Origin of the sequence: Parasphingorhabdus halotolerans, assembly GCF_012516475.1 — a bacterium.
GTDB lineage: Bacteria > Pseudomonadota > Alphaproteobacteria > Sphingomonadales > Sphingomonadaceae > Parasphingorhabdus > Parasphingorhabdus halotolerans.
Genome location: NZ_CP051217.1, coordinates 2,905,344 through 3,020,686, shown reverse-complemented (window position 1 = coordinate 3,020,686; position 115,343 = coordinate 2,905,344). Strand labels below are relative to the sequence as shown.

The 115,343-nt window shown below is 52.5% G+C and carries 102 protein-coding genes, 2 tRNA genes and 4 pseudogenes (2 of these 108 cut by a window edge); 42 read left to right on the top strand and 66 right to left on the bottom strand.

Going from position 1 to position 115,343, the window contains the following annotated elements; translation table 11 throughout:
- The 4 genes from gspD to HF685_RS14805 form a co-directional block, all read right to left on the bottom strand.
- Positions 1–1,673 carry the 5' portion of a type II secretion system secretin GspD gene (gene gspD / locus HF685_RS14820; RefSeq protein ID WP_168820651.1) on the bottom strand. 511 nt of this gene lie to the left of the window's left edge, so the window shows 1,673 of its 2,184 coding nt (coding positions 1–1,673); its start codon is at positions 1,671–1,673; its stop codon lies off the left edge, out of view.
- Positions 1,630–2,265, bottom strand: coding sequence for a type II secretion system protein N (locus HF685_RS14815; protein ID WP_168820649.1), 636 nt, complete (start codon positions 2,263–2,265; stop codon positions 1,630–1,632). Before HF685_RS14815 ends, gspD begins: the two co-directional genes overlap by 44 nt.
- Before the next feature lie 152 nt (positions 2,266–2,417).
- On the bottom strand, positions 2,418–3,065 hold the full coding sequence (locus HF685_RS14810; RefSeq protein ID WP_168820647.1) for an HAD-IA family hydrolase: 648 nt from the start codon (positions 3,063–3,065) through the stop codon (positions 2,418–2,420).
- On the bottom strand, positions 3,062–3,982 hold the full coding sequence (locus HF685_RS14805) for an SMP-30/gluconolactonase/LRE family protein (RefSeq protein ID WP_168820645.1): 921 nt from the start codon (positions 3,980–3,982) through the stop codon (positions 3,062–3,064). Before HF685_RS14805 ends, HF685_RS14810 begins: the two co-directional genes overlap by 4 nt.
- An 85-nt stretch (positions 3,983–4,067) precedes the next feature.
- On the opposite strand from HF685_RS14805, the gene HF685_RS14800 reads away from it, so the two are divergent.
- Positions 4,068–5,465: an NAD-dependent succinate-semialdehyde dehydrogenase gene (locus HF685_RS14800; protein WP_343040061.1), complete on the top strand. Its 1,398-nt coding sequence runs from the start codon at positions 4,068–4,070 to the stop codon at positions 5,463–5,465.
- Between the two features lie 227 nt (positions 5,466–5,692).
- Complete coding sequence (locus tag HF685_RS14795) at positions 5,693–7,339, top strand: thiamine pyrophosphate-binding protein (RefSeq protein ID WP_211051240.1); 1,647 nt, start codon at positions 5,693–5,695, stop codon at positions 7,337–7,339.
- A gap of 84 nt (positions 7,340–7,423) precedes the next feature.
- Here HF685_RS14795 and HF685_RS14790 read toward each other — a convergent pair whose 3' ends face one another.
- The 17 genes and pseudogenes from HF685_RS14790 to coxB form a co-directional block, all read right to left on the bottom strand.
- Complete coding sequence (locus tag HF685_RS14790; protein ID WP_168820643.1) at positions 7,424–9,112, bottom strand: TolB-like translocation protein; 1,689 nt, start codon at positions 9,110–9,112, stop codon at positions 7,424–7,426.
- Between the two features lie 195 nt (positions 9,113–9,307).
- Positions 9,308–9,718 carry an EVE domain-containing protein gene (locus HF685_RS14785; protein WP_168820642.1) on the bottom strand — a complete coding sequence of 137 codons (411 nt, stop codon included), beginning with the start codon at positions 9,716–9,718 and terminating at the stop codon, positions 9,308–9,310.
- 164 nt (positions 9,719–9,882) lie between these two features.
- Positions 9,883–10,470, bottom strand: coding sequence for a fasciclin domain-containing protein (locus tag HF685_RS14780; protein WP_168820641.1), 588 nt, complete (start codon positions 10,468–10,470; stop codon positions 9,883–9,885).
- Between the two features lie 181 nt (positions 10,471–10,651).
- Complete coding sequence (locus HF685_RS14775; RefSeq protein WP_168820640.1) at positions 10,652–11,230, bottom strand: fasciclin domain-containing protein; 579 nt, start codon at positions 11,228–11,230, stop codon at positions 10,652–10,654.
- Between the two features lie 230 nt (positions 11,231–11,460).
- Positions 11,461–11,964 (bottom strand): fasciclin domain-containing protein, encoded by a 504-nt coding sequence (locus HF685_RS14770; RefSeq protein WP_168820639.1) that lies wholly within the window; start codon positions 11,962–11,964, stop codon positions 11,461–11,463.
- A gap of 190 nt (positions 11,965–12,154) precedes the next feature.
- Positions 12,155–12,925 carry an SDR family oxidoreductase gene (locus HF685_RS14765; protein ID WP_168820638.1) on the bottom strand — a complete coding sequence of 257 codons (771 nt, stop codon included), beginning with the start codon at positions 12,923–12,925 and terminating at the stop codon, positions 12,155–12,157.
- On the bottom strand, positions 12,922–13,293 hold the full coding sequence (locus HF685_RS14760) for a dihydroneopterin aldolase (protein ID WP_168820637.1): 372 nt from the start codon (positions 13,291–13,293) through the stop codon (positions 12,922–12,924). The genes HF685_RS14765 and HF685_RS14760 overlap by 4 nt, the downstream gene beginning before the upstream one ends.
- 35 nt (positions 13,294–13,328) lie before the next feature.
- Positions 13,329–14,225 carry an RsmD family RNA methyltransferase gene (locus HF685_RS14755; protein ID WP_168820636.1) on the bottom strand — a complete coding sequence of 299 codons (897 nt, stop codon included), beginning with the start codon at positions 14,223–14,225 and terminating at the stop codon, positions 13,329–13,331.
- Positions 14,218–15,621, bottom strand: a complete 1,404-nt coding sequence (gene thrC, locus HF685_RS14750) for a threonine synthase (protein ID WP_168821561.1) — start codon at positions 15,619–15,621, stop codon at positions 14,218–14,220. The genes HF685_RS14755 and thrC overlap by 8 nt, the downstream gene beginning before the upstream one ends.
- Positions 15,622–15,681: 60 nt before the next feature.
- Entirely contained in the window at positions 15,682–16,311 is a 630-nt protein-coding gene (locus HF685_RS14745) for an SURF1 family protein (protein ID WP_246218648.1), read from the bottom strand.
- Between the two features lie 10 nt (positions 16,312–16,321).
- Positions 16,322–16,705 (bottom strand): annotated as a pseudogene (locus HF685_RS14740) (DUF983 domain-containing protein); the annotation flags it as partial.
- A gap of 15 nt (positions 16,706–16,720) precedes the next feature.
- Positions 16,721–17,581 (bottom strand): cytochrome c oxidase subunit 3, encoded by an 861-nt coding sequence (locus tag HF685_RS14735; RefSeq protein WP_168820633.1) that lies wholly within the window; start codon positions 17,579–17,581, stop codon positions 16,721–16,723.
- A gap of 32 nt (positions 17,582–17,613) precedes the next feature.
- A complete protein-coding gene (locus HF685_RS14730) occupies positions 17,614–18,126 on the bottom strand; it encodes a cytochrome c oxidase assembly protein (RefSeq protein WP_425500189.1) in 513 nt (170 codons plus the stop codon).
- 74 nt (positions 18,127–18,200) lie between these two features.
- Positions 18,201–18,362 (bottom strand): hypothetical protein, encoded by a 162-nt coding sequence (locus HF685_RS14725; protein WP_211051529.1) that lies wholly within the window; start codon positions 18,360–18,362, stop codon positions 18,201–18,203.
- Positions 18,359–19,264, bottom strand: a complete 906-nt coding sequence (locus tag HF685_RS14720) for a heme o synthase (RefSeq protein ID WP_168820631.1) — start codon at positions 19,262–19,264, stop codon at positions 18,359–18,361. The genes HF685_RS14725 and HF685_RS14720 overlap by 4 nt, the downstream gene beginning before the upstream one ends.
- Before the next feature lie 83 nt (positions 19,265–19,347).
- The gene (gene ctaD / locus HF685_RS14715) at positions 19,348–21,009 is read right to left on the bottom strand and encodes a cytochrome c oxidase subunit I (protein WP_168820630.1); all 1,662 of its coding nucleotides are present in this window, start codon (positions 21,007–21,009) and stop codon (positions 19,348–19,350) included.
- A gap of 11 nt (positions 21,010–21,020) precedes the next feature.
- A complete protein-coding gene (coxB, locus tag HF685_RS14710; RefSeq protein ID WP_168820629.1) occupies positions 21,021–22,151 on the bottom strand; it encodes a cytochrome c oxidase subunit II in 1,131 nt (376 codons plus the stop codon).
- A 263-nt stretch (positions 22,152–22,414) separates the two neighbouring features.
- Here coxB and pyrE point away from each other — a divergent pair, with 263 nt between their 5' ends.
- Genes pyrE through lepB form a run of 4 tightly spaced genes read left to right on the top strand, consistent with a single transcriptional unit; the run spans position 22,415 to position 25,106 of the window.
- Complete coding sequence (gene pyrE, locus HF685_RS14705; protein WP_168820628.1) at positions 22,415–22,999, top strand: orotate phosphoribosyltransferase; 585 nt, start codon at positions 22,415–22,417, stop codon at positions 22,997–22,999.
- Positions 22,996–23,724, top strand: a complete 729-nt coding sequence (locus tag HF685_RS14700) for a pyridoxine 5'-phosphate synthase (protein ID WP_168820627.1) — start codon at positions 22,996–22,998, stop codon at positions 23,722–23,724. Before pyrE ends, HF685_RS14700 begins: the two co-directional genes overlap by 4 nt.
- Positions 23,725–23,734: 10 nt before the next feature.
- Positions 23,735–24,160, top strand: coding sequence for a holo-ACP synthase (gene acpS / locus HF685_RS14695; RefSeq protein WP_168821560.1), 426 nt, complete (start codon positions 23,735–23,737; stop codon positions 24,158–24,160).
- Between the two features lie 4 nt (positions 24,161–24,164).
- Positions 24,165–25,106, top strand: coding sequence for a signal peptidase I (gene lepB / locus HF685_RS14690; protein WP_246218647.1), 942 nt, complete (start codon positions 24,165–24,167; stop codon positions 25,104–25,106).
- Between the two features lie 17 nt (positions 25,107–25,123).
- Here the strand turns inward: lepB and argC are convergent, their stop codons facing one another.
- From argC to rimO, 7 genes are all read right to left on the bottom strand, one after another.
- The gene (argC, locus tag HF685_RS14685; protein WP_168820626.1) at positions 25,124–26,056 is read right to left on the bottom strand and encodes an N-acetyl-gamma-glutamyl-phosphate reductase; all 933 of its coding nucleotides are present in this window, start codon (positions 26,054–26,056) and stop codon (positions 25,124–25,126) included.
- A gap of 10 nt (positions 26,057–26,066) precedes the next feature.
- Positions 26,067–26,984, bottom strand: coding sequence for a C40 family peptidase (locus HF685_RS14680; RefSeq protein ID WP_168820625.1), 918 nt, complete (start codon positions 26,982–26,984; stop codon positions 26,067–26,069).
- 123 nt (positions 26,985–27,107) lie between these two features.
- Positions 27,108–28,529 carry a leucyl aminopeptidase family protein gene (locus HF685_RS14675; protein ID WP_168820624.1) on the bottom strand — a complete coding sequence of 474 codons (1,422 nt, stop codon included), beginning with the start codon at positions 28,527–28,529 and terminating at the stop codon, positions 27,108–27,110.
- Positions 28,530–28,572: 43 nt separating this feature from the next.
- A complete protein-coding gene (locus tag HF685_RS14670) occupies positions 28,573–30,084 on the bottom strand; it encodes a flavin-containing monooxygenase (protein WP_168820623.1) in 1,512 nt (503 codons plus the stop codon).
- A gap of 69 nt (positions 30,085–30,153) precedes the next feature.
- Positions 30,154–31,686 carry a flavin-containing monooxygenase gene (locus tag HF685_RS14665; RefSeq protein ID WP_168820622.1) on the bottom strand — a complete coding sequence of 511 codons (1,533 nt, stop codon included), beginning with the start codon at positions 31,684–31,686 and terminating at the stop codon, positions 30,154–30,156.
- A gap of 122 nt (positions 31,687–31,808) precedes the next feature.
- Entirely contained in the window at positions 31,809–32,954 is a 1,146-nt protein-coding gene (locus tag HF685_RS14660) for a GGDEF domain-containing protein (RefSeq protein WP_168820621.1), read from the bottom strand.
- Between the two features lie 351 nt (positions 32,955–33,305).
- Positions 33,306–34,670: a 30S ribosomal protein S12 methylthiotransferase RimO gene (gene rimO, locus HF685_RS14655; RefSeq protein ID WP_168820620.1), complete on the bottom strand. Its 1,365-nt coding sequence runs from the start codon at positions 34,668–34,670 to the stop codon at positions 33,306–33,308.
- 116 nt (positions 34,671–34,786) lie between these two features.
- Here rimO and HF685_RS14650 point away from each other — a divergent pair, with 116 nt between their 5' ends.
- On the top strand, positions 34,787–35,197 hold the full coding sequence (locus HF685_RS14650) for a DUF1761 domain-containing protein (RefSeq protein ID WP_168820619.1): 411 nt from the start codon (positions 34,787–34,789) through the stop codon (positions 35,195–35,197).
- Here the strand turns inward: HF685_RS14650 and HF685_RS14645 are convergent.
- The 3 genes from HF685_RS14645 to HF685_RS14635 are packed head-to-tail and all read right to left on the bottom strand — an operon-like array spanning position 35,194 to position 38,028.
- The gene (locus tag HF685_RS14645; RefSeq protein WP_168820618.1) at positions 35,194–35,898 is read right to left on the bottom strand and encodes an alpha/beta fold hydrolase; all 705 of its coding nucleotides are present in this window, start codon (positions 35,896–35,898) and stop codon (positions 35,194–35,196) included. The two genes, HF685_RS14650 and HF685_RS14645, sit on opposite strands and share 4 nt — an antisense overlap.
- Positions 35,891–36,955: a potassium channel family protein gene (locus tag HF685_RS14640; RefSeq protein WP_168820617.1), complete on the bottom strand. Its 1,065-nt coding sequence runs from the start codon at positions 36,953–36,955 to the stop codon at positions 35,891–35,893. Before HF685_RS14640 ends, HF685_RS14645 begins: the two co-directional genes overlap by 8 nt.
- A 5-nt stretch (positions 36,956–36,960) precedes the next feature.
- Complete coding sequence (locus tag HF685_RS14635) at positions 36,961–38,028, bottom strand: M23 family metallopeptidase (protein ID WP_168820616.1); 1,068 nt, start codon at positions 38,026–38,028, stop codon at positions 36,961–36,963.
- Between the two features lie 172 nt (positions 38,029–38,200).
- On the opposite strand from HF685_RS14635, the gene HF685_RS14630 reads away from it, so the two are divergent.
- Entirely contained in the window at positions 38,201–38,623 is a 423-nt protein-coding gene (locus tag HF685_RS14630) for a DUF6640 family protein (RefSeq protein WP_168820615.1), read from the top strand.
- Positions 38,624–38,626: 3 nt separating this feature from the next.
- Here the strand turns inward: HF685_RS14630 and surE are convergent, their stop codons facing one another.
- Together surE and serS are read right to left on the bottom strand one after the other, a co-directional pair.
- Entirely contained in the window at positions 38,627–39,394 is a 768-nt protein-coding gene (gene surE / locus HF685_RS14625; protein WP_168820614.1) for a 5'/3'-nucleotidase SurE, read from the bottom strand.
- Positions 39,394–40,677, bottom strand: a complete 1,284-nt coding sequence (gene serS / locus HF685_RS14620) for a serine--tRNA ligase (protein ID WP_168820613.1) — start codon at positions 40,675–40,677, stop codon at positions 39,394–39,396. The genes surE and serS overlap by 1 nt, the downstream gene beginning before the upstream one ends.
- 328 nt (positions 40,678–41,005) lie before the next feature.
- Here serS and HF685_RS16145 point away from each other — a divergent pair, with 328 nt between their 5' ends.
- From HF685_RS16145 to HF685_RS14595, 4 genes are all read left to right on the top strand, one after another.
- Positions 41,006–42,097, top strand: a complete 1,092-nt coding sequence (locus HF685_RS16145; RefSeq protein WP_211051237.1) for a hypothetical protein — start codon at positions 41,006–41,008, stop codon at positions 42,095–42,097.
- Positions 42,098–42,925: 828 nt separating this feature from the next.
- Entirely contained in the window at positions 42,926–43,336 is a 411-nt protein-coding gene (gene dksA, locus HF685_RS14605) for an RNA polymerase-binding protein DksA (protein ID WP_246218841.1), read from the top strand.
- A gap of 218 nt (positions 43,337–43,554) precedes the next feature.
- The gene (locus HF685_RS14600) at positions 43,555–43,965 is read left to right on the top strand and encodes a PilZ domain-containing protein (protein WP_168820612.1); all 411 of its coding nucleotides are present in this window, start codon (positions 43,555–43,557) and stop codon (positions 43,963–43,965) included.
- A gap of 99 nt (positions 43,966–44,064) precedes the next feature.
- The gene (locus HF685_RS14595) at positions 44,065–45,105 is read left to right on the top strand and encodes a CaiB/BaiF CoA transferase family protein (RefSeq protein ID WP_168820611.1); all 1,041 of its coding nucleotides are present in this window, start codon (positions 44,065–44,067) and stop codon (positions 45,103–45,105) included.
- 10 nt (positions 45,106–45,115) lie between these two features.
- Here HF685_RS14595 and HF685_RS14590 read toward each other — a convergent pair whose 3' ends face one another.
- The 3 genes from HF685_RS14590 to HF685_RS14580 form a co-directional block, all read right to left on the bottom strand.
- Entirely contained in the window at positions 45,116–45,838 is a 723-nt protein-coding gene (locus HF685_RS14590; protein WP_168820610.1) for a LytR/AlgR family response regulator transcription factor, read from the bottom strand.
- A 2-nt stretch (positions 45,839–45,840) separates the two neighbouring features.
- Positions 45,841–46,776, bottom strand: a complete 936-nt coding sequence (locus HF685_RS14585; protein WP_168820609.1) for a sensor histidine kinase — start codon at positions 46,774–46,776, stop codon at positions 45,841–45,843.
- 224 nt (positions 46,777–47,000) lie between these two features.
- Positions 47,001–48,236 carry a DUF2891 domain-containing protein gene (locus tag HF685_RS14580; protein ID WP_168820608.1) on the bottom strand — a complete coding sequence of 412 codons (1,236 nt, stop codon included), beginning with the start codon at positions 48,234–48,236 and terminating at the stop codon, positions 47,001–47,003.
- Between the two features lie 52 nt (positions 48,237–48,288).
- Between HF685_RS14580 and HF685_RS14575 the strand changes: the two genes are divergently transcribed.
- The 5 genes from HF685_RS14575 (at position 48,289) to HF685_RS14555 (ending at position 53,694) form a co-directional block, all read left to right on the top strand.
- On the top strand, positions 48,289–49,740 hold the full coding sequence (locus HF685_RS14575; protein WP_168820607.1) for an MATE family efflux transporter: 1,452 nt from the start codon (positions 48,289–48,291) through the stop codon (positions 49,738–49,740).
- A gap of 433 nt (positions 49,741–50,173) precedes the next feature.
- Positions 50,174–51,340 (top strand): cell wall hydrolase, encoded by a 1,167-nt coding sequence (locus HF685_RS14570; RefSeq protein ID WP_246218646.1) that lies wholly within the window; start codon positions 50,174–50,176, stop codon positions 51,338–51,340.
- Between the two features lie 121 nt (positions 51,341–51,461).
- Positions 51,462–52,835, top strand: coding sequence for a class II 3-deoxy-7-phosphoheptulonate synthase (locus tag HF685_RS14565; RefSeq protein ID WP_168820606.1), 1,374 nt, complete (start codon positions 51,462–51,464; stop codon positions 52,833–52,835).
- A gap of 3 nt (positions 52,836–52,838) precedes the next feature.
- Positions 52,839–53,072, top strand: coding sequence for a hypothetical protein (locus HF685_RS14560; RefSeq protein ID WP_168817457.1), 234 nt, complete (start codon positions 52,839–52,841; stop codon positions 53,070–53,072).
- A gap of 73 nt (positions 53,073–53,145) precedes the next feature.
- On the top strand, positions 53,146–53,694 hold the full coding sequence (locus HF685_RS14555) for a hypothetical protein (protein ID WP_168820605.1): 549 nt from the start codon (positions 53,146–53,148) through the stop codon (positions 53,692–53,694).
- A gap of 2 nt (positions 53,695–53,696) precedes the next feature.
- Here HF685_RS14555 and HF685_RS14550 read toward each other — a convergent pair whose 3' ends face one another.
- The 5 genes from HF685_RS14550 to HF685_RS14530 all read right to left on the bottom strand — a co-directional run bounded on the left by HF685_RS14550 (position 53,697) and on the right by HF685_RS14530 (position 59,641).
- On the bottom strand, positions 53,697–55,973 hold the full coding sequence (locus tag HF685_RS14550) for a CHASE2 domain-containing protein (RefSeq protein ID WP_168820604.1): 2,277 nt from the start codon (positions 55,971–55,973) through the stop codon (positions 53,697–53,699).
- Positions 55,974–56,024: 51 nt separating this feature from the next.
- On the bottom strand, positions 56,025–57,383 hold the full coding sequence (locus HF685_RS14545; RefSeq protein WP_168820603.1) for a FecR family protein: 1,359 nt from the start codon (positions 57,381–57,383) through the stop codon (positions 56,025–56,027).
- Between the two features lie 2 nt (positions 57,384–57,385).
- A complete protein-coding gene (locus tag HF685_RS14540) occupies positions 57,386–58,081 on the bottom strand; it encodes a response regulator transcription factor (protein WP_168820602.1) in 696 nt (231 codons plus the stop codon).
- Between the two features lie 294 nt (positions 58,082–58,375).
- Positions 58,376–58,450: transfer RNA gene (locus tag HF685_RS14535), tRNA-Gln, on the bottom strand.
- Between the two features lie 93 nt (positions 58,451–58,543).
- The gene (locus HF685_RS14530) at positions 58,544–59,641 is read right to left on the bottom strand and encodes a branched-chain amino acid aminotransferase (RefSeq protein ID WP_168820601.1); all 1,098 of its coding nucleotides are present in this window, start codon (positions 59,639–59,641) and stop codon (positions 58,544–58,546) included.
- 102 nt (positions 59,642–59,743) lie between these two features.
- Between HF685_RS14530 and HF685_RS14525 the strand changes: the two genes are divergently transcribed.
- Complete coding sequence (locus tag HF685_RS14525) at positions 59,744–60,256, top strand: MarR family winged helix-turn-helix transcriptional regulator (protein ID WP_168820600.1); 513 nt, start codon at positions 59,744–59,746, stop codon at positions 60,254–60,256.
- Positions 60,257–60,260: 4 nt separating this feature from the next.
- Here the strand turns inward: HF685_RS14525 and HF685_RS14520 are convergent, their stop codons facing one another.
- From HF685_RS14520 to HF685_RS14505, 4 genes and pseudogenes are all read right to left on the bottom strand, one after another.
- The gene (locus HF685_RS14520) at positions 60,261–61,067 is read right to left on the bottom strand and encodes a pyrroline-5-carboxylate reductase family protein (protein WP_246218645.1); all 807 of its coding nucleotides are present in this window, start codon (positions 61,065–61,067) and stop codon (positions 60,261–60,263) included.
- Positions 61,068–61,082: 15 nt separating this feature from the next.
- Positions 61,083–61,589 (bottom strand): type III secretion system chaperone family protein, encoded by a 507-nt coding sequence (locus HF685_RS14515; protein WP_168820599.1) that lies wholly within the window; start codon positions 61,587–61,589, stop codon positions 61,083–61,085.
- 129 nt (positions 61,590–61,718) lie between these two features.
- A complete protein-coding gene (locus HF685_RS14510; protein WP_168820598.1) occupies positions 61,719–62,063 on the bottom strand; it encodes an accessory factor UbiK family protein in 345 nt (114 codons plus the stop codon).
- A 60-nt stretch (positions 62,064–62,123) separates the two neighbouring features.
- Positions 62,124–62,671 (bottom strand): annotated as a pseudogene (locus tag HF685_RS14505) (TspO/MBR family protein).
- A gap of 279 nt (positions 62,672–62,950) precedes the next feature.
- Between HF685_RS14505 and HF685_RS14500 the strand changes: the two are divergent.
- Positions 62,951–64,801, top strand: a complete 1,851-nt coding sequence (locus HF685_RS14500; RefSeq protein WP_168820597.1) for an ABC transporter transmembrane domain-containing protein — start codon at positions 62,951–62,953, stop codon at positions 64,799–64,801.
- 271 nt (positions 64,802–65,072) lie between these two features.
- Here HF685_RS14500 and HF685_RS14495 read toward each other — a convergent pair whose 3' ends face one another.
- The 4 genes from HF685_RS14495 to HF685_RS14480 form a co-directional block, all read right to left on the bottom strand.
- Positions 65,073–65,525, bottom strand: a complete 453-nt coding sequence (locus tag HF685_RS14495) for an ExbD/TolR family protein (protein ID WP_168820596.1) — start codon at positions 65,523–65,525, stop codon at positions 65,073–65,075.
- Between the two features lie 39 nt (positions 65,526–65,564).
- Positions 65,565–66,083, bottom strand: a complete 519-nt coding sequence (locus HF685_RS14490) for an ExbD/TolR family protein (RefSeq protein WP_168820595.1) — start codon at positions 66,081–66,083, stop codon at positions 65,565–65,567.
- Between the two features lie 105 nt (positions 66,084–66,188).
- Positions 66,189–66,956, bottom strand: a complete 768-nt coding sequence (locus HF685_RS14485; protein ID WP_168820594.1) for a MotA/TolQ/ExbB proton channel family protein — start codon at positions 66,954–66,956, stop codon at positions 66,189–66,191.
- Between the two features lie 89 nt (positions 66,957–67,045).
- Positions 67,046–67,711: an energy transducer TonB gene (locus tag HF685_RS14480; RefSeq protein WP_168820593.1), complete on the bottom strand. Its 666-nt coding sequence runs from the start codon at positions 67,709–67,711 to the stop codon at positions 67,046–67,048.
- Positions 67,712–68,216: 505 nt separating this feature from the next.
- Between HF685_RS14480 and HF685_RS14475 the strand changes: the two genes are divergently transcribed.
- The gene (locus HF685_RS14475) at positions 68,217–68,819 is read left to right on the top strand and encodes a hypothetical protein (protein WP_246218644.1); all 603 of its coding nucleotides are present in this window, start codon (positions 68,217–68,219) and stop codon (positions 68,817–68,819) included.
- 182 nt (positions 68,820–69,001) lie between these two features.
- Positions 69,002–70,303 carry a homoserine dehydrogenase gene (locus HF685_RS14470; RefSeq protein WP_168820592.1) on the top strand — a complete coding sequence of 434 codons (1,302 nt, stop codon included), beginning with the start codon at positions 69,002–69,004 and terminating at the stop codon, positions 70,301–70,303.
- Between the two features lie 3 nt (positions 70,304–70,306).
- On the opposite strand, the gene HF685_RS14465 is transcribed toward HF685_RS14470, so the two are convergent.
- On the bottom strand, positions 70,307–70,783 hold the full coding sequence (locus HF685_RS14465; RefSeq protein WP_168820591.1) for a hypothetical protein: 477 nt from the start codon (positions 70,781–70,783) through the stop codon (positions 70,307–70,309).
- A 93-nt stretch (positions 70,784–70,876) separates the two neighbouring features.
- On the opposite strand from HF685_RS14465, the gene glpX reads away from it, so the two are divergent.
- From glpX to HF685_RS16655, 3 genes and pseudogenes are all read left to right on the top strand, one after another.
- Entirely contained in the window at positions 70,877–71,848 is a 972-nt protein-coding gene (gene glpX / locus HF685_RS14460; RefSeq protein ID WP_168820590.1) for a class II fructose-bisphosphatase, read from the top strand.
- Positions 71,848–73,101 carry an alpha/beta hydrolase gene (locus HF685_RS14455; RefSeq protein ID WP_246218643.1) on the top strand — a complete coding sequence of 418 codons (1,254 nt, stop codon included), beginning with the start codon at positions 71,848–71,850 and terminating at the stop codon, positions 73,099–73,101. Before glpX ends, HF685_RS14455 begins: the two co-directional genes overlap by 1 nt.
- Positions 73,102–73,113: 12 nt before the next feature.
- Positions 73,114–73,700 (top strand): annotated as a pseudogene (locus HF685_RS16655) (uracil-DNA glycosylase family protein).
- Here the strand turns inward: HF685_RS16655 and HF685_RS14445 are convergent.
- Positions 73,697–74,188: a flavodoxin family protein gene (locus HF685_RS14445; protein ID WP_168820589.1), complete on the bottom strand. Its 492-nt coding sequence runs from the start codon at positions 74,186–74,188 to the stop codon at positions 73,697–73,699. The pseudogene HF685_RS16655 and the gene HF685_RS14445 overlap by 4 nt on opposite strands.
- 65 nt (positions 74,189–74,253) lie before the next feature.
- On the opposite strand from HF685_RS14445, the gene recJ reads away from it, so the two are divergent.
- The 3 genes from recJ to HF685_RS14430 all read left to right on the top strand — a co-directional run bounded on the left by recJ (position 74,254) and on the right by HF685_RS14430 (position 77,624).
- Positions 74,254–76,020: a single-stranded-DNA-specific exonuclease RecJ gene (recJ, locus tag HF685_RS14440; protein ID WP_168820588.1), complete on the top strand. Its 1,767-nt coding sequence runs from the start codon at positions 74,254–74,256 to the stop codon at positions 76,018–76,020.
- A gap of 112 nt (positions 76,021–76,132) precedes the next feature.
- Positions 76,133–76,207 (top strand) — tRNA-Glu (locus HF685_RS14435).
- A 166-nt stretch (positions 76,208–76,373) separates the two neighbouring features.
- Positions 76,374–77,624, top strand: a complete 1,251-nt coding sequence (locus HF685_RS14430) for a tyrosine-type recombinase/integrase (protein WP_168820587.1) — start codon at positions 76,374–76,376, stop codon at positions 77,622–77,624.
- Between the two features lie 727 nt (positions 77,625–78,351).
- Here the strand turns inward: HF685_RS14430 and HF685_RS14425 are convergent.
- Both HF685_RS14425 and HF685_RS14420 read right to left on the bottom strand, forming a co-directional pair.
- Positions 78,352–78,696, bottom strand: coding sequence for a single-stranded DNA-binding protein (locus HF685_RS14425; protein ID WP_168820586.1), 345 nt, complete (start codon positions 78,694–78,696; stop codon positions 78,352–78,354).
- Between the two features lie 530 nt (positions 78,697–79,226).
- Complete coding sequence (locus tag HF685_RS14420; RefSeq protein WP_246218641.1) at positions 79,227–79,709, bottom strand: MarR family winged helix-turn-helix transcriptional regulator; 483 nt, start codon at positions 79,707–79,709, stop codon at positions 79,227–79,229.
- 70 nt (positions 79,710–79,779) lie between these two features.
- Between HF685_RS14420 and HF685_RS14415 the strand changes: the two genes are divergently transcribed.
- The 4 genes and pseudogenes from HF685_RS14415 (at position 79,780) to HF685_RS14400 (ending at position 85,298) form a co-directional block, all read left to right on the top strand.
- Complete coding sequence (locus tag HF685_RS14415) at positions 79,780–80,670, top strand: alpha/beta fold hydrolase (RefSeq protein ID WP_246218640.1); 891 nt, start codon at positions 79,780–79,782, stop codon at positions 80,668–80,670.
- The gene (locus tag HF685_RS14410) at positions 80,667–81,068 is read left to right on the top strand and encodes a hotdog fold thioesterase (RefSeq protein WP_168820585.1); all 402 of its coding nucleotides are present in this window, start codon (positions 80,667–80,669) and stop codon (positions 81,066–81,068) included. The genes HF685_RS14415 and HF685_RS14410 overlap by 4 nt, the downstream gene beginning before the upstream one ends.
- The gene (locus HF685_RS14405) at positions 81,069–82,187 is read left to right on the top strand and encodes an efflux RND transporter periplasmic adaptor subunit (protein WP_168820584.1); all 1,119 of its coding nucleotides are present in this window, start codon (positions 81,069–81,071) and stop codon (positions 82,185–82,187) included.
- A 4-nt stretch (positions 82,188–82,191) separates the two neighbouring features.
- A pseudogene (locus HF685_RS14400) lies at positions 82,192–85,298 on the top strand (efflux RND transporter permease subunit).
- 334 nt (positions 85,299–85,632) lie between these two features.
- On the opposite strand, the gene HF685_RS14390 reads toward HF685_RS14400, so the two are convergent.
- The 6 genes from HF685_RS14390 to HF685_RS14365 form a co-directional block, all read right to left on the bottom strand.
- Entirely contained in the window at positions 85,633–86,826 is a 1,194-nt protein-coding gene (locus HF685_RS14390) for a hypothetical protein (RefSeq protein WP_168820582.1), read from the bottom strand.
- Positions 86,823–87,857: a DUF4238 domain-containing protein gene (locus tag HF685_RS14385; protein WP_168820581.1), complete on the bottom strand. Its 1,035-nt coding sequence runs from the start codon at positions 87,855–87,857 to the stop codon at positions 86,823–86,825. The genes HF685_RS14390 and HF685_RS14385 overlap by 4 nt, the downstream gene beginning before the upstream one ends.
- Before the next feature lie 19 nt (positions 87,858–87,876).
- Positions 87,877–88,563: a hypothetical protein gene (locus HF685_RS14380; RefSeq protein ID WP_168820580.1), complete on the bottom strand. Its 687-nt coding sequence runs from the start codon at positions 88,561–88,563 to the stop codon at positions 87,877–87,879.
- 234 nt (positions 88,564–88,797) lie between these two features.
- Positions 88,798–89,973 carry a tyrosine-type recombinase/integrase gene (locus HF685_RS14375; protein WP_168820579.1) on the bottom strand — a complete coding sequence of 392 codons (1,176 nt, stop codon included), beginning with the start codon at positions 89,971–89,973 and terminating at the stop codon, positions 88,798–88,800.
- The gene (locus HF685_RS14370; RefSeq protein ID WP_246218638.1) at positions 89,960–91,048 is read right to left on the bottom strand and encodes a tyrosine-type recombinase/integrase; all 1,089 of its coding nucleotides are present in this window, start codon (positions 91,046–91,048) and stop codon (positions 89,960–89,962) included. Before HF685_RS14370 ends, HF685_RS14375 begins: the two co-directional genes overlap by 14 nt.
- 516 nt (positions 91,049–91,564) lie before the next feature.
- Positions 91,565–91,909 carry a single-stranded DNA-binding protein gene (locus tag HF685_RS14365; protein ID WP_168820578.1) on the bottom strand — a complete coding sequence of 115 codons (345 nt, stop codon included), beginning with the start codon at positions 91,907–91,909 and terminating at the stop codon, positions 91,565–91,567.
- 526 nt (positions 91,910–92,435) lie between these two features.
- On the opposite strand from HF685_RS14365, the gene HF685_RS14360 reads away from it, so the two are divergent.
- The 11 genes from HF685_RS14360 (at position 92,436) to HF685_RS14310 (ending at position 108,521) form a co-directional block, all read left to right on the top strand.
- Entirely contained in the window at positions 92,436–93,671 is a 1,236-nt protein-coding gene (locus HF685_RS14360) for an alginate export family protein (protein ID WP_168820577.1), read from the top strand.
- Positions 93,671–94,861 (top strand): NnrS family protein, encoded by a 1,191-nt coding sequence (locus tag HF685_RS14355; RefSeq protein WP_168820576.1) that lies wholly within the window; start codon positions 93,671–93,673, stop codon positions 94,859–94,861. Before HF685_RS14360 ends, HF685_RS14355 begins: the two co-directional genes overlap by 1 nt.
- Before the next feature lie 121 nt (positions 94,862–94,982).
- Positions 94,983–97,727, top strand: a complete 2,745-nt coding sequence (locus HF685_RS14350) for a nitrate/nitrite transporter (RefSeq protein ID WP_168820575.1) — start codon at positions 94,983–94,985, stop codon at positions 97,725–97,727.
- Between the two features lie 15 nt (positions 97,728–97,742).
- Positions 97,743–101,510, top strand: coding sequence for a nitrate reductase subunit alpha (locus HF685_RS14345; protein WP_168820574.1), 3,768 nt, complete (start codon positions 97,743–97,745; stop codon positions 101,508–101,510).
- Positions 101,507–103,051 (top strand): nitrate reductase subunit beta, encoded by a 1,545-nt coding sequence (narH, locus tag HF685_RS14340; RefSeq protein ID WP_168820573.1) that lies wholly within the window; start codon positions 101,507–101,509, stop codon positions 103,049–103,051. Before HF685_RS14345 ends, narH begins: the two co-directional genes overlap by 4 nt.
- Positions 103,048–103,764, top strand: a complete 717-nt coding sequence (narJ, locus tag HF685_RS14335) for a nitrate reductase molybdenum cofactor assembly chaperone (RefSeq protein WP_168820572.1) — start codon at positions 103,048–103,050, stop codon at positions 103,762–103,764. The genes narH and narJ overlap by 4 nt, the downstream gene beginning before the upstream one ends.
- On the top strand, positions 103,757–104,452 hold the full coding sequence (narI, locus tag HF685_RS14330) for a respiratory nitrate reductase subunit gamma (RefSeq protein ID WP_168820571.1): 696 nt from the start codon (positions 103,757–103,759) through the stop codon (positions 104,450–104,452). Before narJ ends, narI begins: the two co-directional genes overlap by 8 nt.
- A complete protein-coding gene (locus HF685_RS14325) occupies positions 104,449–105,261 on the top strand; it encodes a peptidylprolyl isomerase (RefSeq protein ID WP_168820570.1) in 813 nt (270 codons plus the stop codon). The genes narI and HF685_RS14325 overlap by 4 nt, the downstream gene beginning before the upstream one ends.
- A 64-nt stretch (positions 105,262–105,325) precedes the next feature.
- Complete coding sequence (locus HF685_RS14320; protein ID WP_168820569.1) at positions 105,326–106,744, top strand: glutamate-cysteine ligase family protein; 1,419 nt, start codon at positions 105,326–105,328, stop codon at positions 106,742–106,744.
- Entirely contained in the window at positions 106,732–107,754 is a 1,023-nt protein-coding gene (locus HF685_RS14315) for a M14 family metallopeptidase (RefSeq protein ID WP_168820568.1), read from the top strand. Before HF685_RS14320 ends, HF685_RS14315 begins: the two co-directional genes overlap by 13 nt.
- Positions 107,755–107,945: 191 nt before the next feature.
- Positions 107,946–108,521, top strand: coding sequence for a helix-turn-helix domain-containing protein (locus tag HF685_RS14310; RefSeq protein ID WP_343040059.1), 576 nt, complete (start codon positions 107,946–107,948; stop codon positions 108,519–108,521).
- Between the two features lie 71 nt (positions 108,522–108,592).
- Here the strand turns inward: HF685_RS14310 and HF685_RS14305 are convergent, their stop codons facing one another.
- From HF685_RS14305 to HF685_RS14275, 7 genes are all read right to left on the bottom strand, one after another.
- A complete protein-coding gene (locus HF685_RS14305) occupies positions 108,593–109,816 on the bottom strand; it encodes a tyrosine-type recombinase/integrase (protein ID WP_168820567.1) in 1,224 nt (407 codons plus the stop codon).
- Positions 109,813–111,054 carry a tyrosine-type recombinase/integrase gene (locus HF685_RS14300; protein WP_168820566.1) on the bottom strand — a complete coding sequence of 414 codons (1,242 nt, stop codon included), beginning with the start codon at positions 111,052–111,054 and terminating at the stop codon, positions 109,813–109,815. The genes HF685_RS14305 and HF685_RS14300 overlap by 4 nt, the downstream gene beginning before the upstream one ends.
- Before the next feature lie 207 nt (positions 111,055–111,261).
- Entirely contained in the window at positions 111,262–112,164 is a 903-nt protein-coding gene (locus HF685_RS14295; RefSeq protein WP_168820565.1) for an HNH endonuclease, read from the bottom strand.
- 539 nt (positions 112,165–112,703) lie between these two features.
- Positions 112,704–113,009, bottom strand: coding sequence for an IS200/IS605 family transposase (gene tnpA / locus HF685_RS14290; RefSeq protein WP_246218637.1), 306 nt, complete (start codon positions 113,007–113,009; stop codon positions 112,704–112,706).
- 78 nt (positions 113,010–113,087) lie between these two features.
- Complete coding sequence (locus tag HF685_RS14285; protein ID WP_168820564.1) at positions 113,088–113,621, bottom strand: response regulator transcription factor; 534 nt, start codon at positions 113,619–113,621, stop codon at positions 113,088–113,090.
- A complete protein-coding gene (locus tag HF685_RS14280) occupies positions 113,618–114,943 on the bottom strand; it encodes an ATP-binding protein (RefSeq protein WP_246218636.1) in 1,326 nt (441 codons plus the stop codon). Before HF685_RS14280 ends, HF685_RS14285 begins: the two co-directional genes overlap by 4 nt.
- A 38-nt stretch (positions 114,944–114,981) precedes the next feature.
- Positions 114,982–115,343 carry the 3' end of an SURF1 family protein gene (locus tag HF685_RS14275; protein ID WP_168820563.1) on the bottom strand. It continues 481 nt past the right edge of the window, so the window shows 362 of its 843 coding nt (coding positions 482–843); its start codon lies beyond the right edge, outside the window — the gene reads right to left on this strand; the stop codon is at positions 114,982–114,984.

Genomic DNA, 115,343 nt, shown 5'->3' with positions numbered 1-115,343 from the left:
CGAAGCTCCATACGCACTTCATTGCCAGCATTGATCTGCGGCGTTACTTCCAGTTCAATGCCAACATTTTGCCGCTGGATCGTGCGGAAGGCATTGTCAAAATTATTCGATAGCGCTTCGCCTGTCGAGACCGGGATTTCCTGACCGAATAAAATGCTGCCCTTGAGATTATTGTTCACCGTGAGTGAAGGCGTCGAGAGCACATTGCTATCGGTATCGGACTGCACCGCGTTGATGATTGCACCGAGCACGCCGCCGCTACCAAGAGTGGTGGCAAAACCGGCAAATCCGCCGCGCGCGGCCAGCACTGCATCCGCTGCATTCTGCCGAAGCGCATCGCCGACCGCGCTGTTGGTTGTTGTCGTAGTTGCCGTGGTCGTGGTCGTTGTGGTCGAAGTATCAAACTGGTCGGCCAGCACACCGCCTGCAACGTCAACAATATTAGGTGAAGCGTTGGAGAAATTTGTTACAGCAAATGGTGCGTCTTTGCCTCCAATCAGCCATTGGATCCCCAGTTCCTTGGCCAGACTTTGCGATATTTCCACAATAATCGCTTCGACCACCACCTGTTCCTGACGGGTGTCCAGTTGGCGGATGAGTTCTCCGACCATGCGCTGCACTTCGGGATTGGCCGCCACGATCAGCGCATTAGTGCCTTCAAGGCGAGTTACTATCGCTGGTCCGCGACGGGATATGCCGGTACCACCATCTGATGAAGAGACAGCAGCAGGTGTCGTTGCAGCGCCGCTTTCTCCCGCAGCCGGGCTAACGGCAGCACCTGCCGCCGATGCCCCATTGCCGCCGCTTTTCCCAAGAAGTTGTTCGATCACGGGCAGTAAGGCTTCGGCGCTGGCGTAATCCAGCCGGTGCACCCGAATTTCCGTTCCCAGTTCCGCGCGGCTATCCAGCTCTCGCGCCATTTGCGCAAATTTTGCCACGGCTCCGGGATCACCGCGCAACGCAATCGAGTTGCTGCTGTCTATTGGCACGACCGTTACCGGCGCTCTTATGCCTTCGCCGCCGCCTTGTGTCGCAAGGGATTGGAGCGAAGTCGCGATTTCCCGCGCGCCGGCATTTTTCAGATTTATGATGGTACTTGCCGCGCTATCGCGATCAATCTCGTTCACCAATTGGCGGATACGCCGGATATTGTCGGCATAGTCGACGACGACCAGTGAGTTTGCGTTTCTGTTCGCGGTGATTGAGCCCTGCTTTGAAACGAGCGGTCTCAGCGTTTCGAGTGCTTCGCTTGCAACAATTGATTTCAATCGCACCACCTCTGTAACAAACTGGTTCGCCGCCGCGCCGCGCAAGCCAATTTGCGAGGGCTGGGTTGCTGCACCATCTGCCGGTTGAATGCGATATCCACCGCGTGTTGGCACCGCAACCAGACCATTTGCGCGCAAGGTCGAAAGGAAAACTTCAAAATATTCCGAACGGCTCAATGGGCGATCCGTGACCACAGACACTTTGCCTTGCACCCGGCTATCCAAAATAAATGTGCGTCCTGTCACTCGTGCCGCATCTTGCACAAAGGCGCGAACATCCGCGTCTCTCACGTTTAATGTGTGTTGTGCCTGGGCGGGGGGGCGAGCATGAACAATGCCGCCAATAGGACGATAAAATTTCTCATTGTGCGTCTTCGTCTTCCCGATTTCTATTGGAATTGGCATCTGATGCGCGGTCGCCTGCTGGTTGATTCGTTGGATTATTGGCGGATGGTGGCGGAGCGGGTTCGACGGCGGGCGGTGTAACTTCATGCAATTGCGGATTAACCGTTTCAGCCGGGACTGATTGATCCATATACAGGCTCTCCAGCGCCCCGCCGCGATCTATCACGACATGGTCAAACTGGACATTGTGCAATTTCGCACCCGCAACAATTTCATCACCGACCGCATAGCTTTCCTGAACACCATCGGGACCAGCCAATATTGCCGAGCCAAGCCCGGACCCTTCATTCATCCGGATGCCAAACAATGTGAGTTGCAGTGAGGTGACAACATTACCGCTCTGCGCGGGAGCGCTGCGAAAAAACGGATCAAAACTGGTGAACAATGCCAGCCGGGATTGCGGCGAAAGAACCTGCACCTCATTGGCTTGCCAATCGCCAACCGGTCCGAGCGGCACCAGCACCGCCCAGACCAGCCGAATCAGCTGGATGACAAGCAAGATGACAATTATTCCAGATGCGATACGCGCCCAGCCAATGCGGCGCAGGGACTGGCTATTGGCAGCAAAACGATCTGAAATAATACTACGCACGAATCCCCGTCATCCTCCATTGTCGCCCGTTTATAACGCTTAGGTTACAAACCGGCGACTCCTTCGTGAACATTAGGCCTGAACGTTAGGAAAGCAATATGGGTGAATTGTGGGTTGATGCCCCGACAAGCCACAAATCAGGGTATTGTGGATCAAGGCAGGGTTATTTCCAGCAAGGTGCCCAGCTCGCCAAGCGCCTGCTCCTCATTGCTGACCTTAATCGCGGCCATACCAAGCTTAGCCGCAGGTTTGCAATTGATGCCCAGATCATCAAGATAAATGCACTCTTCCGGGTTTTTGTTCAACGCATCGCACATCATCTGGTAGATGCGCGGATCCGGCTTTCGGACACCGGCTTTAGAGCTTTCAATAATATGGTCAAAGCGCTGCATGATGTCCTTCACCGCCGCCGCTTTCTCGTCATCCATCGCCATGCCAGCGCCTTTCCCGGCAGGCACGTTGTTGGTGATACAGGATATGGTGAAGCCGTCTGCTTTGAGTCGGTCGAGCGTCGCCACCATATTGGGCCGCACATCACCGGCCAGCACCGCCAGCACATCCGCCCCGCGCAATTCTATGCCAATAGCGCGCGCTTCCGCAGCAAAGGCTTCATCAAAGCCAGCGCCATCAATCTCTGCCCGTTCAAACTTTGCCCAGGCATTGTCATCCGGATTGGCGCTATTGATCCGCCGTACACTGTCATGCGGAATTCCTTTTTCGGCCTCGAGCCTGTTAAAGGCTTCAAAGGGGGAGGAAGTGATTACGCCGCCAAAATCGAAAATTACTGTGGTGAATTTCACTTATTCAGATACTCCAGTTTCAATCCCGGGCGCTTCCAGCGTGTTTTCGCCAGCTTTCCGACGGACGAAAGACAAATCCAGGCATCCATCATATCTTCGCCACCAAAGCAGATGTTGGTTGTATAGATATCCGGCGTTGGCACAAACTCCACCAGCTCACCCTCGGGCGAAACCACGCTGATCCCCGATTCCCCGATGGTCGCAACGCAGATATTGCCGCACTCCTCCATCGCGAGACTGTCGAAGAATTTATATCCGGCTGGACGATAAAGCGGGATGCCCGGTCCGCCCGCGCTTTCGTCCGAGCCCACTTTTCCCGGCGCGCTGATGTTAAACTTCGTCAGGCGACAGGTATAAGTTTCCGCAACATAAAGGCTTTTTCCATCAGGAGAAATGCCGATGCCGTTGGGATTTTCGGATGGGAAAATCACCTCTTCGAGATGGCTGCCATCCGCTTTGGCATAGAAAACACCAACAATATCATGACAGCGTTTTTCATAGTCTGTCTTGCCATGGTCGGTGAACCAGAAGCCGCCATGCGCATCGAATTGCAGATCATTGGGGCCGCGCAAGACGCATCCAAAATCACCGTCATTATAGAGCGTTTCGACCGCGCCGGTATCCGGATCGACCCGCTGGATGCTGCCCCCGGTATAATCTTTGGCGATACCATTGGGCGTCAGATATCCGTTGCGGTCTTTATATTCAAAACCGCCATTGTTGCAGACGTAAATCTTACCATCCGGCCCCATCGCCGCGCCATTGGGACCGCCACCGGTTTTGGCGATCACCTTTTTCGTGCCATCCGGCATCACGCGAGTGAGCTGCTGAGCAGCAATTTCCACCAAAATCACGCTGCCGTCCGGCATTGCTATCGGTCCTTCGGGGAAACGCAGTCCCTCTGCAACTATTTCCATAAATCATCCTCTCGAATCTTGTCACAGTCATTGCGGGAAAGAAACGACAAGTCTAGTGCGAAGAGAGATAGTTTCAGGAGATATCATGTCGAACAGCTACCCAAAATCATTGCAGCTTCATATTGACGGCGAATGGATCGATATAGAAGATCGCGAAGTCCATCATGTCGTCAATCCCGCGACCGGTGAAACGATTTCCGATCTGCCAAAGGCGAACAAAGCCGATCTGGATCGCGCGCTGGATGCTGCAAACCGGGCATTTCCTTTATGGCGCGATACAGCGGTGGGCGTGCGCGCAGCGATATTGCACAAAGCGGCTGATTTGATGCGCGAGCGCGCACCGGAAATGGGCAAGTTGATGACTGCCGAACAGGGCAAGCCGGTGGGGCAGGCGACAGGTGAAGTCACAGCATCGGCAGCCCATTTCGATATAATGGCGGAGGAAGCCAAGCGCTGTTACGGGCGGGTCCTGGTGCGTCCAACGGGCCAGAACAGCTTTGTGAAATACCAGCCTGTCGGCCCGGTTGCGGCCTTCAGCCCGTGGAACTTTCCGGTCTTTACACCGATCCGCAAACTCGCTCCGGCCATTGCAGCTGGTTGCTCGATCATCCTGAAACCGGCGGAAGAAACCCCGGCCAGTGCGATTGAAATGATTCGTTGTTTGCTTGATGCGGGATTACCCAGCGGCGTTGCCCAAATCGTATTTGGCGATCCGGCAGAAGTATCAAGCCATCTCATCGCTTCGAAAATTATCCGCAAAGTCAGCTTCACCGGTTCGGTTCCCGTCGGCAAACATCTGATGAAACTAGCCGCTGAAGGTATGAAGCGCACGACGATGGAACTCGGTGGACATGCACCCGTTCTGGTGTTCGATGATTGTGATCTGGAAAAGACGCTCAACCTTACCGCAATGCAAAAATACCGCAATGCCGGTCAGGTTTGCGTGTCCCCCACGCGCTTTTACGTGCAGTCCGGGATATACGACAAGTTCGTGGAAGGCTTTACCGAGCGTGCCGCAAAGGTTGCGGTGGGCGATGGTTTTGCCGACGGGATAGAAATGGGACCGCTCGCCAATCCAAGGCGTCCCAGTTCGGTCGGTGATATGATTGACGATGCAAAATCCAAAGGAGCGGAAGTGAAACTGGGCGGGAATCGTCAGGACAAGGATGGATTTTTCTTCGATCCCACCGTGCTGTCGCATGTCCCGCTCGATGCAAAAATCATGAATGACGAACCCTTTGGCCCGGTTGCGGTGATGCGGCCCTTTGATAGGCTGGACGAAGCTATTGAACAGGCCAACCGCTTGCCGCTCGGCCTCGCTGCTTACGCATTCACGTCAAACCTGCATACGGCGAATATTGTAGGCGATGCTATTGAAGCGGGGATGGTGGCGATCAACAATCTGACCGTCAGTCCCGGCGACGCGCCTTTTGGTGGGATGAAGGAAAGCGGGCACGGGTCCGAGGATGGCCCGATGGGCTGAAAGCCTACATGGTGACAAAAGCTATTCATCAGGCTTAACTAAATCCCTCTCCCTTGAGGGAGAGGGTTGTGCAAGCTTAATGAGGAACGAATTTAGCTGGAGCTGGGTGAGGGTGTACAATCTCGATAAAGCATAGCACCCTCATCCAACTCCGCCTAACCAGCAAAGCTGGTAAGGCTTTGTATCCTTCTCCCTCAAGGGAGAAGGCTTGAGAGGATGAAATTGAAATGAAAAAACGCACTGGCGCGCAAATCCTTGTGGATCAACTGGTCATTCAGGGCACTAACCGTATCTTCACCGTCCCCGGCGAGAGTTTCCTCTCTGTCCTCGACGCACTCCATGATTGCGGTGCAATCCAGACCATCGCCACTCGCCAGGACGGTAGCGCCGCTTTCATGGCCGAGGCCGATGGCAAGATGACCGGCGCGCCCGGTATTGCCTTTGTCACCCGAGGCCCCGGCGCGACCAATGCCAGCATTGGCGTCCACACCGCGATGCAGGACAGCACCCCGATGATCCTGTTTATCGGCGATGTCGCCCGCGATGACCGCGACCGGGAGGGCTTTCAGGAAGTCGATTTCACTGCCATGTTCACCCCGCTCGCCAAATGGGCGGCGCGGATCGACAATGCCGCGCGGATTCCGGAATATATTGCGCGGGCCTTTGATACCGCCAGTTCCGGGCGTCCGGGACCGGTTGTACTCGCACTCCCCGAGGACATGCTGCGCGACGAGGTCGAGGCACTCGACCGGCCCAAGGTGATTGCCCCTGCCCAGCCGCTATGTGCCAATGCGATGATGACGCTTACCGATATGCTGCGCGATGCGACAGACCCGATTGCCATCGTCGGCGGCGCGGGATGGGATGCCAAGGCCAAATATTATTTTGCGCAATATGCCGAGCGCATCGGGCTTCCTGTAGCAGTGGCTTTCCGGCGGCAGGATAATTTTCCGAATGAGAGTTCGGTTTACGCAGGCAATCTGGGCTACGGCCCCAACCCCAAGCTAACCCAGCGGATCAAAGATGCCGATCTGGTGCTGGCGGTCGGCGCAAGGCTGGGTGAAGCGACGACCGACGGCTACACGCTGATCACGCCAGACCACCCTGATCAGATTTTAGTGCATGTTCACCCCGATCCGGATGAGCTCAATCATGTCTATCGCATCGACCTCCCGATCTGTGCGGAGATGGATGAGTTCGCCGAACAGGCTGCGCTTTGGGAAGATGATCTGCTCAGTTTCGATGCTGGCAAGTCTGCGCATGAGGATTATATCGCATGGTCCACGCCGCAACCGACCGCAGCGAAACTTGATCTGGGCCAATGCGTTGCGGCGATGCAGGAACAGCTGCCCGCCGATGCTATTATCTGCAACGGCGCGGGCAATTTTTCCGGCTGGTGGCATCGCTATTGGAAATATGGCGACTTCCCCAGCCAGCTCGCCCCGACATCGGGAGCCATGGGTTACGGCGTCCCCGCATCGGTTGCCGCCGCGTTGCGTTTCCCCGACCGCAGTGTGGTTGCGTTGGCGGGAGACGGCGATTTCATGATGAACGGACAGGAACTCGCCACCGCAATGCAATATGACGCGAACCTGCTGGTGCTGGTGATCGACAATGGCAGCTTCGGCACCATCCGCCTGCATCAGGAACGTGAATATCCAGCGCGACTATCAGCGACGGAGTTAAAAAACCCCGATTTCGCGGCTTTGGCCAAGGCATACGGCGGATGGAGCGCGACGGTGGAGAGCACCGATGAATTTGCTCCTGCGTTGAAGGAGGCATTGCAACAAAAGGGACTGCGGTTGCTGCATCTGAAAACCGATGTGGAGTTTTTAACGGCTGCCGGGGCTACTGTGAGTGGGTTTAGTGAATAGTGTCCCCTTCATTCCGATAGCGGACGATATAATTGCACTCGTGGCCTGTATCGTTCGGTCCTTAACAGTGATTTCTTATCAAGTTTATTGTCTGGGCCGTAGCGTCTCAATAAACCCAGCATCTACCCAATAGATATCTACCTCTGTATTGTCTGCGGATCGTGTCCGACGATCAAAGAAGAGATATTTTCCATCGGGTGACACGCTTGGATAGTTTTCGGCGGCGGCGGTATTTATCTTGTCGCCCAAGTTGATGGCAGGCCCCCATGAGCCATCGGTCGCTCGATAGCTGATGTAAAGGTCAGATGTGCCATATCCTCCTTCTCTTCTGCTATCCCAGATCACATAGGATTCATCTGGTGCGACAAAGGGGTGGGCGTTGTATTTACCGACGGCAAACTGCGGGCCCAGAGATTTCGGTTGTTCGTATTTTCCGTCCATCAAACGTGAATAACGCAACGGTGTCTCCAGTTCTGGGGTAAACGTATCGAAATAATAGGTGCCGTTGGAAGACGCCGAAAGCCGCATAATGTCGATGTCTTTAAAAGGTGCACCAAGGCTTTTTATATCCGACCAACCCTCGCTGGTGCGCTCTATATATTCATTTTTGAAATAGAGGATCATCCCATCAGGAGAGACAGATGGCTCGCCCACTCCCGTTTTGACAACAGTCTCCTCCCATTTGCCATTTTTATATTCAATGGCAGCCAATACATTGGAAGCAGATTCCTCGCCCAGCGGTCTCTTGACGAAATAGAAGGCCTTCATATCTGCCGCAAACATGCCCTCAATTTCACGATTTTCTGCCGTGTTAACAATGCCAGGTGCAAAAATTTCAGCCGTTGAGCCGGGCAACTTTTGACCAAGGTAGGGTGATGCGGCTGTTATGCTACTTTCATTTTTGGGTCGGAGATTCTCGATAACTTGTGCGTCCACCCAGAAAATATCTACATTTTCATATTTGTCGGAACCCATATTCCTGTTGAAAAATAGGTATTTGCCATCTGGCGTTACACTCGCGGCTGCTTCCCAAGCGTCCGTGTTTATCTTGTCACCCAGATTAATGGCCTTACCCCATGTGCCATCTTGGTTTCGAAAACTGATATAAATATCTGAATCGCCGTACCCACCTTCTCTTTTAGCATCCCATATCAAATAGGATTCATCGGGAGCAATGAAAGGATGTAAAATGTGTGTTCCTGTGTTAATTTCCTTACTCAATATTTTTGGTTCTTCACGTTTCCCATCTATCATGCGCGAATAGCGAATGGGAAAACTTGAGTTATTTTTGTCGAAGGTGTCAAAATAATAGGTGCCATTCATCGAAGCTGTAAGTCGCATGATCAACATATCTTCAAAAGGTGGGGTTAGAAATTTCACGTCCGACCATCTGTTTCCAATGCGTTCCTTGTAGCGCCTACCCAAATGCATCGTGTTGCCATCGGGTGCGATCATGGGTTGCCCGATCCTTGGCGATACATTCGATTGGACCCATCGACTATTGTCGTATTTAAAAGTGACCAATTCGTGCTTCTTGGTTTCCGCGTTCTCTCTGAGAAAATAGATTTCTTTCATGTCAGGTGTGAAAACTGCACCATATTCCCAGCCCTGTGTTGAAACGATACCGGGCGCAAAGGGCTCAGGGTTTGAACCGGGCGGCTTTTGACCGAGGTAAGGGCCTTCTCTAACGGGAAGTTCATCCTGAGCATGACTAACGCTACTCACTATGAGAAAAGCAAGCAGTAGAGCAACAGATGCTGTGAAATGCGTCATTAGGTTTCCTCTTTGATAAGCGAGAGAGCAACTCAGCTTCTGACTGTAACAATCATTTTATCAAGAAACCACGTATGTGGTCAGAGGAAATGCTGGAAGATGATTGTTCGATTAAACCCATTTAGCTTTCGATGAACAACTTGGGTGCGGATCAAATACAACGTCCGCTTTTGCGCTTGCGGCGAACACTGAACACTAACCCCCACCCATCTCCAAAATCGCATCCCACTCACTTTCCGTCACAGGAGCCACCGACAACCGAAACTGCCGGATAATCGCCAGATCCTTGAGCTTGGGGTTCTGCTTCATTTCCTTTAGCGGCACAGCCTTATCCAGTTTGCGCGCCGGCTTCACCTTCACCACAACCCAGCGGTCCGGATCGGTGGTCACATCCGGGCTATGCTCTTCGGAAACCTCCATGATGCCAACCACTTCCAGCCCCTGCCGCGAGTGATAGAAAAACACCTGATCGCCCTTTTTCATGGCTTTCATATTGTTGCTGGCCTGCGCATTTTTTACGCCGTCCCAGGTGCCTTCCTTCTCGGCAACCAGATCATCCCAGCCATATTCATCAGGCTCCGATTTCATCAACCAGTATTGCGGCATATCAGCATCTCCGGTTTGATTTCAACGGCAGATAAAGCCGTTAGTGGTGCGCTTGTCGAACCACACTGATAAGACGGCACGCGCCCTTCGACAAGCTCAGGCCAGCGACGAATAGAAAAGGCCCCGTCGTGAAGCGAGGCCCTTTCGCAAACCAGTTGCAGGTTTCAACCCGGCATCAGGACATTGTCGATAATATGGATGGTCCCGTTGGTCGCCTTGACATCGGCACCGGTGACGGTCGATTTATTGCCTTTCGCGTCTGTAAGGACGAGCGTGTCACCGACCATTGTCGCTTTCAATACGCCGCCTTGCACGGTGGTCAGACTGGCGGTACCGCCGCCATCGGCAATCGCCTTGGCGATATCGGCGGCGCTCATATTGCCTTCCACCACATGGTATCTCAGGATATTGGCCAGTTCTTCTTTCTTGTCGGGCTGGAGAAGTGCGTTCAGTTCGTCCATGCCCAATTTGTTGAACGCCTCGTTGGTACCGGCAAATACCGTATATTCACCGCTTCCTTCGCTCTGGGCCTGCAGCGCTTCGGCGACACCGGATACTCCGACCGCAGTAGCTACAGTGGAGAGGTCCGGATTGGCTTGAATAACCGCCATTATCACGGTTGGACTCTTGGCTTTTTCCCTTGCCATACGCTCCTCGTACAGCGCTTTGTCTTCTTCACTCATTTCCGATGAACAGGCTGGAATCATCGCTAGAACTACGCAAGCCACTAGTAATTTTCGGGGACTAAACATGGTCTTTCCTTTCATTGCTGCTATCCGCTCCGCGCAAAACTGGAGTCGTCCGGGTGCTAATTCATGGAGAAAGAAAAATACGCCTATCGAAGGCAGAAAGCAAACTTCCAAAATGCCTAACAAAAAAGGCCCCGCAAATTGCGAGGCCTTTTCCTACTTGTCCTAGTTCGGGGGGACAAAACTATCCGGGCATTACGACCGTATCAATCGCATGGATCACACCGTTGGAAGCATCGACATCGGTCATGATGATCGTTGATTTTCCGCCAGCGGCATCTTCCAGCACGACATTCTCGCCATCCATCATGGCTTTCAGTGATGCGCCTTGCACGGTGGTCAGAGTTGCAGTGCCGCCGCCATCAGCAATGGCTTTTACGACATCAGCGGCCATCAACTTGCCTGCGACCACATGGTAAGTCAGAAGCGCTGTCAGATCATCTTTCTTTTCAGGTGTCAGCAACGCAGAGAGGGTGTCTGCATCTACTTTTGCGAACGCGTCATTGGTTGGCGCGAAGACCGTGAATGGTCCATCGCCAGACAGGGTTTCGCCCAGTCCTGCAGCAGTTACCGCAGTTACCAGTGTTGAGAAATTCTCATTACCTACGGCAACGTCAACAATCGTTCCCGGTGCTTCGGCTTCCGCACCAGTTACTTCTTCAACGGCAGTTTCCGTTTCGGCAGCCTGAGGCGCTTCCGATGCACAAGCAGCGAGCAAAGCCACGACGGCGGTGGTTACAAAAATTTTGGGGGAAATACGCATGATAAGCCTTTCAAATTATATTTTTAGCGCTTGGAATCCATAAGGAACTAACAAAACGCTTTTTGACGCTTTTAAAATATGCGTATCGGACAAAGATGTAATCCTGTCTCTTTGGGCGTATTGAGCACGCGGGCAGGACCCCGGCAGTTACAACCCAAATGGCAGATATAAAAGGCCCCGCTGATTAGCGAGGCCTCCCATATATATTTCAGTGTAATGCTTCGGCTTAATCAGCCCGGCATTAAAACTGTATCGATGATGTGTAGTTCGCCGTTGCTGGAATCAATGTCTGGTTTGATAATATTGGCTTTATTTCCAGCGCCATCCTCAAGCACAATTTTGTCGCCGTCCATCGACGCTTTAATGGTGCCGCCTTGCAGTGTGGTCAGACTAAAGGAACCGCCACCATCGGCAATGGCTTTCGCCAAGTCGGCAGACTTCATCGTACCCTTGACCAGGCCGTATTTCGCAATTCCGGCCAGTTCGGTTTTATTGGCGGGATCCATTAGGGCTTTCAGCTTATCCTGATCCATTTTGTTAAACGCATCATTTGTTGCGGTAAAGGCTGTGAAAGGGCCGTCTTCCTTCAACTCGGCAGCGATACCAGAGAGCCCGACCAACATGGTCGCCGTTGATAGCTCTTCCTGATCTTGAACAACCGCTGTCAGATTTGTTGGCTTGGACGCCTCTTCAGCCTTCCGTGCATCATAGATCGCTTGCTCATCTTCGCTCATTTCCGAGGAGCAGGCAGAGAGGGCCGCTATGGCAGAAGTGGCAAGCAAAATTTTGGAGAGGGTGTTCATAACAGTCCTTTAGGTTTGAGAGGGAATTACCATCCCTGGATAAAAGATACGTTGTAACATGGAAACTGCGCCAAAGCAAAACTCTGCGGGGAAGCGCACGCTGAGCGGGACAAGTTGAGCATTATGGATCTATCCCCAGATGCACGAAATCTCGTTCGTAACTTTTCAGATTAGCGCCGCCATCCACACAGATGATCTGCCCCGTTACCGAAACCGCACCGGCAAGGTAGAGTACGGCATCGGCAATATCCTGAGGGCTTGAAAACCGATCCAGCGGCATCATAGCTTTGAGATTTGCCAGCTGATCATCAGAATATTCGCCAGCGGTTAGCGTCAGCCCCGGAGCTACACCATTGACCCGCAATGTGTCTGAACAAGCAGTCGCCAGCGTCCTGACGCTCTGCGCCAATGCCTGTTTGGACAAGGTATAGCCAAGCTGATCACGATTGGGATTGATGATGCGCTGATCCAAAATGTGAACAACAGCACTGCGTTTGCCATCCGAAATCCTATTTGCCAGAGCGGTGGTCAGCAATGTCGGGACCATCATATTCACGCGCAAATGGCGCTCAAGACTGTGGTCGTCGATATTGCCTGCATCGTCCTGTCCAAATATCGAAGCGTTGTTGACGATCAGGTCAGGCAGCCGGCCAAAGCTGGCCTCAATTTGTTTCAGAAGATTGTCGGCAGCACCTTTTTCTTCAAAATCTTGCTGAAAACCGCGCCATTCAGTACCCTCTACCTGCAATACTTCCGCAAGTCCGTCTTCCGGCGTCGTGTCGCTATGGCCATGCAATGCGAGCGCATAACCCGCTTTCGCCAGACTGGAGGATATTTGTGCGCCAACTCTGCGGACTCCGCCGGTCACAAGGGCAAGTGGAGCAGCGCTCATTTCCGCGCTCGGGAAAGCGTAATACCGATTGCCTCTCCTTTTTCGGAAATCAGCAATTTGACGATTTTGACCGTAACCCGAAGCACGCTTTTGTCCTGCAAAAACAAGGTCTCGATAATATGATCGGCAACCGCCTCAATCAGCTTGAAGTGCACACCTTCAGGCAATGCGTCGGTCGCAGCATGTTTCAAATCCATATAATTTTTGGAGTTATCGAGCGGCGTGTCCGCCTCATAGCGGTCCTGCACTTTCAATTCAGCCGCAATTGAAATGCGCAAAGGTTGCGGCAAATGAGTCTCTTCGGAATAAATCCCGGTGAGCACGTCAACCTCGAGATCATTGACCTCCAATAATAAGCTATCTGTCATAATTTGCTTTCGCGTGTTTTATGCCATTGTGCAAGTCAGGTGGTCTTGCCTGAAGACCAGCGCGCATAGATTGCTGTTGGCAGCAGCAGGCCGCGCGCCTGCTCGCGCACCGCCAATTCTCCAACCTCAATGGTGCCTCCCAAATGCAAGAGCTTTTCCTGCAACAGCGATCCGATTGCCAGGGCCGACATGCGCACCGCATAAACCGTCAGAAACAGGCATCGCGAATTTTCATCCAGCAGCTTGCCGCAGCTTTCAACCAGGGGTGCCAGATCTTCCTCAAGACGCCAGATTTCGCCATCCGGTCCGCGCCCATATTTGGGTGGGTCAAGCAGGATCGCATCATAGCGCCGTTCGCGCCGCACCTCGCGAGCGGCGAACTTTGCCGCGTCGTCAATAATCCATCGAATCGGTCGCTCGGTCATGCAGGAAAGCGCGGCATTGTCTCTTGCAGCTGAAACAGATTTTTTGGAAGCATCAACATGCACCAGATTGGAACCTGCGGCAGACAACGCCAATGTCCCCACGCCAGTATAGCCAAATAGATTTAGAGCTTGCGAAGCCTCCATGTCTTCCATGTTGGAGCGTATCCAGCGCCACACGGGGTCCATATCCGGGAAATAGGCAAGATGCCGAAACGGCGTGCATTGCGCGGTAAACGTGACCTCTTCCCAATGCTGGGTCCAGCCCTCTTGCGGGACATTGGCATTTAAATGCCAACGCCCTCCGCCATCATCATCGGATGCCGGAAGAAACTCGCCATCGGCTTGCCAGTCTGATTCATGCGGTGCCCACATCGCTTGCGGCTCGGGGCGGATGAAATGGAAATCGCCGTAGCGTTCCAGCTTGCGACCATCACCGCTATCGACCAGCGTGTAATCGGCGCGCGGATCACTGATCATCAACCCCGGCTGAAACGAGACTTCAGCCATTGGCCGGCGTCGCCTTGGCAGTCACGAAGTCTTTCACCGCGTCATAATCGCCCGGTAGCCTGTCATAGGCCTCTTCGCGGTCGAACAGATCGCCAATCCGCCTCGGCAATATCGGTCGAACGCCGGTTGCGCGCTCTACCGCATCACGAAATTTTGCCGGATGGGCCGTTGCCAGCGTGACAATCGGAACGGCGGAATCAATATCGATTGAGCGGGCCGCCGAAAGACCAATGGCCGTATGCGGATCAATGATCTGCCCGGCCTCTTCTTGCGCCCAGCGCATGGCAAGCGCCATATCATCGGGATCGACACGGGCGCTTTTGAAGAACGCATCCGCTTGCTCACGCATTGCAGTATCCAGCTGCATGTTCTTGTTTTTCTCAAACGCCGCCATGCGTGCTGCAGTCTTGGCTCCATCCCGGCCTTCAATGTCAAACAACAGCCGCTCGAAGTTGCTGCTGACCTGGATATCCATGGACGGCGCAGCGGTTGGCGTAACAGTGCCGGTGGAATAGTCACCTGCACTCAGAGCGCGATGCAAGATGTCATTCACATTGGTCGCCACGATCAACCGCTCAATCGGCAAGCCCATTTGCGCGGCAACATATCCTGCGAAAACATCGCCGAAATTGCCCGTTGGTACAGAAAAAGCAACTTTGCGCAGCGGCGAACCCAATTGGCTGGCGGCAAAGAAATAATAGACAATCTGCGCCATTAACCGCGCCCAGTTGATCGAGTTAACTGCCGAAATTGCAAATTTTCCGGTGACAGATTGATCGGCGAACATGCGCTTGACCATCGCTTGAGCATCATCAAAACTGCCGTCAATAGCTATATTATACACGTTTGGTGCACGTACTGTCGTCATCTGGCGGCGCTGAACATCAGAGATGCGGCCATCGGGATGGAGCATGAAAATATCGACTTTGTCCCGGCCTGCCAGCGCATCGATCGCCGCTGATCCGGTATCACCAGATGTCGCTCCAACCACTGTCAGATGTTTATCCTGTCGGGCGAGAAATTTCTCGAACAACAGACCGAGCAATTGCAACGCGACATCCTTGAATGCCAGCGTCGGTCCGTGAAACAGCTCAAGCAACCATTGTTGCCCATCCAGCTGCACAAGCGGCGTCACGGCGGCGTGCGCAAACCGCCCGTAGGCTTGTTCGCAAAGCTCTGCTAACTCATCATCGCTCAGAACATCACCAATAAATGGCTTCATCACCCGGGCAGCCACTTCCGCATAAGGCAAACCAGCCATCGCGGTGATATCGGCTGCCACAAATTTGGGCCATGCTGTCGGGACGTAGAGGCCGCCATCGCCGGCCAGTCCAGCCAATGTCACTTGTTCAAAATTTAGCGGTGCGCTATTTCCGCGCGTCGAGATATATTCCATGATGGCCAGCGGGTTAGCGCCCTGCTTCAACAAGGGCAAGCGTTAGGCTAATCGGTCTGCTTATTTAGTTCCGCTGGAATTCTTCGCCCTAAGTGCGATCAGGAATATTATCAGCGCAATCCCGGCAAATAAAAACCACTGAACCGCATAAGCGAGATGGTTATTCGGAATGTCTTCAATAGACGGACTAGCAGGTGCCAAAAGTGAGGCCATTGGTTTATCCGCTACAAGCATCGGCCCTGGCGCGGTGTCTTTGCCCATTAACCTGTCCAGCAGGGAGGATTCGCCCGGAGCTTCCGTTATCCAGCCAGTCAGAACGCCGCCTTGCCAGTCAATTTCGAGATTGGGCCGGTTACTGACCCCCATATTGACCAGGACACCCGGGCCTTCCGCACTGGTTACGCAGTTTGCGATATAGCGAAAGCCGCTTTGTCCGTTGGACGCTTTACCCGAGCTATCCTGCCAGTCTGTAATGCGCAGGCAGTTTATGCTCGATTTCCGGAACATGGCCTCGTCAGCAACGGGCCCCAGCTGCGGGAATGCCATCGGCGGCTTGTCGAAATTTGCAGCATAAGTTTCCAGAAGCGCTTCTTTTTGATCCAGTCTATCCAGCTGCCAAAAACCAAGATAGATCATGGCCCCGACTGCCAATGCGACGATCAGTGAAGAGATTATCGGCAAACGCTTCACGCCCCGCCCCCTCATCAATTTTGCCTTCGCTGGCCTGATTGCGGTGTTCGAGAATAATCAGTGCAGCTTTGGAAACACGCAAAGAGCCAACCACTGCGCCAATGGTGATTGGAACCCATAACAGGACATGCACCCACATTGGCGGATGCAGGTTCAGTTCCACGATCAGCGCCAACGCAAGAACCAAACCGCCGACAATCAAGGTCAGGAAAGCCGCAGGTCCGTCACCGACGTTAAATTTCGTATAGTCCAGCCCGCAGGCCCGGCACTGATCAGCGAAGGCTGTGATGCTGCGGAACAGGGTTTTCTGTCCGCATCTCGGGCAGAGACCAAAAAGGGCAGCGGGAAGAACGTCCGGCTGCCCTTTTGTGTTTTCGGATTCGGTCAAAGCAATCCCTTATCGAGCGCTCTAGTGAACCGGTGCACCCCAGCCGCCCCATACATAGACAACAATGAAGAGGAACAACCAGACAACATCGACAAAGTGCCAATACCAGGCGGCCGCTTCGAAACCGAAATGCTGTTGCGGGGTGAAGTGCCCCTTGTACGCACGCGCCAGACAGACAATCAGGAAGATCGTACCAACCAGAACATGGAAGCCGTGGAAGCCGGTCGCCATATAAAACGCAGCGCTGTAGTTCAGTCCAGCGAATGGAAACGGCGCAACGCTATATTCATAGGCCTGGATCATCGTGAACACCGCACCGAGGATGATCGTCAGCCAGAGACCGGTAATCAAACCTTTGCGGTCTCCGTGGATCAGGCAGTGATGCGCCCAAGTGACGGTGGTACCCGAACACAGCAAAATCATGGTGTTAAGCAAAGGAAGCTCAAACGCGCTTAACACTTCAATGCCTTTTGGTGGCCACTGTAACAGAGCCGCAGCGCCTTCCTGACCAATCAGGTTGGTGGTTACGCCATCAACAACCTCAAGTGGCTGAGGGAAGAGCGAGAAATCAAACCACGCCCAGAACCAACCAACAAAGAACATCACTTCTGACGCAATGAACAATATCATACCGTAGCGCAGATGAAGCTGGACGACCGGCGTATGATCGCCCGCATGCGCTTCCTTGATCACATTGGACCACCACGCGTAGAACGTCCACGCGACGGCAGAGACGCCCACCGCAAATACGAGCGGGCCGAATGCCATATCGTGCATCCAGCGGATACCGCCAATAGCCATCGTGAAAGCGGCAAAGGCACCAAAGATCGGCCAGATGTCAGGCGGCAATATGTGATAATCATGATTTTTGGCACCGGCCATAGTCGTATTCCCCAAACTTCGTTGTTTATCTCTTAGCTATCACTTTTTGCGGGGTCCACCGCTTTGCCGTCTTTAGAACGATAAAAAGTATAGCTGAGGGTGATTTCTTCAATATCGCGCGTTTCCGGATCCTCAAGAATTGCCGGATCAACATAATATAACACCGGCATCCGCATCGTCTGCCCCGGTTTCAGCAATTGTTCCGTAAAGCAAAAACACTGCACCTTGTTGAAATATTTACCAGCTTGGACGGGCGTCACGTTAAACGTGGCGGTGCCGAGCACCGGTTGATCGGATTCATTGGTCGCGATGTAAATCGCCATATCGCGCGCGCCGACGCTGACATGGTCCACCGCTTGCTCTGGCTTAAACGTCCAGGGCAGCGCCGAATTTACGTTGGAGTCAAACCGGATGGACATCACGCGATTTGTCGCCTTGACGGTTGCAGCCTGTGCTTCACCGACCCGCTGCGTGGTGCCGCCATAACCGGTCACGCGGCAGAACACTTCATAAAGCGGCACGGCAGCATATCCCATGCCGAGCATGCACAATCCGAAGAAGCCCGCCAACAGCGCGCTCCGCCGGTTTTTTCCGGACAGGGTGGTTTCCGCCGCTGTCGTCACGTTGCAGTGCCAATTTTCACAAAAGTAATAAAATAGAAAAGCACCACCAGAAAGGCCAGCAATCCGGCCATAATGACCGCACGCTGCTTTTGCTTGGCTTGATAGGCTTTTTGCTCATCCGGCGTCATCGGCGCTTTGGTTTCATCGATCATGCTCATGCCAATATCATCCGATCAGCCACCAATGCGGCAAACAATGCGAACAGGTAAAATATCGAAAATTTGAAAAGGTTCTTTTCGGCTTTCATCTCTGATGGCTGGGAAGTCTTGCTTGTTGCCACTTTCAGCGAAAGCCAGCTGAAAACCAGACTCAAAACGATGGCAGCACTGCCATAAATGACACCAGTATGTCCCAAAGCGTAAGGCGCAATCGCGCAAACGGCCAGAATGAGGCTATAGCCAAAAATCTGTTTCCGCGTGGACTTGCGGCCCGCCACAACCGGCATCATCGGCACACCGGCTTTGGAATAATCACTATTCATAAAAAGCGCCAACGCCCAGAAATGCGGCGGTGTCCAGAAAAAGATGATTGCAAACAGAAGCGCCGGCATAACTGTTACATCACCGGTTACCGCAGCCCAGCCGATGGCCGGCGGAAAAGCACCGGCAGCACCGCCAATAACAATATTTTGCGGCGTCGCACGCTTGAGCCAAATCGTATAAACGACCGCATAGAAGAAAATGGAAAATGCCAGAAACGCGGCGCTGAACCAGTTCACCGCAAGGCCCATGAGAATCACCGAAAAGAACGAAAGTCCGATGCCGAAATGTAGTGCTGTTTCACGATCCATCCGACCAGCAGGAAGTGGCCGCTGTTGCGTCCGCTTCATGACCGCATCGATATCCGCTTCATACCACTGATTAAGCGCAGCAGATGCACCTGCCCCAAGACTGATCGCCAGTATCGCTGTAAAACCGATGACCGGATGAATGGAACCCGGCGCCACAAGCAATCCACATAGCGCCGTGAAGATAACAAGCGTCATCACGCGCGGTTTGGTTAGCGCAAAAAGATCTTTCGCGCTTGCCATGCCATAGAGAGATTCAGACGCCGTTGTCATAGCCCTTTAAAATTCCGGTTGTTGATATCGATATCCGGAAGCTGTTTGAGCTCCCGGATTTAATATCAATTGTGCCATCAATCCTACTTGATTTGTGGCAGCGTTTCGAATTGGTGGAACGGCGGCGGGCTGGACAATGTCCATTCCAGCGTCGTTGCGCCCTCACCCCAGTAATTGCCTTCCGCCTTGCGGCCCGCAAACATTGACCAGGCAATATTAATGAAGAAGATTATCACACCAACCAGCATCACGGCATAGCCGAGCGAACTAATCTGGTTCCAGTAAGCAAACTGCTCGGGATAGTCGGCATAACGGCGCGGCATACCCTGCTGCCCCAGGAAATGCTGAGGGAAGAACAAGATGTTTACACCGATGAAGAAAATCCAGAAATGCAACTGACCCAGCAACTCATTATACATCCGCCCCGACATTTTCGGGAACCAGTAATAGAAGCCGGCAAAGATCGAGAAGACTGCGCCGAGTGAGAGCACATAGTGGAAGTGAGCAACCACATAGTAAGTATCATGCAAGTTATCATCCACGCCGCCATTGGCGAGCACAACACCCGTTACGCCGCCGATGGTGAACATGAAGATAAAGCCCAGTGCCCACATCATGGGCGTTTTGAAGGTCATCGATCCGCCCCACATGGTCGCGATCCAGGAGAATATCTTGATACCCGTTGGCACTGCAATCACCATTGTCGCAGCCGTGAAATACATTTTCACGTTAACCGACATTCCGGTGGTGAACATATGGTGCGCCCAGACTACGAAGCCGACAACACCAATAGCAACCATCGCATAGGCCATTCCGAGATAACCAAAAATAGGTTTGCGCGAGAAGGTCGAGACAATGTGGCTGATCATGCCGAAACCGGGCAAAATCATAATATACACTTCGGGGTGACCAAAGAACCAGAACAAATGTTGATAAAGCACCGGATCACCGCCACCAGCGGCATCAAAGAAAGTCGTGCCAAAGTTACGGTCCGTAAGCAGCATAGTGATAGCTGCGGCAAGCACAGGCAGTGCCAGAAGAAGCAGGAATGCTGTAACCAGAACCGACCAGACAAATAACGGCATTTTGTGCAGGGTCATCCCCGGCGCGCGCATATTAAAGATGGTGGTAATGAAGTTAATCGCGCCTAAAATAGACGAAGCACCCGCCAGATGGAGCGACAGGATCGCCATATCCATCGCCGGACCAATCGAGCCACTGGTCGAGAGCGGCGCGTAAACCGTCCACCCTGTGCCAGCACCAAGACCTGTTCCGCCCGGTACAAACGTCGAGCCCAGAAGCAATAGCAGCGCAGGAACCAGCAGCCAGAAGCTGATATTGTTCATGCGCGGGAATGCCATGTCCGGCGCGCCGATCATCAACGGTACAAACCAGTTGCCGAAACCGCCGATCATCGCTGGCATCACCATGAAAAACACCATGATCAGACCATGCGCGGTTATCAGCACGTTCCATAGATGATAAGCCTCATCCATTGATGCTTCCGAGCCTTGATGCATGCTTGCCCAAGCCTGGAGATACTGGATGCCTGGTTCAGCCAGTTCCAGACGCATCAAACCGGAAATTGCGCCGCCGATAATACCGGCAAAGATGGCGAAGATCAGGTAAAGCGTTCCAATATCCTTGTGGTTGGTAGACATGAACCAGCGCTGGAAAAACGCAGGCTTGTGATCCGCATCATGCGCGTGATCGTCAATATGTCCATCTGCTGTAATTGTTGTCATATCACTAAGCCCTAGTTGGTAGCGGCGGCTGCATCGGCAGGCGCATTATCTGTTGGTGTGTCGGTAGCAGCAGTAGCGGCAGGTTCAGTCGCCGCAGCAGCGGCGGTTTTTGCAGCTTCTGCATTTGCCGCCTTTGCAGCTGCTGCCTCTGCCGCCGAACTCGCGGCGATTTCGCCCTTGGTCTTGCCGCCATTGGCGCGAACCCAATTGTCAAATTTTTCTTGCGAGAGAACTTCAACGGTGATCGGCATAAACCCGTGCCGCGCGCCGCAAAGTTCGGAGCACTGACCGTAATAGACCCCTTCGCGGTCAATCTGGAGTACTTTCTCGTTGATCCGACCGGGTACTGCATCCAGCTTGAACCATGCAGCCGGAATAGCAAAGCTGTGAATAACATCAGCAGCAGTAATCAACAGCTTGACTGGCTTGCCGACAGGAATGACCATCCGATTGTCCGCAGCCAACTGATGGGGTTCTCCACGGGCAGCAGCATCTTCCTCGGACAGCATGTTTGAAATAACTTCAAAATCGCCATTGTCGGGGTAAGAATAGCCCCAATACCATTGGTACCCGGTTACTTTTACGGTAAGCGCGTCTTCCGGCGCAGGCTCAAACTGTTTGGCAAGCAAGCTGATCGAAGGAACGGCAATAACCAGCAAAATCAAAACGGGAATAACCGTCCAGATAATCTCGATGAACGTGTTATGTGTGGTTTTGGAAGGCTCAGGATTGGCACCACGGCGATAGCGCACCATCACCCAAAGCATAAGACCAAGTACGAACAAGGAAACGAAAACCATCATTGGCACTAATATGGCATTGTTGATCCAATGCGCTTGCTTGCCAGTTTCACTGAACTGCTCCTGAAAGTCGATACCTCCATCAACAGGCATGCCAATTCCCGGAGTCGGTTTCATCGGTGTGTAAAGCTCGGGATCAAGACCTGCTGGCTTAGCGGCCTCTGCTGCACCGGCCTCTGCTACCGGAGCGGTTGCGTCAGCTCCTGGCACGACTGCTTCTGTTGGCGCAGCTTCTGCGCCCGGCGCTGCTGGCAATACGTCTTGGGCTTCCTGCGCGGAAACTGCAGCCGGCGCGAGAATCAGGCCCAATGCCACAATCCATGCTTTCACATAATGCTTCATTTATCGATCAACCTTATCAAAGCCCTGATTTCCGGACTGTTCAGCTATATTAGCACGTCATGGCAGCTAATGAATATGGTCATTAGTGCATCCGTGAACATAACCGATATCGCCCCGTTTGTCGCGGCTTATAAGCAGGCTTGCCGCAAGCCTCAAGCTACTCTAGTCATATTTTTTCAGTTTTTAGCAAATTTAAGGTCTGGTATCGTCCAGACATCGCCCCCATTTGATAGTGGCAAAGCATAAGTAGCAGGATTAAATCATTGAACGAGAATGAAGTTTTAGCAGAGTTTAGAGCCAGCAATGCCTTGCTTGAAGGACATTTCATTTTGTCATCCGGACGCCACTCACCGGTATTTCTGCAAAAGATGCGGGTCTTCCAATATCCCGAACGGACCGAACGCTTATGCCGCGCGCTGGCAGATGCGATTACTGCAAAATTCGGCAAAGTCGATCTGATTATTTCGCCGGCAATGGGCGGTATATTGCCCGGCTATGAAACAGCTCGGGCATTGGGATGTCGTGCTGTTTTCGTTGAACGCGAAGAAGGTGAGTTCAAGTTGCGACGCGGGTTTGAAGTGTCTGAAGGCGAACGGGTCGTAATGGTGGAAGATATTGTAACGACCGGACTTTCATCGCGCGAATGTCTGGCGACGATCCGCTCCTACCCTTGCGAATTATTGGGCGCGGCCTGTTTGATTGATCGGTCCAATGGCAAGGCGGACGTAGGAGTGCCTCTGGTTTCTTTAGTGCAACTCGATGCGCCCGATTATGCGGCTGATGATTTACCGCCTGCCCTTGCCGCAATTCCGGCGACCAAACCGGGCAGTCGTGATCTAAAGGCATGAGCAAAAAACTCCGCCTTGGCGTGAACATCGATCACGTTGCCACCATTCGAAACGCGCGCGGCGGCGATCATCCGGAACCGATCCGCGCGGCCCTGATTGCCGCCGAAGCAGGTGCTGATGGCATCACTGCGCATTTGCGTGAAGACCGGCGCCATATTCGCGATGATGATCTTTCTGTTCTGATGGACCAGCTCAGCATTCCGCTGAATCTCGAAATGGCCGCGACGGACGAAATGCTGGATATCGCGCTGCGCCACAAACCGCATGCTGCGTGCATCGTTCCGGAGAACCGCGCAGAACGCACCACCGAAGGCGGGTTGGATGCGGCAGGGCAACATAACCGTCTGACCGATTTTGTCGGGCAATTGCGCAATGCGAATATCCGGGTCAGCCTGTTTATCGAACCGAACCCAAGGCAGATCGAAGCGGCCATCCATCTCGGCGCGCCAGTTGTCGAGTTCCACACCGGCCATTATGCACATGCTACCGGGGCAGAGCGGGAAGCGGAGTTGCGCCGGATCAGTGACGCGGCAGCGCTAGCTGCAAAGAACGGCATCGAGCCGCATGCCGGCCATGGCCTGACTTTTGACAATGTCATGCCGATTGCCGCAATCCCCCAACTGGCTGAGCTCAATATCGGCCATTTTCTGATCGGTGAGGCAATTTTTGGCGGACTGGATGCCAGCATCCGGCAAATGCGCGCGTTGATGGATGAAGCGCGGTGAGCGCCAGACTATGATCATCGGCCTAGGCTCTGACCTCTGCAATATTGAGCGCATCCAGAATTCGCTCGACCGCTTTGGCGAGCGATTTGAAAAGCGCGTATTCACCGAAGTGGAACGCGCCAAGGCGGAGCGCCGGCCGTTCACCAAAGCGGGCACTTATGCCAAGCGCTTTGCCGCCAAGGAAGCCTATTCCAAAGCCGTAGGCACCGGTTTCAAAGCCGGTGTGTTCATGAAGGATATCGGGGTGGTCAATGCCAAAAGCGGCGCGCCGACGCTGGCCTTAACAGGCGGCGCGAAAAAACGGCTCGACGCGATTACGCCAGAGGGATATAGCGCCACCGTTCATCTCACACTCACTGACGATCATCCATGGGCCCAGGCATTCGTGATTATCGAAGCGGCTCCTTTGAGAGAAAAGGGCGTATTGAACGGATAATCACATGGATAAAGAAACCGAAGATAAAAATATGGCGCTAGAACAAACAGATGGAGGCCCTATCTCCGTGGAAACCGGTGAAGCCGAAAAGGAAAAAACCGACTGGATCGGCGAGATCAAAAGCATTAGCCTTCTCCTTCTTGCCGTTCTTGCTTTTCACAGCCTGGTCGCCAAACCATTTTATATTCCATCCGTCTCGATGATGCCCGGCCTGCTCGTGGGTGACCGGCTTATTGTGAGCAAATATGCCTATGGCTGGTCGTGGGTGTCGCCAACCTTCCACATATTGCCACGTCTACAAGGTCGCCTTTTTGGCTCTCTTCCAGAGCGGGGAGATGTCGTCATCCTCACTCCCAAGGACCAAAGCAGCGATTATATCAAGCGCGTTATCGGCTTACCCGGCGACACAATCGAACTGCGCGGCGGTCAGGTTTTTCTGAACAATGTTGCCGTCGAACAGGAAGTCCAGCCCGACCTCGCAATCCCGGTTGATGCAAATTCCCCCTGCGGAGACAATGAATTTCCCGGTATGCGCACCACGGATGCCAAAGGCACGATGGTTTGCAATGTCCCGATTTTGCGCGAAACGCTACCCAATGGCGTGAGCTATGACGTTATCGATATGGGGCAACGCTATGATGTTGACGAAATCGAACCGGTCGTTGTGCCCGAGGGTCATGTTTACCTCATGGGCGACAATCGTGATCAATCCGCCGATAGCCGTGTTTCAAGCGCATTGGGCGGTCTTGGCGGGCCGATCCCCTGGGAGAATGTCGGCGGCCGCGCAGAGTTTATCACTTTCTCGCTCGATGGTTCAACAGGCTGGAACCCGTTGTCGTGGATCGGTTCGTTTCGCAGCGGGAGGGCGGGAACAAGCCTGCGTCCGGCGCGCAATGAATTGAAGCCAGTCAGTGCCGCAAAACCTTCTCCTGCCACAGCAAATTAGCGGCGCGAAACGCTGGCTTAAAGTCGCAACCCTGCTGTTTCGTCCAAACCGGCCATAAGGTTAAGGCACTGAACGGCGTTGCCAGCGGCACCTTTGCCCAGATTGTCCAATCTTGCGACAAGCCTGACCTGATCCCCTTGGTCATTGGCAAAAACAAAGAGCTCCAACCGGTCCGTCGGTGGATCATTTTCACTGAGCAGCAGTTCGTTGATGCCATCGCCGTCTGTGACGCTTACGATTTTGGAATCGCGATAGTGGCCTTCCAGTGCGGCAATCAGATCACCGGCTCCAGCGCCAACACCCATGGCGGCTAGATTAAGCGGTACTTCAACGAGCATTCCGCGATAAGCACGGACAACCATCGGAGCAAATACCACATCATGCGCAAGCCCCGCGTGCCGTTTCATCTCGGGCATGTGCTTGTGCTGCAAGTTCAGCCCGTAACTGCGCGCGCCGATATTCGATTCATCCGCAAAGCGTGCAATCAAATCCTTACCGCCACCGGAATAGCCGGATACCGCATTGACCGAATACGGCCAGTCTACCGGTAGCAGGCCGCTTGCAACAAGCGGCGCGACAAGCCCAAGAAAACCTGTTGGATAGCAACCGGGATTGGAAACAAATCGCGCCTCGGTAATCTTCTCGCGCTGGCCTTTGCGAAACTCGGCAAAGCCAAACACCCAATCCGGTGCCGTGCGATGCGCGGAGGACGCATCAATGACCCGGGTCGCTGGGTTTTCAATCAGTGAAACCGCTTCTTTGGCGGCCTCATCGGGCAAACATAATATTACAAAATCAGCGCTATTAATGGCCTCGCTTCGAGCCGCCAGAACTTTCCGCTTGTCTTCTTCCAAGGATACCAGTGCAAATTCCGCCCGATCATTTAACCGATCACGGATTTCGAGGCCTGTCGTACCGACGCCGCCATCTATGAATACGTTGGAAGTCATCGCCGAAAACTCAACTCAGCCGCTTACGTGCCAGAACCGGTTGGTCGTCATTCTCGGAAAAACGGGTTACAACGTTAGCCAGAGGTTCAACTGAAACCTGCATCCAAAAAGAGTTGGCATGAATCAATTGATCTGGATTGGCCATGATCCCGACATGATTCCGGAAAAAGACAAGATCACCACGCCGCAATTCTTCTCCATCGGGAATGTCGTTGCCCAATTGCGCCATTTGCTGATCGCTATCGCGCGGGGCAGGTGTTCCGGTGAGGGCCAATATCGTTTGAACCAGGCCGGAGCAATCGAGCCCGTCTCCGCTGCGGCCACCCCAAAGATAAGGCGCACCTACCAGTTGCTCGGCAAGCGCAGCTGTGCCGGTTGCGCCGTCAAACACCAGTTTCGCGCCGATTTGTTGAACATGGCGAACGTGCACAAAACCTTTACCCGTTTTCAAAAACTTCCCGCATTCACTGGCGTCGCCGCAAGCGAGACGCGCGCCCATCGGCAAGCGCTTCATCACCCCGGACTTAATATCCGGTTCGACAAAAATCAAAGCCGCGCGCGCGGAAATCAGGTGCGTTGGCTCCGGTGTTTTGCGCGCATGCTGCAAAGCGTGGACGGGCACGTAGCCGACATATTGATCATGTTCGCAATAGCCCCATGCCCAATCTCCGGCGACATCCAGCAGCCTAAAGTCTTCGCCGTGCAACAATTCCGAAATCGCTTCATAATTTTTGCCGCCATTTTTGCGTAACATTGCTTTGGGCGCGGAACAGCGCATCGGCAAAGGTTCTGCGTAATGTGGAGCGAACATTTTTCCGGCCAGCGATATATCTGCCAAATCGCCGCGATGTGCAGTCGTCCGGGGATCAAAAGCCTCCTCCGGTCCATGCAGCGAAAATTTCGCATGCGCGATTTTGCTGACCTTCATATCCATTACGTATACTTACCCCGATGTGACCATGAGCAAACTATGGTCGAACCCTGCCAATTCTTGGCAGTGGATCGCCTTTAGACGACAAGCATGCTGCTTATCAAGCAGTGTAGACGCAACCTAGCTGCCGTAACGTTCTTTCAGATAAGTCCAGCTCGCCCGCAAACCGAGCGCCTCTCCGCCTTTTGGCCGTCCAGGCTTGCTGGCGGGTCGCCACGCATAGGTATCAAAATGGGCCCATGGCACATTATCCGGAGCAAATTTCTTCAAAAAAAGCGCTGCGGTCATGCAACCGCCAAAAGATCCCGCAGCGCTGTTGATGCAATCCGCTATCGAACTGTTGAGCATATAGTCATAGCGCTTCCAAAGCGGCATCCGCCAAAGCGGATCATCCTGCGTTTCGCCAGCCGTGAGCAAACCTTCGGCCATATCATCGTCAGTACAGAACATGGCTGGAAGATCGGGACCCAAGGCAACACGCGCCGCGCCGGTAAGCGTGGCAAAGTCAATGATTAGCTCTGGCTCTTCTTCTCCGGCCAACGTGAGCGCATCACCAAGCACGAGACGACCTTCCGCATCGGTATTGGTAACTTCGACCGTTAGTCCCTTGCGGCTATCCAATATGTCGCCAGGCCTAAGAGCGGTGCCATCAACCGAATTTTCAACAGCTGGAACCAACAAATGCAACTGCACCGGCAGTTTTGCCTCCATGATCAGCTTTGCCAGCGCAATCGCATGGGCAGCGCCGCCCATGTCTTTTTTCATGATTAACATGCCGGCTGGTGACTTCATCGACAGTCCGCCAGTATCAAACGTTACGCCCTTGCCGACAATTGCGATTTTCGGATGGTTTTCCTTGCCCCATTTTATCTCAATAAGACGCGGCGCATGTTGCCGCATCGCCGCCTTGCCAACACCGTGAATCATCGGAAAGCCTTTTTCCAACGCATCACCGCGCGTGATTATCAGCTCGCCGCCATGCTGTTCGGCCAGCTTTTGCGATATTTCTTCCAGCTTGTCCGGTCCCATATCTGCAGCAGGAGTATTGACCATATCACGCACCAAAGCCGTGGCTTCTGCCTGCCGCACGGCCTCTTCAACCTGCGAAATTTCATCTTTGACGAGAAGCACGCTGGGCCCTTGCCGGTCGGGCAGTTCTTTATATTGGTCAAATTCATGCTGCGGGATCATCCAGCCGAACAACGCATCCCTGGCGCTGGTGTCTGCTAATCTATATTTGCCCTCGGGAAGCCTTCCGCCAAGCTTTGCAAGCGCCCAGGGATCAAGTTTCTTGTGATCAATCACGCCTGCGACAAGCGTAAAATCACCCTGCTCGGTTTTGTCGGATATTTCTTTCGTGCCGATGCAAGGCAACAACAAATAGGATTCAGGATTGGCGACAAAGCGATAACCGCGAACAATGCTGCGAATATTTTCTGGCTGGTCTTTCAACCATGCTTCAAAAATGTTCACATCCAATATCTGGATGGTCCGCGCCGGCTGACCTTTGTCAGCTTCTACCAATGATTTAAAGTCGGTCATCAGCCGCCTATAGACTTCTAATAAACCGAAGGCGAGATGCTATTTATGCCGCCACGGGCTGTTTGTCAGGCACCGGCTGGGGGTCGTCACTTATAACGGGAGCAGCCTTTGAAAAGACCATTTCGCCATCGTCCACTTTCTTGTAGCGCAGGTTAATGATGTCCTTGGGAAAATTCTGGTTGAGACGCCAGGGCTTGCGTGTTCCCTGCTTGGGCAAATCCTTGATCGCCCGCTGGACATAGCCCGAGGTAAAATCAAGCATGGGTTCCGTACCAATCGACCCATCTGAAGGAAGCGTCGGGGTCGCAATTGAGGTCCCGTTCCTGTCCATGAAGTTAATCAATCGGCAGACATACTCGCTCGTCAGATCTGCCTTCAAGGTCCAACTGGCATTGGTGTAGCCCATGGTCATCCCGAAATTGGGAACGCCTGAGAACATGACGCCTTTATAGTTTATCTTTTCACCGAAAACGACCGGTTCACCATCAACACTGATGGCAGCGCTGCCGCCGGTCAGCATTTTCAAGCCGGTGGCCGTGACAATGATATCGGCCTCCAGCAGCTTGCCGGATTTCAGTAATATGCCGTCTTTCGTGAATTTCTCGATATGATCCGTCACAATGGATGCTTCGCCGGATTTGATCGACGCAAATAAATCGCTGTCGGGAACGAGGCATAGCCGCTGGTCCCAAGGGTTATAGCTTGGCGTAAAATGGGTCATGTCAACACCCTCGCCCATCTCCTCGCGCACCATGTCGAGCAATCTCTTTTTGAAAACTCCGGGTTTGGTGCGCGCCAGATTGAACGTGAACAGCCCCCACAGCACATTCTTCCAACGCGTCAGCATATAAGCAGCTTTGCTTGGCAAGATTTTTCTGAACCGCAATGCCCATTTATCCTCGCCGGGTAGCGACACAATATAGGTGGGGGAGCGCTGGAGCATCGTAACGTGCGCAGCTTTTTTGGCCATAGACGGAACCAGCGTCACGGCAGTCGCACCACTGCCGATCACCACCACCTTCTTTCCGGCATAGTCGAGACTTTCCGGCCAGAATTGGGGGTGGACAATTTGCCCCGCAAAATCCGATTTCCCCGGAAAATCTGGGTTGTGGCCTTCTTGATAGCTATAATAGCCTGAACACATATGAAGGAAATTACAGCGGATGACGCTGGCTGATCCATCTATGTGTTCTAACGTTACGGTCCATAACGCCTCTGCGCTCGACCAGCTTGCATCCACAACTTTGCTGTTAAAGCGGATTTTGCCACGCAAACCATATTCGTCGACGGTTTCATTAAGGTAGCGCATGATCGACGGGGCATCAGCGATAGCCTTTCGTGCCGTCCACGGTTTGAAATTATATCCCAGTGTATACATGTCGCTGTCGGAGCGAATTCCGGGATATTTGAACAAATCCCACGTTCCGCCCAAACCGGCGCGCGCTTCTACGATCGCAACACTTTTGGTTGGGCACCTTTTGGAAAGGTGAACAGCAGCGCCAATGCCGGATAAACCAGCACCAACGATCAACACGTCTACAATATTTTCATCCATCGGAAAACGTCTTACTTACAATGATGTCAATAATCAAGTCTCTGCATTGGTTCTGCTGGTTCCGTACAATTACTCGGCCGCCTCCAGCGTTTCGTTCTCCTGGATTTCTGCGCCGACACTATTGGGTCCATAAAATTGCATCACGCCATCATCGACAGCTTCCTTCAGCAGCACATTTTTATCGAACAGATAATCCTGATTGAGCTTCCACGGCATCGCAGTGCTGTTGCGCGGCAGTTCGCTCAGCGAGCGGGTGATATAGCCGGAGGAAAAGTCAAACAATTCCTCCTGCTCCAGCTCTTTGTCCCCCAGCACCGGATTGGCGATCCGCGTCGATGTTGCGTCCATATGATTGAGGACCCGGCAGGCATATTCCGACACAATATCCGCTTTCAGCGTCCAGCTGGCGTTCAGATAGCCAAACACAATCGCCATATTGGGAATGTCAGAGAACATGCAGCCCTTGTAATAGTAATGATCGGGCCATTGGACCGGTTTGCCGTCAACCTTGAACTTCACCTTGCCGGCCACCGCCAGCTTGAGCCCCGTCGCGGTCACGATAATATCCGCGTCCAGTATCTCACCGGATTTCAGGGTGATGCTGCTTGCGGTCACCGTTGCAATATGCCCGGTTTTCAGATCGGCCGTGCCCGCCGCAATTGCCTTGAACATATCGCCATCGGGCACCAGACAAAGCCGCTGCTCCCACGGGCCGTAGGGCGGCGTATAATCTTCCTTCACATATTTGTCGCCCAGCTCCCGTTTCATCGGCTTTTCGAGCTTTTTGATGATCTTGTCCGGCTTGTCCCGCGCCATTTTAAAAGTGATGTCCTGCATCTTCACATTCTTGAACCGGGTAATGCGATAGGCCCATTTATCGGGCATGATCTTTCGCAATGTGTTGGCGATCCAGTCTTTCGACGGAGCGGAGGCATACCAGGTCGGCGTGCGCTGCAGCATCGTCACATGAGCGGCCTTCTCAGCCAGCACCGGTACAATGGTCACCGCCGTCGCACCGCTGCCGATAATCACCACTTTCTTGCCGGCATAATCCAGGTCTTTGGGCCAGAATTGCGGATGCACCACCTCGCCCTCGAAATTGGCCAGCCCCTCTATCTGCGCGTCATAGGGGTTGTCATAATCATAGTATCCCGCGCCCATATAGAGGAAGTTGGCGTGCATGGTGACGGTCGAGCCGTCCGCCTTCTCGGCGACCACGCTCCAGCGCGCATCTTCGCTCGACCAGCTGGCGGAGAGCACCTTGTGGCCAAAATGGATGTGCTTCTCCAGATCATTTTTATTCTTGATCCGGTGGAGATAGTTGATGATCGAGGGGCCGTCGGCAATCGACTTTTGCTCGGTCCACGGTTCAAATTTATAACCCAGCGTATGCATATCGCTGTCGGAACGTATGCCGGGATATTGGAACAGGTTCCATGTACCGCCAATATCATCGCGGCGTTCGACAATTGCAAAACTTTTGTTCGGACATTTGTCGCGCAGATGAACTGCCATGCCAATACCGGATATTCCGGCTCCGACGATTAGGACGTCGACTGATTCTGGCGTTGAAATGCTCTTTTCCGCGATCTGTGTAGCCATATCATCTCTCCAAAGACGCAGCCGTTATGCCATTCAGCGTGCAAGGTTGCAAATGACAATTTAATCGGGCGATTAATAATGGCCCACATCATGACCCCGACGTCGTAGGCCGGGTTAAATCGTCAGGCTTTGCGGCGGTCGTAGAGTTCGGTTTTCTCGCGATAAAGCTGCTTGTCAGCATGGTTGAGCAGCATTGATACTGTATCGCCATCCGATCTGCTCCACGCCAAACCCGAGCTAGCCGTGATGAAAACTTGTTCATCGCCGCAGGTATAAGGCATGGAGAGCAGCTTGCTGATCGCATTTTTCTGCTCGATGTAGTGCTCCCGCTTGCCTCGCGTCGAGAATAGAACTGTGAATTCATCACCGCCCAATCGCGCGATGCAATCAGCATTGGCGCAAAGGCCCATCAACCGTTTTGCTACATCTATCAGGATTGAATCCCCCGCGGCATGGCCAAACCGGTCATTGGCACTTTTGAAGCCGTTGAGATCAATCATCAAGACAGCCACTGGATTATCTGCGTCCGCGCCGTCCAGCAATTCCGAGAACTTCGCGGTAAACGCACGGCGATTTGCGAGGCCTGTGAGCGAATCCGTCTCGGCTAGCCGTTTCAGTTCCAGACGCAATTTGAGACCGCTAACCATCTCGGCAAAATTGTTGATCACGAGACCGATCATGAGAAGCGAGACGATCATCAGGCTGATCCCCATCGCCCTTATGCCAGCGTCAGCAGACAATATCATCGCGACAGTTGGTGCGGTCAGCGCGGCAACCATCGCTCCAATCGCTGCGCGGGGCAGACTATTGAGACAAATCGCGCTGGCAAAGGTTATCATAAAGACAAACACCGGTGCGAGTACCCGGCGCGCTTCGATCGTTTCATAATAGGCATCGACGGTCCACAGGCCGCCAACCAGTCCGACGACCAGCGCCAATATGGTCGTTGATCGCAATTGCGCACTTGCCTGTTTGACATCCACTGGTTGCGATTTACGGCGATGCCAGACCAGCGAGCGATAAATACCCATGCCGAGGAAACCGGCAGGCAGAATGATGTGATATACGATGTCAAAGCCGTCTCCTGATGCTGCCGCCGCAACAACCGTGATTAACGCTATTGCGAAATATAGCACCGGAATAAGCGCGCCGACCCGTTCGTGCTGAAGCTGTACCAGATCATCAAGAATATCCGCAGGCACATCGCTACCTGTCGCTGTTTTTGCGTGATGCCAATATTGCCGGATTTTATTCAGTAGCGGGTTCAAAGTCAGGATAGCTCCGGTCGCAAGATGAGAGGACCGGAAGTGTTTGCAATAACATGGTAAATATCACGTTAATTGCGAATTCCGCGCTTGCGGAAAATGTCTTCGTGTATTATATTAATCATACACTAAATGGTGGTGTTTAACGCGCGAGGAAACCTATGAACAAGCAGCCAGAACTATCTGTCAGCGATTTTTTCAAATTTGGCAATGCGGCAGCGACTCATACCGCTTCGCTTCGCCTAAAATCGGAGAAGAGTGAAAAGCCGGAAGACAAGGTCGAAGCTGACTCCGCGTCTCAGGACTAAAAATTACTCGCCAAAGACGTGAAATCTAAGTGAATAAAGCCTGCGCCTAAACAGCGCAGGCACCAAATAAATCATGCTCGTCAGCATCTTCGATCACGGCATCAACAATATCGCCCACAGCCAGTTGCGCGCTAACATTGCGGAGGAAGACATTGCCGTCAATCTCCGGCGCATCGGCCTGTGAGCGCGCGGTTGCACCCAGGTCGCCATCCTCGTCCGGCTCTCCGATTTCATCGATGATGACTGGCAGGGTCCGCCCCACTTTTGCGGCAAGGCGCGCGGTGCTGATTGCGGCGGTTTTTTCCATGAGGCGCTGGTAGCGCTCTTCCTTGACCTCTTCTGGCAAGGCTCCGTCGAGAGCATTGGCGGCAGCCCCTTCAACCGGCTCGAAACGAAAAGCGCCAACACGGTCAAGCTGGGCTTCGTCCAGCCAATCCAGCAGATATTGAAAATCGTCTTCGGTTTCTCCCGGAAAGCCGACCACAAAGGTCGAACGGATCGTAAGATCAGGGCAAATCTCACGCCAGCTTTTCACGCGCTGCAGAACCTTGGCTTCATTGGCCGGGCGTTTCATGCGCTTGAGCACATTGGGTGCAGCATGCTGGAACGGAATGTCGAGATAGGGTGTAATCTTGCCTTCAGCCATCAAGGGGATGACCTTATCGACATGCGGATAAGGATAGACATAGTGCAACCGCGTCCACACACCCAGTTCGCCGAGCGCTTCGGCAAGATCAGTCATATGCGCGCGCACTTCGCGGCCCTGACCAATCGGCCCGTTCCAGATTTGCGGTTTGTGCTTGATATCGACGCCATAGGCCGATGTATCCTGCGAAATAATCAGCAATTCCTTGGTGCCCGCCGCGACCAGTTTTTCGGCTTCGCGCAAGATCGCATCGGGGCGTCGTGATACCAGGTCACCGCGCAAGGACGGGATGATACAAAATGAACAGCGATGATTGCAGCCTTCTGAAATCTTCACATAACTATAATGGCGCGGAGTCAGTTTCAGGCCTGCATCAGGCACGAGATCAACAAACGCACCGCGAGCTGCCGGAGCCGCTTCATGGACGGCGCTCACCACATCTTCATATTGATGCGCGCCGGTAACCGCCAGCACGTCGGGGAAGCGAGCGCGGATTACATCGGCTTCGTTTCCCATGCAGCCAGTGACGATAACTCGCCCATTTTCGGCCATTGCTTCGCCGATCGCGTCCAGGCTTTCCTCTTTGGCGCTGTCCAGAAAACCGCAGGTGTTAACCAGAACCACATCAGCACCCGCATAGTCGGCGGACATCTGATAGCCATCGGACCTTAGTTGCGTGAGGATGCGTTCGCTGTCGACCAAGGCCTTGGGACAGCCAAGCGAGACCATGCCCACTTTGGGCGGCGAGGGAATAGTAGTTGCCATATCGGCTGCGCCCTTACGCCCAATTGGCAAGGGAGTCACGCCCAGTTGCGCGTATTCTGGATTTTCACCGATTTTCAGTGTAATAACGACATGTTCGCAATTCTGGGGAGGATGGGATGAATATTTTTGATGTAAACTGGATCGCGGTGGTGGCCGCAGCGGCAATGGGCTTTCTCGTTGGCGGGCTTTGGTACGGGCCAATCATGGGCAAAAAATGGATGGGCGCGGTTGGCCTGTCCGAAGACCAGATCAAAGAAGGCAATATGGGGATGATCTATGGCGGCGCGTTTGCGTTCAGCCTGCTCGCCTCATGGACATTGGCGCACACTTTCGCGAGCTACGGCACGGACTTCAGCTTTGCGGTCAAAGTGCTGACCGCATTTGGTGTGGCGCTGGGCTTTATCGTTCCTGCGATTGGTACCAATTATCTGTTCTCGCAGAAGGGCAAGGCATTGTTCTTCATCGATGCCGGTTACTGGCTGTTGTTCTATATCGCAATGGGCACTGTTCACGCCTGGCTGGGTTAGGCCTCGCTGGCTAGGGTATCGGCAATAATTCGCCATATTTCAGCGTTGACGCCCATGGACATATGCGTGCTGTTCACCTTGATATGACGGGCATGGGCGTTGTAATGGTCGATCGCAATATCGCTACTCACAACGCCGTCACTCTCGCTGTAGATTACGGTTAGCGGTTGAGTGATCGGGACGAGATTGCGCCGGTGCAGTTGCGCTTCCAGTGCATCCATGTCTGTGTCTCGGTCGCGCGAAAATCGCTGACCGGCAACCCCGTCACGCGGCACACCGCCAACGGGCGTTCCCATCGTGATCACCTCATGCACCAAGTCGGGCCGTTCCCGGGCCAGCCGGCGTGAAATTGCGCCCCCGAGGCTCCAGCCAATCATCGTCACCGGAGCGCCGCCTTGGTTGTCGAAGTGTTTGGCAAGCTGGTTTGTATATGTCGCAACGTCCCCCATATTCCGGCCCAGTCCCCATTGCGACACGGCGTAACCGAGATGGCTCAAAAATCCGTGCAACGGCCGCATCGAAAGCTCGCTTGCATAATAGCCTGGAAGCAGCATCACCGGTCGGCCATCTCCACGCGGTGCGCCCAGCAGCATCGGCGATTGAGCAGCAAACTTCAGCGCATCCAGCGGAAAAACAAATTCTCGAAATTGGTTCCACCGGCGCCGTCGCGCTGAAATGACCGGCTCACGTGCGTCAGTCATATTCTTCATCGGCAGGACTATAAGCGCCGTTGCCGGGAATAATTTCTACAATGATATCACCGGCTTCAAGCAGTTTCACTTCATTTTCCCAGAAACCATAAACGTCCTGACCGCGATATATCCGAACGCCGAGACCATCCTTGACGACATCATTCATCGCCATGCCGACCTCATCATCCTTCACGCTGCGCTGGACCAGTTTTACACGGCCCGTGGCAGACGCAAGATCACTGAGATAATCGGATATTTTCGCGCCTTCACAGCTCCCCGCCAGCAACAGACCGGCAAAACTCACGGGATTGATCACTGTGGTCGCTCCGGCCTGTCGGGCGAGGAGTTCGTTATCGGCTGCCTTGATCGAAACGCTGATTGGCAGATGATAGGCGAGATGGCGCGCAGTCAGCACAATCAATATGCTGGTGTCATCCCGCCCCGCAGACACGATCATCGATCGCGCGCGGGAAATCTTGACATCCATCAGGGCGCCATCACGCGTGGCGTCGCCATTGATCACCGCGCAGCCCATTTTTTCGGCCAGAGCAAGGGCTTCGTCGGATTGGTCTATCACCACAATTTCTTCGGGCTTTGTTCCGCGAGCAAGCAATTCTGCCACCGCCTCGCTGCCGCTAGTGCCAAAACCGGCAATTACGATATGGTCCTGCAAATTGCTTTGAATGAGTTTCATGCGCCATCTATCCCAGGTTTTCTTGAGTACGAAGTTATAGGCCGTGCCAACAAAGATAAGCACGACAAAAATACGGATCGGCGTCACCACCAGCGCATCGAACAACCGGGCGCGCTCGGTAACCGGAGCAATATCGCCATAACCGGTCGTCGTAATTGAAATCATGGTGAAATAGATGACATCAATCAGACTGACATCGCCATCATAACTATCCTGCAACCCGTTGCGATCAAAATAGTGGACCGCAATCGCCGCACCAATCAGAAAGAGAACGAAGCCCACCCGAAGCGTCACATCCAGCCAGATCGGCAGGCGCGATTCACGCTTTAGCGTGACATAATCGGAAATTTTAATATTTTTGGGTCGAGCCATGTTGTTCAGCTGCGCTTGGGCAAATAGGCTGCCGGATCAACCGGCTTGCGATCCTTGCGGATCTCGAAATGCAATTGCGGCTCGGTTACATAGCCGCTTTCCCCGGCGGTTCCGATAACGTCGCCCATTTTCACTTTCTGACCGCGCGCAACGTCCAGCGAAGCAGCGTGGCCATAAGCAGTGACCCAGCCATCGCCGTGGTTGATAAGCACCAAACCCCCGAACACGCCGATTTCATCGCCAGCATAAGCGATCACTCCGTCACCAGCCGCCTGGATAGGCGTTCCGGCCGGGACCGCAATATTGAGGCCATCGTTGACCTTGCCACCGCCCTTGCTGCCGAAACTGGAGAGCAATTTGCCCGACACAGGCCAGTTGAAACGGCCAGTAAAACCGGCTGGCACCACAACAGCCTGGGTGGGCGCAATCGTCTTGCGCCATTCCGAAGGTTCTTCGCCGGATGCGTTAGCGGCCAAAGCAGGCTGGCTGCCTGTTACCAAATCATCAATATCAAGACTAAAAGCCGCAGCCCGCTGTTCGATTGACATATTCGCAGGATCAGCCGGAGTAGTGGCGGGAAGCCTCAATTTCTGGCCAACCCGCAAAATATACGGTTCTTCGAGGCCATTGAGAGCAACCACTTCTTTCCAGGGCGCACCATAGGCACGCGCGATGGAAATGCCGGTCTCTCCAGAATTTACCGTGTGATATTTCCCACCTGTGATTTTAAGCTGTTGGCCCGGCTTGATGATATAGGGCTCTACCAATCCATTTTCGGCCGCGATAATTTGTGATCCGGCACCTGTTTTATTGGCGATGCCGCGCAACGTATCACCAGGTTGAACGACATATATGCCGCCATCCACAGACACGGCATTGGGCGCTACAGCGCGCGATTGCCATGTCGAGGACTGTGCTGGATCGGGAGCAGAAGTGTCTCGATATTGTCCAAGAACCGCATTGTCGGTTTCCAGCGTTGGAGCAGGGTCATTCTGGGGCCAACTGTAATCACGGCCCGGCGGAATACATGCAGACACGACCAGTGCCAAAATAAGGATCATAATCTTACGCATGAAAGCCCCGCTAACGCCAACTCCTGCCTTGGTTAACCGCCTTAGTAGCAGCAAATCGCCGACTTGCCAGCCTTACTGTGCCCAGACAATTGTAAAACCGTGGTTATCGTGTAAGTTTCTCATCCGAAAACTCTGAAAACAATGCGATCACACAATATTTCCGGGAACTATCATGATCAATATCGCCCGTATTTTGTTGACCATAGCTGCCATCCAATATGGACTGATCCCGCCGATTGTAGACTTTACCGAAAGTCATGTTTTCCATGAAGCCTGGCCACCGCACGCCCGTTTTCACATGGTATGGTTGCTTACCGTCGGTTCGGGGCTTGCAGCCTATATTATCTATCTGGTCTGGAGCCCCGCGCGCAACAAGCGCAGGCAATTGAAAATAGCATCCATTTTGGGCGCGATTATCCTCGGCGGTTTTTTCATTACAACGTCAACGCGAGGTCTGTTTGGCGGAGAACTGGCTGATCCTGCACATCAGATTTCGATACTGGGAATGGACGGTAATCTACTTTCTTTCGGCATTGCTGCGGTCCTTCAGATCACCGCGATGGCCATAATCTGGGTGGAACCGGAAAGACGCTAGGCGTTAATCCCCGTAAAGGGTCTTGAGTGTATCCATCGATTGATAATGGGTGAGATCAAGGTGCAACGGTGTTACTGACACATAGCCTTCGGCAATCGCTTCCAGATCGGTGCTGTGCGCAGGTGTCTCGACCATCGGACCCAGTCCAAACCAATGGTATTCAAACCCGCGCGGGTCTCGGTTGCTGACAATTTGAAGCCGCCCATAATCGCGGATCCCTTGCGATACAACGCGCACACCTTTGACATCCGCAGCGGGAAGAGCCGGAAAATTGATATTCATCAATGTCCGGTGGTCCATGCGTCGCTTGATCAGCGGCCGTAACACCCGCTCGCCCCATTTTTGAGCGGCATCAAATGGCACATCATTACCCATATCTTCGCGGGCATAAGCCTGACTCAGCGCAATTGACGGGATTCCCGCCAATGCACCTTCCATGGCAGCAGAGGCAGTGCCGGAATAGGTCACATCTTCGCCCAGGTTCGCGCCGCGATTGACACCGGACAAGATAAGATCAGGCGGTCCGTCCTTCATGATTTTAGCGACTGCCATCATCACGCTGTCGGTCGGCGTGCCATCAACCGAATATTGCTGATCGCCACGTTGGCGGATGCGCAGCGGTCGCGTCAAAGTCAGCGAATGGCCAGCGCCGGATTGCTCTTCCGAAGGCGCAACGATCCACAAATCATTGGAAAGCGTTTGCGCAATATCGAGCAGCACCTTCATGCCCGGTGCATCAAAACCATCGTCATTAGTGAGAAGAATGCGCATCAGGTTGCAGGCTCCAGCTTTTCAATCCCACCCATATAGGGTTTTAACACGGTCGGGATCGTGACAGAACCATCTTGCTGCTGATAATTTTCGAGAACCGCGACTAATGTGCGGCCAACCGCAAGGCCAGAGCCATTGAGCGTATGCACAAATTGCGTTCCCTTTGTTTCACCCTCGGGGCGAAATCTGGTGTTCATCCGGCGCGCCTGATATTCTCCGCAATTGGAGATGCTGGATATTTCGCGGTAACTATCCTGCCCCGGCAACCAGACTTCCAGATCAAAGGTTTTGCGCGCCGTTGCGCCCATATCACCGGTGCAAAGCAGCATCTTTCGATAAGGCAATTCCAGCGCCTGCAAAATCGATTCCGCCGCAGCGGTCATCCGTTCGTGCTCGGCGTCGCTTTCTTCCGGACGGGCAATCGCAACCAGTTCAATCTTCTCAAACTGATGCTGGCGGATATAGCCCTTGGTATCCCGTCCGGCCGATCCAGCTTCGGAACGGAAACAGGGCGTCAGTGCGGTCAGGCGAATGGGAAGATCGGCTTCGGATAAAATCTCTTCGCGGACGCTATTGGTGATGCTGACTTCCGCAGTGGGAATAAGCCAGCGACCGTCAGTCGTTTGAAAGAGGTCTTCGGCAAACTTCGGCAGCTGGCCTGTACCAAATACAGCTTCGTCACGCACCAGCAACGGCGGCGCGCACTCGGTGTAACCGTTTTCGCCGGTTTGGTGATTGAGCATGAACTGCGCAAGCGCCCGTTGCAACCGAGCCATCTGTCCGCGCAAAAAGGTAAATCGCGCGCCCGACATTTTCGCCGCCGTTTCAAACTCCAGTCCAAGCGCTGGGCCAATATCGCTATGTTCCTTTGGCGCAAAATCAAACGAGCGCGGTGTTCCCCATCGCTCCAGCTCGACATTGCCATCTTCATCCTCTCCGACGGGAACATCATCCATTGGCACATTGGGCAACGCAGCGAGCACAACCTGCAACTTTGCAGATACTTCACGCTCCTGCTCTTCCAACGCTGGTAGATCCGTTTTCAGAGCTGCAACCTCGGCCAACAGTGTCTGAGCGGTTTTTTCGTCGCCCTGCGCCTTGGCTTTGCCAATAGCTTTTGAAGCTTCATTGCGCCGGGCCTGGCCTTGCTGCAGTTCGGTCGCGATACCGCGGTTTTCCTCATCCAGAGCGAGTATTTCGGCGGCAATCGGACCGGCACCGCGCCGCGCAAGCGCCGCATCAAAATCGGCAGGGTTTTCCCGGATATATTTTAGATCATGCATGACCAGAGCCTATGCCGAGCGGATTGATTTCATTCAAGTATCAATCGCAATGGTGTCAGCAAGCTAAGGCTGTTTCCAACATTGGGGTCCGGGCCGCAACATAATTTCCAACATTGGCAACGATCAATCCAACATCACCTGTTCAACCGTCGCTGCGCGGCACCTTTGTCAACTTCGAAGCCCGATGATGAAATTGCGCCAAGAGCAATCAGGTCCAGAGCATCGATTCGCCAGATCGCAACAAAAAATCAAAAAGCGGCCAGATTTCTCCGGCCGCTCTCTGATTGGACTATGTTGTCGCTTTTAAGCGTCGATCAGCTTCTTCGCTTTGCGGCGGCGGGCAAAGACTGCCGCTGCTGCTGCACCGAAGAGCAGGACCACTGGAGGCGCTGGAACTTCCGTTCCGCCAGTAGAGCCGCCGGTTGATCCGCCGCTGCTCGCGCCGGAAGAGGTGCTGGAACCGCTGCTCGAAGATGAGGTGGAGGAGCTACCCGATGACGTGCTGTTGCCGCCAAAGCTCGAAGAGCCCCCGGTTGCGCCGGAAGAGGTCGAGGTTGATCCACCCGATGATCCGCTGCTACCCGAAGAGCCGGTGCTGCCGTTAGAGCCGCCACCCGAAGAGCTGGAAGAACTTGAACTACCCGAAGACGAACTGCTCGAAGAGCTAGCGCCGGATGAACCGGAACTTCCTGAACTTCCTGAACTACCCGACGAACCGGAGCTCCCACTTGAGCCGTTGCTACCACCAGTAGAGCCCGTGCTGGTGTTTCCGGAAGAACCACCAGGGTGGCCGCTGGAAGTGTTACCGCTGGAAGTCATGCCACTCGATGTATTGCCGCTAGAAGTCATACCGCTGCTACCGCCAGACGAGCTGGAAGAACTGCTCGATGAGCTTGAACTGCTAGAACTGCTGGAAGAACTGCTGCTTCCGCCAGTCGAGGTGCTGACACCGCCGGTGGACGTTGAAACGCCGCCGGTTGAAGTGCTCACACCGCCCGTTGAGGTGCTAACGCCGCCCGTTGAAGTGCTGACACCACCGGTTGAACTGGAAATATTGCCCGATGAAGTTGACGTCGAACCGCCGGTTGAGGTACTTGAAAAGCCGCCAGTAGAGGTCGAAGTGGATCCGCCAGTGCTGGTCAAGCCACCCGTAGAGGTAGAGGTTGAACCGCCGGTGCTGGAAAAACCGCCTGTCGAGGTCGAAGTTGAACCACCGCTAGTCGAGCTACCGCCCGAAGAGGTGCTGGTCGAGCCGCCGCTGCTGGTCGAAGAGATAATAACGCTTCCGCCGCCACTTCCGCCGCCACCGCCGCCGAAGAAACCTCCGAAGAAGCCGCCGCCAAAGCCGCCGCCACCGCCGCCGCTGCCACCAATTACGACAGGAACACTGCCGCCGCCACCTTCAAGCACAGGAATCTGAGGAGGTGGAGGCGGAATATATTGTGGAAGCGGAATAGGTTGCGGTGCCGGTGCCTGAGCAATGGTCACAACGCTCGGCGCACATGCCGTTACTGTCTTGGTCGTAACCGTGCGGCGGGTCCGTTTAACTTTGCGCGCTGAAGCGCCCTGTTTCAGAACACGACCGCGAATTTTCTTTTGCGATGATGCTTTTTGAACATAGGGTGCCGCTGGAGCTTCTGTTACATGAACCGCACCGCCGCCGATTAAAGCGCCACCGCATGTGCATGCACATAATTTTGCTAAAGCCATTCGTACCGACATAGTATTTACTCTCTTCCGCTTTGGAACCTTCTACGGAGATCCATGAATATGCTTGGATCGCCCTTTCCGAATTCCGGACATGAACCAAAAGCGCAGAAGAAAGAGTTAATCACAATTGCGTTAACCCTGATTCCATCAAGAAAAATTCAAAAAACCTAGCGAGCGCATCACCAAGCAGAGTTAATGTCCCGAATTGAGACCATTTCCAGTTAGATTATTGCCAGATCGCGTTGTTTTTGAACAATTCCTACGTTGCTTGAATCCATATTGGGAATGACGAAAGCGCAAATTCACTCTCTAGCGCATGCTATTCCAGCGCCCGGCCAAACCACTGAAAAGTTTCTCGTGCTGGCATCATTTTGCGCCTTGTCTCGCATTCAAGCCATGGTTATAGGCGCGCCATTACCGCCGATATTTCGATATTCGGTTTAACAGATGGGCTCAGATGATGGAGAGTAAATTGGCATCGTCAGCAAAGCAAAATTCAGCGAACAAATCCCGGTCCGATAAGGGCTCTGCACATAATATTGATCTTCCAGCGGGCTATGAACCGAGCGAAGACGAAGAGTTCATGAATGAATATCAACAGGCTTATTTCAAAAACGCGCTTCAACAGTGGAAGAAATCAATTGTTGAAGAATCGAAAGAGACGCTCGCTCATTTGCAAGATGGCCCAATCCAGGAGGCCGATCTAAATGATCGCGCATCCAGCGAAACCGATTGGGGACTGGAACTGAGGACCCGAGATCGCCAGCGCAAGCTGACGTCTAAAATTGATTCGGCGTTGCGCCGGATAGAGGAGGGTGAATATGGCTATTGCCAAGTGACCGGAGAACCAATTTCTCTGGAACGCCTCAAAGCCCGACCCATTGCCACAATGACAGTTGAAGCACAGGAAGCACACGAACGGAACGAGAAAATCTCTCGCGACCAGTAACGCAATTGCTGCGAGAAAAAGGTCAGCTAGAAAATTGGCCCCTGGCAGCTAGATCACGGTGCGTCAGCCACATTCATTGTGCCATTCGGCTATCAAATAAATGATACGTCCATTTACAATCAGCCCAATAGCATATTAAATTAACCAAATTTCCATCCTTTTGGTCCTATTCTCTCTTTCGAAGCAAAATATTTTGCAATTTGAAACGCGGGATGCACATGAGAGAGCCATTTGACGAAAATCTGGGGCCAAACAGCCAAACCAGTGGACAGGCGAAACGCGAGCTTGATCGTGATAGCCTTTTCCTGAAGGCTAACCTTAAGTTTGTAGACGGCGATGACTGCGGCGAAGTCCGTATCCGCAATCTTTCCGCGGGTGGTTTGATGGCTGAAGCACCCGTCAGAGCAAAACGCGGCGACAAGGTAGAATTGGAACTGCGCAACATCGGCCAAGTTTCAGGATATGTCGCCTGGGTGGCGCAAGGCCGTTTTGGTGTAGCGTTTGACTATGCCATTGATCCGAAACTGGCACGCAAACCAGTCGGTCAATCCAAACTCGAATTGCCGCGATATTTAAAACAGCATGCCGCGAAAAGAACGCCGCTGAAACACGGACAGGGTCCTCGCTAGTCAAAGTCGCCCGTCTTCATTACTAGTAAGATACAGGGTTGATTACCGATCGCCCCCTGCATAGGACCGTTTAATCAACTGATTAATACGGAGCCCGCTATGCCTGGACCACTTGCTGGAATTAACATCGTCGAATTTGCCGGAATTGGCCCAGGGCCTTTCTGCGGTATGATGCTGGCCGATCAAGGCGCGCATGTGACTGTTTTGCACCGTCCCGGTGGGGCGCCGGACGGACGATTAGCACTGTCTCGATCGCGCAAGATGGTGGAAATAGATCTCAAATCACCAGATGGTATTCAAAAAGCACGGGATATCGTTGCGAAGGCCGATGGCCTGATCGAAGGCTTCCGCCCCGGTGTCATGGAGCGGCTCGGGCTTGGCCCCGACGTGTTGTTAGCGGACAATCCTGCTCTCGTTTACGGTCGTATGACAGGTTGGGGACAATATGGATCTTTGGCGCATGCTGCGGGTCATGACATCAACTATATCTCGGTTTCCGGCGCGCTACACGCATTTGGTCGAAAAGGTGAAAAGCCGACGCCGCCGATAAACATGATCGGTGATTTCGGCGGTGGTGGCATGATGCTCGCCTTTGGCATGGTGTCTGCGCTGTTACACGCCAAAACCGGCGGCACTGGCCAGGTTGTCGATTGCGCAATGACCGATGGATCTGCGGCTTTGATGGCGATGATTTTCGATTTTCACAATATAGGTCAGTGGCAGGATGAGCGCGGTGTAAACCTGCTGGATACGGGCGCGCATTTTTATGATAGCTATGAAACCGATGATGGCAAATATGTATCCATTGGTTCCATCGAGCCACAATTTTATGCCCAGTTACGCAAAGTGGCTGGCTTGCAGGACGACCCTGACTTCGACGCGCAAATGAACCCGAAAATGTGGGCTCCGCTGAAGGAAAAGCTGACTGCCTTGTTTAAAACCAAAACTCGCGATGAGTGGTGCGCTTTGATGGAAGGTACGGATATCTGCTTTGCGCCTGTGCTTTCGCTGGCAGAAGCGAAACAACATCCGCATAATGTGGAGCGCGAGACTTTTGTCGATGTCGGCGGCTATTTGCAGCCAGCACCGGCGCCGCGTTATTCCGTAACAGTGTCAGAAAAGCCCACGCCACCAGAGTAGGTAAATGCACTCATCTTGCGACGGTGACCACAGCATCGGCATAGCGCGGACCGATAGGCACCTGGTTTCCGTCAATGAGTATGGCGTATTGACGGCGACCTTTCCTGCGGATTTCACCGATCATGTCGCGGCGCACCATGGCTGACCGATGCACGCGAACAAACATGTCCGGCGGCAGTTTCTTGATCAGGGAATACATCGATTCATGGATGAGATAGCTACAACCAGGCAGGCAAAGACGCATATAGTCGCGTTCTGCTTCTATCCGTTCAATATCAGCGGATCTAATCTGCAGAGAAGTCTCACCGTCCCGAACCCATAAGCTATGGTCAGGTGCGGCTTTTCTATTTTCGCGCTGCAATTTTTCGCCGGCTCTCGCCAAAGCCTCTATCAACAGGACTTCTTTTACCGGTTTCAACAGATAATCAACCGCTTCCAGCCGAAAAGCCTGCACAGCATATCTGCTATGTGCAGTGGTAAAAATGACCTTCGGCGCGCTTTCCATCTGTTGGCAATGATCTGCGATCTCTACACCCGAAATATCTGGCATATCAATATCCAGCAGCACGATGTCCGGTAAATTATCATTGATATGTTGCAAGGCTGCCGTTCCGCTGGCTGCGACGGCAACGTGGGCGATACTTTCAATGCGATGGCATAAAACCTGCAATCGCCGGCATGCCAATGGTTCATCATCTACGATTAGAATATTGAGATTACCGTTTACTGGCATCGCTACGCATCTTGCAGAATCTGAGATTCGCCGGGAATTACAATAGATGCCGTAATCATATTGGCACGGCTGTTGCCAGTTATCAAAGCAGCGGTCGAACCATAAATCGCCGCCAGTCGCTCGCGCACGTTGATCAGACCGGTGCCTGTGCCGCTATCAGCATTTGCACCGATTATCATCCGTCCGTTATTTGATACGCTTAAGTTCAACCTTCCGTCTACCAGTCTTGCATCAATCAGGATACTGACCGGACTGGTCGACTTTGCCACGCCATATTTTATTGCATTCTCGATCAGCGGCTGGATAATTAGCGCCGGGATTGTCCACTCGCGGACAACTTCACTGACCGTCGCTTCAAAATGCAAGCGGTTAGGAAAACGCACTTTTTCAATCTCAAGATAACGTATTTGTTGAGCAATTTCTTGTTCTATAGTAACAAATTGCCCATCACCCAATGTCAGCACGTCGCGCATATAATCAGCCAACCCGTCCACCAGCTTCTCGGCTTGCGGGTTTTTATTCTCAACAATCAGACTGCTAACCGAGTTTAGCGCGTTAAACACAAAATGCGGGTTCAGTTGGAAACGCAAGGCTTTAATCTCGCTTTCTCGCGTCACTTTTTCCAGACGCCGATTATTGCCCATAGTCTGTTTCATCGATCGATTGCGGACAACCGACCAAAACAAGATTCCCCAGCCAGCAAATAGCAAATAGCGAACAAAAACAGCGTCAAAATATGGCAGACCATTTACGCTGTTCTCGGGAATGATGCTCGGCGCAGTCTGGAGAATGGTCACCTGTGGGACAATATTCCATTCCACATAAGTAACGATAATGGCCAATAACAGCGGCGGGATAGTAAGCAGCGGAACCGAAGCGGCGTTGTCTCCCTTGTCTGTCAGAATAAGGACACGATAGAGGCACCAGGTCAGAATCAACGAAAGGCCGGTGACTATCGATTGTTGTCCAAAATTTATGCATGCAACCGGTGCACCGGAAATCACCATACGGGCGACGGCGTAAATAAGGTGAATGCTCCAGACAAATGCGATAGTTTTTATCGCGATGTCCGAATGAAGCGGAAAGAGTTTTGAAAAAAAGTGCGTTCTAGGCGGTGCTTCGTTAGGTGTTTGACGCAAGGACAAGGAGTCTATCATCAACTTTATTCACTATCAGCAGAGGGTCTAGTGGGCACCGGCGCCGGTGCGACCTGCGTATTTTGACTGGAGATCCCGCGCTGCGTCCGTAAATAGGTCGCAAAACTGGCAAGCCAGTGGCTACCAGAATAATGCGGCGTACTGACGGATTTTTCTCCGGCATTGCCGTGCAGGTTGGCCGACGCAATCAGCGCCCCGACACGGGGATCGTCCTGTGGCAAAGCCGAAGCAATACCCTGCAGCGCCCAGGCGCGGGAAAGATTGACGCCGTCGAGATGCACAAGCTTTCCATCGGTGGGATCATTAACAACCCCGATGGCCAACCAGTCGCCCGACCCGTCTTTTGGAATGTTGGGCAGGAACGTTGTAAGCCATGCCGCAAATTCCTGTTGCGGCATAATCCGTCGCATTAAATCGGCTTCCATCAGACAGGGAGAAAGGAAATCCTCGCCCGACGGCTCATAGGACAAAGGACAGTTTTTATCCGCGCGATGAAACGCGAGCGATTTATCGACGATGAGTTTTTCCATCCCGACATTGCCGCTTATTCGGGCCCAGTCGAGGAAAAGGCCAAAGGCAAACGCAGACTGATTGTGGGTACCCAACCGGATCGGATATGCTAGCTTCGGAACCCAATCATTAATCCGATCAGTGATAATGGTCTCCAGAGGCCTAAGCCTGCCCAGCCAAAGCTGCGCTTTCTCGGCCTTCTCCGTTTCCCCAACGGAAATCTCTTTCAGTTCTGCAGTCAATTGCAAAAACCACGCGATCCCATAGGGGCGCTCGAATGCCTTACGGTCTTCATTGCTGAAATATGCTACTTCACCCTTTATTTTGTCTGCGGTGAAGTTCGCATCCAGCGCTGCTTCTATCTCGGAATCCATGTCTGCAACGCTATTTTGACCCCACAGCCGGGTTAGCAGCCAATGGCCATGCACCGCGCTATGCCAGTCAAAACAGCCATAGAATACCGGCGTCAATTTGGATGGTTCCGCAACATCGTTCCGGCTTGTCAAAACATGGCTGATTTTATTAGGATATTGCTTGTTTATGCAATCCAGCGCGATCCTGGCAAACGTATGCTCCACTTTGCGCGGTAAACGGGCGTTATCGGCCGGATCTGGGGCTACATTCTTCCTCTCGAAATAGCCCCGTGTTTCCTCATTTTTGTCTTCCTCGTCGGTTTTGATCGAACAGCCCGCCAATGTTGCAGAGATGATGATCAACAGGCTGAAGCGCATTTTCAATTTCCATTTTTTGATTCCTTTTTCACAATAGAGAGGAATTGACCTAATGGCAAAACGCTATAGGGCGATCGGCTCTTTACAAATTGCCAGTTCCGGCCAAAATTCAGGCAACAGGATCAAAACCATCGCCACCCAGCCCGCTATATTTCTTACTGGCAGCCCGATGCGGCACATCACCGTGATGACGCTGACAGCAAGTGTAGGCCTGCTGACAATGTTCATCGTCGACTTCGTTGATCTGCTCTACATTGCGCAACTGGACGATAGTGCTCTCACGGCAGCAATGGGATTTGCTGCTACGATCCTGTTTTTTGGTACCGCATTTAATATCGGACTGATGATCGCCACCAGCGCCCTCGCCTCCCGGCGAATTGGCCGCGGTGAAGCAGGTTATGCCCGACGGTATCTCACCAATATCCTGGTTTTGAGCATGATGCTGATCATTCCGCTCGCCACGATTTTCTTTGTTTTTGCCCCGCAAATTCTGGACCTCGCTGGGGCTTCCGGAACCGCGAAGGACGCAGCCATCGGCTATATCCGGATTGTTTCGCCATTCATGCCTTTTAGCGTGGCTGCGATGGTTTGCTCAGGGTTTCTGCGTGCACATGGCGCAGCAGCACGGGCAATGAATGTGACGCTAAGCATGGGAATTACGAACGCAGTTCTCGATCCCATCTTCATCTTTGGGCTCGATCTTGGCGTGAACGGCGCGGCCATGGCCACAAGCTGCGCGGCCATGGTTTCTGCGGTCGTCGCGATTTTTCCGATCTTCAAACAATATGGCGGGTTTGAAAAATTTCGTAGCGACTGGTTTAATGAGGATATTAAGCCCATATTCGCGATACTGCTGCCGGCTATTTTGACCAATGTGGCGACACCCGTCGGCGGGTTCATCTCATATCGCTATATCGCGGGATATTCCGATGAAGTAGTCGCGGCATTTGCCGTAATGGGGAGGATTGTCCCGGTTGCATTCTGCCTTTTGTTTTCCCTGTCCGGCGCCATTGGTCCGATTATCGGACAAAACTTCGGCGCGCTGCAATTTGACCGGATACGCCTGACGATAAAGCAAGCCATGGGTTTCGCGCTTGGTTATACGTTGCTAATCTGGCCCGTGCTTTATCTGTTCAACGACCCGATCAGCGACCTCTTCAATCTCGAAGCGCAAGGGCGGCATTTATTCTGGCTATTTGCGGTCGTTCTGACACCACTTTTCTTCTTCAACGGGATGTTGTTTATCGCCAATGCCGCTTGCAATAATCTCGAGCGGCCGCGCTGGTCAATGATGATGAACTGGGCACGCAACACAATCGGATTAATCCCATTTCTCTGGCTTGGCGACAAGCTATACGGGTTGGACGGCGTAGTGATCGGTCCGGGCATAGGTGGAATTTTGTTCGGGATCATTGGTTATGTCGTCGCGCGCAATCTGGTGACCCGTCAAGAGGTTGAACATCACGATCCAAACGCTGAAAAACCGGTAATCACACCTTTTTGATTACCCCGTCAGCATATTGCTTTTATTACACAAATTATATCGTGCTGCTATTTTCCGCAGAAAAGCTGCGTTAACCATTTAACCACTAACGGTGCCCCGTCTCAAATTGATACAGCGTGTTTTCTACATAAATACAATTAACACAAAACGGCTATAAACAGCGCTTCCTGCCCGGTTGGGCGTCTACTTGGTGGTGTTAGAAAATTTCGGTGCGCGTTCCTCCTCCCTATGTCCCCCTTTGGGTGGTTCTGCTCCGGCTCTCGCCGGACCGGCGGGCTACGTGTTCTCGCATCCAGAGCCTGCGCTGCCTGCACAGCAGGAGCAAATAACACAGGAGCAAATAACAAAGGCTCCAGCTTTTGCCGCCGACAGCCTAACGACACTTGCTCCACAAATAAAGAATCCACCTGTTTTCAAAAACTGGAAACTGGTTATGCCAAAATGGCTGGTTTTAAATGTCCGCGAGCGTATTTTATTGGGTTTGCTACTCTTCAGCCTGATCATGGTTCCGGCCACTTTGCCGCAAGCCAGCGTCGACGCCCGTCAGTTCAATCCCAGCGATCCCAATCTGGAATCGGTTGAACGAGCAGAAGAGAATTTCGCTGGCTCCGCATTTTACTTCATTGATCCCGGTTATGCGATCCCGCAGAACTATGGTGCACTTGGCCTTGATCCCTCGAGCAATCCTGATGATGGCATACCGACAGACGCTCTTGGCATTGCATCTGCAAATGGCTTGACCGCAAACCAAGATCAATCAGTGGCCAACAATCTGATCAGACCCATATCGTTCAACGCATCGCTGACCGACAACAGCCGTGCGCTTCAGTGTTTAACACAAGCAATCTATTATGAAGCTGCGATGGAACCCGATGCCGGGCAACGCGGGGTCGCTCAAGTCATTCTGAACCGCGCGCGCCACCCGAGCTACCCCGGTACCGTCTGCGGCGTTATCTATCAAGGTAGCGAACGCCGCACCGGTTGCCAGTTTTCTTACACTTGCGATGGTTCACTGCGCCGCAAACCATCGAAATTTGGATGGAATCGTGCGCGCAAGGTTGCGGCTTACGCACTATCCGGTAAAATGGCCTCGCCCGTTGGCACCGCTACGCACTATCACGCAACCTATGTTTATCCCTATTGGGCTCCCAGCTTGCGATTTCTGGGAACTATCGGCGCGCACCGGTTTTATAGTTGGAAGGGTAGTGCTGGCAAAGCGAGCGCATTCAGCCAACGATATCGCGGTGGTGAACCGCTTCCAGCACCAAAACCGCAGAAATACAGCCCCGAGCCAGCATCGGTACTTGATCCAATTTCGCTTGAAAAAGCCTATGAAGCAGGTCTGAAAAAAGCCCAGACAGAGGCGGCACAGTCTGAAAAGGCGTCGGCTCTTGCAGCAGACAACGCACGTCGCCATTCGCTCCCATTACCTAACTTGAATGTTGGCGCTCCCAAGAACTACCAGACACCGAGCTACAGTAAAGAAGCCCAGGCCAGAGGTGGCGACAAAGCTTACGCCGGGCAAAAACTTCCGGACGTTAGCCAGATTAAACCAGAGTATCGCGATGCAGGAACCTGGAAAAAACGGCCGGGAAGCTAAGCTTGCGATTATTGTGATTAGCTAGTTTCGAACGCAACCATCCCGCGCTTTTGCTTGCTTTAGCTCTTGAATCGCGCCTAAAGGCACCCGATTTTAGGTGAAATAAATGGAGTGCGCTTTCATGGCGACGAACTGGAGGCCAAACGGCTGGAGAAATTTTGAAGGGCTACAAATGCCCGAATATCGTGATGCCTCGAAGCTTGCGGAAACTGAAAGCCTGCTGGGTACTTATCCTCCGCTGGTATTTGCCGGTGAAGCGCGCAGTCTGAAAAAAGAACTTGCCGAAGTTGCAGAGGGCAAAGGTTTTCTGCTGCAGGGCGGCGATTGCGCCGAGAGTTTTGCCGAGTTTCATCCCAATAATATCCGCGATACTTTTCGCGTGATTTTGCAGATGGCGGTCGTGCTGACCTACGCCTCGAAGATGCCGGTGGTCAAATTGGGCCGCATGGCGGGGCAATTTGCCAAACCGCGCTCCGCACCAACCGAAGTGCAGGATGGCTTAGAAATGCCAAGCTATCGGGGCGATATTATCAACGGCATCGAATTTGACGCTGATCGCCGAGAGCCCGATCCTGAACGCATGGTCCGCGCCTATAACCAAGCGGCGGCTACATTGAATCTGCTCCGCGCGTTTTCGACCGGTGGCTACGCCAATCTCAAACAGGTGCATGGCTGGACGCACGATTTCATGAGCCGCAGCCCATGGGCGAAGAAATTTGAAGAGATGGCGGACCGGATTGGTGAGGCCCTTTCGTTTATGGAAGCCTGCGGGATAAATCCTGATACCGTGCCACAATTGAAGGCAACATCGTTCTACACCAGCCACGAAGCCTTGCTGCTTCCCTACGAAGAAGCCCTCACGCGCCAAGATAGCTTGACCGGTGACTGGTATGACACCAGCGCGCACTTCCTCTGGATTGGCGATCGCACACGTTTTGAAGGCTCTGCTCACGTCGAGTTTCTGCGCGGCATTGGTAATCCGATCGGCATGAAGTGCGGTCCTTCGCTCAAGGCCGATGACCTTCTTCAAATGCTTGATACACTTAATCCGGCCCGCGAAGCCGGGCGGATCACACTTATCTCGCGGTTTGGCCATGACAAAGTTGAGACTGGTCTCACGCCACTCGTGCGTGCGGTGAAGGCAGAAGGCCATCCTGTAGTCTGGTCCTGTGATCCGATGCACGGCAATGTGATCAAAGCGGAGAGCGGTTATAAAACACGTCCGTTCGATCGTATTCTCGCTGAAGTTCGGGGCTTCTTTGCAGTGCACCGTGCGGAAGGGACATTTGCGGGCGGTATTCATTGCGAGATGACCGGACAAAATGTAACGGAATGCACTGGCGGCGCGGTGGCTATTACTGACGCTGCTCTGGGCGACCGTTATCATACGCATTGTGATCCACGCTTAAATGCAGCCCAATCTCTGGAGCTCGCTTTCCTGCTTGCAGAAATGCTCAATCAGGAGCTGGCGGAGCGGGCCCGCGAGGCAGCGTAACCGATGCCCAACAGGATCAAGCCAGAACGGATGCGCACAGAAGATTATGCACCGGGAGAATCGCCGATGAACCGAGGCGCTACTTATGTTCGCAAAGAAATCGTCCGCAATGGCGTTGGCTTTGGCAGCGCGCTGGCAATAGTGATCAGTTTCACCAGCCATCAATCTGTTGTCTGGGCTATCATTCACGGCTTTTTGTCTTGGCTTTATGTAATATATTTTGTGTTGACGCGTTGAATTTCCAAAATTCGTGACTTTCGGTCGCCGCCATTCTATTATAGCGACAACTTTGGTTTAGCCCGGGAGCACTATGACCCGTCTTTCCTTTTTCTTGCCGCTTTGTCTGGTAACTTTATCTGCCTGTGCTGGGCCTATAGAAACGCGTATCGAAACCCGGGCTTCGGCGTCGGGGTCTGTGCCGAAACAGTTTATGTTCTCTGAGAACCTGGAACAGAATAATCAAACCTACAGTTTGGCAAAATCACTGGTTAGCCAAAAACTATTGAATGAAGGTTATAGCGAAGCCAAGGTTGCGTCACTATTAGTCCAGATAGCGCTGGCTGACCGGCCTGCATCAATCGCGATATCAACAGGCGAACAACCGGGAAAAACACTGGTCGGCCCGAAAAAAAACAAACCATTGCAATCTTGTCTGGATCAGGAGCATCGTTTCTCCGTGGACATATTCAACCAGATAGATGGGAGCATTTTCTATTCCGGAAAAGCCGCCGAATATCACTGCAAGGGTACAATGGACACGTCTCTGCCCCATTTGGTCGATGCCGCGCTTTCAGACCTAGGTGCAAACAATGGCTTGGAGCCTAAAAGCTCAACGCGCTCTCGAACTGGTGTTGAATAAAACTAATTCTCACCATCGGTTTCCAAGTCCGGAGCAACCGGCAATAATATTGTAAAACGTGCGCCGCCATCGCGAATATTTTCAGCTCTGATACTGCCACCATGCCGTTGAATAACCGTTTCAACGAAATTCAATCCCAGCCCAGAGCCTTTTACCGCTCCTTTTGCACCCTGGTCGTCGGTAGTGAAGCGCTCAAACAAATGTCCCAAAAGCTCCTCGGCGATTCCCTCCCCCTGATCAGCAATCGACACCGAAACAAAAGACTGTTTATCAATGCTGATATTTCTGAGCTGGATGTCGATCGTCGTTCCATCCGGACTATATTTAATAGCATTGTCGATCAAATTGACAAATGACCGGTGCAGGCTCGACGGTTCGCCGACAATGAACGCTCCATCGGATTGATCGTCAACTGCGCACTTTATCCCGCGCGCATTGGCAAGCGGCCACAAGCTATCGTTCGCCTCAATCACCAGTTCTGATAGAAGAAGGTCTTCACCATCAAATTCACTGGCCTTGATGCGCGCAAGGCCGACAAAATTGTCCGCCAGTGCCAGAGTGCGCCTAGCATGCCCCTCAATGCGACGATGCGTATCTGTTGGCTGCTGGTCATTTAACAGCGCCAATATGGCCGCTTGCGGCGCACGCATATCGTGAGAGAGCAGCTCCAGCACCTCTTCGCGTTCTTGCGATGCATTTGCCACTTCAGTGATATCTGCCAGATAGTGAATATAGCCTCGCAATTCCCCCTCATCCGAGACAACCGGAGCGCGGCGCATCGCGAAGACCTCGTCATTGCGCGAGGTAAAATCGACATAGTCATGCTCTGTGGGTTGTATCTGCAACGTCAGATAATCTTTCACATCGGCCAAATCTTCCAAAGCGACAAACCGGTCAAGCATGGCGTCCAGAGCCATGTCCTGCGCACCATCCTCAAGTCCCGTTTGCGCAAGCTTGTTGGCAAATATAACCTTACCTTCCAGATCCGTAATGAACATAGGGTCTGGCAGATTGCTGAGCGCATCAGAAATAAACCGCCGAAGGTCGCGCATATGGGCAATAGCATGTGTCAATTCTTCAGCTTGACCAGTGACTACATCAACCGGGCCAGCAGCGCTTACTCCGACTGGAATGTCAATATTACTGCTCCTGAAGGTCTGCAACTCCTCATCCATAAACTCACTTGTGGCTTGCAGTCGCCGCCATCCCCACACCGGATAGATCAACGCCAAGCCTGCCAATGCAGCGGACGGTGCGAACCAGATATTCAAGGTGAGCAACATTGCGCTTGTGCTTAGAACGGCGAGATAAAGGCCAAGAGAAACAAACAGCGAGGATCGCGGTCGCCAGCGCCAGAAACCGATGAGTAATATCCAGAGCGGCAAAAGCGAAATTACCAACTGCTGCCAAAATGGCAATGGTTTGATAAAATTATCGGTGCGTAGCCCGCTCAGCATATTGGCCATGATTTCAACACCGGCCATAGTTCCGCCATCTCCGAGTGGCACAGGATACTGGTCTCCCAGTCCATTGGCTGTTGCGCCGATCAAAATAATTTTGTCGTTCAAAAATCCGGCAGGAACCTCTCCCTTGGCAATAGCTGTATAGGATATGGTTGCAAAGCTTCCCCGTCTGGCAAACGGAACCAATAACGCTTCATCGCAGTTTTCAATGCTCTGGTAAGCTTGAGAACGGTTGCCGTTTATTCGGCGATAAACTTGCTCCATCAGGTGCGGCCATATTGTTTTCGTGACCCGGCTTTCAAAACATGGCTGAAACCTTCGCACCACACCATCACGATCAAACGCCAAATTCACATGACCAAGACCGCTTGACGACTCTTTGAAAATATTGATTGGCTGCTTGGTATCGAATGCAGCGCCATCGCTACCGGGAAAAACAAAATGGACGGGTAGAAACAGGTTGTCATTCTTGCCCATTGCGGATGCCAATTGCTGGTCTTCAATCTCATCTCCAGCTTCGCTCAGCAATATGTCAAAGGCGATCACTTTGGGATTTGCTATTGCCATTTGTTCAAAGAAACTTGCATGAACATCTCGCTTCCAGGGCCATTTTCCAAAACTGGCCAAGCTATCTTCATCGACTGCGATAATCAGAATATCTTCGGCGGCCTTCGGACGATCAAGATCAGATAACCGGTCATAGAACAGATTATCAAAACCCGAGAGCGGTGCCCAATAAACCAGCGCTGATATCATTAACGATGCAAAAAGCGCGACCGATGCCCACTCGATCCCCAGGCGCCGGCGCAGTTTCATGGGCTGTCAGATCTCCGTGGATTAAAACAACAAGACCAGCCGACTAGGGGCTTAGTCTGCCACCGTCAATTTCTCAAAATCGGTCCATTTCTCCGATGCTTCGCCGTCTGAGATCTGGGTCACGCCAATCCGCCAGTAATATTCGCCATCCGGCAAGTCGGACAATGTCAAAGATTGATCAATCAAACCGGCTTCATCCACCATCGGCACAGCGGATTTGCTGTCTTTGACAATTTGAAACCGATAAAATCGTTTACCGCTTCCTTCGCCGTCCCATTTAAAACGATATCCAAAATCACCTGCTCCGGCGCTGCCGCTTAAAGTGCTCAATTGGCGCTTGAAACTATAGGCTGCGGGCATGCCTTCGAAACCATCGTTTGAAATCGAAGTTGCTTTGGCAAAATATCTTCCGTCGGGCAGGCTGGGCAAACTGACTATCGCGCTTTCTGATTGTTGTTCCGCGACAATATCTACAAAACCTGCATCGGTCGAAACCAATATCCGGCTTCCTGCCGCATCTGTTCTTGGAGTTACAGCGAACGAAACCTGTTGTTCGGACTGAACTTTGCCGGGTTCAACCAAAGTGGGAGGCGATAAAAGGTCAGCCTTGTCCAACGAACCTGTGACTGTCGCAGCCGCTCCGGTGCCTTCGGGTATGGATACGGATTTGCCGCCTGAGTTTACTCCCAAAGAAACGTCAACCAATCCCTCGACCGTCTCCGAAAACACGGTCCCGGTATTTTCATCAACTCGTGTGCGATAATCTGTTCCGCGAACAGCCGATACCGCTACGGGTGTTCGCACCCGATATCGATCAGCCTTCTTGCTGAATGGTACGATTTTTGAGCGTATCCGGCCGTTCTCAACCGAGAATTCATAATCGATGCTATCGGTCAGGGAAATATAGCGCAGCCGTTCTACAAGAACGCGGCTATTCGACGGCATCGAAATGCGCGAGCCGTCTTCCAGTCTTAGCGTTACAAAACTGGATGCTGCTGTTGAAATGCGTTGGCCTTCAGCAAGCGCCATTCCTTTTGAGACATCCGCTGTTTGACCGTTACCTGCTAGCGAAACATTGCCTTTAAAAGCAGCAATGCTGGCGGTGCTAGGGCGATATTTCAATATCCGGAAGGGCACTGACAGTCGTTTACCGACCGAAATCAGGCGGGGGTTTTTGATCCGGTTGATCCGTTGCACCACGCGATAATCTGAAGGCTTGCGAAAATATTTTTTGGCAAGACCAATCAACGTATCGCCGCGTTTTACAATATAGGTGACACGTTCAAGATCTTGTTGAGCGCCGGATTGGGCTCCCTGCGCATGCGCGGCTTGCGGGAAAACGGCCATAGGAGTAACGGCAAGCAGCGACCAGAATCGAAACTCTAGCAAATCCATACGTCCGTTTGTCATCTTTATCCCCCGTTGCCGAGCGTCTCCAGACGGTAGCCATAGCCGAATACAGTAAAAATACGAAATCCATTCTCCGGCGTCAGAGATAATTTGGATCGAACCCGCGAGACATGCATATCCAATGTCCGAGTTGCGAGATGTGCGTTGGTACGCCAGACCGTTTCCATGATATAGCGCCGCGACAAGGTGCGGTCACGGTTACGGAACATGATATCGGTTAGCTCAAATTCCTTGGCAGTCAGGGATATTTCTTTCCCCTTGTGCTGCACTTTCTGTTCAATCCGATCGAGGATATAGTCACCATATTGTGCGGTGGTTTCCATTGCAGAACTGCCACTATTGCGGCGCAATATAGCATTAATCCGGGCGGCAATTACTGCCGGATCCTCGGGTTTGGTGATATAATCATCAGCCCCGGCGTTCAGCGCATCGCTGATATCCTGCTTCGCTGTCCGGCTGGTCATCATGATCACCGGTGGACGATCATCGACTGAATTCTCCATCCACTCCAGAATTTGCATGCCGGTTTTGCCTGGCATATTCCAATCGAGAATAACCAAGTCAAAAGTGTCTCTCAGTAGCGAATTGGTCAATCCGTTCCCGTCAGAATGACCCACAACAACGTGGCCCTGCTCCTCGGCAATATTGGTCAGAAATTCTACGATTTCTTTGTCGTCATCGGCGATTGCGATTCGCATATTGTCTCTCCTGGCACGAATTGCTGCACATTACACAACACAGAAATTCACATCCAATGGCCCCCCTTTAAAAATACAATTCTATTTACCCTTAGTTTTGTTTGATTTACCAGCAATACCCGCCTCTCGTTACAACGATTTACAACTTACTGACAAGAATGCTGCTAACCAATATTTGAATTCGTCACGCACCTCCAATCAGGGTCGCAGGAGCCGGCGGGGAAACCCGCCGGCTTTTCCTTGCGCTGCTTGGTCGCATTACAAAGCAATGCATTAGCTATCAAATATGAGAATTGGTTGGGGTGGCAGGGATCGAACCTGCGAATGCCGGCATCAAAAGCCGGTGCCTTACCACTTGGCGACACCCCAATATAAGCAGTTGGTATGGTCAACACCACCGCTGGTGAACGGGCCTATTATCCAGTTTGATCCAAAGGAGCAAGGGCCAGTTCGCGGTTCTTGCTAAAACAGTCTTTTTACCCAGTCGTGCCGGTCTTCCGACAGACCCCGCTGGATATCCACCAATCGCGATTTCAGTTTTTCGGTTAGCTGCCCGGGTCCGCCGCTACCGATGGTAAATTCTCCATGCCGAGACTTTACCATACCGACGGATGTGACGACCGCGGCTGTTCCGCAAGCAAAGGTTTCGACCAATTTCCCGCTTGTCGCGTCGCCACGCCATTGCTCAATAGAATATGGCTCTTCAGAAACCTCAAGCCCTTCTTCCCGTGCCAGAACGATGATCGATTCGCGCGTTATCCCTGGCAATATGGTCCCGGACAATGGCGGCGTTATAAGTTTTCCGTCATCCATCACGAAAAATAAGTTCATTCCGCCCAGTTCTTCTACCCAACGGCGTTCGGCGGCATCCAGAAAGACGACTTGGTCACAATGCTGCTCGATTGCCTCGGCCTGAGCGACAAGGCTGGCAGCATAGTTGCCACCGCATTTCGCTGCACCTGTTCCACCGGGAGCCGCGCGACTATAGTCTTCCGATACCCAGATCGTCACGGCCGTTGCGCCGCTCTTGAAATATTCACCGGCAGGTGAAGCGATCACCATATAAAGATATTCCTTGGCGGGACGTACGCCAAGAAACACTTCGCTAGCGAACATGAAAGGGCGCAAATAAAGCGATCCTCCATCAACCGAAGGAAACCAATCTCTATCAATTTCAACCAATTTTTCAACGGACTGCAAAAAGACTTCAACCGGCAGTTCCGGCATCGCCATACGCCGGGCAGAGGCTTGGAAACGTTTGGCATTTTCTTCCGGACGAAACAGCGCTGTGCTGCCATCTGCAAGCCGGTAGGCCTTCATACCTTCAAAAATCTCCTGTGCATAATGAAGCACCGAGGAAGCAGGATTCATTTGTATCGGACCGCGCTTTTTTATGTTCGCATCATGCCAACCCAAATTCTCGGACCATCGAATTACCACCATATGATCTGTAAACAAATTACCGAATCCGGGGTTTTCGAGCAACTTTGCGCGCTCATTTGCTTCGACCGGCGCGCTATTGCGTTCAATCGTAAATTCGAGCGCCTTTGCGTTTGCCATAAGATGCACCTTGTTCGCCGTTAATTGTTCCGCGATGGAACAGATGGAAGCCTGATCAGATTATCTTGCAATCACCTAAACAGCCTGTCAAGATACGTCAACATGACTGACGTATATCGACAATCTATTTCCACCGGCGCATCGCCACTTTTCCTTCGTGAAGACGAGATTCGTCGCGGGGTTGAACTGCTCTATTTCGGATACACAAGGCTAACCAATTCCATTGACCAGGAACTTGGAAAACAGGGGCTGGGGCGCGCCCATCACCGGGCATTATATTTCATCGCCCGCCAACCGGAACTAACTGTGGGCGAATTGCTTCAGCTTCTGGCTATTACCAAGCAGTCACTAGGCCGAGTACTCAAGGAGTTGCACGCACGCGGCTTTGTGATAACGAAACCGGGGCTTATCGATAGACGTCAGAAATTACTCCGTTTGACGGAAGCGGGAGCAGCTCTCGAGACGGAACTTTTTGGGCAATTGCGGGAAAGACTGTCCGCCGCTTATGTCGCTGCCGGTCAAGAATCTGTTACCGGTTTCTGGAAAGTGCTAGAAGGGCTTATCCCAGAAGAGGATCGGCAAATGGTTTTCGATTTACGCAGTGCAAAAGCTTAGTCAGTTATTTTTTGGCTTCTTTTGCCATTTCCTTATTACGCTGCATCGCCGCCTTCAGAACATCTTTTAGCAACGCATTGAGGCGACCACCGGCATCAAGGACATCCAGCCCCTTACGGGTCACACCGTTGGGGCTTGCCACCTGATTAGCGAGCGTACCAGGATCATGCTCTGAGCTGGCCGTGAGCATCGCTGCACCCTCGACCATTTTCAACGCCAAACGTCCTGCCTGTTCCTTGTCCATGCCCAGTTCGTGTGCTGAGACTGTCAGCGCATCTATAAACCGGAACAGAAATGCCGGCCCAGAACCCGCTAGCGCGGTCGCGATATGCATCTGCTCTTCATTCTCTAGCCATTCTGGCGGACCCAGCGGACTGAACAGAGCGTCCATCTGATCATGCAAATCCGAGCCAATATCCTTGCCGATCATGATCATCGGAGACTTGCCAACCGTCACTGCCATATTTGGCATCAATCGAACAATCGCACCCGCAGCCGGCAAAGCGCCGTGTAAAACATCTAGTTCGGTTCCGGCGAGTATTGAAATCACGTTGGTTTTGGAGCCCAGCAACGGGGCGAGTTCCTCGGTAACCTCTCCAAGCTGATGCGGTTTCATTGCCAGCAGCACAAGATCGGGTGGGCCATCTGCAGGATAATCTGGTTGCGAAATTTTGCCCCCTGGCAATTCGGATTGGGATGGTTTGACAATAGTCACATTTTCGGGAGACAATCCATTGTCGAGCCAAGCTTGCAAAATCGCTCCACCCATATTGCCGCAACCGATCATCCAGATATTGGCTGGCCATTGCATCAGGCTGCTCGCTCGCTAGGCTTCACCTTGAGTATCCACCATGGCATGTTTGATCGCGTCTTGCGGACTCTTGTCGCTCCACAGCACAAACTGGAAAACCGGATAGAAGCGCTCCCACTCGTCAATCGCCATATCAACGATCGATTGTGCCTGATCAAGCCCCAGCATCCCGCTTCCACCAAGCATCGTCGCATGACGGAATAGCAAAATGCTATTGGTTGACCAGAGGTCAAAATGACCGAGCCAGAGTTGCTCGTTGATAAGACCAAGCGTCTCATAAATAGCAAGCTTCTTCTCTTCCGGCACACGGATTTCCGGCAGCAACAAAATTTGCAAAACATGGTCTTCATCACGCCAGATTGCGCGCAATTGATAGCTGGTCCAGTTGCCCTTTATTTCGACCGAAATTTCCTCGTCACTGACATGATCAACTGACCATCCGCGCGCTTCAAAAAAGGCAGCAAGCATATCGACAGGAGGGGCTTCCTCCTGGTCAAGTTCTGACCATTGATCGTCAAGCATCGGGTTTCCAAAACATGTGAAGCACAATGCTCATCTGGAGCAGCGGTCCAATTTGGGCAAGGTGATGCATGCCACGTCACGATATTGTTTGTGGGAAGACTGTGGATAATGCGGCGTCGTCAAATGGCGCTATTGGCTAGCCGATTTTCGCGGTGCGACCTTTTGAGGCGCTCCTTTGGCAGGCGCTTTTTTGGTTGGAGCTTTTCGAGTGGTAGTCGATTTTGCTGCTGGTTTAACCGCTTTCTCTAGCGCATCAACGCGCTTTTTCAGCGCGTCCGCTTCAGCGCGCGCCTTGGCCGCCATTTCCTTGACCGCTTCAAATTCTTCACGGGAAACAAAGTCCATGCCGCCAAAAAATTCCTTCGCCCGCTCCCGCGCGCCAGCTTCGGCTTCACGGCCCACACCGGCAACCGTGCCCGCGATACCGTTTAGGACTTTGGAGAGGTCATCAAAAAATCGGTTCTGACTTTGCATATTATCAACTCCTGAATTGCCTGACCCAATGATGGCTCGGGCAGAAACTACAATCTATTGCTATATCTGGGTCCTTGCAGCCGGAACAACAAGTGTTTCGGCATTCGGGTTTAGCCAATCAATTTGTTTGTTGAGTATACCGGCAAAACAAAGCCACGCCAGATACGGTACTAAAAGCCAAGCTGCAGCTTTGCGAATGCGTCCGAAAACCAGCGTTGTCGCCAGCGCCGTCAGAAAAATCATAACAAGCAACCAGAATGCGGCGGACACTTGGTGCATCCCGAAAAATAACGGCGACCAGAAAAGATTGAGCGCAAACTGCGACAAAAACAACACGATCGCCACCCCGCGCAACGGCGCGCCTCGAGCATGCAATATCATGGCAAAGGCCGTGCCCATCATGATGTAAAGTACTGTCCATGCAGCACCGAAAGCCCAACCGGGGGCTGAGCGTCCGGCTTGGTTAAAGCACCAAACCAGCGGTTTTCTTCGCCTGAACCGGCAACCTGACCCGAAAGAAATCCAAGTAGAACGATTAGCGGGACAACAAACAAAACCCAGCGCAATAGCGACATGCGTAATTGCCCTTTTGATGCAATCTGGTTCACAATATCATATCCTTGGAGCTCACCACTGGTCGCGAATCGCTTGTAACAGAAAACTTTTCTCAGACGGCTTCTTTAGTCAGTCAGCTCCGCTTTTGCTACCATCATGGGTTTATTGGCTTTTTGCGCGAGATGATCTGCAAGCTGCCCCGTTGAATATCCACTCGATGGGCTTGGACGAGACTGGTGTCGTACCCATATAGTCGAAAATAACCGCCAGATTTTCCTTCGGTCTTTGTCCAAAAGATTGTGAGCATGGCCAACCACTGCTAGGCTTTTTTAATGAGTGATAATTCCGATAACCGCTCGGCGGGGTCAGCCGAGAATACCGAATCTGAGACAGGCTCCATCAAGAAAATCGGCAATTTGCGGATGATATGGGATCAAGCGGTTCGTTATCCCAAACAAATTGTGCTAGCCGCCATCTCTCTTTTCGTTGCCGCCATGGCAACCCTCGCAATACCGGCGGGCTTCAAGACGATAATCGACAAAGGCTTTGCAGCCGGGAATGGTGACGTTGCTCCTTATTTTCAGGGATTGTTGCTAGTCGTCGGTGTGCTCGCGATTGCCACCGCTTTCCGATTTTACTTCGTTAGCTGGCTAGGTGAGCGTGTGGTTGCGGACATACGCCTGGCAGTTCAACGCAATTTATTGCGGCTTGCGCCCGGTTTTTTTGAAGAGAACCGACCATCGGAAATTGCTTCACGGATGACCTCGGACACTGCTGTGATCGAGCAGATTGTCGGCACCACGGTATCAGTGGCGTTGCGCAATATTGTTATCGGCATTGGTGGGATCATTTATCTCTTTACTCTAGCACCCATGCTCACCGCGGGTTTGCTCATCGGCATTCCCATCGTAATTCTGCCGATAGTTTTTATCGGTCGCAAATTGACAAATGTTTCGCGCTTTAGCCAGGATCGAGTGGCGGACGTCGGCGCAATGGTGGCGGAGACTCTGGGCGCGATGAAGATTGTGCAGGCATTTGGCCAGGAACAACGTGAACATAAGCGCTTTGGTGGAGCTGTAGAGGCAACCTTCGATACTGCGAAACGCAGGATAAGGCTGCGCGCCGCTTTGACAGCGGTCGTTATCGCTATGGTTTTCTCGGGAATCACAATGTTGATGTGGCGGGGAGCTGTTGGCGTCGCAGAAGGCAGTATATCGGGCGGCACAATCGCAGCCTTCGTTCTAACCGGAGGCCTCGTCGCAGGAGCCTTTGGCGCATTAACGGAAGTTTATGGCGATCTCCTTCGCGGCGCTGGCGCTGCTGGAAGGCTGGCGGAGCTACTTTCCGAAGAACCTGGTATTGCGGCACCCAAATCGCCCATTGCCTTGCCTGAGCCACCGCGAGGCCAGATTTCTTTCGATAATGTGACCTTTGCCTATCCCACCCGGCCAGATACGGCGGCGCTCAATGGCTTCACTCTGAAGGTCACACCAGGCGAGACCGTAGCGGTCGTCGGTCCTTCTGGTGCGGGCAAATCCACGCTGTTTCAACTGGCTCAACGCTTCTATGATCCACAAAGTGGCACCGTTCGAATTGATGGTGTGACTTTGCCATCAGCTGACCCGGCAGATATTCGCGGACGCATGGCGCTGGTTCCTCAGGAGACAGTGTTGTTCGCGGCCAGTGCCCGGGACAATTTGCGTTATGGCAACTGGAATGCGACCGATGACGAGATTTGGACCGCAGCTCGCGCCGCCAACGCCGAAGACTTTTTGCGTGATCTCCCTGACGGGTTAGATACTTTTATGGGTGAAGCGGGTACACGGCTATCGGGTGGTCAGCGACAACGCATTGCAATCGCCCGTGCTCTTTTGCGCAACACACCCATTTTGCTGCTTGATGAGGCGACATCGGCGCTTGATGCAGAAAGCGAGAAACTGGTTCAGGACGCCCTGGAAAAGCTGATGCAGGACCGCACCACTATCGTTATTGCGCATCGGCTCGCCACCGTTCGGTCAGCTGATCGCATCATCGTAATGGATGGCGGACAAATTGTGGAACAGGGCGCTCATGACAGCCTGATGGCCAAAAACGGCTTATATGCGCGACTAGCTGATTTACAATTTAGCACTGGTGAAATATCCACTGCCTCTATTGCCAGCAAGGCCGCTGCGATCAACTAATTCCCCTGACAGCGGAGTCATGCGTCGTTCTGACTATCAAGGCAGGCCGCTGGTGACGTCTCACTAAGCGCCATTCTTGACCTTTTCTGATTTCATTGAGCTTTGATATCAGGACTGTCTGCCGGCTTTTTCGGCCAACTGCCAACTGTCCCAGTGTCACTATTTATGGGCAGGGGGAAAACTGATAAGCACTATATCAACCAATGAAATACGCGCAAAAAAGGGCGGCAAGATCGCTCTCGCCGCCCTCAAAAACTCGAATTTTTCGAATCTAATTCGGCATTCTACTAGCCTTATTAAAGCTTCCGTATTGCTCATTTCCAACGAAACCAAATTTGGTAACGCCGCTATCTTTAATCACCGCCAACGTGCGATCAACCGTCAGATAAGCGCTCAACGGGTCAGGCTGGAACTGAAGCTCTGGCTCAGGGACCATTGATTTGGTCTGCGCCAGAAATTGCTTCACCTGATTTAGCGTCACAGGGCTATCGTTCCAGATGATCTGATTTGTTGCCGTAACGCCAAGCCGGTTCTTTACCGGATCGATAAAATCTTCCGGTGGCGGCGTATCGTCTGCAACCGGTAAATCGATCTTGACCGCGTGGGTCTGAACAGGAATTGTGATGATGAACATGATGAGAAGAACAAGTAGGACGTCGATTAGCGGCGTCGTGTTCATTTCCATCATGGGTTCGCCATCATCCGAACCTCCACTCATTGCCATTGTTGCGTCTCCTTAAATACGTAAAACTAAAATCAACCGCTATTTGTCAACAACGATCGGAGTGGACAAGAAGCCTACCTTAGCAAAGCCAGCGCGTTGCATCGTATAGATGGCGCCGCCAATGCATTTATAGGGTGTGTTAATATCACCGCGGATATGCACTTCTGGCATATCTTCGGGCTTCATATTTTCCACACCGCCAAAGGCTTCGATCTGATCTTCAAGTTGCTTGACCGCCCGTGTGACGAGCTCCGTCGAATCCACCGGCGTAGTGTTCCAGTATACCCGGCAATTTCCGCCAGGATTTGCACCTGCATATTCCGGATCACCGGGATCACGACCAGCAGAATCTGTGGTTGTAACAGCCAGCAGAACATTTTCTCGCTTGGTTGTGGTCACTTCGAACGGCAGCACAGGAAGTTCCAACTCCACCGTCTGAATAACCACTGGAACCGCGATCAGAAAGATGATCAGCAAAACCAGCATGACGTCCACCAAAGGCGTTGTATTAATGTCTGATACCGGTTTTCCTCCCGTATCTCCAACATTCATTGCCATGAATTCATCCTCTCGGTTCTTTACTTCATGTTCGGGAAGGGCAAATTACCATTCCCGCTAGTACCGACCGAGCGCTTCCCAAATAGGGAAGGCCCGGTCCGCACCTTATTTCTTCGCTGCTGGTGCTGCTGGTTTAGCAGGGGCAGCGGACTTGACCGCAGCAGTAGCAACAACTGGTTTCACGCCGCCATCGGAAGAGATGTATCCAAGAACATCATTGGAAAACGCGCTGAGGTCTTCGGCGATTCTCTTGTTGCGACCCTGCAGCCAGTTATAGGCAAGCACGGCAGGAACAGCCACAGCCAGACCAAGTGCGGTCATGATCAGTGCTTCACCCACCGGACCGGCAACAGCATCAATCGATGCCTGGCCAGCGATACCGATTTTAATCAGTGCGCGATAGATACCGATAACCGTACCGAACAAACCGATAAACGGTGAGGTAGCGCCAACCGTTGCCAGCCAAGGCAGGCCGGAAGCCAACTTGGAATTGATCAAGCCTTCGGAACGCGCCAGCGATCCGTGCAACCAGTCATGGGCTTCAACAGGATCTGTCAGACGAGCGTGATCTTCTTCAGCACGGATACCGTCATCGACAATTTGGCGATAAGCGCTATTTTTTTCGAGCTTGGCAGCGCCCTCTTTAAGGCTACCGGCGCGCCAAAATGTCGCGCGCATTGCATTCCCTTGTTTCATAACCTTGTTTTGTTCGAACAGTTTCGAGAATAAGATATAGAAAGACGAAATCGACATTGCGACAAGGATAAGGAAAGTGGCCCACGCAATCGCGCCGCCCTGTTCCAGTGCTTCCATCAGACCGAAAGCGTTTTGCGGTGCGCCTTCTCCGGCAGCGGCTAATATTTCAATCAACATTTTAACATTCCCCTCAGGATAAATATTATTCTAAAAAATTTGATTTGTGAGAGGCTGGCGGAATTGCCGCCCCTCACATCTAAAGTGCACTATTTTGGTATCTGCCAACGAACTGCGCTGGACCAAGTTCCGGTCGTCGGGTTGCCATTAGAATCTAGCCTCGGACTAAACCGACCACGGCGTTGCAAGTTCTTACATGCAGCATCGTCGAGGTCACTATGACCACTAGAACCCGTTACCTGACAGCTCGCGACCCGTCCATCGGCACCAACTGTTAGGGTAAACCGTGTGGTACCTTCACGTTCCTCACGCAATGCACGTGATGGATAGTCGTTGGCGTTCGCCCAGTTCCCAGGATTGCCACGTGGTTCCGGATTCGCACGCTGTGGCGGCGGCGGAGGCGGAGGCGGAGGTGGCGGAGGCGGAGGCGCTGCTACAGGTCGTGGCGGCGGCGGTGCCGTCGGTACCGTGCGTATCACCGGCCTTGGCGCAACCACTGGCGCCACGATTGGCGGCGGCGATACCACAGGCGGTGGCTCAATCGGTTTATCCGGTGGAGGTGGAGGTGGTTCCTCCGGTTCTTCCGGCGGTTCCTCTTCCTGGATATCGATCATATCGAGCTCCGATGCCACCTTAACCACTGCGTTATAAGCAAGGCCGGTAACCAGAGCATATCCAAGCAACACGTGAATTATGACAACAAGAGCGATTGATACGATCTTGCTAGAACTCATCTGTTGGTCAGCATAAGCCATTCAGATATATAACTCCTTTTCTACCCCAGGGGTCAGGTCGCCTCAAAAGGTTTCCATCAAAGGACAAGTGGTAGAAATACCACTGCGACCCCTAGTTTCCCCATGGCAACTTTTCGTTCAATGAAAGCTGCCTTGCTAAAGGTTTTAACGCGGGAGTTGGGGACAGGCAATCGCTTTGTTAGTTCAGCGCTGATTAAGCTGTAAAATTGGCATGATCGCGGCTAGGAATAATCATCACAAAAGAGAGTTTGGTGAAATAATGTTGCAACATTTTAGGGTCATTGTCAGCGGTCTCATATTAGCGCTAACGTGCAATTATCCGGTATATTCTCAAACCGGCGGGGTTCCTGATCAACTGCAATACGCAGACCTTGCAGACCTAAGCGCGAACGCACCGGTGATTGTTCAAGCCACAGTAAAAAAAGCTGTTAAGGTTTCGCCTGAACGAGCGCCAAATGCGCCTATTGGCACTGAGAGATATTACGTCGAGGCCTCTACAGATGCTTTGATTCGGGGCCGCGGCGGTATACCCGATGTGATTCGCTACGTAATTGACTTGCCTCTCGATAGTCGTGGACGCGCACCCAAAATCAAACGGCAGACATTCATTATCTTTGCCCAAAATGGCACAGGCAGTGCCGGAAATATACAGCTTGTAGCGCGCGACGCCCAAATTTTATGGACTCCGGACCGTGATGCCCGTGTACGTGCGCTGGTGCGAGAGATAGTGAGGCAAGATGCCCCACCGACTATAAACGGGATTGTCAGCGCTTTCCACGTGCCGGGAACGATAATCGGCGAGGGCGAAACGCAGATATTTTTGAAAACTGAGAATGGGCAGCCCGTTTCAATAACGATATTGAGTCGAGATGGGCAAAAGAAACGCTGGGCAGTATCGTTAGGCGAGATTGTTGATGAAGCCGCAAAAGCCCCTGTGCGCAATAGTCTCCTCTGGTATCGTCTCGCTTGCTTCCTTCCCAGAGACCTGCCCTTTGAAGCGTTGGAGGGTGTATCGCCTTCGAACGCAAATCAGGCGCGTCTGGATTATCGCATGGTCATTCAGGATTTGGGTAATTGCCCGCGCGCTCGCCGCGCTGATGATCGCTGATCTGCGATCTGATAACTAACATATTGTCCGCAAAGCGAAGGCATGATCACCCGAACGATAAACTCGGGCTGGAAAAAGCTGACAGCCACGCTATGGCATCCTGAGAATTGGATCTGAAAAATCCAGTCATTGTTCTGACTTCGCTGTACTCCGGGCGATATTAACCAAACAAGGCTTTCAAAATGACGACCAACCCTCTTCAAATCGCATTGGTAGGCTTGGGCACAGTAGGCACTGGCGTAATCAAGCTCATTAATGAAAATGGCGCAATGATCGCGCAAAGAGCCGGCCGTTCGGTCGAGATAGTGGCGGTATCAGCCCGCGACAAAGGCCGCGATCGCGGTGTCAATCTTGGTAAGTATCAGTGGATAGACGATCTTGGCGCACTGGCGACCAATCCAGACGTTGATTGTGTGGTTGAGTTGATCGGCGGGTCCGACGGAACTGCTCTGGAACTGGCAAAGAACAGCCTCAATGCCAGAAAATCATTCATCACTGCCAATAAGGCGATGATTGCCCATCACGGTATGGAACTGGCGCGACTGGCAGAAGACCATGGTGTTTCTCTGAAATATGAAGCGGCTGTTGCGGGTGGTGTTCCGGTCATCAAAGGTCTGCGTGAAGGGGCCTCGGCCAACAGGATTGAGCGCGTTTACGGTATACTCAACGGCACTTGTAATTATATTCTTACAACGATGGAAAAACATGGTCGCGATTTCGACACGGTATTAAAAGACGCTCAGGATTTGGGTTACGCGGAAGCTGACCCCGGTTTTGATATTGAAGGCGTCGATGCAGCTCACAAACTGGCTATATTGGCGGCGCTTTCCTTTGGTAAAGCGATTGACTTCGAAGGCGTTGAAACCGCCGGTATAAGAAGCATAATGGCGGCGGATATCGGCCAGGCCAAGGCACTGGGCTACCGGATTCGTTTACTCGGCATGGCGCGAATTGATGACGACAAGCTGTTCCAGAGGGTCAATCCTTATCTGGTACCAGAAAGCCATCCTCTGGCCCATATCGATGGCTCGACGAACGCGGTCGTCGCAGAAGGCAATTTCTCCGGTCGGCTAATGTTCCAGGGCGCAGGCGCGGGCGATGGGCCGACAGCGTCATCGGTAGTCGCTGACCTGATCGATATCGCACGCGGCGAAAACGGGACAGTTTTTGCCGTACCCGCGAGTAAGATGGAAAAAATCGAACGCGCAGAAAGCGGTAATCGCACCGGCAAAACCTATATCCGTTTCATTGTGGCTGACAAACCGGGTGTATTGGCTGAAATCACTGCAGCCATGCGCGATGCCAGTGTTTCGATAGAAAGTCTGATTCAGACCGAGAAAACCGCCGAGGGTTCGGTGTTGATCTCTATGGTTACACATGACAGTCTCGAACGAGACGTCACCAACAGCCTTGCAAATCTATCCAGCTCCACCAGTTTGCAGGGTGCGCCGGTTGTTATGCACCTGCTTAGCGATGAGGATTAGGTTCTATTCCGTTGATTTGACCTTGCTGATTTGTGCCCGCTTTACATAGTCTTCGTCCGGCACACCGGGATCAATCACTTTCCATAAGCGACCCGCTGGTCCGCTAACACCGCCACCGGCTCCGCCAAAACCGACTGACACAATATGCAAACCTTTGAAACATTTGCGTTCAGAAGCATCTATGTAGCAGCGGCCTGTGTTCACATATTGCGCGTCTCCCTGTGGTATAGGCTCGCTGATCCGCTGTCCGCGTTCAATCAGTTCAGGAAATGGCAGACGATGACGGCGATTGGCATCAAAGGCTCCGCAGACGATAATTTCGTCAGCCCGATCATTTTTCAAACATCCGTCTGCGTCAACCGCAACCAGTTTATTGGCGTTTACGATCATCTGCTCTGCACTCAAATATATGACATTCGATAGCGGATCAGAAGACAGTTCGGCACTCGCATTCCCCGGTGTTAAAAAGAAAGCTGCCATTGAGATTAGCGATATAAGCCTTCTCGACATTGTAATGACGCTCCCCTATCGAGTTCTGAAAATCGGCTTTGACAAAAAGGATTAAGGATAAACATGCCGCAATCAAGTGATATTTTAGATCGTATTCTCGTAATGGAGATGGTTCGTGTAACCGAGGCGGCGGCGATTTCTGCTGCCAATCTCATTGGACGGGGTGACGAAAAAGCGGCAGATGCCGCCGCTGTGGAAGCTATGCGGGAGGCGCTCAATGCCCTTCCGATTGATGGCACCGTAGTCATTGGTGAAGGCGAACGCGATGAAGCACCGATGTTGTTCATTGGTGAGAAAGTCGGTTCCGAACAAGATGGCGGGCCGCAGATCGATATTGCGCTTGATCCATTGGAAGGCACGACAATCACTGCAAAAGCTGGAGCAAATGCATTGGCCGTGCTGGCTATTGCGGAAAAAGGCAACCTGCTGAACGCCCCGGATGTCTACATGGAAAAGCTGGCAGTTGGCCCCGGCTATTCTGAAGGTATTATCGATCTTGATAAATCCGTGACCGAGAATGTCACTGCTGTTGCGAAGGAAAAAGGCGTTGCGCCGGCTGACATTATCGTTTGTGTGCTCGACCGCCCACGTCACGAGAAAATCATCGCTGAACTGCGCTCAATTGGCTGTGGCATCATGCTTATTCCAGACGGCGATGTTGCCGGCGTAATTGCCACAACAGACGAAGACACTACTGTTGATATGTACATGGGGTCCGGCGGGGCACCAGAAGGTGTTTTGGCAGCAGCAGCTTTGCGCTGCGTTGGCGGCCAGTTTAAAGGGCGGCTCCTGTTCCGCAATGACGACGAGCGTCAACGCGCCTATAAATGGGGTATTGACGATCTAGACAAGATTTATGACCTGACAGAACTCGCTAAAGGCGATGTGATTTTTGCCGCGACTGGCGTCACCCATGGTTCTTTACTGGCAGGCGTCAAGAAATTGCGCAGCGGCAAAATGACCACCGAAAGCGTGGTGATGCGGGCGTCATCCGGCACTGTTCGCTGGGTAAAGAGCGAACACGGTAAAAACTAATGGGCTCGCGCCTGTCAGATATGGTAAAGCGCGTGCTGAGGGCGCGAGTATTTATTTGGCTGGCGCTTCCCTTCTTCGCCTCTGGTTGCATAACGCCGGTCGAGTACGGCGATGTTCGGCACATCGACTATATTGACAACGCCCGGTGCCAACCAGAGGCGAAATCCGATGGCACTTTTATTGACCAACCCTATTTTGTCGTGACTAGCCGCCTCCCCGATTGCCGAACGGAGCGCGTTACCCTGCTCAATCATCGCAGCGATATTATTCGATATGGCCGATTTGCCGCTCCCCAGGAAATGGCAGTTACCAGCGCGAAAGGTAAAACCAAAAATGTAACAGCGATCCCGTTTTCGCTGAGTAACAACCAGCAATGGTGGGATGATCTGTCCCGAGAGGCACAGCAACATGATGGCCGGATATTGCTCTATGTCCATGGCTTCAAGGAAACATTTTTCACCAGCGCTCGCGATAGCGCTCAAATTTCCAGACTTTCCGGCCTCGATATCCCGATGGTGCACTATAGCTGGCCTTCGCAAGGCGCACTGTTGAAATATGCGACAGACGAAACCAACATGTATTATAACGAGCGCCAGTTTCGCGGTTTTCTAACGAGGCTAGCCCAACAACCCTGGACCAAAGAGATAATATTGGTCGCCCATTCCTTGGGCGCGCGTCTTGTAATTCCCGCAGTTGAATTTGTCGACCGCAACAGCAGCAGCGAAGATTCGAGCAATATTTCGAATATCATTCTCGCCTCTCCAGATGTCGATCGTCAGGATTTTGAACGTGATATTGCCGAGACAGTGCTGACAACGCGTCGCGTGAATAATGATCGCCGGATCACCGTTTATGCTTCAGCTAAAGACCGGGCATTGGGCGCTTCCTATAATATACATGGCTACCCCCGGCTGGGCAGACCCGATTGCTTCGATCCGTTCGAAGCGGCGGCGCTTAAGGAAAAAGGACTGCCGGAGCGGTGCTACGCATCGAAAACCAAATATGACACGCCCCCTGAAAAAAGTGGGCTGACAATTATTGATACAACCGAAGTCAGCCGTGGACGCACTGGTCATAGTGATTATCTGACCAGCGCGGCGGCTTGCACTGACTTTATGGCCATCATCAATGGCGAACGCAATCGCACGACGGGGCGCGAGGAAACACGCTTATCACATGTTTTTGCCTTAAGTCCTGTACCGAAAGATAAGCGCCCAGATGATAGCATTGTCTGCCGCAGGGATCGCAATTAGGCACCGAACCTCATGGGAGCGGCTACGACAGACTTTGAAATTTTAATGGCAAATGTCCGCGCTTGCACAATCTGCAATGATCTCCCGCTTGGTCCAAAGCCGTTGTTGCAGGCCAGCAACAAATCCAGAATATTAATCGCCGGGCAAGCGCCAGGCAAAAAAACCCATGACAAAGGCCGGCCTTTTGACGATGCGAGCGGAAAGCGGCTCCGCCAATGGTTGGGCGTGAGCGAAAAACAGTTTTACGATCAGGACATTTTCGCGATTGTCCCAATGGGGTTCTGCTACCCCGGTTCCGGCAAAGACGGTGATCTTCCACCCCGCCCGAATGCGCGCCGCAGTGGCGTAGACCGCTGCTGGATGCGCTGCCCAATATCGAGTTGACGCTCATTCTTGGTCAATATGCGCTGGAATGGCATATTGGTGATGCAAAATCCAAAACGCTAACCGCTACTGTCGAAAGATGGCAAGAATTCTGGCCGTCAGCCCTTCCCCTTCCCCACCCTAGCCCGCGCAATATCCGCTGGTTCAAAGCCAATCCATGGTTTGAAGACGATGTCGTACCGGTTCTGCAGAAGTACGTGTTAGACTTGGTTTAAAACACTCCCATCGCCAAACCCGCCGCCAAGGTTGCACCTAACTTACGACACGACGACAAATCCGATTCGTCAATTGACTTGTCTGCCAAGATTTCCTCGCTGGTCTGCGCATGCGTACAAATCACCAGCGTATCAATGACCTTTTTGAGACGCCAGCCGGTGGCAATCCTCTCCAGTTGGCGCTTCGCATTTTCGCCATCCGAACCGGCACATATCATGGCTGCATACGGCCGTCCTTCAATCCTACCCAAAAGCGGATAATAACAACGATCAAAAAAAGCCTTCATCACGCCCGCAATCGCCGCCAGATTTTCCGGCGTGGCAAAAATATAGCCATCGGCAGCGAGAATATCGTCTGGCAGACAATCTTCGGCCTGCAACATTTTGGGTTCGCAATTATCCTCCCCGCGAGCCGCATCAAAACACGCTTCTGCCATTTGCCGGGTGCCACCGGTATAGCTATAATAAACTATCAACAGTTTTTTCATTGCCCCCTCCCTAACAACTCTCAAAGCAATTGTCAGCGATGCTTGCTTCGCGCATAGCTTGCAACATGAACGCTGTCCTCAACGTCACACAATCCCTCTCTGGCCATTCATGGCAATGGCGAAGCACCAGCGCCGACGCGCGCGATCCCGGTTTCCAACCGGATGATCTGGTTACGCAGCTTCTGCTGGCACGCGGCGCGACACGCGAGACGCTGGAGATCAATCGCGATCCGACCATACGAGGTTTCATGCCGGACCCTTCCGTGTTTCAGGATATGGATAAAGCGGCAGAGCGCATATCCGATGCCATCGCGAAACAACAAAAAATAACTGTCTTCGGCGACTATGATGTCGATGGTGCAACCAGCGCGGCATTGCTCATTCGCCTGCTCCGCGATCTTGGCCTGGAAGCTGGCTATTATATCCCCGACCGGCTGATGGAAGGCTATGGCCCTTCCGGTGAAGCACTGGTCAAGCTGGGCGAACAGGGTTCTGAATTGGTGGTCACCGTGGATTGTGGCGCGATGGCCTATGATGCGCTCGATATGGCAAACAAGGCGGGCGTTGAAGTCATTGTGGTCGACCATCACAAATGTGCAGCCGAGCTTCCCAAGGCGATGGCATTGGTAAACCCCAACCGACTGGATGAGAGCGATGCAGGTGCCGAGCACGGCCATTTAGCCGCTGTTGGTATGGCATTTCTCCTCGGTGCCGCAATTGTCAGAACATTGCGAGGACGCGGCTATTTTGAGAACCGCAGCGAACCCAAATTGCTGGAGCTTCTTGATATCGTCGCACTGGGGACCGTGGCTGACGTCGCACAGTTACGTGGCCTGAACCGGGCCTTTGTGGCGCAGGGCCTGAAGGTTCTGGCTGGTCGGCAGAACATCGGCTTGGCGGCGTTGATCGACGTTAGCCGCCTCAAACGCGCGCCGATCTGCTCAGACCTCGGATTTGCGCTTGGTCCACGCATTAACGCTGGCGGCCGCGTTGGCAAATCCGATCTTGGCGTCCGCCTTTTGATAACGCAAGATCCAGACGAAGCCCAGGATATCGCAGCCCAGCTTAGCCATCTTAACGAGGAGCGCCGTGCCATCGAAGCCTATGTGCTCGAAGAAGCCGAAGCAATGTGCGCCGGACAGCAAAATCAGGCGGTTGCAGTGATCTCGTCAAAAGGCTGGCACCCCGGCGTCATCGGCATTGTCGCGAGCCGCATCAAAGAAAAGCTAAATCGCCCCGCAATCGTCATTGCGGAAGACGAAGAGGGTATTGGCAAAGGCTCCGGTCGCTCCATCTCCGGTGTGGACTTGGGCGCGGCAATAATCGCCGCCAAAGATAGCGGATTGTTGGTGGCAGGCGGCGGCCATGCTATGGCGGCGGGCATCACTATCGAAACATCAAAGATCGACTCCTTTGCCGAGTTTCTCAACGAACGATTATCCGAAACCGTCGGGAAAGCACAAAGCGGGAAAGCCTTGCTGCTGGATGCTGTCCTCTCCCCAAAAGGCGTCAACCCGCTGATTATCGAGGCGATGGACGGCGCTGGACCCTATGGCATGGGTTGGCCTGCCCCGCGTATCGCCACCGGACCAGTGCGGATCATCAAATGCGATATCGTCGGCAAAGACCATGTGCGGATGATCGTCTCGGGCGATGATGGCGGATCCATCAAAACCATCGCCTTTCGAGCGGCAGAAACCGATCTCGGCCAAGCCCTGCTCAGCGCGCCAAGAGGCAAAAAGCTGTGGATCGCCGGCCGGGCAAAAATTGACGATTGGGGCAGCCGGCCTGCCGCTGAAATCCATCTCGAAGACGCGGCGTGGGCAGAATGATAAACCGCCACCCAAACAGCCAGCAATAACCGCCAATAAGGGGTTGACCAAAGCCCCGGACATCCCTAATTGCCGGGCTTCGCCAATCAGGCACGCTGCAAAGCACTGGTACGGCCCCTTCGTCTAGCGGTTAGGACGCGGCCCTTTCACGGCTGAAACACGGGTTCGATTCCCGTAGGGGTCACCATCTTGACGTCTCGGAACGTCCCGCAAACTCTCCTCAACTTACTGTATTTTATGCGGATTATCTGCTATGATCGTCTCGAAAAGTTCAGAGATATCTCGCCCAATTTCGGAACATTTATGGTACGATTGATGGACCTCTGGCTTACCTATGCCAATGGAGGTCCATCATGTCAGAAAGTGGTTTCAGAAAAACTGGATTAACGGCAGCTTGGGTGAAACGCGCCAAGCCAAAGGACAAGCCTTACAAGATCAGCGACCGAGATGGGCTTTACCTTCTAATCAAGCCGAGCGGTGTCCGTTACTGGCGCATGAATTACCGCTTTAACAATCAACAGCGGACATTATCATTCGGCCGCTGGCCTGAACTTACGCTTGCGGAAGCACGCGAACGGCTCATCGATGCGCGGCGGCTTCTGGCCGACGGTATCGATCCAATGGAACAAGCCATGCTCGATAAGATCGCTGCCTCCGTTGCCTCAGCCAATACATTTCAAACCGTCGCCGAAGAATGGCTCGCCAAGCTGGAAGCTGAGCAAAAGGCACCGGCAACGCTCAAGAAAAATCGCTGGTTAGTTTCCTTCGCCTTCCCCACGCTTGGCAAACGGCCCATCACGCAGATCACGCCGCACGAAATGCTGCTAGTGCTGCGCAAGATTGAAGCACGCAAACATTATGAAACGGCAAAACGGGTGCGCAGCAGCTGCAGCCAAGTGTTTCGCTATGCCATCGCGACTGCGCGCGCCGACCGCGATATCTGCACCGACTTGCGCGGTGCGCTCATAACGCCAAAGGTCACCCACCGCGCCGCGATCATAACGCCGACGGAAGCAGGCGCATTGCTGCGGACTATTGACGGCTATGATGGCAATTACCTGACCAAAATTGCGCTGCAATTGCTGCCCCATATCTTCGTCCGCCCCGGCGAGCTTCGCAATGCGGAATGGCGCGAATTTGACTTGGATAAGCGCGTGTGGACCATCCCCGACTATAAGATGAAGATGCGGCGGCCCCATGCCGTGCCCTTGTCGGATCAGGCTCTGGCGATCCTTCGCAAGGTCGAACATGATGCCTCACTCAGCCCGTTCCTGTTTCCATCGCTGCGATCAAATGACCGCCCGATGTCGGACAATACGCTCAATGCCGCTCTGCGCCGCTTGGGCTATGGGCAAAATGAAATGACGGCGCACGGCTTCCGCGCCATGGCCGCTACCTTGCTCAACGAAATGGGCATCTGGAACGCCGATGCCATCGAACGCCAGCTCGCTCATGCCGACAATAATGGCGTGCGCCGCGCCTATGCACGCGGTCAATATTGGGATGAGCGCGTGCGCATGATGCAGCATTGGTCCGACTATCTCGATCAGCTCAAAAGCGGTGCCACTATCCTGAGGCCTAAATTCGGCCAAAGCGGGTCATAACGCTCCCATAACGCCTACCAACCACCAGACTGTAAGCTCGCCTTGGAATTATTCTTCGGTCACCAATTGCCTTGCATTAAATCGCAATTGGTAACGTGCTGACGCATACATTACCGCTCCGAGGCCCGCCCATTTCCCTTGATTTGCGAGTGATTTACCATCAGAAATTTCGCGATAAACCTAAATTATGGGCAAATCACGAATATCCTATCTTTAATCACTATTATTCAATATGTTATCGCGGTTTGATTTACGGATGAATTGTATATTCGCGCTCTAAATCACCATCAAATTACTTAAAGCCAACGCCGATTTTGGAATATAAATAATTGATATCAAATAGGTATTTTACCGCAGTCCGCTGCGTAGGGTGTGCTGTCAAGTTCCCAGCTCGGCAGGCCCGATCCAGTCCAATTTCTCGACCGCTAAATAGCTGATTTAAAACAACTTTCCTTCAAAAGTACAGGATGGGTGTATTTGGGACGGGAAGAGAAGAGGCCCAAAAAAGGCCGTTTGGCAACCAAATAGCATGCAAAAGACGAAAACTGCCGAGCGGTTTTTATCAATTTTCTGCTGGATTGGAGAGACTGTTGGTGCGTTTGCAATGGCATTGAAGGTACAAACTGGCGATATAATTTATCGCCAAATAGACGTTATAATTGGAGCAAAGAAAAAGGCCCGGTAGCGAATGCTACCGAGCCTGGGAAAGTTGGAATGTTTGTATCGATTAATCAGCAGATTTGACTTTCGCCTTGGAGAGAAAATCAACTTGCTCAGCGATGATTTCGCAGCCGTAACGAGTGACGTTTTTATCGTCTGTCCACTTGGTATAATGTAGACGTCCTGTGACCATTATCATGGCTCCTTTGGTGACATGGTCTGCAACGCATTTGCCGATACCATTGAAGCAGGTGATCCGGTGCCATTCGGTTTCTTGCTGGCGTTCTCCTTCACTGTCTTTGTAGGACCGAGTTGTGGCGAGTGAGATGTTGGTAATCGTTGCATCTGACCTGGTTTCGCGAACCTCCGGATCGTTTCCTACGAAGCCGACGAGTGTAACTGTGTTTTTCATGATTGAAGTACCTTTCGAAGCTATTTGTTCGTCCAAGGGACTATCCCTTTGACTAAGCCCCGAAAGGTCCGGTTGGGGTCTGGACTGCACCGAATGATAATGAGGGAAACCCCGCATGAAGGGGTGGTGCGGGCAGGCATCCGCAGGATGACAACACGGCCCTGAAGATGCGCGGGTTGCAGGTCCAGGCACCATCCGGACAGGGGCGGTTTATGTCAGATATGGGGATGTGTTTTTTGGATGACAAAAACTGGTGAAAAGGATTGAGGCGTCCAAAATAGGGCGAATGAATGCCGCTTCACTTGGGAGGGCACGATGTCGTCTTGTGGGCCGTTTGCAGCCAGTCTGGTTCTGCCCGTTTTGGGCGCAAAAGCAGGCACTAGCCCGCAAATAAAACAAGACGCCGATTGCACCAACTGCCGACATTTGCATAAAGAAAGGAGCGAGTGGCCCCAGCCACTCGCTCCAGCTAATCCAACTGATCCTGATTCAACGGGAGGAAGTACCAGGTTCATTTGGATTTTCGCGGTCTAAAGCGCGCAACTGCCCCTTAGATTGCCAACCATTTTTTCCATCGCGGTTCTGATGATTGCCACATCTGCGTCAGAAACATCCTTTAACATTATCTCATAAACGGCGTTAGCTTCTCTCCGAAGTTCCGGAATAATACTGACTGCCTTTGGACGCAGAAATATCCGCCAGACACGCCGGTCACCTTCTGCGGGCAGACGTTCGACAAACTCTAGCTTTTCAAGATGATCAATTGCCAATCCGATCGTAGCTCTCTCCAATTCAAGGCAGTTTGCCAACTCGGTTTGCGTCATTCCCTCGGTCTTGATCAGATATGCCAATGTTCTCCACTGCGTGCGGGACAAGCCAAACTGGACAATCGATGCATCGAATGCCTTGCGCAGAACTCGCGGCACTTCCTCAAGCAAAAACGCAAATTCATCGGCCTCATTGAGGAAGCCATCTTGCGCGTCGGAACTCATTGTAGCTGTTTCGGTTGTCATGATAACGGCTATACCGTAAATTCAATATAATATAAAGCTCTTTACTGTTTATCTTTTTACAGCCTATAAAATGAGAATGAATCGTGAAGATATCTCTTTAGCAGGCCATAACGGCTTGCAGATTTCGGCAAGCCGGTCTGGGCCGAAAAACGGATTTCCGGTCATGCTCGCACATGGTGGCGGCCAAACCCGCCACGCGTGGACGAAAGTGCTTGGTGAACTGGCAGAGGCCGGTTACCGCGCCACAGCCATCGATATGCGCGGTCATGGGGACAGCGAATGGGCATCAGATGGCGCATATGATATGTGCGATTTTGCTCTTGATCTAATCGCCGTTTCTTCCCAACTCGATAGTCCTCCAGCGTTGGTAGGAGCATCGCTGGGTGGAATAGCGGGAATGATCGCTGCTGGGGAGTTGGCCCCAGCAAGTTTTACGTCGCTAACACTGGTTGATATTGCGCCGAAGATGGAAGCTGTCGGGGTATCAAGAGTTGTTGGGTTCATGCAGGCTCATATGAAGGATGGATTCTCTTCTCCGGAAGAAGCAGCCAAAATTATCGCGGAGTACATGCCACACCGAGAGAAGCGCAAAGATACTGGTGGGCTTGATCGATATTTACGTAAACGAGACGATGGGCGATATTATTGGCATTGGGATCCCAATTTTATTCATCATGTGACGCGGACGCGTGACAACGCCAGCGATGCAGAGGACAATGGGTTTGCCAGACTAAGTGCCGCCGCTGCGAAGCTGAAACTCCCTGTTCATCTCATACGCGGAGGTTCCAGCGATATGGTCTCGGAAGAGGCTGTAGCTCATTTCCAGGCCTTGGTTCCCGAAGCGATTTTTACCGACATTGCAGATGCTAGTCACATGGTCGTCGGTGACCGCAACGACGCATTTTGCTCGGCGATCGTCTCCTTCTTGAATTCTACCCATAAGAGCGGTGCCACAACATGACATTTGATCCCGGTAGTCTTGCTGATTTATTGCTGATTGCTCCTTTCCATCGCTGGTTAGGTTTGAAAATTGTTCAGCAAAGCGACGATCACTTGGAACTGGAAATGCCGTGGCGGGACGAGCTTGTATCTAATCCCGCGATAGGAGCCGCACACGGCGGTATATTGGCATCTCTGATCGATTTAACCGGGCTTTATACGATTATCGCTGTGGGCGGCCTTGCCAAAGCAACCGCAGATTTGAGGGTAGATTATCATCGCCCGGCTACCAAAGGCCCGCTTCGTGCAACTGGACAAGTTATCAAGCTGGGGAAAACGATAAGTACGGCAGAAACACACATATTGGATGCCGATGGCCGATTGGTTGCGAGCGGGCGCGGGGCATATTTGAGCGCGTAAATGATTATCAAAAATATCATATTGCTGTTTTCTTTAGCTATAATAACCTTCCTATCCGGCTGCTCGAATGACGATAGCGGCGATGCAAGCAATGATGCCATCCAGCAAAATGCTGTACTCGAAGTCGACATTCTGACAGCGAAATCCGAACCTTTAGCCGATCCCGTTGAGGTTTTTGGCACGATTGCGGCCAAGCAAAGCAGCGCAATTGGCGCTCTCGTCGAGGGGCCACTTGAGACCATGTTTGTGACGGTTGGGGATAGAGTTAAGAAGGGACAAGCGCTTTTTCAGATCAGGCAAGCAGATTATAAAAGACGTGTTGCAGAAGCATCCGCAGCGCTGCGTTTAACGGAAGCACAGGCTATACAGGCCCAGCGCCAATATGACCGCGTAATTGCGCTTGCCCCGAGAGGCTTCGTGTCAAAAGCGCAAGTCGAACAGGTCGAAACGGACTTAGCCGTCGCCAGAGCACAAGTATCTCAATCACAATCCGTACTGGCCACCGCTAAACAAGCCCTTCGCGACACTATTGCACGTGCCCCATATAACGGCGTTGTGACTGCTAGAATGGTCGACGAGGGGTCCTATCTCAACAACCGTTTTTCAATGGGCGAACAATCCTCAGCATTGCAATTACAGGAGTTGGGAATAGTTGCGGCAATCGTCAGTGCTCCGCAGGCCCGCGTTGATGATCTTAAGCTCAATCAAAGTGCAAAGGTTTACATTGATGGCTTTGATGAGCCCTTCGAAAGCTATGTTTTCATCATAAATGATCGAGTTAATCCAGAATCCCGGACAGTCGAATTGCGGTTGCCAATAAGAAATCCTGACTATCGGATCAGTAGCGGACTTGGAGCGCGCGCACTAATCGAAACGCCTCCAGAAGACGTGATTATTCTGCCTAGATCAACAGTTAAAGGCGACAGCGCTGCTGCATATATATTCTTGTTTGAGAAAGGCATTGCACGTCGACGGGATATAGGGATCGAAAGCATAGATTTTGAACGGGTAAAGATCACCCAGGGCGTCCAGAGCGGCGACAAAATTATCAAAAACCCACCATCTACTTTGCGGGACGGACAAAAAGTAGAGCGCAAGCAAAGAAAGTCTGCAAGCTAAGCTGATGTGGATTTCCGATGTCTCGATCCGGCGTCCAGTTTTCGCGACAATGGTAATTGCTTCGCTTGTCGTTCTGGGCCTGTTGAGTTTTGGGAGATTAGGTGTTGATCTGTTCCCCAAAATCGAATTTCCTTATGTTTCGGTGATCACGACTTTGCCCGGTGCTTCTCCAGATACGGTTGAAACTGAAATAACCGACATTATCGAGGAAGAGGTCAATAGCGTTTCTGGAATTCGGCAAATGCGTTCAGTCAGCGCGGAAGGCGTCAGCCAGGTCGTTTTAGAGTTTGAGTTATCGGAAGATGCCGACGTGAAAGCTCAAGATGTGCGGGATCGGGTGGCCAGCATATTGAGTAATCTACCAGAAGATTCTGACGCGCCAGTTGTCGAAAAGCTTGATCCCGATGCGGCACCAATATTGTCGCTGCTGATAGCAGGAGATGCGCCCGTTCGAGAACTCACAGTCTTTGCCGATGAGGTTGTCAAAGAAAGGTTGCAACGCATTCGCGGTGTAGGCTCCATTTCAATTGTAGGCGGGCGAGAGAGAGAAATGCGGGTCTGGCTTGATCCCGCAAAGATGCGTGCAAGCAATGTCAGCACGGACAATGTTATCACGGCATTGAGAAGCGAAAATGCCGAATTGCCGGGCGGCCGCCTTGAGATTGACGGTCGCACCAAGCAATATGGAACCAGAACATTGGCGGAAGCCAATACAGCCTCGGAATTTGGCGATCTCGCGGTGGAATATAGACCCAACGGACAGGTCACCCGCATCCGCGATATTGGCCGCGTCGAAGATTCTGTAGAGGATGAAACTAGCTATGCTCAATTAAATGGTCGCCCCGGAGTTGTGCTTGAGGTTCGCAAGCAATCTGGAAGCAATACCGTAGAAATGAGCAAGGCAATTAAAGCGGAAATTGAGCAGATCAAAGATCGATTGCCGAGCGGCGTTGAAATTGTTGTCACGAGAGAAACCGCAAGATTTATCGAATCGGCTATTGGTGATGTTCTCTTTGATTTGATGATCGCTGTAATATTGGTTGTTATTGTCACATTCTTTTTTCTGCTTAGCTGGCGGGCAACGTTCATTGTTATGTTAGCCATCCCAACGTCAGTTATTGCTACGTTTGCTGCCTTTGCGGCCTTCGATTTTACACTTAATTTCATGACATTATTGGCGTTGACGGTTGCGATTGGATTGCTTGTTGATGATGCTATCGTGGTTGTTGAAGCTGTGCAAAGTGATGTCGATGAAGGCGCTGATCCAATGGAGGCGGCACCAAAAGCAACCAAACGCGTCGCTTTGGCGGTGCTTGCCGGGACATTCGCCACATTGGCTGTTTTTGTGCCCATCGCCTTTATGGACGGATTAGTAGGACGCTTCTTTCTTCAATATGGTTTAGCGATTGTATTTTCGGTTAGCGTGTCATTACTGGTTGCGCTGACCTTGTCTCCTATGCTTGCCTCGCGCTTCCTCAAATCGGAAAAAGAAAAAACAGGCTGGTTAGGACAAATTGAGATCTTCCACGAGAATATGCGGAAGCGTTATGAAAAGCTTGTAGGTTGGTCGATCAGAAGACGATATCTCGTTTTTTTGGGAGCAATCATAAGCCTTTTGATCGGAGGTCTTTTTGCAGGTATGGTTCCTGCCACATTCATGCCACTCACAGATAGGTCAGAGTTCCTCGCAAGTGTTGAACTACCTTTGGGAACGGGGATTGAAACTGCTAAAGAGGCATCGTTGCTTGCCGACCAGGCATTGCGCAAAATTGAAGATGTAGAATATGTGTTTGTTACCGCTGGAGCAGGAACAAATCAGAAAACCAATCTGCTCGATTTTTATGTTGATCTCACACCTAAACAAGGTCGATCGGTCAAACAGGGTGCGATCATGGACCAAGCCCGTGAGATCCTTGCAAAGACGCTACCAGAAGCCAAGGATATATCCGCTGTAGAAGTGCCGTGGGTTTCCGGTGCCGGTGTGGGATCGGCTCAGATAGAGCTGATTATTTCGGGTTCTGATCTTACAACCATTAATGAATATGCCGGCATCTTGGCGGCAAAAATGCGCGCTTCGCCGGAATTGGTGGATGTTGCCTCTACTTATGAAGGCGGCAGACCGGAATTGCAGATTAGGTTAGACCGAAATCGGGCAGCAGATTTAGGGGTAACGGCGCGGGACGTCGCTGCAGCATCGCAGACTTTAATCGGCGGGAGAGACGCGGGAACATTTGAAGCAGAAGGTAGGCGCTATGATGTTAGAGTTCGAGTCGATGAAGATAAACGGCAAACTTTGAATGACGTTGCCCGGCTCCCCGTCCGATCAGGGAGCGGGAGTTTAATAGACTTGGCTGCAGTTGCAGATATTGAGGTTGCGGACAGCCCATCTCAGATTGATCGCGTAGACCGAGCCAGGCAAATCACAATCATGGCAAACACACCGCCCGGCGTAGCATTAAGTGTCGCTGTTGCTCAGGTTGACAAAATTTTGGCTAGTCATCCCCCACCTGAAGGAATGTCGACCAAAATGGAGGGTATGGCGCGGAGATTGGCAGACACGACTTCTGCTATATTGCTCGCATTCGCGCTCGCATTTATCGCCCTTTACATTGTCCTTGCCAGCCAATTTGACAGTTTCGGACAGCCTGTCCTGATAATGCTTACAGCCCCCTTTCGTTTTCCGGAGCGTTTATTGCGCTTTGGCTTTCCAATCAGGAATTGAGCATGTTCGCCCAGATTGGTCTGATTGCGCTTATGGGAATTGTGATGAAAAACGGGATTCTTCTGGTAGACCTTGCAAATGATTATCGAAGGAATGGTATGAGCGCGGCAGATGCTATGCAAAAGGCCGCTCCCGAACGGCTCAGGCCAGTGTTAATGACGGCTTTGGCGGCAATTTTTGGTATGATGCCGGTTGCTTTTGCTCAGTCTGATGGCGCTGAATGGCGTAATGCGATGGGCTTCATCATTATGGGCGGATTAGCGACATCGACTTTTTTAACGCTGTTGGTCGTGCCTGCTGCTTATGCCTTGCCCGATGATTATGCTCGGCTAAAAACCCTAGTTCGCGCAAAGCTATCAGGAGAATTTTGGAAAGAACGCCGCGCTTAATCAACTTAGACATCGTAGTTGAGTTCTCATTTTCGTTTGACAATTCCAGCAATCCGATGACGAGCGCATATGATCGACAGAGCGAATAAGAGGTTGGTTTAATGTCTGCTTTCGGGATAAAGCGGAATCCGTCGGAACGTCCGACGTTGGGGCGCATTGAAGACGGACGCTCCTAGGCCGAATGCGGAATATCTGCTTTGGGGTCGCGAACCCAAACAGCTGACATTCGAAAACTGTCTGCTGCGGACGTTTCGGTTCGCAACCATCTATGACCGTTTACGATCCCATACCTGATATGTACTCAAAACCCATCGCTACGAATTAACTATATTTTTCAATCATTTACTTCCGTACCGTCTTCTTCGGTAAAGAAGCGCATCTCGAAGAGTTGTTCCTTGTCCGCCTTGTTTGTGGCGCGAACGCTGTGAAGACGGCCCGCTGGCAGATTATTGCGAAAATACTCGACTGACTGCCGAGCGGCCTCCATCGCCATCAACGTGGTTGGTTTCGTACCGGGCATCTGGATGTCGAGGCTTTGCTTTCGCAGCAAATCGTCCTCCGGAACTCTGAACTTGTATTCTACTAGCATTTTAACACTCGCTCCCATTTCATTGGCCTGCTGCTGATGCCGCTTCGCATATTCCTCATCGAACATTGGCGAAGCAGCATCGCTGGCAATCTTCTGGACAACGCCTATCCCGAGCCATGACAGTGCTTCGGCCTCGTCCTGCTTGGATTGGTCCCAGGCACCCTTCTTGTTCAGATTGCCGTGAAAATAGTGCCCGCGCGTCGAGATCAGGTGATCGATGACTTGCTCTCTGCTCGGACCGTCATTGATTAAAGTCAGCGTATCCGAAGGATGTTTTATAAGATCGGTTTTCCATTTCGACAGGGCATGATCGATCGCACCGCAAAGGGCTGCCGACTGGCTGAAGGATTCTTTCAGTTGCTTCGTTTTGAACTTACCTCCGCCATACAGCGCCTCGATCAGCAGGAATGCAAAACGATAGGAATCAATATAGCGCTTGGCGGCGAACGCCTCACGCGCCATCGACACCAGAGAAGATATGAAGTCCGGACCTTCGCTGTCTTCGGCGGCCATCAGGGCGCGCGTGAACAGATCATATGTCAAAGGGAGCGGCTTGCGCTCCTTCTTGCCTATCTGGAACGATGGCAAAACGATCTGCTCCTCTTCCTCGGGGGTCTCTGCTTCATGATAAATCGTCACAGCGTCGATACTGATCGACGTATCGAAAAAGCACTGGAGATAGGAAAAGGCCCGTTTGATATGGTCCCGAACGACGGGAACGAAAATATCATTACCAGTAATTGTGGCCTTCGATTTCTGATCCGGTGTGTCGATGACGGAAAACGCCATGCTGGCATCCATCCCGCTTTTGGTAAACTCAATCGCGGTAACAAGGTTGTTTTCTTCCACCAACTGGCATTCCCCGCCGAGCAGAGGTACCGGCCAATGATCCTCGACGCTGATGGCCCGGTCGAGGGGGAATACATAGCGGATTTTCATCCTACATCTCGCTCACGATGAGCAGCTGCCTCGCGCTCTTCGATCATCTCCTTGGCAACGCTGAAATCATCGTCAGGATCAATCACAAACCGATGCGCAAAAAAGGCTTGCATCGAATTGTAGCACTGAACCTGCTCGGGATCGACCGCAATGGACTGGCCTGCCCTGATACGTCTGATCATAGCATTAACCGGGTCAAGATCGCGACGCAGCTCCAAAGCGCTCTTCATTTGTTCGGCTGTGATTTCTCCCGCCCTTAGTTTTCCAAGCGCGTAGCTCGCTACCTCTTTATTGAAGGACTCGTCCGATGTTTTCATCATCTGACCCAGAACAGCCTTGTCGTAGGCGCATAAAAGGACATCGGAGGATATTGGAAGATAAATTTGAATGTAAGCCGCCCCAATACCAAGATGGCCTCTATACACAGTCCTAGGTTCGTCATTGTGAAGCACAACTGGGTGGTCTCCGATATAGAAAGATCGACCTTCGGGCGCTGCCATCAGAAAGAACTCTTTTTCAGCAATGATCTCGGCGTACTTTCCGAGGTGCTGAATCTGGTGCCGAACGTGTTCAGTCTTCAAACCTTCCTCATCCAGATTCATCAACCCGTCCACTTTCGCAGGATCGAAGCCCATTCGTCTCACGTGGCTTCGCATTTGCTGATCCAGCCGTTCGGGCATCAATCGCATGCCTTTCGTTCTGATGAATTGGAAAGCGATCAAAGAGGCTAAGCTTCCAATTTCTTCTTGAGTCCGCTCCAGCGTTTTCTCTATCCTAATTCGTTCGACAATAGGTGCTAGTTGTGCCTCTATTTGACTCGTCCATGGCTCGATTGTGGCCAATATATCTTCATCAACCCAAAAATCATTGAAGCGGCGTTCCCCCATGATGTTGTCGATGGAAGTAGGAAACGATCTTTGTTCATTAAGATCGAGTACGTGAACTTGCTCTTTGGCGGCCCTCTTTCGATCCTTGCTTAGGAAACCTCTCAGTAAGAGTTTGGGCACATAATGCTGATGCTGAGCGGTCACCGAGATACCTATTTTCTTTTCAATTGTTCTTTGTTTCCTGATCTAACCAAAAATTGCAGCTAAAGTTGTTTAAATAGCGATCGTGGGAGCTTGGCTTGGCCTCGAACGTTTCTGGCATCCTGGCCGGATCACCCTCAGATTTGAGAAACTCTCTAACTGCGTGCAGGGCTTGCATTCGGAGCGTTTCCCAATGACCATACAACTTTTCTTGGCGTTCGCGCTCGACTTTGGCAGCGCTGGGCTTTCGCTTAGGTTGTGGGCGGGTGTAGTCGGGTCGCATGTCAACATTGTGGAAGAATTGAATGGAACCATAGAACCAAGGATCTTGAATCGTGCGGCGACACTGATAATTGACCCGCACGTCAACCTTATCTGAGAAGGAGTGCGGTGGAATGATCGCATCATCGAGTAAAATCAATTGTGTCTCTTTTTCTTGATCCTCTAAGCGCCGCCTCATTTCGCGCACGGCGGATGTTAGGTCATGACCAGAACTCCACGCTTGGGTGTGAGTCTCAGAGCGCTTTTTGGCAGCCTTAGCTTTGGCAAAATTTTCTAAATCTCGTTCGAATTTCCGAAGTTGCCTTGTAATGTACGGGCCACAGCTCAAAAGACCCAAATCGTATAGTCCACCTGAAGATGCCCGGTCCAATGCTTCACGAATACATTGGTCAATCTTTTGAAGGTCAAGCGCTTTGATCGCGCTCATTTCGTGTCTAGAAATATATAGGTTGCTCATCCTGCTATCACCGAAGTTGTATTCTGAAACCTGCTCAAAGCAATCGCTGCCAATTAGGTTGGATTTCTAAATCTTAATTTGGGTAATTTTGATCCTAGCGCTATGGGAACAATAAGGGAACGGAAAAATGTGAGCTATGGAGGTAAGCTTGGGTGACGCTCTTGGTCCGAGATTTGGGCGTAAAGCGGATATTCGATTGGTTCGCTAATGGAATAGGTTGTTTCCCACTACATCCCCTATTCGATTACTCGCTTCCAGCAACGTAGCATCATCAAGATGAGCGTAGCGTTGTGTAGAATTGATCGCTGCATGCCCCAACAACTTTCCAATCATCGGCAGCGTCTCTGATCCCCGCGCAGCAAAACTGGCATAGTTATGTCGTAAATCATGAAGCCGCACATCCTTTAGGCCAATTTCCTCTCTGAAATTCGCCCAAAAACACCCGACCGCGCCACCGGGCCTTTTCTGTTCCATAGGAAACACCCGCGCCTCACCTTTCTGGCGCGGGATGCTTGCAATAAGCGCCTGCGCATCTTTCCCAAGCCAGACGATACGCGGCCCAGTCTTACTGTCCTTCAGCTTCAGGCGGCGTCCATGCACCTCCGACCATTTGAGATTGACGATCTCCCCTCGCCTGCAACCAGTCAGAGCCAACAACATGATGATCGTCGCGATCATCGGCTCGTCTTTGCGGGCTTCGATAAGCGCCTTTCCCAATCGTGCCGCTTCTTCGGGCGTCAGGAAGCGCTCGATCTTGCGTCCCCGATTGCGTCTGATCGCATTAAACGGATTGCTGTTTTCCGGAAGATATCCCCACTGCTCGGCTTTGTTGAACATGGCGCGCAAAATTTCACTGGCGCGGTTGGCCGCGCCCGGCCCTGCTGCGCGGGATAGCTGCGCGTGCCAACGGATGGCATCGGCAGGTTCAATCTCATCAAGAAATTTGCTTTCGAAGGCCTTGTTCAAATGCTTGCCGCGATAGAAACTCTGAGTCTTTCGTGTCGATGGCTTCCAATTGGGCGATGAAGTTTCCCAATAATATTCCAGAAACTGCTGATAGCTGGGCATGTCATGAGAGCGCTTCTTTTCATCCGCTGGGTTCATTCCAAGCTCAATGCGCAAGATAAGACGCCGTGCGACGTCCTTTGCCACCGTTTCACTGATCACCGCAGCATTGGCAATCGTGACCGTGCGCTGCCGTCCGCTTATGCGCATTTGCAAGATATAGACCTTTCTGCCTGACGCATGTTTGCGCACACCAAAGCCAGGAACGACTTTGTCAAAGACTGTTTTGCGCTCCGGTTTGCCGAATTTATCAAACCGGTTTTCAACGCGGGCAAGCTCTTCGCCAATGACGCGTTTCAGATCATAGCTGGTCATGAGAAATCCCCATCTGAGACGCGAGGCCGGAACAGACACGTTCGGCAGATTCACAGATCACATCATCTGCCAGATGCGCATAGCGCGCTGTAGATTCCGGAAGAGCATGGCCGAGTAATTTTCCGATGATAGCCAGCGGAATGCCATCTGCAATGGCAGTCGAAGCAAAGCTGTGGCGCAAATCGTGAAGTCTCACATCGGGAAGCGCGGCGCGCTTTCTTATTTTATGCCAGTACTGGCTTAGGTTGATTGGGTCGCCTGACCTTGTTGCCTGAAAGACAAAATCATCCGGCTTGCCCTGTTCAAGCGCATTCAGCACATCAACGGCTTGTCTGTTCAAATAGATGGTCTTGGGACCGGTTTTGCTATCGGGCAGCACGAGGCGCGGTATTTGAATATAGCGCCAGCGCAGCGTTTCGATTTCGGAGGCTCTGGCTCCGGTATAAAGAAGCATAAGGATTGCCGGAACAACATCCGGGTTGGGAAGTTCAGAATCTGCCAATACCCTGCCCAAGCGCTTATATTCAATTGGCGACAGATAGCGTTCCGGAAGGTCGCGCTTGTAGCGGGATACGCCGCGACAGGGATTTGTTCCCTTGGGCCGGTGACCCAATTGCTCGGCATAGCGCATCATTACAGACATTAGTGGGATGGTACGATTGAAAACACCGGTCCGCTTGGACAGCGCATCGCGCCATCGGTTAATATCTACGCGTTCGATCTGGTCAATCTGCATCTTTCCAAATACCGGCACTAACTCCCGCGCAATATATCCCTGACAGGCCTTTTGCGTTGTTGGCTTCCAGTGCTGCGCATAGTCGCGCCAGAACTCGTGAACATACTCATCAAATCTGGGAACATATTTTTGCTTTGGTTTTGTGGGCAGCCCAACAAGCGCAGCCTCCGCAATCAGCTTCCTTGCTTCGGCTCTTGCAATATGAGCTGGCACCGCCCTTGCCGCGCCCAACGTTTTCATCCGCTGCTGTCCGCGATACCTATATTTGACGACCCATGTAACTTTTCCGTTTGACCGCTTGCGCAATCCAAATCCGGGAAGTTCAATATCCCATGTCACGCCAACCTTGAGCGAAGTGCGCCTTGCGACATTACCGTCCAGCTTTAGGCGTATGGTCTTTCTGCGACGGGAGACCCCCTGTAATTTTGACCCAGCTAACTGCTGGTCATTTGAGGAATCATGTTTGCGAGTTTTATGCCGTTTTCCATTCATTCATGCAATCTAGATTGCGTACGGTGTGCACTTTGTTGTTCCCTATTCGGACATGTTTTGATCTTGGTGATCTGGAAGACGAAAAGAACTCATTTCTCCCCGTTACCGGCGGACTTCATAGCCGATCCGGCGTCTGATGGATAGAGTTTATTGAAAGAGGTTTGTTCTCATCAAAAGGCGTTCTGGTAACAAATAGCCATCTTGTTCATGCAAACTGCGGTGCGGTTTGAGGGTGGATTACCAGTGAGGGAAATGCCGTTTCGTATTTCCGAAACGACCGCTTTTCGTTTTGACTAATCGAACAAAAGAAAGGCCCGGTAGCATCCGCTACCGGGCCTTGGAAAGTTGCAATGTTGGTTGCGATTAGTCAGTGGATTTGGCTTTCGCCTTGGAAAGAAAATCGACCTGTTCGGCAATGATTTCGCAGCCGTAGCGAGTGATGTCATTTTGATCTGTCCACTTGGTGTAATGGATACGTCCTGTAACCATTATCATGGCACCTTTGGTGACATGTTCGGCAACACATTTGCCGATACCATTAAAGCAGGTAATGCGGTGCCATTCGGTTTCCTGCTGGCGTTCGCCTTTACTGTCTTTGAAACTGCGCGTTGTTGCTAAAGAGATGTTGGTGATTGTTGCGTCTGACTTGGTTTCGCGAACCTCTGGATCGTTTCCGACGAAGCCGACGAGTGTGACTGTGTTTTTCATGTGAAGATTCCTTTTCGAAGCTGTTTTGTTCGCCCAAGGGACCATCCCTTTGACTAAGCCCCGAAAGGTCCGGTTGGGGTCTGGACTGCACCGAATGACAATGAGGGAAACCCCGCATGAAGGGGTGGCGCGGGCAGGCATCCGCAGGATGACAACACGGCCCTGAAATGCGCGGGTTGCATGTCCTTGCACCATCCGGACAGGGGCGGTTTATGTCATGCAAGGGGATGTGTTTTTGAATGACTAATCCGATTCAGAATTTCTTCAAATACAAATCAAATTTGGTCAACATTTGACTTCCGACCCTTAGTGGTAGCTTCCGCAATTGCGGAAAAAGTTCGTTATCGCATTCCAGCCATGCTCGATAAATCAGAGCGATGGGCAGCCGAATTCCTTCAAGCAGTTGGTCCGAATCACTGGTTTCTGAGGTTTCAGTTCCCAAACCCAAATTGCCTGTTGATCCAAATCAATTCGTAATGCGGCGTCTGCCGCTAAGAGCTCCTACTATATCAATTGGAGCGATAAAATGGTTCGAATTTCAAGTCGCCTTGTTCTCTCCTATTTCGTGATATTGCCACTTTTGTTCGGGTCACCCGCGGTCGCGGGTTCTGCGGGTGCTAAGGGAGAAGCGGATGAAGCCATAAAGCCCTATATCGAATTGCGTTACCGGCTGGAAACGGTCGATCAAGACGGCCTGCCGCGCGATGCCACTGCATCTACGCTGCGCGTGAAGGCGGGCATTGAGTCAGGCGAATGGCAGGGATTCAGTTTCAAGGTGGAGGGCGAGGCGATTGCCAATGTCGGGGCTGAGAAATTCAACGATACGCTGAACGGAAAAACCCAGTTTCCGGTGGTTGCTGATCCCGAAGATGTTGTGCTCAACCAAGCTTATGTGCGGTGGCGGCATGAGGGTGTTGCCGATATCAAATTGGGTCGGCAAACGGTCAATCTCGACAACCAGAGATGGATTGGTTCTGTTGGATGGCGCCAAAATGACCAGACGATGGACGCGGCATTGGTGACGGTCTCGCCTGCGAAGGGGTTTTCAGCAACCTATGGTTATAGCTGGCGGGTTAACCGGATTTTCGGACCGGACTCGCCAATCGGTACGTTCCGGAACAACGATATTCATCTGATCCAAGCAAGCTATGATGCGCCGGTCATTGGCAGTATCACGGCCTATGCCTATCTGCTGGATATCCCGAATGCGCCGGGCGCTTCCTCGCAAACTTATGGCGTGCGGCTGGCGGGCAAACAGGATCTGGGTGGCGCGAAATTACTCTATACTGCGGAATACGCGCAGCAGTCCGACTACGGCCCTAATCCGGCCAATTTCCGGCATGATTACTTGCTGCTGGAGCCGGGTATCGCGACCGGGCCGGTGACGGTCAAAATCGGACTGGAGCGGCTGGAAGGCGACGGCACAACCGCGCTGCGAACACCGCTCGCAACGCTTCACGCCTTCAACGGCTGGGCTGACAAGTTCCTGAATACCCCCGCCAATGGTCTGCGCGATATTTATGGGGACGTTGTCGTCAAACCGAACGGACCGAAATGGCTAAAAGAGACCACATTCCGGGCGGTCTATCATGACTATAAATCCACAAGCGGTAATCTGGACTATGGGCAGGAATGGAATTTTCTGATCGCGCGCAGCTTTGGAAAACATGTTTCTGTGTCACTCAAATATGCTGATTATGACAGCGACGGTTTTGCAACCGACACTCAGAAATTCTGGTTTACCACGCAGTTGAAATTCTAATGGCCAGTTCCGAACAAACTGCCGGCGAGAAGCGTCGTGCCTATAACGGCCCGGCCTTCTTCAGCCATGGATTCCGTCCGTTCTTTTTCTCCGCTGCGCTTTTTGCCGGGCTGGTCATCCCCTTATGGATGGCGGCTTTCTCCCATGGCTATGCCATTGGACCCGAGGGCAATGCGCTAGGCTGGCACGGCCATGAAATGGTTTTCGGCTATGTCGCGGCGGTGATCGCGGGTTTTGTAATGACTGCGATTCCCAACTGGACCGGGCGATTGCCGGTCATGGGTATGCCTTTGGTTCTGCTGTTCCTGCTTTGGCTGGCTGGCCGTGTCGCGATGTTTGTAGGTGGAAACGGCCTGTTGACCTCAACCATCGACTGCCTGTTCCTGATCGTAGTGGCCGGGCTGGCATGGTGCGAAGTTCTCGCGGGCAAAAACTGGCGTAATCTTCCCGTCTGTTTGCTAGTCGGGCTGCTGGCGGTTAGCAATGTGCTCGATCACGCCGGAGATGCGCTCGGTTTCCCCTATCAGTTCGGCCTGAGAATGGCGCTAGCATTGGTAACGACTTTGATGATGCTGATCGGCGGGCGGGTCATTCCATCTTTCACAACCAACTGGATGAAGAAACAGCGGATGGCGGTGATGCCAGCGCCGTTCGGTCTCTATGACAAAGTCGCCTTGCTGTTCGCCGTTATTGCCTTACTGAGTTGGATTATCGATCCTGATGCGAAGGCGGTCGGTGTCGGTTTCTTGATTGCAGCTGTGGTCCATACTATCCGATTGATCCGATGGCGCGGCTGGCAATGCGGCAAAGACCCGTTGGTGCTGATTCTGCACATTGCCTATTTCTGGATTCCGGTTGCACTTGGATTGATGGGACTGGCGATATTGCGGCCTGACCTTCTTACATCCGCCCACGCTCTACACGCGCTAACCACCGGTGCAATCGGACAGCTAACGATGGCGATAATGACAAGGGCGAGCCTGGGGCATTGCGGGCGGGAACTGCGCGCTGGCGCGGGAACTGTGCTGATCTATCTGCTTATCTTTGTCGGCGCACTTCTTCGGGTATCACTGCCGTTTACGGGGGTCAGCTATGCACTGGGCATGTCCATTGCAGGATTCATCTGGGCCGCAGGGTTCCTTCTGTTCGCCGCGCTTTACGGGCCAATGCTGTTTGCGCCCCGCCGATAAATCCGGTCACAACTGCAATTAATTTTAGCTTTTGATCTCGATCAATGTTGCAGGCCACCCGGCCTGACAAACAGAATCTCAAAATCGCAGGTTTAATACTCGCGATCACGGGGAAGACATCATGCAGGATAATTCGCAGGTAAAACCGGGCCAACAGCACAAAGCCCTGGGGATGAGTACCTTTGCTTTCACCATATGCTTCGCGGTCTGGACGATTTTCTCAATTATTGGCATTCAGATCAAGGAGGATCTCGGGCTTAGCGATACACAATTTGGTTTGCTCGTGGGCACGCCGATCCTGACCGGATCGCTGTCGCGGATATTCCTTGGCATCTGGACAGACCAATATGGCGGACGGCTGGTATTTTCACTGACCATGCTCGCGGCAGCGCTGGCGACGTTCCTGCTCTCATGGGCTGATAGCTATATCGTTATGCTCATCGCCGCGCTCGGCGTTGGCCTGGCAGGCGGCAGTTTCGCGGTCGGCATTGCCTATGTTTCCAAGTGGTATGAGCAGAAAAGGCAGGGTACGGCGTTGGGTATATTTGGTGCTGGCAATGTCGGTGCGGCAGTCACCAAGCTTTTGGCCCCGATGGTGCTTGTCGCCTATGGCTGGACGAGTGTCGCTCAGCTTTGGGCTGCTGTCCTCGCGATAACTGCGATTGTGTTCTGGTTTGCCACTGAGGATGATCCGGACATCAGGTCCCGCCGGGAAAGTGGAGAGAAGCCCCGTTCCGCATTGATGCAACTGGAGCCGCTCAAGAACCAGCAGGTCTGGCGATTTGCGCTATACTATTTCTTTGTCTTCGGCGCCTTCGTGGCACTGGCACTGTGGCTGCCAAACTACCTCATCAATGTATATGGTCTTGACATCAAGACCGCGGGTCTGCTCGCAGCGGCCTATTCGATCCCCGCCAGCTTGTTCCGCGCCTATGGCGGACATCTGTCTGACCGCTATGGTGCGCGCAAGGTCATGTATGCAACGTTCGGCGTATCGCTGATCTGCCTGTTCATGCTTTCCTATCCAAAGACGGACTACATCATCCACGGGATTGAGGGACCAATCGCCTTCTCGACCGAAATGGGTCTGGTTCCTTTCGTCGTGGCGATCTTCATCCTCGGCTTCTTCATGTCGCTCGGCAAGGCCGCAGTCTACAAGCATATCCCGGTCTATTATCCTGAGAATGTCGGTAGCGTTGGTGGTCTGGTTGGCATGATTGGCGGGCTTGGCGGTTTTGTCCTACCGATCGCGTTTGGCGCGATGAATGATCTTACCGGTATCTGGACCAGCTGCTACATGCTGCTGTTCGCGCTGGTAGGCGTCGCACTCGCCTGGATGCATTTCTCGGTTCGTCAGATGGAACAGCGTGCGGTTGGCAAGCAATTGTCCGAACTGCCCGAATTCCCCGAAATGGAAAATGTCCAGGACGCGGCTGTTCACAGAAAAACCCATGCGCAGTCCAAACTACTGGAGGAATGGGAGCCCGAGGATGAGGAATTCTGGGCGGACAAGGGCGCCAAAATTGCCCAACGAAATTTGTGGATTTCGATTCCGTGTCTGCTACTCGCCTTCTCGGTCTGGCTGGTCTGGTCGGTGGTTGTTGCCAAGCTGCCGTCCATTGGTTTCAACTATACCACGGACCAGCTATTCTGGCTGGCCGCCTTACCGGGCCTATCCGGCGCGACGTTGCGAATATTTTACAGTTTCATGGTGCCCATTTTCGGCGGACGGCTTTGGACGACCCTGACCACCCTGTCACTAATGATACCGGCATTTGGTATCGGCTATGCGGTGCAAAATCCGGAGACGCCATATTTTATCTTCTTGACGCTGGCATTGCTGTGCGGCTTTGGCGGCGGCAATTTTGCCTCTTCGATGGCGAATATCAGCTTCTTTTTCCCGAAACGGCAGAAGGGCAATGCGCTGGCACTTAACGCAGGGCTCGGCAATGCCGGTGTCTCGGTTATGCAGTTCCTCGTACCCATCGTCATCACTGCCGGCGTCTTTGGCGCTATCGGCGGCGAACCGCAAACACTTGAAGATGGCAGCCAGATGTGGATGCAAAATGCCGGTTTCATCTGGATACCCTTCATCCTGATCAGTTCTGCGCTGGCATGGTTCGGTATGAACGATATTGCCTCTGCCAAGGCGAGCTTCTCCGAACAGGCGGTGATTTTTCAGCGCAAGCATAACTGGATCATGTGCTTCCTGTACACGGGGACTTTTGGATCATTTATCGGCTATTCGGCTGGCTTCCCGCTGCTCAGCAAGATTGCCTTCCCTGATGTGGACTCGTTGAAATATGTGTTCCTGGGGCCCTTGGTGGGTGCGGTTTCCCGTGCTGCCACAGGCTGGATCTCGGACAAATGGGGCGGCGGACGCGTTACCTTCTGGACGTTCCTCTTGATGATCGCGGCGGTGGCGGGTGTGCTCTACTTCCTTGGTATCAAGGATCAGGAAGGTGCATTCTGGGGCTTCTTCGCGATGTTCATGCTGCTGTTCTTTGCAACCGGCATCGGCAATGCGTCGACCTTCCAGATGATCCCGATCATCATGCGCAAGGAAGTGGGCCGGCTGATGCCCGACCTGCCCGCCAACGAACAATTGCGCAACGCAGAGAAGGAGTCCGCAGCAATTATCGGCTTCACCTCTGCCATTGCCGCTTACGGGGCGTTCTTCATTCCGAAAGCCTATGGCAGCTCGATTTCGATGACCGGTACACCCAATGCGGCCTTGTGGGGATTCCTGATCTTCTACGTCGCCTGCGCCTTGGTCACCTGGAATTACTACACCCGACGAGGAAGCCTGCTCCACGATATCGAACGGGGCAAAGAAGCCGCCGTTCCAATCCCCGCCACCGCCTGAATGAGGACCTGAAAAATGAGCCACCTTCTCGACCGATTGAATTTCTTCAGCAAGGCCACGGCCCCTTATGCCAACGGTCATGGCGTCACCACGAGCGAGGATCGACGCTGGGAGGATGGCTACCGGAAACGCTGGCAGCATGACAAGATTGTCCGCTCGACCCACGGGGTGAACTGCACGGGTAGTTGCTCTTGGAAAGTTTATGTGAAGGGCGGCATTGTCACTTGGGAAACGCAGCAGACTGATTATCCGCGCACTAGGCCTGATTTGCCCAATCACGAACCACGCGGCTGTTCGCGCGGGGCGAGCTATAGCTGGTATATTTATTCCGCCAACCGGGTGAAATATCCGCTGATACGTTCCCGTTTAATGCGGTTGTGGCAAGAAGCGCGTAAGACAATGGAACCGGTCGCGGCCTGGACTTCGATTGTCGAGAATAAAGCCAAGCGCGATAGCTACACCAAAGTACGCGGTCATGGCGGTTTCATACGCGCCAAATGGGATGAAGTGACGAAAGTCATCGCCGCCGCCAATGCTTACACCGCTAAGAAATATGGCCCGGACCGGGTAATTGGTTTCTCACCAATTCCAGCGATGTCGATGGTCTCTTATGCAGCCGGATCGCGCTATATGTCGCTGCTCGGCGGCACCTGTATGTCCTTCTACGACTGGTATTGCGATTTGCCGCCTGCCTCCCCGCAGACATGGGGCGAGCAGACCGATGTGCCCGAAAGTGCGGACTGGTATAATGCCGGATTCCTGATGCTCTGGGGTTCGAACGTCCCGCAGACCCGGACGCCCGATGCGCATTTCTATACCGAGGCCCGGTACAAGGGTGCAAAATCGGTGGTGGTGTCACCCGATTATTCCGAAGCCGCGAAATTTTCGGATATGTGGCTGCATCCCAAACAGGGCACTGATTCCGCGCTGGCGATGGCCATGGGTCATGTTATCTTGCGCGAATATCATCTTGACCGGCAGGCGGAATATTTTGAAGACTATGCCCGTAGATACTCTGATATGCCGATGCTGGTCCGGCTGGTTGAACAAGATGGGAGCTTCATCCCCGAACGTCTGCTACGTGCGTCAGAATTTAAAGATGCACTGGGCGAGAAGGAAAATGCCGACTGGAAAACCGTTGCTTATGACGAACTGAGCAAAAAGATCGTTGTCCCCAATGGCACGGTTGGTTCGCGCTGGGGCGAAAAGGGTAAATGGAACCTGGAAGAGAAAGAAAGCGGCGGCAATGATACAAGGCTCAAGCTGACTAATATTCTTGATGGTGATCATGACACGGTTGTTGATGTAGCCTTCCCATATTTCGGCAATCGTGATCATGACTATTTCAAAGGAACAGACCATCCGGATAAGTTGATGAGGCGGGTTCCGGTGAAGCGAGTCAAGCTAGCCAAAGGCGAAGCATTGGTTGCCTCGGTGTATGACCTATTCATGGCCAACTATGGTCTGGATCGCGGTTTGGGCGGCGAAAATATCGCCAAGGATTTCAACGAGAACGAACCGTATACCCCGGCTTGGGCGGAGAAAATTACCGGCGTTCCTGCCGAGACCATTGTGACGGTTGCACGCGAATTTGCAACTAATGCCGAGAGGACCAAGGGCAAGTCGATGGTCATCCTCGGTGCCGGAATCAACCATTGGTACCACATGGACATGACCTATCGCGGGATCATCAATCTCCTCGTGATGTGCGGTTGTGTTGGTCAATCGGGCGGCGGCTGGTCGCACTATGTCGGACAGGAAAAACTGCGTCCGCAAACCGGCTGGCAACCGCTGGCCTTTGCGCTGGACTGGAACCGTCCGCCGCGCCAGATGAACTCGACCAGCTTCTTCTACGCGCATAGCGATCAGTGGCGTTACGAGACGCTTGAAGTGGATGAGATAATTTCGCCAACCGCGCCGGAAGGAGAAATGAGCGGGTCGCTGATCGACTTTAATGTCCGCGCTGAACGTATGGGCTGGTTGCCCTCGGCACCGCAGCTCAAAACAAACCCGCTCGAGGTTGCCAAGGCGGCGCGCAAGGCCGGCAAGGAACCGAAAGATTATATCGTTGATGGGCTGAAATCAGGCGATCTGGAGCTGAGCTGTCACGATCCCGATGATCCGGCCAACTGGCCGCGCAACATGTTTGTCTGGCGCTCCAATATTTTAGGTTCTTCGGGTAAGGGGCATGAATATTTCCTCAAGCATCTGCTTGGCACTGAACATGGAGTTCAAGGCAAGGACCTTGGCGAGATGGGTCATGTGAAGCCTGAAGATGTGAAATGGCATGATGATGCACCCAAGGGTAAACTTGATCTTGTTGTCACGCTCGATTTCCGCATGTCCACTACCTGTGTCTATTCAGACATCGTTCTACCGACCGCGACCTGGTATGAGAAAAATGACCTCAATACCTCCGACATGCACCCATTTATCCATCCACTTTCAGCAGCTGTTGATCCGGTATGGGAATCCAAATCCGACTGGGAAATCTACAAGGCGATAGCCAAGAAATTCTCCGAAATCGCACCTGAAGTTCTGGGCGAGGAAGAGGATGTGGTGCTGACACCGATCCTCCACGATACGCCGGGTGAAATCGCGCAGCCGTTTGATGTGAAGGACTGGACGAAAGGCGAGATTGATCCGGTCCCCGGTGTAACCATGCCGCAAATCAGCGTTGTAAAGCGCGATTATGCCAATCTTTACAAGCAATTCACCGCGCTTGGACCGCTAATGGATAAAGCCGGTAACGGCGGTAAGGGCATTGCCTGGCAAACCGCGCATGAGGTTCAGCATTTGAGAGACCTGAACGGTGTCGTCACCGACGAGGGTGTCACCAAGGGCATGGCCAAGATCGATACGGACATCGACGCCACCGAGGTCATCCTGATGCTCGCACCCGAAACCAATGGCGAGGTAGCGGTCAAGGCATGGGAGGCGCTGGAAGAATTTACCGGCCGCGAACATGCGCATTTGGCAAGGCCAAAAGAAGATGAGAAAATCCGCTATCGCGATGTGGTCGCACAACCGCGCAAGATTATCTCGTCACCGACCTGGTCGGGCATCGAGAGCGAAGAAGTTTGCTACAATGCAGGCTATACAAACGTCCACGAATTGATCCCTTGGCGGACGCTCACTGGGCGGCAGCAATTGTATCAGGACCACTCATGGATGCGCGCCTTTGGCGAAGGCTTCTGTGTCTATCGTCCACCGATTGATACCAAGGCGGTCAAGCCAATGCTCGACCGGGCCGATGGACAAAAGCATGTTGTGCTCAACTTCATCACGCCGCACCAGAAATGGGGGATTCACTCGACCTATACCGACAATCTGCTGATGCTGACCCTGTCACGCGGCGGCCCGATTGTGTGGATGTCGGAAATTGATGCCGAGAAAGCCGGACTGGTCGATAATGACTGGGTTGAAGCGTTCAACTCCAACGGTGCACTTGTCGCCCGCGTGGTGGTCTCGCAGCGGATGAAAGAGGGCACGCTCTTCATGTATCACGCGCAGGAGAAAATCGTGAACGTGCCGGGATCACAGATCACCGGACAGCGCGGCGGCATTCATAACAGCGTTACACGCGCTGTACTCAAGCCGACCCACATGATCGGCGGCTATGCGCAGCTCAGCTATGGTTTCAACTATTACGGCACCGTCGGTTCCAACCGCGATGAATTCGTGATTGTTCGCAAGATGACCGAAGTCGACTGGCTCGATGGTGAAAAAGACCGGCTGCAGCCGGGAGAAATTCCCGGTGAAAAATTGGAGGCAGCAGAATGAAAGTCTGCGCACAAATAGGCAAGGTCCTGAATCTTGATAAATGTATTGGCTGTCATACCTGTTCGGTCACCTGCAAGAATGTATGGACCAGCCGCGAGGGCATGGAATATGCTTGGTTTAACAATGTCGAGACCAAGCCGGGCATCGGGTATCCGAAGGATTGGGAGAACCAGAAGCAATGGAATGGAGGCTGGGAGCGGCAACGCAATGGCCGAATTCGCCCCAAAATGGGCGGAAAATGGCGGCTGCTTGCGAAAATCTTCGCCAATCCCGACATGCCCGAAATTGACGATTATTATGAGCCGTTCACGTTCGACTATGAGCACCTGCAAAAATCGCCCGAAATGAAGGCAATGCCAACCGCGCGTCCGCGATCTCTGGTTTCGGGCGAGCGGCTGGAGAAAATCGAATGGGGTCCGAACTGGGAAGAAATTCTCGGTGGGGAATTTTCAAAACGCGCCAAGGATGCAAATTTCGAAGGCATCCAGAAAGAAATGTACGGCGAGTTTGAAAATACATTCATGATGTACCTGCCGCGCCTGTGCGAACATTGCCTCAATCCAACCTGCGTCGCGGCTTGCCCGTCCGGGTCTATCTACAAGCGCGAGGAAGACGGCATTGTCCTGATCGATCAGGAAAAATGTCGCGGCTGGCGCATGTGTGTCTCCGGTTGTCCCTATAAGAAAATCTACTTTAACTGGAACAGCGGCAAGTCGGAGAAATGCACCTTCTGCTATCCGCGTATCGAGGCAGGCCAGCCGACCGTCTGTTCAGAAACCTGCGTTGGGCGTATTCGTTATTTGGGTGTGATGCTCTATGATGCCGACCGTATAGAAGAAGCGGCGTCGGTTGAGGATGAGCAGGATCTCTATCAGGCGCAGCTTGATATTTTCCTCGATCCCAATGACCCGGAAGTCATCGAACAGGCGCGGAAAGACGGTGTGCCCGAGGCCTGGCTGGAATCGGCGCGTAAATCGCCGGTATATAAAATGGCGATGGAATGGAAAGTCGCCTTTCCGCTCCACCCTGAATATCGCACCTTGCCAATGGTCTGGTACGTGCCGCCATTGTCACCGATTAACGCAGCAGCCAGTGCCGGGCAGCTCGATATTATCGACGGCATGCCCGATGTTCGCAGCCTGCGTATTCCTTTGCGCTATCTGTCCAACTTGCTCACCGCAGGCAAGGACGAACCGATTGCGCTTTGCCTCGAACGGATGATGGCGATGCGCAGCTATATGCGTGCCAAGACGATTGATGGCGTGATTGCTACCGATGTTGCCGAACGGGTTGGTTTAACACCCGCACAAATCGACGAAATGTATCACATCATGGCGATTGCCAATTATGAGGATCGCTTCGTCATTCCTACCAGCCACCGTGAAGACGCGGAAGACGCCTTTGACGAACGCGGAGAATGCGGCTTCTCGTTTGGTAATGGTTGCTCTGGTGGTTCGACGGAGACCAACTTGTTCGGTTCGTCGAAGCGCCAGAAAATCCAGACACCATCTGAAGTTTTTGGCGGAGGTAATGTGACATGACCAAAACATTCAAGATACTTGCTGCTCTGCTGACCTATCCGACAGCGGAAATCCAGGAGGCGGTGGATGATTTTTTGCCGCTGCTGAAGGAGGAAGGCATGCTTCCAGCGGCTTTTGTCAAACGGCTCAACCCTATCATCGCCGAATATCGCGAACGCGACCTGCTTGATCTTCAAGAACGCTATGTGCTGCTGTTTGACCGCACACGGTCGCTGTCGCTGCATCTGTTCGAGCATGTTCACGGTGAGAGCCGTGATCGCGGACAGGCGATGGTTGATCTCAAATCCATGTATGAAGAAAAAGGCTTATTGATCGATTCCACCGAATTACCCGATTTTCTCCCGCTCTTTCTCGAATTTCTCTCGATATTGCCACCTGCCGAGGCGCTGGAGTTACTCTCCGAGCCCGCGCATGTAATTGCCGCCGTTGGAGAGAGGCTGGCCAAGCGTGACAGTTGCTATGCCGCTGTCCTGGGGGCGCTTGGTCAGCTGTCCGGCCCAGCCGATGCAGAAGTGATTGAGGCGCTACGCAATGAACCGGATGATGATCCGGATGACCTGGAAGCACTGGATGAAGCCTGGGAGGCGGAGCAAGTGACCTTTGGTCCCGGCTCGCCCGAAGATGGCTGCCCGAAAGTATCCGATATGCTCGGCAAAATGCTGGACGAAACGCCGCATCAGGCGATGACAAATGGAGGGCCCGATAATGGATGATTATCTGAACCACCTGCTTTTTGGCATCTATCCCTATATTGCGCTGGCCGTGCTCGTGATCGGTTCCATTATCCGATATGATCGCGAGCCCTATAGCTGGCGCGCGGGTTCAAGCCAGCTCCTTCGTCGCAAGCAGCTGATGTGGGGATCTGTGCTGTTTCACGCGGGGGTACTATTCGTGCTATTTGGCCACATTGTTGGCCTACTAGTGCCAATCTGGATATTCGATTCACTTGCAGTGAAGCATGAATGGAAGCAGGCGCTGGCCGTCTTCGGCGGCGGAATTGCGGGAGCCATCGCTTTTGTCGGCGCATCGATGCTGCTTCATCGTCGCCTGTTCGATGCGCGTATCCGTGCCAATTCACCCTTTGCCGACACCGGCATTCTTTTCCTTTTATGGTTGCAGCTTGCGTTGGGGCTAGCGACAGTGCCGATATCGCTTGGACATATGGACGGGGAACAGATGGTGCGCTTTATGGCGTGGGCCAATGGCATCTTCACCTTCAACCCGACAGCCTCGCTGTTCCTTGATGGTTCGCACTGGGTTTTCCGGGTACATATTTTTCTGGGACTGACGATCTTCCTGCTCTTTCCATTCACGCGGCTGGTGCACATGCTGTCCGCGCCAGTGCGTTATGTCTGGCGGTCGGGCTATCAGATCACGCGCAGCAAAAAGGCGAGACTATGACACAGACAGCAGAAGCACCCGCACTTGCAGTGAACGGCACAGAAATTCCGCCCGACGCTATTGCAGCAGAAGCCCAAAATCATCCTGCAAAAAATCCCGAGGAAGCCTGGTCAGAAGCAGCGCGTGCGTTAGCGATCAAGACGCTGCTATTGGCCGAGGCGGATCGCCTGTCGATAGAGCCACCACTGATTGACGATGAAAATGGCCGCAAATTGCTGCCCGATGACGCCAGGATCGAAGCGTTGCTTGAACAGGAAGTCGAAATACCGACCGCCGATGAAGCAACCTGTCGCCGTTACTATGAGCAGAATATTACTCAGTTCAGCAGCCCTGATCTGGTCGAAGCATCGCACATCCTGTTCGCCGCCCCTCAGGACGACAAGAAGCGTTATACCAAGGCAGAACTCAATGCGGTGGATACAATTGCAGAATTAAAAGAACATCCAGAGCGTTTTGAAGCACTGGCCGAAACGTTGTCCGCTTGTTCCTCGGCCAAACAGGGCGGCAATCTAGGTCAAATCGGACCGGGCCAAACCGTTGATGAGTTTGAAACATTCCTGTTCAATCTGGAAGCAGGGCAAATGTGCCCGGTTCCGGTAAAAACCCGTTTCGGCGTTCACGTCATTAAAGCAGGACGAAAACTGGATGGAGAGACGCTGCCGTTCGAGGCCGTGCAAAGCAAAATCGCGGATTATCTGGAAGAATCCACTTGGCGCCGCGCCGTCGCGCAATATCTAAGAATCCTTGTTGGCAGGGCAGAGATTTGCGGACTGGATATAGAAGGGAGCGAAGGTCTGTTGGTCCAGTGACACTTTGCTAAGCGGCTGTTTCTGTGGCCATATTACCCGAAACGCATTTCCTTGAGGAGAGGGCATGGGGCAAGAACTGGACACGATCACTTTCTGCGATGCCGATTACGGCGCATTTGTCGAATGCCTGCATCGTGAGACCGATCTGGTGCAAAAGTGGGAGGCTGAGGGTTTGTTATCCAGCGGTCCCGCGACAGGTGGATTTGAACTGGAAGCCTGGATTGTGGACGAGAATATGCGTCCGGCAGCAAAAAACGACGAGCTTATCGAAGCGATCAATAGCGAACTGGTCGTCCGTGAATTGTCGCTTTTCAATATCGAACTGAACGGCGACCCGGCCATACTGACGGGCAATGCTATATCCCATCTTCATGATAATCTGGCGAACCAATGGAGCAATGCGTCGGATGTCGCGCAATCCATGGGGCTTCATCTCGCAAATATTGGAATATTGCCGACACTCCGTGACAGCGATCTCTGTGTTGAAAACATGTCGAAGGGAAAACGGTACCGTGCCGTGAACAAGCAGGTTTTCAAAATGCGACATGGGAAGCCGATCGGATTGAACATCTCGGGCAAAGACAAACTCGACACGGTGCATCATGATGTCATGCTCGAAGCGGCGACAACATCGTTCCAAATCCACCTCAAAATTCCACCGGATCAGGGCGCGCACTATTATAATGCATCCAAACTGGCCTCGGTGCCGTTGGTTGCCGTAGGGGCCAATTCGCCGTATCTATTTGGCAAGGATTTGTGGGACGAAACCCGGATTCCCTTATTCGAACAAGCTGTCTCGGTCGGGGATTGGGACTATGCCGAGCGAGCGACCTTTGGTGTCCGCTTTATCGAAGAATCACTGTGCGAAGTATTCGTTGCAAACCGCCAACGCTATCCGGTTTTGTTGCCGCAAGTTTCTGATCGCGGAGATGAAAAGCTTGATCATTTGCGACTGCAGAACGGTACCATCTGGCGCTGGAACCGACCGCTGGTCGGGTGGGATGATGACGGCACACCGCATTTTCGCATGGAACAGCGCGCGGTATCAGCTGGCCCTACCATCGCCGATGCAATGGCCAATGCTGCCTTCTCTTTCGGGCTGGTCACCTATCTCGCTACCCACGAAAACCCGCCGCACAAACGGACGCAGTTTTTCACCGCGCGCGACAATTTCTATGCAGCGGCGCGGCATGGCCTGAATGCCAAAATACGATGGGATCATGTTGATGATCTGGCGCTGGATCGCATGATCTGCGACACTTTCGTGCCAATGGCGGAAACAGGTCTACAGCAACTGGGTCTGGCAGATGCTGATATCGAAACCTATCTGGGAATCATCGCCGAACGAGCAGCCAGCAAACAAAACGGCGCGCAATGGCAACGCGATTATTTGGCCAAACATGATGTTGACATGGCCGGTCTGGTTGCTGCTTATCTGGAGCGGCAACAAACCGATACTCCGGTACACAGGTGGACAATCTGACCATAGATTTGCGACGGTTCGACGAGATTCCTGACGCGCTATACACCTGCGCGCCGACAGAGCTTGAATCGGTTTTGGGCGGTCCTTCGCTATTCTTTGTCGAGGGACGTCAGTCATCACCTTTGTTCGTTACTGTGTTGCAACATGGCAACGAACCAACTGGCTTCGAAGCGGTTCAGGCAATTTTGAACAAATATCGGTGCCAGCTGCTTCCCCGCTCGATGTGGCTTTTTATCGCCAATGTTGCAGCCGCGAAGAAACGCCAGCGCGTTTTGAATGGACAAACCGATTATAACCGAGCGTGGCCGGGTACTCTCGTCCCCGATTCATGCGAAGCAAAGCTGATGCAACAGGTGGTTGAAACAGTAACCGCCAAACCTCTTTTCGCCAGTATCGATCTTCATAACAACACTGGCACCAATCCGCACTACGCCTGTTTGAACGAACTGGATCCACCATTTTTGCATCTTGCGGCATCGTTCGCGCGCACCACAGTCTATTATCGGCAGCCAGTGGGCACTCAATCGCTTGCCATGGCCAAATATTGTCCGGCTGTAACACTTGAATGCGGCAAGGCGGGAGAAGACGCGGCGCTGGATCATGCAGCGGAATATCTCGAGGCTTGTTTACACATGCAAAACCTGCCCGATCATGCGCTCGCGAAGGGTGGCATAATATTGCTGAAAACGCAGGCCATCGTGAAAATGAAACCCGGAATCGATTTTGGATTTGATGGAACATCCGAGGTGCGATTCCGTGATGATTTGGATCATTTTAACTTTGGCGTCTTGAACGCAGGTCAATGGCTTGCAGATATGACGGACTGCGATCAGCTACCAATTACCGCGACCACCGACAATGGAGAGGATATTGCTTACGATCTGTTCGAAATCCAGAACAACCGTTTGATCACCCGTAATGACATCATCCCATCCATGGCCACACTTGACGTTGACATCATCAAACAGGACTGCCTATTTTATGTAATGCAGGAGATTACTGCCACGTAAGTGTATGTCCCAAATTTGCAACGCGAACAGCCTATACAGTCAGATATTTAGCAACTATGTGCAGTACCATGACTGCTTGCGCCGACTGCCCCGTTCGAAATCGTGCAATTTGCTCCGTTTTGGAAGACGGCGAGCGAGCGATATTGAGTCAAATTGGCCACAGGCAATCCTTATCCGCCGGTCAAACCCTTATGTGGGAGGGAGACAAGTCATCTGTAGTCGCCAACGTTATTGAAGGCGTGCTGAAACTTTCCACATCGCTGGGCGACGGACGTGAACAGATTGTCGGAATTGCCTATCCTGCGGATTTCGTCGGGCGGCCATTTGGTGATCAGACGCGATATACCATTAGCGCAATTACCGATGCCCGTATCCATTCTTTTCCGCGCGCAGGATTTGAAAAATTTGCACAGGAACACCCCAAGCTTGAGCATAGAATATTGGAGCGTACATTGACCGAACTGGATAATAGCCGGCAATGGATGCTACTGCTCGGACGCAAAACTGCGCAGGAAAAGCTGGCGACTTTTTTACTCGATATGTCCGAGCGACTGAAAGATGAATGCTGTGACGAAATTCTTGCCCCGCTGGATAAATTCACTCTTCCTTTTGGGCGCCAACAGATTGCCAACATTCTGGGCCTGACAATTGAAACCGTCAGCCGGCAATTAACGGAACTTACCAAAGCAGATTTGATCAAATTGCCAGACCAGCGCGAAGTCTTGATTTTGGACCGTAACCGGCTTCAGGAACTGACTGATTTATAATCCAACTCAAATGGCATCGTCGCATAAATCGGTCGACTTCTGGTGCGCTATTTGAGTATCAAACTGCATTTTTATTGTTCACTTTTAACGTAAAGAATCCTGTTTGTTCTTTTTCCAATCGCCTCTTCGAGCAAATCTCCAATCCTTTGCGATGCTTCAATCACCTGCCCGTCATCCAGATGCGCATAGCGCGCTGTAGTCGTGACATGGGAATGGCCAAGCAGCTGCCCGATCATCGGCAATGTTTCCGAACGAGCCGCCGCATGACTGGCAAAGCTGTGGCGGAGATCATGCAGGCGTACGTTGCTGAGGCTGGCATCCTGTTTCACCTTCTCCCAGAATTTTCCGATGGACTTTACCGGCTTTCTTGTCTTCGGATTCCAAAACACTTCGGGATGATTGCGATGGCGCGGCAATGCTGCCAACAGGATGCGTGCTTCCTCTCCCAACCAGACGGTGCGCGGTCCGGTCTTGCTATCTGTCAGCGACAAACGCCGACCCTTCACTTCAGACCATAGCAGGTTGACTATCTCTGACTTCCGGCAACCAGTGAGAATGAGCAAGTAGATGATCGTAGCCTGCAACGGATAATCCTTACCGTGTTTGTCGAGCGCCATGCCCAGCCTTGCAAACTCCTGATCAGATAAAAACCGTTCACACTTGCGCCGCTTGTTGGCGCGCACGAAGGCGCATGGGTTGCTACCCTCCTTGAGATGACCCCATTCCTCCGCCTTGTTGAACATGGCGCGTAGTATCTCAAAACAGCGATTGCCTGCACCGGGACCGCCGCGATTGGTGACATCGTTAAACCACGTCACGACATCTGCTTCTTCAATCTCATCAAGGAACTTTCCAGCAAAGGCTTTGTCGAGATAGGCTTGGCGATAGTTGGTCTGGGTCATTTGCGTCGATGGCTTCCACTTGGGCATCATCGTCTTCCAGTAGAATTTGAGATAATCGGCAAATAGCGGGATTTTACGTTTGGCTATTCTCTCCTCTGCCGGGTTCTGTCCAATCTGTGCGCGAACAAGCACCCGCCGCGCCACATCCATTGCCTGGCGTTGATTCAATATCTTTGCGTTGCCGATAGTAACCGTGCGCGTTCTGCCCTGCATCAACGCCTGCACCACGTAGACCTTTCGCCCGCTACCATAGATGCGGACGCCAAATCCCGGTAACTTTCTTGACCAGCGTGTTGTCCGTAACTTGCCCTTGCGGCTGCAATTGCCGGTGAGGTCGATATGGAGATAACCAAGTTCCTCTTCGACAATGCCTTTGAGTGTCAGCGCGTTCATGACGCTATCCCCAGACATTTGGCGATTGAGCCGGATACTCTACTCGCAGCATCGGAAACCACTTCATCGGATAAGTGGGCGTATCGGGCCGTTGTTTCAGCAAGAGCATGGCCAAGTAATTTGCCGATGACCATCAACGAGATATTGTTCTGGATAGCTATCGAGGCAAAACTATGCCGCAGATCATGAAGCCGTACATCCGGTAGAGCCGCCACCTCCCGTATTCTTGGCCAGAAGTTTGTCAGGTTGATCGGACCATCACACTGCGGCGCTGGAAAAACCCATCCTTCGCGCCGCTGGTTTGGAATATCATTCAGGACAGTCAAGGCCTGCCGGTTAAGATAAATGATCTTTGCGCCCGTCTTGCTGTCCGGAAGCATCAGTCTTGGCGGCTGCACCCATTCCCAGCGCACGTTTTGGATTTCTCCGCACCGCGCGCCTGTAAAAATGAGCAGTTTAACTGCCCGTACAATATCGGGCCTCCGGTCTTCAAACTCACGCAATGCAAGCGCCAGTCGCTGAAACTCGCGATTTGTTAAAAATCTCTCCATGCGCTTGCGCTTGTAGCGCGGCGTCCCTTTACATGGATTGGAACCACGCGGGCGCAACCCAAGCTGTTCCGCATAGGTCATCATGACCGCTAGAACAGGTAGGGTTCGATTGAACGACCCCGGCTTTTCTGCAAAACCATCACGCCACAGCAAGATATCGCTTTTGCGCAATTCATCTACCCGCCGATCACCAAAGGCTTCGCAGATGTCACGAAACACGGAAACCTTGTTTCTTTTCTGCGTGCTTGGTTTCCAGTGGCGTGCATAATCCGCCCAGAAGCGAGGCGCATAGTCACGTATTAATGGAGATTGTTTCTTCTTGGCGTCAGTTTTAGCGTTCGCGATAGGTAATCCATCAAGAGCGACCTTCACCAGCTCTGCTTTCGCCAGACGGCGCGCCGTCTTGGCACTCACCTCACCAACATGACCCAAAGAAATACGTCGCTGCTTGCCGCGTTGCCTAAGCATCACGAACCATGTCTTGCGCCCGGATGGAAACACTCTAAGTCCAAAGCCCGGTAGGTCTTTATCCCAATATTCGATTTCTGTATTACCGACGCGCCGCCGCGCTATGTTGCCATTCAGGTGGACACTGTATTGGGTGGGTGTTTTTGATACAGAATCAGCAACAACTTTAAGGTGATTCCGGGGTAGATTTTCTGGTAGTAGATGGCCATTGGAGAACATCGCTTTTTGCTCCTCGCTTGGGAACAATTAGGATGCAAAACCAATGGTTTATAACTTCTTACTGCAATGAAATTGCGTACGGTGTACCTGTCAAGTTCCCGACTGTGGGCCTTGTTTCTAGTTGTTGGAGACTTAAATTTGCGTAGCATGAAACCCTGGGCCAAAGAGCCAGCAGCCCGTCGGCAATTGAGCATTTTTAGTACCCAATCAATGTTTGAAAATATGCTCGCGGTGCCATGTCAAAAATGCCGGATGGGGACGGTCTCCCAAGCGTTGCGGGGCCGTTGCTATGCTATTTTTGTTGATCATGCTGCGAATACTCTCGGGGTCATTGGCTTGGCGGCTAATGAGAATATTCAGGTCATCTTCCAGGCCAATCAGGCCCCGGTCAAACATCCAATGAACGGTTCCCGATAGCGCAAGCCCATTGCTCACAATATCTGGTCCGCCCTTCTCAACGGGTTTGATGTGGGCCGCCTCCACCTCAGCCCTTCCGCCGCCATTGATAAGTTTCAATCCGGTAATCGCGCAACGTGAACCATAGGCCGCCACCACGCGCCGTCTGAATAGCCGATCGCGGACTAGGCGTGATCCGAGATTTGCAACGCGATCACGTTCAACTTTAAACAAGAACGGCGTTCGTTCTTCGCGTAGTTGCGACACTGCTGGTTCGAAAGTATCCACGCGCGGTAGAAAACTATCATCTTCCGCCAACCCTAAATCGATGATGCGATTAAAGTCTTGAGGCGACAAAGGCCGAACAGCAGATTGCGCGCGGCCCGAGTTCTTGCCTTCAGCATTAAGCACGCCCCGCTCAACAACGCCATGCGGGCCGTTAAAGGGCACGGCGTTTGCGAAATCCAAATAACTGCCGGGTTCAATCAGCGCGAGATACATGTACTTGGCGGTGGGATCGGGCACCACCTGCTCGACCTTTGCGACCGCAAAATAACCACGCGTGTCTGCAACTTTGCTGGGCTCATAATAGATAATCCAGTCGCCAATACATTGCTCAACCCGCTTTAAATACTGGCGCGGAAATTGATAGCGCTCAGCCGGGCTGTCGTCATAGATCGAATCTGATCGGTGAATGAAAACGCAAAAGGTCATTGGCGGACGCTAGCGAGCATTGGCGGATTAGGAAATTCTATTTTGCGGCACGATTTTTTCCGGAGAGCCGACGTTCTTACTACGCGGGGCAAACACGTTTCTCCGTCTTGATCAATGTAAAACATTCAGAAGTGTTCGTTCCAACGATTTTACGTTGCTCACATAGGTAACCATCCCGCTAATTTTTTTGCCGTTAGTTCATCGTTCAAGCATCACCGATAGCTGTCATTCAGTCACCTTAGATTTCTGTGTTACAATTGGCCGCTTTTCTAACCTTGGCTGGGCACTACGGGAATAACAGAAGCTTCCACAAATAGCGAATGATCCTAACCAGATCAGCAACACTGAATAACTAGCCGGCTGATGCTGGTAGGTTAACGGGCTGGGGTTTAAGCGATTGCGGTTTGGTTTGGTGTGCTTATCCAAAAAGTTTAAGATTACATCATCGGTTAGATTACTGGATGTGTTTGAGAAGCAAACTCTGCCCCAGAAGCGTTGGCCCCAGAAGCGTTCGCGGATATGCTCGAACTCTTGCTGTATCATAAGGGAGATCGCCCCTTGGCTTTGCGTACGAAGTCGCTGACTATGATATGGGGTGGGGTCTCGACGAACATATGCACATGATCACATGTCAATGCACTGTGAATGATGGCCACTGGCAGTTCGTTGCAAACCTGCCGGACAATCTCTCGCACCCGCATACGGTCCTCGCCGTCCACCTCCTTGAAACGATATTTCGGTGCCCACAAGATATGATGCCGATGATGCAAAGCCGTGTGAGACCCCCGTGCATATGCCTTAAACAATGATCCTGCAGATAATGCCCTCGCCTGCGAGCTAGTCATTTTCTGGAGAATCTTGCTGAACCAACAAAACGGCTAAAGCCTCCTGCCAGTTATAAGCTGACGGATATACTAAAAATATTATTTGATCCGTTGCTTTTCAAGCTTGCGGGCCAGCGTACGGCGGTGCATCCCCAGCCTGCGAGCGGCTTCGGAAATGTTGAATCCAGTTTCTGCCAGTACTTCGTGAATATGTTCCCATTCTATCGTCTTTATCGATTGCGTAGTGCGCGTTTCGATTTTGGTATCGACGTTGCCGATCACTTTTCCGAAAGCCGCCTCAATATCATCGCTGTTCGATGGTTTGGGCAGGTAATTGGCCGCGCCTAATTTGACTGCCTGCACAGCCGTGGCTATGCTGGCATAGCCGGTAAGCACCACAATGATGATCGTGCGGCTGTGATCCGACAGCGCCTTGACGCATGCCAATCCACTTTCCGTCCCCAGCTTTAAATCGACCACCGCAAAATCCGGCGTCTCGCTTGCAACACAGGACATCACTGAGGAAAGGCTGTCGGCATGGCTAACACGGTAACCGCGCCGTTCGAACGACCGTTTTAGCGTGCGGGCAAAATCTGCGTCATCCTCGACGATAAGCAGGCTGCGAACAGTCATGCTGTTGTACCGCGATAAAGGATTGCTATGAGCGGTAATGAAAGCGTGACAACCGCGCCGCCACTCGGTTCATTGGCAACCGACACATTCCCGCCCATTTTACGCATAGCATTAACAACCAGAAACAAGCCAAGGCCGCCGCCCAGCTTACCCTTGGTCGAAACATAAGGCTTACCAAAATTGGCAAGCACGTCTGGATCGAAACCAGGGCCATTGTCTTGTACCCTGATGATAAGGTTACCATTGTCGAGCATGGCGGCTAGGCAGATTTGCGTCCCTGAAGCTTCGCGCGCATTATCGAGGATATTGCCGATTACCTGTTTCAGCGCGCTGTCTGACACAATATTTTCGTCCTCGGTCAGGAGATTTTCGAATGTCAGCGCATCGCCGCCATGGCGTGCTCGCCAATCGGAAACCACCTCTTCCAAAAATGCAAAAACGGTTGTGATAACCGGGTTTTCGCCGCGCGCTTGCCCGGCAGACAGCAGGATATTGCCAACGATCAACTTGCACCGGTCAACTGCGATCCGCATGTCGTCCAATTCCTCCATTATAACTGGATCGCCCTTCAGTTTCTCATAATGGGTCCAGTCGTTGACGATGACCGCGAGAGAGGCCAGCGGCGTGCCCAATTCATGCGCCGCACCCGACGCCAGCAAGCCCATGCGAAAAATATGGTCTTCCTCGGCTGCATGCTGCCGCATCGCTGCTAGCTTCGCATCACCTGCTCGCAAATTGGCGTTAATCCGAGTGACGTATAGCACCAGCAGAACCGCGATCAACGCGAAGGATGCGAATGTGCCGAGAATGTAGAGATCGAACGGGCCAAGGTGCAGTTTCTCTGGTAGGTTAAGCGGAATGTGAAACTGTACCAACAGCAAGAAGCAAATCGAATTAATCCCCACAATTATCCAACTCGACCAACTGCGCAGCAGAACCGCGCCCAGCACAATCTGTAAAAGATACAGCGAGATGAACGGATTGGTCGCACCGCCGCTAAAATAAAGCAAGCCAGTCAGCGCCAGCACATCAAGCAGCAGCGCGGCAAACAGCTGGCTGTTGCCGATTTCTTCGCGCCCACTATCGCTTATGCCTTCGCCTCTATCATCGCTACCTTCTTCGCTGCGCTCCGTGCGGGCGAGGCTGATGAGGTTAAGCGTGAACAGCGCACCGATGATCGCGAGCATAGCTATAACTGGCAACGCAATGCCAAGAGCAAAATGAACCAGGATGACCGTTGCCCCTTGCCCGGTCAGCGCCAGCCAGCGCATATTGATGAGCAGGCGCATATTGTCCCGCCCGCTGGGTTCGGCTTGTTGCATGGGTGCATAAGAAAAGCGGGTTAGGGACAGAGGTGCAGTCAAAGCCATGATTTCTTATAGGGCGCTTTGCCATCACGAAACAAGCGCAGGCCGGCATAAGCCGCCATCAAAGCCAGCGTGAACCAGGTTATCGCATAGATCAAATGATTGTTTGGAAAGGCAATCACGGTCAGCCCACCAATCGGCACAGTCCGCGCGCTGGCACTGGCATTGCCCGCACGACCAGGCGGCGGCGGCCCGGCCGCCGGTTCCGATCCTGCTGCAGCATCGATGAAATATGGCGCGGCCCCGGTCAGGCGCTGCGCTTTAGCAATGGCGGCGACATCGCGGGAAAACCAGCGGCCAGAAGTCGGATCATTGGAACGCAGGAAACCGCCTCTGGGTTCGCTGATCCGCAGCG

What these genes read in the sequence shown, in the direction of transcription:
- HF685_RS14805 (WP_168820645.1), bottom strand. Translation starts at nt 3,982, where the DNA reads ATGGAAATAGTTGCAGAGGGACTGCGTTTCCCCGAAGGACCGATAGCA.
- HF685_RS14800 (WP_343040061.1), top strand. Translation starts at nt 4,068, where the DNA reads ATGTCGAACAGCTACCCAAAATCATTGCAGCTTCATATTGACGGCGAA.
- HF685_RS14795 (WP_211051240.1), top strand. Translation starts at nt 5,693, where the DNA reads ATGAAAAAACGCACTGGCGCGCAAATCCTTGTGGATCAACTGGTCATT.
- HF685_RS14790 (WP_168820643.1), bottom strand. Translation starts at nt 9,112, where the DNA reads ATGACGCATTTCACAGCATCTGTTGCTCTACTGCTTGCTTTTCTCATA.
- HF685_RS14785 (WP_168820642.1), bottom strand. Translation starts at nt 9,718, where the DNA reads ATGCCGCAATACTGGTTGATGAAATCGGAGCCTGATGAATATGGCTGG.
- HF685_RS14780 (WP_168820641.1), bottom strand. Translation starts at nt 10,470, where the DNA reads ATGTTTAGTCCCCGAAAATTACTAGTGGCTTGCGTAGTTCTAGCGATG.
- HF685_RS14775 (WP_168820640.1), bottom strand. Translation starts at nt 11,230, where the DNA reads ATGCGTATTTCCCCCAAAATTTTTGTAACCACCGCCGTCGTGGCTTTG.
- HF685_RS14770 (WP_168820639.1), bottom strand. Translation starts at nt 11,964, where the DNA reads ATGAGCGAAGATGAGCAAGCGATCTATGATGCACGGAAGGCTGAAGAG.
- HF685_RS14765 (WP_168820638.1), bottom strand. Translation starts at nt 12,925, where the DNA reads ATGAGCGCTGCTCCACTTGCCCTTGTGACCGGCGGAGTCCGCAGAGTT.
- HF685_RS14760 (WP_168820637.1), bottom strand. Translation starts at nt 13,293, where the DNA reads ATGACAGATAGCTTATTATTGGAGGTCAATGATCTCGAGGTTGACGTG.
- HF685_RS14755 (WP_168820636.1), bottom strand. Translation starts at nt 14,225, where the DNA reads ATGGCTGAAGTCTCGTTTCAGCCGGGGTTGATGATCAGTGATCCGCGC.
- thrC (WP_168821561.1), bottom strand. Translation starts at nt 15,621, where the DNA reads ATGGAATATATCTCGACGCGCGGAAATAGCGCACCGCTAAATTTTGAA.
- HF685_RS14735 (WP_168820633.1), bottom strand. Translation starts at nt 17,581, where the DNA reads ATGGCCGGTGCCAAAAATCATGATTATCACATATTGCCGCCTGACATC.
- HF685_RS14730 (WP_425500189.1), bottom strand. Translation starts at nt 18,126, where the DNA reads ATGCTCGGCATGGGATATGCTGCCGTGCCGCTTTATGAAGTGTTCTGC.
- HF685_RS14725 (WP_211051529.1), bottom strand. Translation starts at nt 18,362, where the DNA reads ATGAGCATGATCGATGAAACCAAAGCGCCGATGACGCCGGATGAGCAA.
- HF685_RS14720 (WP_168820631.1), bottom strand. Translation starts at nt 19,264, where the DNA reads ATGACAACGGCGTCTGAATCTCTCTATGGCATGGCAAGCGCGAAAGAT.
- ctaD (WP_168820630.1), bottom strand. Translation starts at nt 21,009, where the DNA reads ATGACAACAATTACAGCAGATGGACATATTGACGATCACGCGCATGAT.
- coxB (WP_168820629.1), bottom strand. Translation starts at nt 22,151, where the DNA reads ATGAAGCATTATGTGAAAGCATGGATTGTGGCATTGGGCCTGATTCTC.
- HF685_RS14700 (WP_168820627.1), top strand. Translation starts at nt 22,996, where the DNA reads ATGAGCAAAAAACTCCGCCTTGGCGTGAACATCGATCACGTTGCCACC.
- acpS (WP_168821560.1), top strand. Translation starts at nt 23,735, where the DNA reads ATGATCATCGGCCTAGGCTCTGACCTCTGCAATATTGAGCGCATCCAG.
- lepB (WP_246218647.1), top strand. Translation starts at nt 24,165, where the DNA reads ATGGATAAAGAAACCGAAGATAAAAATATGGCGCTAGAACAAACAGAT.
- argC (WP_168820626.1), bottom strand. Translation starts at nt 26,056, where the DNA reads ATGACTTCCAACGTATTCATAGATGGCGGCGTCGGTACGACAGGCCTC.
- HF685_RS14680 (WP_168820625.1), bottom strand. Translation starts at nt 26,984, where the DNA reads ATGAAGGTCAGCAAAATCGCGCATGCGAAATTTTCGCTGCATGGACCG.
- HF685_RS14675 (WP_168820624.1), bottom strand. Translation starts at nt 28,529, where the DNA reads ATGACCGACTTTAAATCATTGGTAGAAGCTGACAAAGGTCAGCCGGCG.
- HF685_RS14670 (WP_168820623.1), bottom strand. Translation starts at nt 30,084, where the DNA reads ATGGATGAAAATATTGTAGACGTGTTGATCGTTGGTGCTGGTTTATCC.
- HF685_RS14665 (WP_168820622.1), bottom strand. Translation starts at nt 31,686, where the DNA reads ATGGCTACACAGATCGCGGAAAAGAGCATTTCAACGCCAGAATCAGTC.
- rimO (WP_168820620.1), bottom strand. Translation starts at nt 34,670, where the DNA reads ATGGCAACTACTATTCCCTCGCCGCCCAAAGTGGGCATGGTCTCGCTT.
- HF685_RS14650 (WP_168820619.1), top strand. Translation starts at nt 34,787, where the DNA reads ATGAATATTTTTGATGTAAACTGGATCGCGGTGGTGGCCGCAGCGGCA.
- HF685_RS14645 (WP_168820618.1), bottom strand. Translation starts at nt 35,898, where the DNA reads ATGACTGACGCACGTGAGCCGGTCATTTCAGCGCGACGGCGCCGGTGG.
- HF685_RS14640 (WP_168820617.1), bottom strand. Translation starts at nt 36,955, where the DNA reads ATGGCTCGACCCAAAAATATTAAAATTTCCGATTATGTCACGCTAAAG.
- HF685_RS14635 (WP_168820616.1), bottom strand. Translation starts at nt 38,028, where the DNA reads ATGCGTAAGATTATGATCCTTATTTTGGCACTGGTCGTGTCTGCATGT.
- HF685_RS14630 (WP_168820615.1), top strand. Translation starts at nt 38,201, where the DNA reads ATGATCAATATCGCCCGTATTTTGTTGACCATAGCTGCCATCCAATAT.
- surE (WP_168820614.1), bottom strand. Translation starts at nt 39,394, where the DNA reads ATGCGCATTCTTCTCACTAATGACGATGGTTTTGATGCACCGGGCATG.
- serS (WP_168820613.1), bottom strand. Translation starts at nt 40,677, where the DNA reads ATGCATGATCTAAAATATATCCGGGAAAACCCTGCCGATTTTGATGCG.
- HF685_RS14600 (WP_168820612.1), top strand. Translation starts at nt 43,555, where the DNA reads ATGAGAGAGCCATTTGACGAAAATCTGGGGCCAAACAGCCAAACCAGT.
- HF685_RS14595 (WP_168820611.1), top strand. Translation starts at nt 44,065, where the DNA reads ATGCCTGGACCACTTGCTGGAATTAACATCGTCGAATTTGCCGGAATT.
- HF685_RS14590 (WP_168820610.1), bottom strand. Translation starts at nt 45,838, where the DNA reads ATGCCAGTAAACGGTAATCTCAATATTCTAATCGTAGATGATGAACCA.
- HF685_RS14580 (WP_168820608.1), bottom strand. Translation starts at nt 48,236, where the DNA reads ATGCGCTTCAGCCTGTTGATCATCATCTCTGCAACATTGGCGGGCTGT.
- HF685_RS14575 (WP_168820607.1), top strand. Translation starts at nt 48,289, where the DNA reads ATGGCAAAACGCTATAGGGCGATCGGCTCTTTACAAATTGCCAGTTCC.
- HF685_RS14570 (WP_246218646.1), top strand. Translation starts at nt 50,174, where the DNA reads ATGCCAAAATGGCTGGTTTTAAATGTCCGCGAGCGTATTTTATTGGGT.
- HF685_RS14565 (WP_168820606.1), top strand. Translation starts at nt 51,462, where the DNA reads ATGGCGACGAACTGGAGGCCAAACGGCTGGAGAAATTTTGAAGGGCTA.
- HF685_RS14560 (WP_168817457.1), top strand. Translation starts at nt 52,839, where the DNA reads ATGCCCAACAGGATCAAGCCAGAACGGATGCGCACAGAAGATTATGCA.
- HF685_RS14555 (WP_168820605.1), top strand. Translation starts at nt 53,146, where the DNA reads ATGACCCGTCTTTCCTTTTTCTTGCCGCTTTGTCTGGTAACTTTATCT.
- HF685_RS14550 (WP_168820604.1), bottom strand. Translation starts at nt 55,973, where the DNA reads ATGAAACTGCGCCGGCGCCTGGGGATCGAGTGGGCATCGGTCGCGCTT.
- HF685_RS14545 (WP_168820603.1), bottom strand. Translation starts at nt 57,383, where the DNA reads ATGACAAACGGACGTATGGATTTGCTAGAGTTTCGATTCTGGTCGCTG.
- HF685_RS14540 (WP_168820602.1), bottom strand. Translation starts at nt 58,081, where the DNA reads ATGCGAATCGCAATCGCCGATGACGACAAAGAAATCGTAGAATTTCTG.
- HF685_RS14530 (WP_168820601.1), bottom strand. Translation starts at nt 59,641, where the DNA reads ATGGCAAACGCAAAGGCGCTCGAATTTACGATTGAACGCAATAGCGCG.
- HF685_RS14525 (WP_168820600.1), top strand. Translation starts at nt 59,744, where the DNA reads ATGACTGACGTATATCGACAATCTATTTCCACCGGCGCATCGCCACTT.
- HF685_RS14520 (WP_246218645.1), bottom strand. Translation starts at nt 61,067, where the DNA reads ATGCAATGGCCAGCCAATATCTGGATGATCGGTTGCGGCAATATGGGT.
- HF685_RS14515 (WP_168820599.1), bottom strand. Translation starts at nt 61,589, where the DNA reads ATGCTTGACGATCAATGGTCAGAACTTGACCAGGAGGAAGCCCCTCCT.
- HF685_RS14510 (WP_168820598.1), bottom strand. Translation starts at nt 62,063, where the DNA reads ATGCAAAGTCAGAACCGATTTTTTGATGACCTCTCCAAAGTCCTAAAC.
- HF685_RS14500 (WP_168820597.1), top strand. Translation starts at nt 62,951, where the DNA reads ATGAGTGATAATTCCGATAACCGCTCGGCGGGGTCAGCCGAGAATACC.
- HF685_RS14495 (WP_168820596.1), bottom strand. Translation starts at nt 65,525, where the DNA reads ATGGCAATGAGTGGAGGTTCGGATGATGGCGAACCCATGATGGAAATG.
- HF685_RS14490 (WP_168820595.1), bottom strand. Translation starts at nt 66,083, where the DNA reads ATGGCAATGAATGTTGGAGATACGGGAGGAAAACCGGTATCAGACATT.
- HF685_RS14485 (WP_168820594.1), bottom strand. Translation starts at nt 66,956, where the DNA reads ATGTTGATTGAAATATTAGCCGCTGCCGGAGAAGGCGCACCGCAAAAC.
- HF685_RS14480 (WP_168820593.1), bottom strand. Translation starts at nt 67,711, where the DNA reads ATGGCTTATGCTGACCAACAGATGAGTTCTAGCAAGATCGTATCAATC.
- HF685_RS14470 (WP_168820592.1), top strand. Translation starts at nt 69,002, where the DNA reads ATGACGACCAACCCTCTTCAAATCGCATTGGTAGGCTTGGGCACAGTA.
- HF685_RS14465 (WP_168820591.1), bottom strand. Translation starts at nt 70,783, where the DNA reads ATGGCAGCTTTCTTTTTAACACCGGGGAATGCGAGTGCCGAACTGTCT.
- glpX (WP_168820590.1), top strand. Translation starts at nt 70,877, where the DNA reads ATGCCGCAATCAAGTGATATTTTAGATCGTATTCTCGTAATGGAGATG.
- HF685_RS14455 (WP_246218643.1), top strand. Translation starts at nt 71,848, where the DNA reads ATGGGCTCGCGCCTGTCAGATATGGTAAAGCGCGTGCTGAGGGCGCGA.
- HF685_RS14445 (WP_168820589.1), bottom strand. Translation starts at nt 74,188, where the DNA reads ATGAAAAAACTGTTGATAGTTTATTATAGCTATACCGGTGGCACCCGG.
- recJ (WP_168820588.1), top strand. Translation starts at nt 74,254, where the DNA reads ATGAACGCTGTCCTCAACGTCACACAATCCCTCTCTGGCCATTCATGG.
- HF685_RS14430 (WP_168820587.1), top strand. Translation starts at nt 76,374, where the DNA reads ATGTCAGAAAGTGGTTTCAGAAAAACTGGATTAACGGCAGCTTGGGTG.
- HF685_RS14425 (WP_168820586.1), bottom strand. Translation starts at nt 78,696, where the DNA reads ATGAAAAACACAGTTACACTCGTCGGCTTCGTAGGAAACGATCCGGAG.
- HF685_RS14420 (WP_246218641.1), bottom strand. Translation starts at nt 79,709, where the DNA reads ATGACAACCGAAACAGCTACAATGAGTTCCGACGCGCAAGATGGCTTC.
- HF685_RS14415 (WP_246218640.1), top strand. Translation starts at nt 79,780, where the DNA reads ATGAGAATGAATCGTGAAGATATCTCTTTAGCAGGCCATAACGGCTTG.
- HF685_RS14410 (WP_168820585.1), top strand. Translation starts at nt 80,667, where the DNA reads ATGACATTTGATCCCGGTAGTCTTGCTGATTTATTGCTGATTGCTCCT.
- HF685_RS14405 (WP_168820584.1), top strand. Translation starts at nt 81,069, where the DNA reads ATGATTATCAAAAATATCATATTGCTGTTTTCTTTAGCTATAATAACC.
- HF685_RS14390 (WP_168820582.1), bottom strand. Translation starts at nt 86,826, where the DNA reads ATGAAAATCCGCTATGTATTCCCCCTCGACCGGGCCATCAGCGTCGAG.
- HF685_RS14380 (WP_168820580.1), bottom strand. Translation starts at nt 88,563, where the DNA reads ATGAGCGCGATCAAAGCGCTTGACCTTCAAAAGATTGACCAATGTATT.
- HF685_RS14375 (WP_168820579.1), bottom strand. Translation starts at nt 89,973, where the DNA reads ATGACCAGCTATGATCTGAAACGCGTCATTGGCGAAGAGCTTGCCCGC.
- HF685_RS14365 (WP_168820578.1), bottom strand. Translation starts at nt 91,909, where the DNA reads ATGAAAAACACAGTCACACTCGTCGGCTTCGTCGGAAACGATCCAGAG.
- HF685_RS14360 (WP_168820577.1), top strand. Translation starts at nt 92,436, where the DNA reads ATGGTTCGAATTTCAAGTCGCCTTGTTCTCTCCTATTTCGTGATATTG.
- HF685_RS14355 (WP_168820576.1), top strand. Translation starts at nt 93,671, where the DNA reads ATGGCCAGTTCCGAACAAACTGCCGGCGAGAAGCGTCGTGCCTATAAC.
- HF685_RS14350 (WP_168820575.1), top strand. Translation starts at nt 94,983, where the DNA reads ATGCAGGATAATTCGCAGGTAAAACCGGGCCAACAGCACAAAGCCCTG.
- HF685_RS14345 (WP_168820574.1), top strand. Translation starts at nt 97,743, where the DNA reads ATGAGCCACCTTCTCGACCGATTGAATTTCTTCAGCAAGGCCACGGCC.
- narH (WP_168820573.1), top strand. Translation starts at nt 101,507, where the DNA reads ATGAAAGTCTGCGCACAAATAGGCAAGGTCCTGAATCTTGATAAATGT.
- narJ (WP_168820572.1), top strand. Translation starts at nt 103,048, where the DNA reads ATGACCAAAACATTCAAGATACTTGCTGCTCTGCTGACCTATCCGACA.
- narI (WP_168820571.1), top strand. Translation starts at nt 103,757, where the DNA reads ATGGATGATTATCTGAACCACCTGCTTTTTGGCATCTATCCCTATATT.
- HF685_RS14325 (WP_168820570.1), top strand. Translation starts at nt 104,449, where the DNA reads ATGACACAGACAGCAGAAGCACCCGCACTTGCAGTGAACGGCACAGAA.
- HF685_RS14320 (WP_168820569.1), top strand. Translation starts at nt 105,326, where the DNA reads ATGGGGCAAGAACTGGACACGATCACTTTCTGCGATGCCGATTACGGC.
- HF685_RS14310 (WP_343040059.1), top strand. Translation starts at nt 107,946, where the DNA reads ATGTGGGAGGGAGACAAGTCATCTGTAGTCGCCAACGTTATTGAAGGC.
- HF685_RS14305 (WP_168820567.1), bottom strand. Translation starts at nt 109,816, where the DNA reads ATGAACGCGCTGACACTCAAAGGCATTGTCGAAGAGGAACTTGGTTAT.
- HF685_RS14300 (WP_168820566.1), bottom strand. Translation starts at nt 111,054, where the DNA reads ATGTTCTCCAATGGCCATCTACTACCAGAAAATCTACCCCGGAATCAC.
- HF685_RS14295 (WP_168820565.1), bottom strand. Translation starts at nt 112,164, where the DNA reads ATGACCTTTTGCGTTTTCATTCACCGATCAGATTCGATCTATGACGAC.
- tnpA (WP_246218637.1), bottom strand. Translation starts at nt 113,009, where the DNA reads ATGACTAGCTCGCAGGCGAGGGCATTATCTGCAGGATCATTGTTTAAG.
- HF685_RS14285 (WP_168820564.1), bottom strand. Translation starts at nt 113,621, where the DNA reads ATGACTGTTCGCAGCCTGCTTATCGTCGAGGATGACGCAGATTTTGCC.
- HF685_RS14280 (WP_246218636.1), bottom strand. Translation starts at nt 114,943, where the DNA reads ATGCAACAAGCCGAACCCAGCGGGCGGGACAATATGCGCCTGCTCATC.